Source organism: Oerskovia sp. Root22 (genome assembly GCF_001429135.1).
GTDB lineage: Bacteria > Actinomycetota > Actinomycetes > Actinomycetales > Cellulomonadaceae > Oerskovia > Oerskovia enterophila.
In genome coordinates, this window is record NZ_LMIL01000009.1 from 56531 (window position 1) to 169789 (window position 113259).

General features: G+C 72.1%; 110 protein-coding genes, 1 tRNA gene, 1 other RNA gene and 1 riboswitch (1 of these 113 running past the window's edge). Of the genes, 74 read left to right on the forward strand and 38 right to left on the reverse strand.

Features of this window, described 5'->3' with window-relative positions; all coding sequences use genetic code 11:
• Positions 1-445: the 5' portion of an NUDIX domain-containing protein gene (locus ASE15_RS10720; RefSeq protein WP_235534359.1), read on the reverse strand. Its footprint begins 98 nt before the window's first position; the window shows 445 of its 543 coding nt (coding positions 1-445); the start codon lies at positions 443-445; its stop codon lies beyond the left edge, outside the window.
• Between the two features lie 180 nt (positions 446-625).
• Positions 626-1927, reverse strand: a complete 1302-nt coding sequence (locus ASE15_RS10725; protein ID WP_235534361.1) for a benzoate/H(+) symporter BenE family transporter — start codon at positions 1925-1927, stop codon at positions 626-628.
• 160 nt (positions 1928-2087) lie between these two features.
• Between ASE15_RS10725 and ASE15_RS10730 the strand changes: the two genes are divergently transcribed.
• Positions 2088-3524: an MFS transporter gene (locus ASE15_RS10730; RefSeq protein WP_369800587.1), complete on the forward strand. Its 1437-nt coding sequence runs from the start codon at positions 2088-2090 to the stop codon at positions 3522-3524.
• Between the two features lie 91 nt (positions 3525-3615).
• On the opposite strand, the gene ASE15_RS10735 is transcribed toward ASE15_RS10730, so the two are convergent.
• The 7 genes from ASE15_RS10735 to ASE15_RS10765 form a co-directional block, all read right to left on the reverse strand.
• On the reverse strand, positions 3616-5448 hold the full coding sequence (locus ASE15_RS10735) for a biotin carboxylase N-terminal domain-containing protein (RefSeq protein ID WP_369800588.1): 1833 nt from the start codon (positions 5446-5448) through the stop codon (positions 3616-3618).
• Positions 5449-5689: 241 nt separating this feature from the next.
• Positions 5690-6397, reverse strand: coding sequence for a nucleoside triphosphate pyrophosphatase (locus ASE15_RS10740; protein WP_056650388.1), 708 nt, complete (start codon positions 6395-6397; stop codon positions 5690-5692).
• Positions 6394-8148, reverse strand: a complete 1755-nt coding sequence (locus tag ASE15_RS10745; protein ID WP_157277204.1) for a DUF885 domain-containing protein — start codon at positions 8146-8148, stop codon at positions 6394-6396. The genes ASE15_RS10740 and ASE15_RS10745 overlap by 4 nt, the downstream gene beginning before the upstream one ends.
• Positions 8149-8158: 10 nt before the next feature.
• The gene (locus tag ASE15_RS10750; protein WP_056763314.1) at positions 8159-8833 is read right to left on the reverse strand and encodes a hypothetical protein; all 675 of its coding nucleotides are present in this window, start codon (positions 8831-8833) and stop codon (positions 8159-8161) included.
• Positions 8830-9096 carry an acyl-CoA carboxylase epsilon subunit gene (locus tag ASE15_RS10755; protein ID WP_056650394.1) on the reverse strand — a complete coding sequence of 89 codons (267 nt, stop codon included), beginning with the start codon at positions 9094-9096 and terminating at the stop codon, positions 8830-8832. The genes ASE15_RS10750 and ASE15_RS10755 overlap by 4 nt, the downstream gene beginning before the upstream one ends.
• Positions 9093-9758: a hypothetical protein gene (locus ASE15_RS10760; RefSeq protein WP_235534363.1), complete on the reverse strand. Its 666-nt coding sequence runs from the start codon at positions 9756-9758 to the stop codon at positions 9093-9095. The genes ASE15_RS10755 and ASE15_RS10760 overlap by 4 nt, the downstream gene beginning before the upstream one ends.
• A complete protein-coding gene (locus tag ASE15_RS10765) occupies positions 9755-11374 on the reverse strand; it encodes an acyl-CoA carboxylase subunit beta (RefSeq protein WP_056763316.1) in 1620 nt (539 codons plus the stop codon). Before ASE15_RS10765 ends, ASE15_RS10760 begins: the two co-directional genes overlap by 4 nt.
• Positions 11375-11554: 180 nt before the next feature.
• Here ASE15_RS10765 and ASE15_RS10770 point away from each other — a divergent pair, with 180 nt between their 5' ends.
• Both ASE15_RS10770 and ASE15_RS10775 read left to right on the forward strand, forming a co-directional pair.
• Positions 11555-12523 carry a biotin--[acetyl-CoA-carboxylase] ligase gene (locus ASE15_RS10770; RefSeq protein ID WP_082618384.1) on the forward strand — a complete coding sequence of 323 codons (969 nt, stop codon included), beginning with the start codon at positions 11555-11557 and terminating at the stop codon, positions 12521-12523.
• 41 nt (positions 12524-12564) lie between these two features.
• The gene (locus tag ASE15_RS10775) at positions 12565-13668 is read left to right on the forward strand and encodes an adenylate/guanylate cyclase domain-containing protein (protein WP_056763318.1); all 1104 of its coding nucleotides are present in this window, start codon (positions 12565-12567) and stop codon (positions 13666-13668) included.
• An 84-nt stretch (positions 13669-13752) separates the two neighbouring features.
• Here the strand turns inward: ASE15_RS10775 and ASE15_RS10780 are convergent, their stop codons facing one another.
• Positions 13753-14496: an SOS response-associated peptidase gene (locus ASE15_RS10780; protein ID WP_056763320.1), complete on the reverse strand. Its 744-nt coding sequence runs from the start codon at positions 14494-14496 to the stop codon at positions 13753-13755.
• Between the two features lie 128 nt (positions 14497-14624).
• Between ASE15_RS10780 and ASE15_RS10785 the strand changes: the two genes are divergently transcribed.
• The 4 genes from ASE15_RS10785 to ASE15_RS10800 all read left to right on the forward strand — a co-directional run bounded on the left by ASE15_RS10785 (position 14625) and on the right by ASE15_RS10800 (position 18629).
• Positions 14625-15002, forward strand: coding sequence for a PadR family transcriptional regulator (locus tag ASE15_RS10785; protein ID WP_056763322.1), 378 nt, complete (start codon positions 14625-14627; stop codon positions 15000-15002).
• Complete coding sequence (locus tag ASE15_RS10790) at positions 15002-15829, forward strand: hypothetical protein (RefSeq protein ID WP_056763324.1); 828 nt, start codon at positions 15002-15004, stop codon at positions 15827-15829. Before ASE15_RS10785 ends, ASE15_RS10790 begins: the two co-directional genes overlap by 1 nt.
• Positions 15830-15953: 124 nt before the next feature.
• Complete coding sequence (locus ASE15_RS10795) at positions 15954-17246, forward strand: multidrug effflux MFS transporter (RefSeq protein WP_082618385.1); 1293 nt, start codon at positions 15954-15956, stop codon at positions 17244-17246.
• A 102-nt stretch (positions 17247-17348) separates the two neighbouring features.
• Positions 17349-18629 (forward strand): LCP family protein, encoded by a 1281-nt coding sequence (locus ASE15_RS10800; protein WP_056650410.1) that lies wholly within the window; start codon positions 17349-17351, stop codon positions 18627-18629.
• A 61-nt stretch (positions 18630-18690) separates the two neighbouring features.
• On the opposite strand, the gene ASE15_RS10805 is transcribed toward ASE15_RS10800, so the two are convergent.
• Positions 18691-19986, reverse strand: a complete 1296-nt coding sequence (locus tag ASE15_RS10805; RefSeq protein WP_056763765.1) for a pyridoxal phosphate-dependent aminotransferase — start codon at positions 19984-19986, stop codon at positions 18691-18693.
• A gap of 316 nt (positions 19987-20302) precedes the next feature.
• Between ASE15_RS10805 and ASE15_RS10810 the strand changes: the two genes are divergently transcribed.
• From ASE15_RS10810 to ssrA, 17 genes are all read left to right on the forward strand, one after another.
• Entirely contained in the window at positions 20303-21547 is a 1245-nt protein-coding gene (locus ASE15_RS10810) for a CpaF family protein (protein ID WP_056763326.1), read from the forward strand.
• Position 21548: 1 nt separating this feature from the next.
• Entirely contained in the window at positions 21549-22409 is an 861-nt protein-coding gene (locus ASE15_RS10815) for a type II secretion system F family protein (protein WP_056650416.1), read from the forward strand.
• Entirely contained in the window at positions 22406-23356 is a 951-nt protein-coding gene (locus ASE15_RS10820) for a type II secretion system F family protein (protein ID WP_235534365.1), read from the forward strand. The genes ASE15_RS10815 and ASE15_RS10820 overlap by 4 nt, the downstream gene beginning before the upstream one ends.
• Before the next feature lie 180 nt (positions 23357-23536).
• On the forward strand, positions 23537-23722 hold the full coding sequence (locus ASE15_RS10825) for a hypothetical protein (protein WP_056763767.1): 186 nt from the start codon (positions 23537-23539) through the stop codon (positions 23720-23722).
• A gap of 1 nt (position 23723) precedes the next feature.
• A complete protein-coding gene (locus ASE15_RS10830; protein ID WP_056763328.1) occupies positions 23724-24128 on the forward strand; it encodes a TadE/TadG family type IV pilus assembly protein in 405 nt (134 codons plus the stop codon).
• Positions 24125-24691: a pilus assembly protein gene (locus tag ASE15_RS10835; RefSeq protein ID WP_235534367.1), complete on the forward strand. Its 567-nt coding sequence runs from the start codon at positions 24125-24127 to the stop codon at positions 24689-24691. Before ASE15_RS10830 ends, ASE15_RS10835 begins: the two co-directional genes overlap by 4 nt.
• A gap of 65 nt (positions 24692-24756) precedes the next feature.
• Positions 24757-25182, forward strand: a complete 426-nt coding sequence (locus ASE15_RS10840) for a pilus assembly protein TadG-related protein (protein WP_157277205.1) — start codon at positions 24757-24759, stop codon at positions 25180-25182.
• Positions 25183-25354: 172 nt separating this feature from the next.
• Positions 25355-26005: a hypothetical protein gene (locus ASE15_RS10845; RefSeq protein ID WP_139107718.1), complete on the forward strand. Its 651-nt coding sequence runs from the start codon at positions 25355-25357 to the stop codon at positions 26003-26005.
• Between the two features lie 110 nt (positions 26006-26115).
• Positions 26116-27357 carry a WxL protein peptidoglycan domain-containing protein gene (locus tag ASE15_RS10850; protein WP_082608871.1) on the forward strand — a complete coding sequence of 414 codons (1242 nt, stop codon included), beginning with the start codon at positions 26116-26118 and terminating at the stop codon, positions 27355-27357.
• Between the two features lie 75 nt (positions 27358-27432).
• Entirely contained in the window at positions 27433-28557 is a 1125-nt protein-coding gene (gene prfB / locus ASE15_RS10855; protein ID WP_056650431.1) for a peptide chain release factor 2, read from the forward strand.
• A 226-nt stretch (positions 28558-28783) separates the two neighbouring features.
• Positions 28784-29638 carry a cell division ATP-binding protein FtsE gene (gene ftsE, locus ASE15_RS10860; protein ID WP_082608872.1) on the forward strand — a complete coding sequence of 285 codons (855 nt, stop codon included), beginning with the start codon at positions 28784-28786 and terminating at the stop codon, positions 29636-29638.
• Positions 29639-29642: 4 nt separating this feature from the next.
• Positions 29643-30554, forward strand: a complete 912-nt coding sequence (ftsX, locus tag ASE15_RS10865; protein WP_056650434.1) for a permease-like cell division protein FtsX — start codon at positions 29643-29645, stop codon at positions 30552-30554.
• 1 nt (position 30555) lies between these two features.
• Positions 30556-31929, forward strand: a complete 1374-nt coding sequence (locus tag ASE15_RS10870; RefSeq protein ID WP_056650437.1) for a peptidoglycan DD-metalloendopeptidase family protein — start codon at positions 30556-30558, stop codon at positions 31927-31929.
• Between the two features lie 122 nt (positions 31930-32051).
• Positions 32052-32522 carry an SsrA-binding protein SmpB gene (gene smpB / locus ASE15_RS10875; RefSeq protein ID WP_056650441.1) on the forward strand — a complete coding sequence of 157 codons (471 nt, stop codon included), beginning with the start codon at positions 32052-32054 and terminating at the stop codon, positions 32520-32522.
• A gap of 5 nt (positions 32523-32527) precedes the next feature.
• Positions 32528-34447: a DUF2207 domain-containing protein gene (locus ASE15_RS10880; RefSeq protein ID WP_056650443.1), complete on the forward strand. Its 1920-nt coding sequence runs from the start codon at positions 32528-32530 to the stop codon at positions 34445-34447.
• A gap of 142 nt (positions 34448-34589) precedes the next feature.
• Positions 34590-35003 (forward strand): hypothetical protein, encoded by a 414-nt coding sequence (locus ASE15_RS10885; protein ID WP_056650455.1) that lies wholly within the window; start codon positions 34590-34592, stop codon positions 35001-35003.
• A 126-nt stretch (positions 35004-35129) separates the two neighbouring features.
• Positions 35130-35498, forward strand: a transfer-messenger RNA (tmRNA) gene (gene ssrA / locus ASE15_RS20370).
• 89 nt (positions 35499-35587) lie between these two features.
• On the opposite strand, the gene ASE15_RS10890 is transcribed toward ssrA, so the two are convergent.
• The 3 genes from ASE15_RS10890 to ASE15_RS10900 form a co-directional block, all read right to left on the reverse strand.
• Positions 35588-35965, reverse strand: coding sequence for a hypothetical protein (locus ASE15_RS10890; RefSeq protein ID WP_157257580.1), 378 nt, complete (start codon positions 35963-35965; stop codon positions 35588-35590).
• Positions 35958-36929: a DUF4349 domain-containing protein gene (locus tag ASE15_RS10895; protein ID WP_056650459.1), complete on the reverse strand. Its 972-nt coding sequence runs from the start codon at positions 36927-36929 to the stop codon at positions 35958-35960. Before ASE15_RS10895 ends, ASE15_RS10890 begins: the two co-directional genes overlap by 8 nt.
• 212 nt (positions 36930-37141) lie before the next feature.
• Positions 37142-38188: an LLM class flavin-dependent oxidoreductase gene (locus ASE15_RS10900; RefSeq protein ID WP_056650462.1), complete on the reverse strand. Its 1047-nt coding sequence runs from the start codon at positions 38186-38188 to the stop codon at positions 37142-37144.
• A 76-nt stretch (positions 38189-38264) separates the two neighbouring features.
• Here ASE15_RS10900 and ASE15_RS10905 point away from each other — a divergent pair, with 76 nt between their 5' ends.
• The 9 genes from ASE15_RS10905 to ASE15_RS10945 all read left to right on the forward strand — a co-directional run bounded on the left by ASE15_RS10905 (position 38265) and on the right by ASE15_RS10945 (position 48081).
• Positions 38265-39206 carry a PfkB family carbohydrate kinase gene (locus tag ASE15_RS10905; protein ID WP_235534368.1) on the forward strand — a complete coding sequence of 314 codons (942 nt, stop codon included), beginning with the start codon at positions 38265-38267 and terminating at the stop codon, positions 39204-39206.
• Positions 39207-39383: 177 nt separating this feature from the next.
• The gene (locus tag ASE15_RS10910) at positions 39384-40544 is read left to right on the forward strand and encodes an ROK family transcriptional regulator (RefSeq protein WP_056650467.1); all 1161 of its coding nucleotides are present in this window, start codon (positions 39384-39386) and stop codon (positions 40542-40544) included.
• 130 nt (positions 40545-40674) lie between these two features.
• Positions 40675-41967 (forward strand): extracellular solute-binding protein, encoded by a 1293-nt coding sequence (locus ASE15_RS10915; protein ID WP_082608873.1) that lies wholly within the window; start codon positions 40675-40677, stop codon positions 41965-41967.
• A 158-nt stretch (positions 41968-42125) separates the two neighbouring features.
• On the forward strand, positions 42126-43079 hold the full coding sequence (locus ASE15_RS10920; RefSeq protein WP_056650470.1) for a carbohydrate ABC transporter permease: 954 nt from the start codon (positions 42126-42128) through the stop codon (positions 43077-43079).
• Positions 43076-44005: a carbohydrate ABC transporter permease gene (locus ASE15_RS10925; protein WP_056650473.1), complete on the forward strand. Its 930-nt coding sequence runs from the start codon at positions 43076-43078 to the stop codon at positions 44003-44005. The genes ASE15_RS10920 and ASE15_RS10925 overlap by 4 nt, the downstream gene beginning before the upstream one ends.
• Positions 44006-44015: 10 nt before the next feature.
• Complete coding sequence (locus ASE15_RS10930) at positions 44016-44987, forward strand: ROK family protein (protein ID WP_056650476.1); 972 nt, start codon at positions 44016-44018, stop codon at positions 44985-44987.
• The gene (gene nagB, locus ASE15_RS10935) at positions 44987-45769 is read left to right on the forward strand and encodes a glucosamine-6-phosphate deaminase (RefSeq protein ID WP_056650479.1); all 783 of its coding nucleotides are present in this window, start codon (positions 44987-44989) and stop codon (positions 45767-45769) included. Before ASE15_RS10930 ends, nagB begins: the two co-directional genes overlap by 1 nt.
• Positions 45770-45883: 114 nt before the next feature.
• Positions 45884-46234 carry a DUF3039 domain-containing protein gene (locus ASE15_RS10940; protein ID WP_056650482.1) on the forward strand — a complete coding sequence of 117 codons (351 nt, stop codon included), beginning with the start codon at positions 45884-45886 and terminating at the stop codon, positions 46232-46234.
• A gap of 62 nt (positions 46235-46296) precedes the next feature.
• The gene (locus tag ASE15_RS10945; RefSeq protein WP_056651390.1) at positions 46297-48081 is read left to right on the forward strand and encodes a DEAD/DEAH box helicase; all 1785 of its coding nucleotides are present in this window, start codon (positions 46297-46299) and stop codon (positions 48079-48081) included.
• Between the two features lie 72 nt (positions 48082-48153).
• Here the strand turns inward: ASE15_RS10945 and ASE15_RS10950 are convergent, their stop codons facing one another.
• Positions 48154-49545: a nicotinate phosphoribosyltransferase gene (locus tag ASE15_RS10950; RefSeq protein WP_056650485.1), complete on the reverse strand. Its 1392-nt coding sequence runs from the start codon at positions 49543-49545 to the stop codon at positions 48154-48156.
• Positions 49546-49745: 200 nt separating this feature from the next.
• On the opposite strand from ASE15_RS10950, the gene clpS reads away from it, so the two are divergent.
• The 7 genes from clpS (at position 49746) to rdgB (ending at position 54264) form a co-directional block, all read left to right on the forward strand.
• Positions 49746-50009: an ATP-dependent Clp protease adapter ClpS gene (gene clpS, locus ASE15_RS10955; RefSeq protein ID WP_056651395.1), complete on the forward strand. Its 264-nt coding sequence runs from the start codon at positions 49746-49748 to the stop codon at positions 50007-50009.
• Positions 50009-50668, forward strand: coding sequence for a DUF2017 family protein (locus ASE15_RS10960; protein ID WP_056763335.1), 660 nt, complete (start codon positions 50009-50011; stop codon positions 50666-50668). Before clpS ends, ASE15_RS10960 begins: the two co-directional genes overlap by 1 nt.
• 135 nt (positions 50669-50803) lie before the next feature.
• Positions 50804-50959, forward strand: coding sequence for a hypothetical protein (locus ASE15_RS21195; RefSeq protein WP_168210118.1), 156 nt, complete (start codon positions 50804-50806; stop codon positions 50957-50959).
• A 168-nt stretch (positions 50960-51127) separates the two neighbouring features.
• Positions 51128-51931 carry a glutamate racemase gene (gene murI, locus ASE15_RS10965; RefSeq protein ID WP_056650490.1) on the forward strand — a complete coding sequence of 268 codons (804 nt, stop codon included), beginning with the start codon at positions 51128-51130 and terminating at the stop codon, positions 51929-51931.
• Complete coding sequence (locus ASE15_RS10970; RefSeq protein ID WP_056650492.1) at positions 51931-52806, forward strand: MBL fold metallo-hydrolase; 876 nt, start codon at positions 51931-51933, stop codon at positions 52804-52806. Before murI ends, ASE15_RS10970 begins: the two co-directional genes overlap by 1 nt.
• Before the next feature lie 19 nt (positions 52807-52825).
• On the forward strand, positions 52826-53584 hold the full coding sequence (rph, locus tag ASE15_RS10975; protein ID WP_056650494.1) for a ribonuclease PH: 759 nt from the start codon (positions 52826-52828) through the stop codon (positions 53582-53584).
• A gap of 14 nt (positions 53585-53598) precedes the next feature.
• A complete protein-coding gene (gene rdgB, locus ASE15_RS10980; protein ID WP_056651398.1) occupies positions 53599-54264 on the forward strand; it encodes an RdgB/HAM1 family non-canonical purine NTP pyrophosphatase in 666 nt (221 codons plus the stop codon).
• Positions 54265-54596: 332 nt separating this feature from the next.
• Here rdgB and ASE15_RS10985 read toward each other — a convergent pair whose 3' ends face one another.
• Entirely contained in the window at positions 54597-55013 is a 417-nt protein-coding gene (locus ASE15_RS10985; RefSeq protein ID WP_082608876.1) for a DUF3054 domain-containing protein, read from the reverse strand.
• Positions 55014-55158: 145 nt separating this feature from the next.
• Here ASE15_RS10985 and ASE15_RS10990 point away from each other — a divergent pair, with 145 nt between their 5' ends.
• A complete protein-coding gene (locus tag ASE15_RS10990) occupies positions 55159-56859 on the forward strand; it encodes an ABC-F family ATP-binding cassette domain-containing protein (protein WP_056650498.1) in 1701 nt (566 codons plus the stop codon).
• A gap of 10 nt (positions 56860-56869) precedes the next feature.
• On the opposite strand, the gene ppk2 is transcribed toward ASE15_RS10990, so the two are convergent.
• The 5 genes from ppk2 to ASE15_RS11015 all read right to left on the reverse strand — a co-directional run bounded on the left by ppk2 (position 56870) and on the right by ASE15_RS11015 (position 62241).
• Positions 56870-57724 carry a polyphosphate kinase 2 gene (gene ppk2, locus ASE15_RS10995; RefSeq protein ID WP_056650501.1) on the reverse strand — a complete coding sequence of 285 codons (855 nt, stop codon included), beginning with the start codon at positions 57722-57724 and terminating at the stop codon, positions 56870-56872.
• Between the two features lie 111 nt (positions 57725-57835).
• On the reverse strand, positions 57836-58516 hold the full coding sequence (locus ASE15_RS11000; protein ID WP_235534371.1) for a Pr6Pr family membrane protein: 681 nt from the start codon (positions 58514-58516) through the stop codon (positions 57836-57838).
• Positions 58513-59082: an NUDIX hydrolase family protein gene (locus ASE15_RS11005; RefSeq protein ID WP_056650504.1), complete on the reverse strand. Its 570-nt coding sequence runs from the start codon at positions 59080-59082 to the stop codon at positions 58513-58515. The genes ASE15_RS11000 and ASE15_RS11005 overlap by 4 nt, the downstream gene beginning before the upstream one ends.
• Positions 59083-59201: 119 nt before the next feature.
• The gene (locus ASE15_RS11010; protein WP_056650507.1) at positions 59202-60836 is read right to left on the reverse strand and encodes an aspartate aminotransferase family protein; all 1635 of its coding nucleotides are present in this window, start codon (positions 60834-60836) and stop codon (positions 59202-59204) included.
• Positions 60823-62241, reverse strand: coding sequence for an MFS transporter (locus ASE15_RS11015; protein ID WP_235534373.1), 1419 nt, complete (start codon positions 62239-62241; stop codon positions 60823-60825). The genes ASE15_RS11010 and ASE15_RS11015 overlap by 14 nt, the downstream gene beginning before the upstream one ends.
• Positions 62242-62398: 157 nt before the next feature.
• On the opposite strand from ASE15_RS11015, the gene trxA reads away from it, so the two are divergent.
• On the forward strand, positions 62399-62788 hold the full coding sequence (trxA, locus tag ASE15_RS11020) for a thioredoxin (RefSeq protein WP_056650509.1): 390 nt from the start codon (positions 62399-62401) through the stop codon (positions 62786-62788).
• 80 nt (positions 62789-62868) lie between these two features.
• On the opposite strand, the gene ASE15_RS11025 is transcribed toward trxA, so the two are convergent.
• Positions 62869-63564, reverse strand: coding sequence for an NAD(P)H-dependent oxidoreductase (locus tag ASE15_RS11025; RefSeq protein WP_056650512.1), 696 nt, complete (start codon positions 63562-63564; stop codon positions 62869-62871).
• Positions 63565-63673: 109 nt separating this feature from the next.
• On the opposite strand from ASE15_RS11025, the gene ASE15_RS11030 reads away from it, so the two are divergent.
• The 21 genes from ASE15_RS11030 (at position 63674) to ASE15_RS11130 (ending at position 84548) form a co-directional block, all read left to right on the forward strand.
• Positions 63674-64246 (forward strand): TetR/AcrR family transcriptional regulator C-terminal domain-containing protein, encoded by a 573-nt coding sequence (locus tag ASE15_RS11030; protein ID WP_056650515.1) that lies wholly within the window; start codon positions 63674-63676, stop codon positions 64244-64246.
• A 173-nt stretch (positions 64247-64419) separates the two neighbouring features.
• Positions 64420-64626, forward strand: a complete 207-nt coding sequence (locus ASE15_RS11035; RefSeq protein ID WP_056651409.1) for a dodecin family protein — start codon at positions 64420-64422, stop codon at positions 64624-64626.
• 241 nt (positions 64627-64867) lie between these two features.
• The gene (gene rplU / locus ASE15_RS11040) at positions 64868-65176 is read left to right on the forward strand and encodes a 50S ribosomal protein L21 (protein ID WP_191789147.1); all 309 of its coding nucleotides are present in this window, start codon (positions 64868-64870) and stop codon (positions 65174-65176) included.
• 75 nt (positions 65177-65251) lie between these two features.
• A complete protein-coding gene (gene rpmA, locus ASE15_RS11045; protein WP_030151568.1) occupies positions 65252-65509 on the forward strand; it encodes a 50S ribosomal protein L27 in 258 nt (85 codons plus the stop codon).
• A 91-nt stretch (positions 65510-65600) separates the two neighbouring features.
• A complete protein-coding gene (gene obgE / locus ASE15_RS11050) occupies positions 65601-67130 on the forward strand; it encodes a GTPase ObgE (protein ID WP_056650519.1) in 1530 nt (509 codons plus the stop codon).
• A 359-nt stretch (positions 67131-67489) separates the two neighbouring features.
• Complete coding sequence (gene proB / locus ASE15_RS11055; RefSeq protein ID WP_068625112.1) at positions 67490-68632, forward strand: glutamate 5-kinase; 1143 nt, start codon at positions 67490-67492, stop codon at positions 68630-68632.
• 164 nt (positions 68633-68796) lie between these two features.
• Positions 68797-68907, forward strand: a riboswitch (SAM riboswitch).
• An 88-nt stretch (positions 68908-68995) separates the two neighbouring features.
• On the forward strand, positions 68996-70102 hold the full coding sequence (locus tag ASE15_RS11060; RefSeq protein WP_056763337.1) for an LLM class flavin-dependent oxidoreductase: 1107 nt from the start codon (positions 68996-68998) through the stop codon (positions 70100-70102).
• Positions 70103-70120: 18 nt separating this feature from the next.
• Positions 70121-71173: an ABC transporter permease gene (locus ASE15_RS11065; protein ID WP_082608879.1), complete on the forward strand. Its 1053-nt coding sequence runs from the start codon at positions 70121-70123 to the stop codon at positions 71171-71173.
• Positions 71170-72129: an ABC transporter permease gene (locus ASE15_RS11070; protein WP_056650528.1), complete on the forward strand. Its 960-nt coding sequence runs from the start codon at positions 71170-71172 to the stop codon at positions 72127-72129. The genes ASE15_RS11065 and ASE15_RS11070 overlap by 4 nt, the downstream gene beginning before the upstream one ends.
• On the forward strand, positions 72126-73847 hold the full coding sequence (locus ASE15_RS11075) for an ABC transporter ATP-binding protein (RefSeq protein WP_056650532.1): 1722 nt from the start codon (positions 72126-72128) through the stop codon (positions 73845-73847). The genes ASE15_RS11070 and ASE15_RS11075 overlap by 4 nt, the downstream gene beginning before the upstream one ends.
• A gap of 54 nt (positions 73848-73901) precedes the next feature.
• Positions 73902-75548: an ABC transporter substrate-binding protein gene (locus ASE15_RS11080; protein ID WP_056650535.1), complete on the forward strand. Its 1647-nt coding sequence runs from the start codon at positions 73902-73904 to the stop codon at positions 75546-75548.
• Positions 75549-75669: 121 nt separating this feature from the next.
• Positions 75670-77136, forward strand: a complete 1467-nt coding sequence (locus tag ASE15_RS11085; RefSeq protein WP_056650538.1) for an MFS transporter — start codon at positions 75670-75672, stop codon at positions 77134-77136.
• A gap of 86 nt (positions 77137-77222) precedes the next feature.
• Positions 77223-78224, forward strand: coding sequence for an aldo/keto reductase (locus ASE15_RS11090; RefSeq protein WP_056650541.1), 1002 nt, complete (start codon positions 77223-77225; stop codon positions 78222-78224).
• Positions 78225-78282: 58 nt separating this feature from the next.
• Positions 78283-79632: a glutamate-5-semialdehyde dehydrogenase gene (locus ASE15_RS11095; protein ID WP_056763339.1), complete on the forward strand. Its 1350-nt coding sequence runs from the start codon at positions 78283-78285 to the stop codon at positions 79630-79632.
• Between the two features lie 113 nt (positions 79633-79745).
• Positions 79746-79901 (forward strand): hypothetical protein, encoded by a 156-nt coding sequence (locus ASE15_RS21200; RefSeq protein ID WP_169834194.1) that lies wholly within the window; start codon positions 79746-79748, stop codon positions 79899-79901.
• Between the two features lie 26 nt (positions 79902-79927).
• Positions 79928-80533, forward strand: a complete 606-nt coding sequence (gene nadD, locus ASE15_RS11100; protein WP_056650547.1) for a nicotinate-nucleotide adenylyltransferase — start codon at positions 79928-79930, stop codon at positions 80531-80533.
• Positions 80526-81569 (forward strand): hypothetical protein, encoded by a 1044-nt coding sequence (locus ASE15_RS11110; protein WP_157257584.1) that lies wholly within the window; start codon positions 80526-80528, stop codon positions 81567-81569. Before nadD ends, ASE15_RS11110 begins: the two co-directional genes overlap by 8 nt.
• 28 nt (positions 81570-81597) lie before the next feature.
• Positions 81598-82044, forward strand: a complete 447-nt coding sequence (gene rsfS, locus ASE15_RS11115; protein ID WP_056650555.1) for a ribosome silencing factor — start codon at positions 81598-81600, stop codon at positions 82042-82044.
• The gene (locus tag ASE15_RS11120) at positions 82041-82721 is read left to right on the forward strand and encodes a histidine phosphatase family protein (RefSeq protein ID WP_056650561.1); all 681 of its coding nucleotides are present in this window, start codon (positions 82041-82043) and stop codon (positions 82719-82721) included. The genes rsfS and ASE15_RS11120 overlap by 4 nt, the downstream gene beginning before the upstream one ends.
• A 59-nt stretch (positions 82722-82780) precedes the next feature.
• Positions 82781-82853 (forward strand) — tRNA-Ala (locus ASE15_RS11125).
• A gap of 309 nt (positions 82854-83162) precedes the next feature.
• Entirely contained in the window at positions 83163-84548 is a 1386-nt protein-coding gene (locus ASE15_RS11130; RefSeq protein WP_056650565.1) for an FAD-dependent oxidoreductase, read from the forward strand.
• Positions 84549-84552: 4 nt separating this feature from the next.
• On the opposite strand, the gene ASE15_RS11135 is transcribed toward ASE15_RS11130, so the two are convergent.
• Both ASE15_RS11135 and ASE15_RS11140 read right to left on the reverse strand, forming a co-directional pair.
• Positions 84553-85944, reverse strand: coding sequence for a hypothetical protein (locus ASE15_RS11135; RefSeq protein WP_056650588.1), 1392 nt, complete (start codon positions 85942-85944; stop codon positions 84553-84555).
• 171 nt (positions 85945-86115) lie between these two features.
• Complete coding sequence (locus ASE15_RS11140; protein ID WP_056650593.1) at positions 86116-86349, reverse strand: hypothetical protein; 234 nt, start codon at positions 86347-86349, stop codon at positions 86116-86118.
• A gap of 200 nt (positions 86350-86549) precedes the next feature.
• Between ASE15_RS11140 and ASE15_RS11145 the strand changes: the two genes are divergently transcribed.
• The 3 genes from ASE15_RS11145 (at position 86550) to ASE15_RS11155 (ending at position 90366) form a co-directional block, all read left to right on the forward strand.
• A complete protein-coding gene (locus ASE15_RS11145; RefSeq protein WP_056650594.1) occupies positions 86550-88112 on the forward strand; it encodes a Re/Si-specific NAD(P)(+) transhydrogenase subunit alpha in 1563 nt (520 codons plus the stop codon).
• A 3-nt stretch (positions 88113-88115) separates the two neighbouring features.
• A complete protein-coding gene (gene pntB, locus ASE15_RS11150; RefSeq protein ID WP_056650597.1) occupies positions 88116-89498 on the forward strand; it encodes a Re/Si-specific NAD(P)(+) transhydrogenase subunit beta in 1383 nt (460 codons plus the stop codon).
• Positions 89499-89751: 253 nt separating this feature from the next.
• Positions 89752-90366, forward strand: a complete 615-nt coding sequence (locus ASE15_RS11155) for a GyrI-like domain-containing protein (RefSeq protein WP_056650600.1) — start codon at positions 89752-89754, stop codon at positions 90364-90366.
• A 28-nt stretch (positions 90367-90394) separates the two neighbouring features.
• On the opposite strand, the gene ASE15_RS11160 is transcribed toward ASE15_RS11155, so the two are convergent.
• The gene (locus ASE15_RS11160; RefSeq protein ID WP_082608880.1) at positions 90395-91492 is read right to left on the reverse strand and encodes a fatty acid desaturase; all 1098 of its coding nucleotides are present in this window, start codon (positions 91490-91492) and stop codon (positions 90395-90397) included.
• Positions 91493-91795: 303 nt separating this feature from the next.
• Between ASE15_RS11160 and ASE15_RS11165 the strand changes: the two genes are divergently transcribed.
• Positions 91796-92611 carry a siderophore-interacting protein gene (locus ASE15_RS11165; RefSeq protein WP_235534374.1) on the forward strand — a complete coding sequence of 272 codons (816 nt, stop codon included), beginning with the start codon at positions 91796-91798 and terminating at the stop codon, positions 92609-92611.
• A gap of 123 nt (positions 92612-92734) precedes the next feature.
• Here the strand turns inward: ASE15_RS11165 and ASE15_RS11170 are convergent, their stop codons facing one another.
• From ASE15_RS11170 to ASE15_RS11180, 3 genes are all read right to left on the reverse strand, one after another.
• The gene (locus ASE15_RS11170) at positions 92735-93628 is read right to left on the reverse strand and encodes an NAD(P)-dependent oxidoreductase (protein WP_056763341.1); all 894 of its coding nucleotides are present in this window, start codon (positions 93626-93628) and stop codon (positions 92735-92737) included.
• The gene (locus tag ASE15_RS11175) at positions 93628-94458 is read right to left on the reverse strand and encodes an aldo/keto reductase (RefSeq protein ID WP_056763343.1); all 831 of its coding nucleotides are present in this window, start codon (positions 94456-94458) and stop codon (positions 93628-93630) included. Before ASE15_RS11175 ends, ASE15_RS11170 begins: the two co-directional genes overlap by 1 nt.
• A 126-nt stretch (positions 94459-94584) precedes the next feature.
• The gene (locus ASE15_RS11180) at positions 94585-95538 is read right to left on the reverse strand and encodes a helix-turn-helix domain-containing protein (RefSeq protein WP_056763345.1); all 954 of its coding nucleotides are present in this window, start codon (positions 95536-95538) and stop codon (positions 94585-94587) included.
• 89 nt (positions 95539-95627) lie between these two features.
• Here ASE15_RS11180 and ASE15_RS11185 point away from each other — a divergent pair, with 89 nt between their 5' ends.
• Both ASE15_RS11185 and ASE15_RS11190 read left to right on the forward strand, forming a co-directional pair.
• Positions 95628-95828 (forward strand): hypothetical protein, encoded by a 201-nt coding sequence (locus ASE15_RS11185; protein WP_056763348.1) that lies wholly within the window; start codon positions 95628-95630, stop codon positions 95826-95828.
• A 70-nt stretch (positions 95829-95898) separates the two neighbouring features.
• On the forward strand, positions 95899-97134 hold the full coding sequence (locus tag ASE15_RS11190; protein WP_056763350.1) for an acyl-CoA thioesterase/bile acid-CoA:amino acid N-acyltransferase family protein: 1236 nt from the start codon (positions 95899-95901) through the stop codon (positions 97132-97134).
• Between the two features lie 104 nt (positions 97135-97238).
• Here the strand turns inward: ASE15_RS11190 and mqo are convergent, their stop codons facing one another.
• The gene (gene mqo, locus ASE15_RS11195) at positions 97239-98753 is read right to left on the reverse strand and encodes a malate dehydrogenase (quinone) (protein ID WP_255354314.1); all 1515 of its coding nucleotides are present in this window, start codon (positions 98751-98753) and stop codon (positions 97239-97241) included.
• A 241-nt stretch (positions 98754-98994) separates the two neighbouring features.
• Between mqo and nirB the strand changes: the two genes are divergently transcribed.
• Positions 98995-101568, forward strand: coding sequence for a nitrite reductase large subunit NirB (gene nirB, locus ASE15_RS11200; RefSeq protein ID WP_056763352.1), 2574 nt, complete (start codon positions 98995-98997; stop codon positions 101566-101568).
• A complete protein-coding gene (gene nirD, locus ASE15_RS11205; RefSeq protein ID WP_056650626.1) occupies positions 101565-101903 on the forward strand; it encodes a nitrite reductase small subunit NirD in 339 nt (112 codons plus the stop codon). The genes nirB and nirD overlap by 4 nt, the downstream gene beginning before the upstream one ends.
• A 7-nt stretch (positions 101904-101910) precedes the next feature.
• Here nirD and ASE15_RS11210 read toward each other — a convergent pair whose 3' ends face one another.
• Genes ASE15_RS11210 through ASE15_RS11220 form a run of 3 tightly spaced genes read right to left on the reverse strand, consistent with a single transcriptional unit; the run spans position 101911 to position 104116 of the window.
• On the reverse strand, positions 101911-102777 hold the full coding sequence (locus ASE15_RS11210; protein ID WP_056650629.1) for a maleylpyruvate isomerase family mycothiol-dependent enzyme: 867 nt from the start codon (positions 102775-102777) through the stop codon (positions 101911-101913).
• The gene (locus ASE15_RS11215; RefSeq protein WP_056650631.1) at positions 102774-103532 is read right to left on the reverse strand and encodes a pyridoxal 5'-phosphate synthase; all 759 of its coding nucleotides are present in this window, start codon (positions 103530-103532) and stop codon (positions 102774-102776) included. Before ASE15_RS11215 ends, ASE15_RS11210 begins: the two co-directional genes overlap by 4 nt.
• A complete protein-coding gene (locus ASE15_RS11220; RefSeq protein ID WP_056763353.1) occupies positions 103529-104116 on the reverse strand; it encodes a TetR/AcrR family transcriptional regulator in 588 nt (195 codons plus the stop codon). The genes ASE15_RS11215 and ASE15_RS11220 overlap by 4 nt, the downstream gene beginning before the upstream one ends.
• Before the next feature lie 247 nt (positions 104117-104363).
• On the opposite strand from ASE15_RS11220, the gene bioB reads away from it, so the two are divergent.
• The 3 genes from bioB (at position 104364) to ASE15_RS11235 (ending at position 107554) form a co-directional block, all read left to right on the forward strand.
• On the forward strand, positions 104364-105473 hold the full coding sequence (bioB, locus tag ASE15_RS11225) for a biotin synthase BioB (protein WP_056763770.1): 1110 nt from the start codon (positions 104364-104366) through the stop codon (positions 105471-105473).
• Between the two features lie 90 nt (positions 105474-105563).
• Positions 105564-106166 (forward strand): pyridoxamine 5'-phosphate oxidase family protein, encoded by a 603-nt coding sequence (locus ASE15_RS11230; RefSeq protein WP_056763355.1) that lies wholly within the window; start codon positions 105564-105566, stop codon positions 106164-106166.
• Positions 106163-107554, forward strand: a complete 1392-nt coding sequence (locus tag ASE15_RS11235) for an MFS transporter (RefSeq protein WP_056763358.1) — start codon at positions 106163-106165, stop codon at positions 107552-107554. The genes ASE15_RS11230 and ASE15_RS11235 overlap by 4 nt, the downstream gene beginning before the upstream one ends.
• A gap of 13 nt (positions 107555-107567) precedes the next feature.
• On the opposite strand, the gene ASE15_RS11240 is transcribed toward ASE15_RS11235, so the two are convergent.
• The 6 genes from ASE15_RS11240 to ASE15_RS11265 all read right to left on the reverse strand — a co-directional run bounded on the left by ASE15_RS11240 (position 107568) and on the right by ASE15_RS11265 (position 113163).
• Positions 107568-108695, reverse strand: a complete 1128-nt coding sequence (locus ASE15_RS11240; protein WP_056763361.1) for an aminopeptidase P family protein — start codon at positions 108693-108695, stop codon at positions 107568-107570.
• A 114-nt stretch (positions 108696-108809) separates the two neighbouring features.
• Positions 108810-109640, reverse strand: a complete 831-nt coding sequence (locus ASE15_RS11245) for a hypothetical protein (protein ID WP_056763364.1) — start codon at positions 109638-109640, stop codon at positions 108810-108812.
• Positions 109641-109672: 32 nt separating this feature from the next.
• A complete protein-coding gene (locus ASE15_RS11250) occupies positions 109673-110245 on the reverse strand; it encodes a hypothetical protein (RefSeq protein ID WP_157277206.1) in 573 nt (190 codons plus the stop codon).
• 87 nt (positions 110246-110332) lie between these two features.
• The gene (locus ASE15_RS11255) at positions 110333-111256 is read right to left on the reverse strand and encodes an NADP-dependent oxidoreductase (RefSeq protein ID WP_056650652.1); all 924 of its coding nucleotides are present in this window, start codon (positions 111254-111256) and stop codon (positions 110333-110335) included.
• Positions 111257-111322: 66 nt separating this feature from the next.
• A complete protein-coding gene (locus tag ASE15_RS11260; protein ID WP_056650656.1) occupies positions 111323-111730 on the reverse strand; it encodes a VOC family protein in 408 nt (135 codons plus the stop codon).
• 194 nt (positions 111731-111924) lie between these two features.
• The gene (locus tag ASE15_RS11265) at positions 111925-113163 is read right to left on the reverse strand and encodes an amidohydrolase (RefSeq protein ID WP_056650664.1); all 1239 of its coding nucleotides are present in this window, start codon (positions 113161-113163) and stop codon (positions 111925-111927) included.
• Between the last annotated feature and the right edge of the window lie 96 nt (positions 113164-113259).

Sequence of the window (113259 nt, forward strand, 5' to 3'; positions counted from 1 at the left end):
CGATCTCGAGGCTCTCGGCGTCGGTCGCTCGCGCCTCGAGGTGCGCACCCGGCACGACCTCCGCGAGCACCGTCGTGTATCGCCACGGCCCGTGGTCCAGGACCCGGTCGCCGACGATCGTCACGAGTGCGGGGTCCACGCCGGCCTCCTCGTGCGCCTCGCGCAGCGCGCCCTGCTCGGGCGTCTCGTCGGGGTGGATCGCACCACCGGGCACGCCCCACGTGCCGCCCTGGTCGCTCCAGGTCGCCCGGTGCTGCAGCAGGACGTGGCCCACGCGCCCGTCCTCGCCCCGGCGCGCGACGAGCAGGCCCGCGGCTCCCGCGAGCCCCCAGTGCCGCCTGCCGCACGTGCACTCGACCCAGCCGTCCCCGGGCTGGAGGTGTCGTGGGGCGCGGGGAGCGTCGGTCGTGGGGCTCGGAGGCGAGGGCTCGGTCGGGATCGTCACGGTCCCACCCTGCCATCCGGCGGGCCCGCCGGGACAGCGCCCGGCCGCGGTGACCACGTCGTGGACAGCCAGCCCCGCAGGGGGACCTGCGAAGAGAACGGAGGCTCCGCCGTCGGGCAGGAGGAAGGACCGGTCCGACGGCGCCACGCGGCCCGGGCGCGCACCGCGCCCGCGCGGCCCTCACGCCGCGCGGCGACGCCTGCCGACCGTGAGGACCCCGTAGGTGACGAGCCCGACGACGACTCCCCAGAACGCCGACCCGACGTGGGCGACCACGATCCCCGAGGTCGTGACGACGAGCGTCAGCACGGCCGCCTCGAGTGCCGCAGGAGAAGGGCTCGCGCCGGGCGTCGAGGCCGCGGGGGCGAAGGTCCCCGCGAGGGCACCCGTGAGCGCGCCGACGAGCGCGACGCCCGCGACGGTCGTGACCAGGGCCGTCGGCACGGCGTGGAACAGGCCCACCAGGCTCCCCGCGAACGTCCCCACGACCAGGTACCCCACGCCGCACGCGACCCCCGCGACGTAGCGGCGCGTGCGGTCCTCGTGGGCCTCCGGGCCCGTGCAGATGCCCGCGGTGATCGCGGCCAGGTTGATGCCGTGCGCGCCGAACGGTGCGAGGAAGGCCCAGGCCGCCGCGGTCCCGCCCACCAGCAGCCGGCTGTTCGGGCGGTATCCGCTCGCGCGCAGCATCTCCAGGCCTGGGCCGTTCTGGGCGCTCAGCGTCACGAGCAGGAGAGGGACGGAGATCCCGACGACCGCGCCCAGGTCGAGCGTCGGGGTGGTCCACTCGGGGACGGCCAGGGCGAGCGCGGTCGTCGGGCGCGAGACGTCGCCCGCGACGAGCGCCGCCACGACCCCGGCGAGCAGCGCCGCCAGGACGGCGTAGCGCGGCGCGAGGCGACGCACCACGACGAACGCGACCGCGACGCTCGCCCCGATCGCGGGCGAGCCGACCGCGCTCACGACCGCCCCCAGGACGAACGGGAGCAGGACCCCCGCGAGCAGCGCCGAGAGGATCTGGGGCGGGACGGCCGCCAGGAGCCGTCCGAACACCCCGCTCGCGCCGAGCGCGAGCGCTGCCACGGCTGCGACGAGGTAGGCGCCCACGACGTCGGAGAACGCGAAGTCGCCCAGCGTGCCGAGCAGCAGGGCGGCGCCGGGCGTCGACCACGCCGTGATGACGGGCTGACGCGTCAGCAGGCTCAGGACCACGCCCGTCAGTCCGCTGCCGATCGAGACGGCCCACAGCCAGGAGGTCGTCTGGGCCGTCGTGAGCCCGCCGTCGTGCGCGGCCTGCAGGATGATGAGCGACGGTCCGGCGAACGAGACCATGACCGCGACCAGGCCCGCGACCACGGCCGAGACCGACGATGCGCGCACCAGACCGGGGGACGGCACCGGTCCCGTGAGCAGGTCGACGGTCCGGGCAGGGGCGGCGCGGGGGCTCCCGACGGGGAGCGGTGCGGGCGGTTCGGACGTCACGGGCCCACCCTGCCACCACGTCGGTGCCGCGAGCGGGAACCGGGCGGGGAGACGGCCGTGCGCCCTCCCGGGGTGCCCCGGCCCGGGCGACTCGTCTGGGGACGGGACGACAGGCCCGAATTCGGTGGACGCACGGTCCTGCGCCCCGCACCATGGACGGGTGAGTCATCCCGAGCCGAACATCGTGTCCGACCCGACCGCAGAGGATGCCTCGACAGGCGCCGACGCCAGTCCCTCCCACCCTTCTGAGCCCGCCGATCCTGCGACTGCTCCCTACGGTCCCGCGGGCCAGCCCGAGCCCGCAGACCAGGCTGACCCCGCCAGCCCGTCCGGGGCGCCCCCGACCGACGACGAGGCCGACAAGCCGCGCTGGCGTCGCGACGCCACGATCTTCCTGGGCGGGCAGACCGTCTCGCTGTTCGGGTCGATGCTCGTGCAGTACGCGATCATGTGGCACCTGACGCTCGAGACCAAGTCCGGGTCGGTCCTGGCGCTCGCGACCGTCTTCGGGTTCCTGCCCCAGGCGGTCGTGTCGATCTTCGGCGGGGTCTGGGCGGACCGGCTCAACCGCAAGTTCCTGATCATCGCGGCCGACGCCTCGATCGCGGTCACGACCCTCGCGCTCGCGCTGCTCATGCTCTCGGGCAGCGACGACCTGTGGTTCATCTACGCCGCGCTCGCGATCCGCTCGGTAGGTGCCGGGATCCAGATGCCCGCGGTGTCCTCGCTCCTCCCGCAGCTCGTCCCGGTGAGCAAGCTCATGCGGGTCAACGGCATCAACGGGTCGATCCAGTCGGCCATGACGCTGCTCGCCCCCGCGGTCGCGGCGGGCGTCTACGCGAGCGCCTCGATCGTCGCGATCTTCTTCGTCGACGTCGTCACGGCCGTGATCGGGATCGGCCTCCTGGCGCTGATCCCGGTGACCAAGGTGCTGCGCGCCGACCTGGCGGCGGGCGAGAAGGTCGGGTACTTCGACGACCTCGTGGGCGGCCTGCGCTACCTGCGTGGCCACACCTTCGTGCGCTGGGTCCTGGGCCTCTACGCGATCGTGTTCCTGCTGATCGTGGCCCCGTCCTACCTCACGCCGCTCATGGTCGTGCGGACGTTCGGCGAGGAGGTCTGGAAGCTCACGGCCAACGAGCTCGCGTTCTCGTTCGGCGCGATCGTCGGCGGCGTGCTGCTCGCCACCTGGGGCGGGCTCAAGAACCGGGTCGCGATGATCGTCGGCGCGACGTTCGTGTTCGGGGTGCTCTCGGTCGGCCTGGGCCTGTCGACGAACATGTGGGTCTTCTTCACGTTCATGTTCCTCCTCGGCGTCGCCGTGCCCGCTTTCGCCACGACCTCGATGACGGTCCTGCAGGAGACGGTCGAACCCGACCGGCAGGGGCGTGTCTTCGGGTTCGTCGGCATCGTGATGGCGCTCGCGATGCCGCTCGGCATGCTGATCTTCGGCCCGCTCGCGGACCGGTACTCGGTCGAGTCGCTCCTGATCGTGTCGGGCGCGCTCATGTTCGTCGTGATCGCGGTCGCGACCCTGGTTCCCTCGGGGCGCCGGGCCATGCGTGCGGCGGACGCGCACACCTCGACCACGGTCTGACCGTCAGACGCCGGAGACGCCGACGGGGTCCGGCCGGCACGCTCCACCGAGCGTGCCGGCCGGACCCCGTCGGCGTCTCGCTGGAAGAACCTCAGGCAGACGCCTCGGTCACGTCCGTGATCTCGCAGATCGAGGTGCCCGAGCTGACGCTCGCGCCGACACCCGCCGTCAGGCCCGTGACGCGCCCCGCACGGTGCGCGACCAGAGGCTGCTCCATCTTCATGGCCTCGAGGACCACGATGAGGTCGCCCTCGGCGACGACGGCACCCTCGGCCACGGCGACCTTGACGATCGTGCCCTGCATGGGCGAGGCCAGCGTGGTGCCGTTGCTCGAGCCCGCCTTGGCGGTCGAACGACGGGCGGGGCGGCGAGCCGCGTTGGCCGAGCGGGCGCGGCCCGCCGCCATGCCGAGGCCCGCGGGGAGCACGACCTCGAGGCGCTTGCCGCCGACCTCGACGACCACGCGCTCGGTCGCGGGGGCCTCGTCCTCCTCGGTGGGCGACTGGGCGGGCGTGGCCGGCGCGAGCTTGGTCAGCTCGTCGGCGAACGTGGTCTCGATCCAGCGCGTGTGCACGCGGAACGCCGAGCCGTCGGTCGGGACGAAGTCCTCGGAGTCGAGCACCGCGCGGTGGAACGGGACGACCGTCGGGATGCCCTCGACGACCATCTCGCGCAGCGCGCGCCGCGCCCGCTGGACGGCCTCGAGGCGCGTCGCACCGGTCACGATGACCTTGGCGATCATCGAGTCGAACGCGCCGGAGATGACGTCGCCCTCGCTGACGCCGCTGTCGACGCGTACGCCCGGGCCGCTGGGGAAGTGCAGTCGCGTGATGCGGCCGGGGGCCGGCAGGAAGTTCGCGGCCGGGTCCTCGCCGTTGATGCGGAACTCGAGCGAGTGCCCCCGGGTGGTGACCTGGGTGTAGCCGAGCGGCTCGCCCGCCGCGATGCGCAGCTGCTCGCGCACCAGGTCGATGCCCGTGACCTCCTCGGAGACCGGGTGCTCGACCTGCAGGCGCGTGTTGACCTCGAGGAACGAGATGGTGCCGTCGGCACCCACGAGGAACTCGCAGGTCCCGGCGCCGACGTACCCGGCCTCGCGCAGGATCGCCTCGGACGCCTTGTAGAGCTCGGCCTGCTGCTCGTCGGTCAGGAACGGTGCGGGGGCCTCCTCGACGAGCTTCTGGTGGCGGCGCTGGAGCGAGCAGTCGCGCGTCGAGACGACCACGACCGTGCCGTGCTCGTCGGCCAGGCACTGGGTCTCGACGTGGCGCGGGGTGTCCAGGTAGCGCTCGACGAAGCACTCGCCGCGACCGAACGCGGCCGTGGCCTCGCGGACCGCGGAGTCGAACAGCTCGTCGATCTCGTCGACCGTGCGGGCGACCTTGAGCCCGCGCCCGCCGCCGCCGAAGGCCGCCTTGATCGCGATGGGCAGGCCGTGCTCGGCGGCGAACGCGTGGACCTCGGTCGCGTCGGCGACGGGGTCCGGGGTGCCCGGGACCAGGGGAGCGCCGGCGCGGTGCGCGATGTGCCGGGCGCTCACCTTGTCGCCGAGCGCGTCGATCGCGGCGGGGGGCGGGCCGATCCAGACGAGGCCCGCGTCGATCACGGCCTGGGCGAACCCGGCGTTCTCGGCGAGGAAGCCGTAGCCCGGGTGCACAGCGTCGGCGCCCGCGCGGCGTGCGACGTCGAGCAGCTTGGCGACGTCGAGGTAGGTGTCGGCGGCGCGTGCGCCGTCGAGCGCGTACGCCTCGTCGGCGAGGCGGACGTGCAGGGCCTCGCGGTCGGAGTCCGCGTAGACGGCGACCGACGCGATCGAGGCGTCGGCGCAGGCGCGGGCGATACGGACCGCGATCTCCCCGCGGTTGGCGATGAGAACCTTCGACAGTCGTCTGGGCAGGCTGGTCGCGGGGTTCGTTGAGTTCACGGGCACGGCTCACGGTAACGCGTCGGGCGCCCTCGGTTCACGCTCCGACCACCGGTACCGGACAAGATTGGAGATCAGGCCAAGGCGCACCGGGGTCGTTTGTAGGAACCCTCCATGGTCGGCGGGACGAACCGCCCCGGGGTCGGCCTGGGTTGTGCGGCCTCGACAAGCGACGGCCCGCCCGCTCCGCCGCGCCGCGCCCGAGGGCGTGGCGCGGGGGAGCGGGCGGGCCGTCAGGGGCTCACGCCCAGAGGTCGGTCCAGGCCACGTCGATCTCGCCGAGCAGCTCGCGCACGAGCGGCAGGCTGATGCCGACCACGCCGTGGTGGTCGCCCTCGATGCTCTCGACGAACGCCCCGCCCAGCCCGTCGACCGTGAACGCGCCGGCGACCGCGAGGGGCTCGCCCGTCGCGACGTAGGCGGCGATCTCGGCGTCGGTCACGTCGGCGAAGTGGATCGTGGTCGAGCTGGTCGCGCCCAGCGTCGCCCCGCTGCCGCCGTCCTGCGGGTCGCGCAGGTCGACGAGCCAGTGCCCGGTGTGCAGCACGCCGGACCGGCCGCGCATCGCGCGCCACCGGGCGGTCGCCTCGTCGGCGTCCTTCGGCTTGCCGTACACCTCGCCCGCGAGCTCGAGCATCGAGTCGCAGCCGACCACGATCGGTGCGCTCTCCTCGGGCCCGACGGCGTCGCTCGCCTCGTCCCGCTCGCGCACCTCGCGCGTGATCACCTGGGCGACCTCCTCGGCCTTCGCCTGGGCGAGGACGAGCACCGCGTCGGCGGGGTCGAGCGCACCGAACCGTGCGGTCGCGGCGTCGAGGACCGCGTCCTCGTCGAGCCCCGAGACCCGGACCTCGGGCGTGACGCCCGCCGAGCGCAGGGTCGCGAGCCTGGCCGGGGACTGCGAGGCCAGGAGCAGGCGGGGTGCAGGGGGGCTGGTGGGCTCGTTCACCGCAGGGCCCCACGCAGCACGTCGAGGCCGACCGAGCCGAGGTTCAGCGCGCGCTCGTGGAACGCCTTGACGTCGAACTCCTCGCCGCGGGCCTCCGCCGCCGCACGGGCCGCGTCGCGCGTCTGCTCCCACAGGCGCTGGCCGACCTTGTAGGACGGGGCCTGCCCCGGCCACCCGAGGTAGCGGTTGAGCTCGAAGCGCACGAACGACTCGTCCATGTTGACGTTGGCCTTGAGGAACTCCCAGGCCTTGTCCGCGTCCCAGCGCGGGTCCTCGGAGTCGCCGCGCCACTCCTCGGGGGCGTCGAGCCCCAGGTGCACGCCGATGTCGAGCACGACGCGCGCGGCGCGCATGCGCTGGCCGTCGAGCATCCCGAGCCGGTCGCCCGGGTCGTCGAGGTAGCCCAGGTCGGCCATGAGACGCTCGGCGTACAGGGCCCAGCCCTCGCCGTGGCCCGAGACCCAGCACGCGAGGCGGCGCCAGGAGTTGAGCGTGTCGCGCGCCGCGACGGCCTGGCCGCACTGCAGGTGGTGGCCCGGGACGCCCTCGTGGTAGACGGTCGTCTTCTCGCGCCACGTGTTGAACTCGGTGACGCCCGGGGGCGCGGACCACCACATGCGCCCGGGGCGCGAGAAGTCGTCGCTCGGGGGCGTGTAGTAGATCCCGCCGGTCTGGGTCGGGGCGATCATGCACTCGAGGTCCAGGACCGGGGTGGGGATGTCGAAGTGCACGCCGTCGAGCGCCTGGATCGCGGCGTCGGACGTCTCCTGCATCCACGCGCGCAGCGCGTCGGTGCCGTCGAGCTTGCGGCTCGGGTCCGCGTCGAGGATCGCGACGGCCTCCTCGACCGTGGCGCCGGGCCCGGCGATCTGGGCGGCGACGGCCTCCTGCTCGGCGATGACGCGCGCGAGCTCCTCGAGACCCCACCGGTAGGTCTCCTCGAGGTCGACCTCGGCGCCGAGGAAGTTGCGCGACGCGAGGGCATAGCGCTCGCGCCCCACACCGTCGGCCGTGGGGGCCTGGGGCGCGAGCTCGTCCTCGAGGAAGGCGGCGAGCCTGCCGTAGGCGGCCACGGCGTCGGCGGCGCCGATCTCGAGCTCCTTGCGCACCAGGGAGCACGCGGCGGACTCGTCGAGGACCGCTGCGGCCTCGTCGCCACGGACGAACGTGACGAAGAACGACGTCTCGGGGTCCGCGAGCTCGCGGGCCTGCTTGACGCCCTCGCGGACCTGGCGGATCGCCGCGACGTTGCCGCGCGCGGCGCCGGCCCTGAGCGAGGCGATGTACCCGTCCATGGCGCCCGGGAGGGCGGCGAGCCGGGCCGCGACGTTCTCCCAGGCCACGACCGTGCCCGTGGGCATCATGTCGAAGATGTCGCGCAGCTCCTGCAGCGGGGACGCGATGTTGTTGAGCAGCGAGAGGTCCTCGCCGGCCTCGTGGAGCTCGAGCGAGAGACCGATGCGCTCGCGCATCGCGGCGAGCGTGACGCGGTCGACGTCGTCGACGGGCTCGGCGTCCGCGAGCTCGGCCAGTACGGCCCGGTCCGCGGCCGCGAGGGCCTCGTACCCGGCGGGCGACAGGTCGGTCATGCGGTGGTCGTAGCCCGTGAGGCCCATGGCCGTGGCGGCGAGCGGGTTCAGGTCGGCGACCGTCAGCACGTACGCGTCGGCGATCGCGTCGATCGCCGAGGGCGTGCGGGGGGTCCGGGCGGTGGGGGTGCCGGGCTCGGCCGGCGAGGTGGGTGAGGTCACCCGGTAGAGGTTACTGCGTGGTACCCGTGTCGTCCGGATCGTCGACGCCGGTCCGCTCCGGGTGCATCGCCGCGAGCAGGTCGTCGGCCCAGGCGCGCTGGTAGCGCACGAGGACGACGCGTGGGCGTCCTTCCGTGCCCCGGGGGTACCAGACCGCGACGGGGTCGCCCGAGCGGGGGCCGTCCGTCCCGGCGGGGACGGGCACCGTGAACGGTGCCCGGACGGGGACGTGGTCGACCGAGAAGGTGAGCCGACCGCTCACGTGCGCGGCGCCGTCGGGCAGCTCGCGTGCGGATCCGGAGGGAACCCCGGTCGTGACGTCGACGAGCACCGAGCCCGTGGTGCGCTCGGCCGCCGTCAGCAGGGCGTCGCGTGCGCGGGTCTCGCGCTGCGCGTCGCGGTCGTCGAGGTAGCGCGCGAGCGCGAGGACCGCCACGAGCAGGAGCAGGACGGTCAGGACGCCCAGCACGGCGGCCGGCAGGGGCCAGCCCTGCGACGGGGCGAGCTGCTGGTAGGCGACGAGCGCGACCGTCGGGACGGTCGGGACGATCCACGCCCACCGGCGCCAGCCGGTGCGGGCCGGGAGCGGGGGCAGGGCGGGCCCGCTGCCGTCGGCCGTGAGTGGGCGTTCGACGGCCCCGGGGCCGTCCGCGAGCTCGACCAGGACGGTCGTGGACTGGCTCATGACTGCAGGCTCCACCGCCAGGAGTCGGCGTTGTGCCGACCCGAGCGGCCGCCGAAGCTCTTGGCCGTCGCGCCCGCCCCGGTCCCGCGCAGACCGCGCGCACGGTTGGTCCACTCGGACAGTGGCGCCTCGTCGTCGGGCACGTGCGCGGCCGCCGCGGCTGCGGCGAGGCCGGCGACGAGCGCCGCGACCTCGAGGTCGTCGGGAGCGCCGCGCACCACGCGCAGCGAGCGTCCCGACGACGCCTCGGGGGTCCCGCTCACAGGTTGCCGTCCGTCGGGTCGTCCGCCGCGTCCCCGTACCCCTCGAAGTCGGCGGCCTCGCCGCGCGACGCGGCCCACTCGGGGATGTCGAAGCCGGCCTCGGCGAGGGCCGCGACGACCTGCTCGCCCGCGTTGTCGAGGAAGTCGATGACCGAGTCGAGCGAGGAGTCGGGCGTCGAGCCCGGCCCCACGACGAAGCCCAGGTAGAAGGGCTCGGCGACCTCCGGGGCCGGGGGCGCGTCCGCGTCGGCGCCCGCGCCGAGCTCCTCGTCCGAGGCCCACACGAGCGACGTGAGGTCCGGGTGCATGCCGAGCGAACCGTGCAGCGCGTCGTAGACCTGGGCGTTGAGCGTGCTGATGCGCGCCTCGAGGGCCAGGACGCGCGGGTCCTCGTCGGCCTCGGACGCGCCGAACTCGGAGCGCACGCCGACCGCGGTGCCGATGTAGTCGTGCAGCGCCGCCGCCAGGGCGTCGACCGCGGCGTGCAGCGGTGCCTCGTCGACCGGGCCGAGCGGCTCGGCGCCGTGCGACACGCTGTCATGACCGTTGTCCGGGTGGTCGTGGCCCTCGTGGCCCTCGTGGCTGTCGCTCGTGTGCTCGTCGGGCATGTCGTCCTCGCGGTTCGTCTCGTGGTTCGCGTCGTCGTGCGGTGCTGAGGTCACAGCGGGATGTTCCCGTGCTTCTTGGGGGGCAGGCTCGCACGCTTGGTGCGCAGCGCGCGCAGCGCGCGCACGACCTGCACGCGGGTCTCCGACGGACGGATCACCGCGTCGACGTAGCCGCGCTCGGCCGCGTCCCAGGGGTTCACGATGGCCTCCTCGTACTCCCCGACCAGGCGGGCCCGCTCGGCGTCGACGTCCAGCCCCGCGTCCGCCGCGGCCTTGAGGGTGCCGCGCTGGAGGATGTTGACCGCGCCGCCCGCGCCCATGACGGCGATCTGGGCCGTGGGCCACGCGAGATTGACGTCCGCGCCGAGCTGCTTGGAGCTCATGACGATGTACGCGCCACCGTACGCCTTGCGCGTGATGAGCGTGACGAGCGGGACCGTGGCCTCGGCGTACGCGTAGATGAGCTTGGCGCCGCGACGGATGATTCCCTGGTGCTCCTGGTCGACGCCCGGCAGGAAGCCCGGGACGTCCACGAGGGTCAGGACGGGGATGTTGAACGCGTCGCACGTGCGCACGAACCGCGCGGCCTTCTCGGCCGCGTCGATGTCGAGCGTCCCGGCCATCGCGAGGGGCTGGTTGGCCACGACGCCGACCGACTGGCCCTCGACGTGCCCGAACCCGATCAGCACGTTCTTCGCGAACAGCGGCTGGACCTCGAGGAAGTCGCCGCCGTCCAGGACGTGCTCGATCACGGTGCGCATGTCGTACGGCTGCGAGTCCGAGTCGGGCACCAGGGTGTCGAGCTCGAGGTCCTCGTCCGTGACCTCGAGCTCGGTGTCCTCGGGCGGGAAGCCGGGGGCGTCCGAGAGGTTGTTCTGCGGCAGGTAGCCGATGAGGTGGCGCACGTAGTCGATCGCGTCGTCCTCGTCGGTGCCCATGTAGTGCGCGACGCCCGAGCGCTCGTTGTGGGTGCGCGCCCCGCCGAGCTCCTCGAAGCCCACGTCCTCGCCCGTGACCGCACGGATCACGTCGGGGCCCGTGATGAACATGTTCGACGTCTGGTCGGCCATGACGATGAAGTCGGTCAGGGCCGGGGAGTACACGGCCCCGCCCGCGCTCGGGCCGAGGATGAGCGAGATCTGCGGGATGACGCCCGAGGCCGCGACGTTGCGGCGGAAGATCTCCGCGAACTGCGTCAGGGCCGCGACGCCCTCCTGGATGCGTGCGCCGCCGCCGTCGGAGATCCCGATGAGCGGTACGCCCGTGCGTAGCGCCAGGTCCTGGACCTTGGTGATCTTCTGGCCGTGCACCTCGCCGAGGCTCCCGCCGAAGACCGTGAAGTCCTGGGAGTAGATGCACACCTGACGGCCGTCGACCGTCCCGTGCCCCACGACCACGCCGTCGCCCGCGAGCCGCTTCTTCTCGAGCCCGAAGTTGGTCGAGCGGTGCTTGGCGAACGCGTCGAGCTCGACGAAGCTGCCCTCGTCGAGCAGGGCCTCGATGCGCTCGCGGGCCGTCTTCTTGTTCCGGGCGTGCTGCTTGGCGCGAGCCGTCTCCTCGGGCGCGACGGACGCCTCGGCGCGCCGACGGTCGAGGTCGGCGAGCTTCGCTGCGGTGCCGATGAGCTGACCGGTGGGGGCCGGGGTGGTGCCGGCGACAGGTTCGTTCACGCAGACGAGCCTAGTTGGTGGGTGGGACCAAGCGGGTGCGGGGGATCGCACCGGCGTCCGCGTCGGCGTTGGAGGGTTCCCACAAACCGTTGCGAGGCGGTGCCCGTCGTCGTGCGGGATGCCGGTTCGTCGTGCGGGTGGTGCTGCCGTCCCCCGGGCGCGTCCGTGCATGATGGGGGCATGACGACTGCCGACCGCCCCGCGCTGCGCCCCGACTTCCTGCGGGACCTGCTCGTGGTCCCGCACGGCCCGCTCGAGCGCCTCGAGGTCGTCGAGGAGTCCGTCTCGACCAACACCGAGCTGGCCGCGGCCGTGGCTGCGGACCCGCGGGCCTGGCCTGCGCCCGCGCTGCTCGTGGCCGAGCACCAGGTCGGTGGGCGGGGACGTGCGGGGCGCACCTGGGAGACGCCCGCGCGGACCGCGCTGACGGGCTCGCTCCTGGTCCGGCCCGACGTGCCGCGCGAGAGCCTGAGCTGGCTGCCGCTGCTCGCGGGCCTCGCGACGGTCCGGTGCCTGCGCGCGACCGCGGGCGTCGAGGCCGTGGTCAAGTGGCCCAACGACGTGCTCGTCCCGGGGCCGGGCGCCGCTGCCGGTGGCGAGGAGGCGGAGGAGATCGAGGGGTGGGGGACGTACCGCAAGGTCGCGGGCATCCTGTGCGAGCTCCTGCCCGACGGCGGAGCGATCGTGGGCGTCGGGCTCAACGTCCTGCAGGGCGAGGGCGAGCTCCCGGTCGCCTCGGCCACGTCGCTCGCCCTGGCGGGGGCGGCCACGACCGACCGCGAGGTCCTGCTCACCGCGCTCGAGGAGTCGTTCGCGCTGACGCTCGGTCGGTGGCAGGACGCGGGCGGGGACGCCGAGGCCGCGGGCCTCGTCGCGGAGTGCGTCGAGGTCAGCGGGACGCTGGGTGCGCACGTGCGCATCGACCTCACGGGCGGGGGACAGGTCACGGGCGAGGCCTACGGGTTCGGCCCCGACGGTTCGTTGCTCGTCCGGGGCGACGACGGGACGGCCCGTTCGCTGCACAGCGGCGACGTGCACCACCTGCGCGTGGGCTCGGGATCCGCGGCCGGCTCGGGGACCTCCTCGGTGACCGGCGGGACGGCCTCCTCGGGGCCTGTCGGCGGCCCCGTCGGTGCTCCCGCCGGGTGAGCGGGCCGAGGCGCACGGCCGCGCTGAACTAGGATCTGTCTGTGACGCACGACATCCCTGAGGCAGCCGAAGAGACCACCGAGACGACGAAGGCAGCCGAGGAGAGTCGAGCGGACGGTCCTGGTGTCCCCGAGCGGGCGACGGTCGAGGCAGACGTCGACGCGGCCCTCCTGGGTGGGCCCCGTGCCCTCACGGTCGAGGGGCTCGCGGAGCGGGCCGGGCTCACGGAGAAGCAGGTGCGCTCGTACTGGCAGGCGCTCGGGCTCCCGATCACCGAGGAGCAGGAGCAGATGTTCACCGAGGACGACGCGGTCGCCCTCGAGCAGATCTACTCGGTCGCCGAGCGCGAGCAGTTCGACGACCGGTCGCTGACGACCCTCATCCGGTCGATGGGCCACACGACCGAACGGCTCGTGCTCTGGCAGGTCGAGGCGCTCGTCGAGCACATGACCAAGCGGTTCGACCTCGACGACACGAGCGCCCGGCTGCTCGTGCTCGACCGCCTCCCGGACCTCGCGCCCGTGCTGGAGACCCAGCTGAGCCACGCCTGGCGACGACAGCTCGCGGCCGTCGCCGCGCGCTTCACGGTCGAGTTCTCCGACGCGCGCGCGGGCGACGTCACGGACTCCCAGGCGCTGCCGCTCCCGCGGGCCGTCGGGTTCGCCGACATCGTGTCGTTCACCAAGCGGACGGCGGGTCTGGGGTCGAGCGAGCTCGCCGAGTTCGTCCAGCTCTTCGAGACCCGGGCGCGCGACGTCATCACCGCCGCGGGCGGTCGGGTCGTCAAGACCATCGGCGACGCGGTCCTGTACGTCGCCGACGACGTCGCGACGGGTGCCAAGGTCGCGCTCGGTCTCGCCGAGGAGGCCGAGCGGGCCGGCGAGGGGGTCGAGGTCCCGCCCGTCCGGGTCAGCCTCGTCTGGGGCAGGGTGCTCTCGCGCTTCGGTGACGTGTTCGGCCCGTCGGTCAACCTCGCGTCGCGGCTCACCGAGATCGCCGAGCCGGCGACCGTGCTGATCGACCGCGAGACGGCCGCGCTCCTGTCGCGGGACTCGCGGTTCGCGCTGACGGCCCAGCCCGAGCGCGAGGTCCATGGCCTCGGGGTGATCGAGCCCGTGCGTCTCCAGTGGGCGTACAAGGGCTGACCGCCCTTCGGTCAGGGCGGTGCGGACCGGTGACCGGTCCGCGCCGTAGTGCACGCCAGTCGTCGCCGGAACGGCGACCGCGTCTCAGACCGCGAGGACCAGCTCGGGCCCGTTGTTGGCGACGCTGTTGACCAGCGGTGCGACCTCCTGCGCCGTCATGCGTACCTCGGGGGCGACGAGCAGACCGGCCGCCTCGTCCTTGCCGACCGCAGGATCGAGCCACGCGTCCCACAGGTCAGGGGCGAGCGTCAGCGGCATGCGGTCGTGGATCGACGCGAGCGCCGGCGCGGCGGCGGTCGTCACGACGGTCGTCGACACGAGCCAGCGGTCCGGGTCGTCGTCGGCCTTGGTGCGGTCGCGCCAGAACTCGTAGAGCCCCGCGAACGCGGCGACCGCGGACCCCTCGGGGTGGATGAAGAAGGGCTGCTTGGAGACCTTGGGCTTGCGGGCGGTCGATCCCGGAGCCGGGGGAGTCTCGATGCGGCGCCACTCGTAGTACCCGTCGGCGGGCACCAGGCAGCGGCGGGCCGCGAACGGCTTGGCGAACGCGGGCTTGTCCAGCAGCGACTCCGCGCGGGCGTTGATCATCCGGGCTCCGACGCCCGGGTCCTTGGCCCAGCTCGGCACGAGTCCCCACCGGGCCACCCGCAGGGAGCGGCGGACCTCGCCCGTGTCCCTGGCCGCGCGCTCGACCACGATCCGCACGGGGTCGGTCGGGGCGACGTTCCAGGAGGGCGGCAGGAGGCGCGCGTCGTCGGCGAGGTCGGCGATCGCGAACTCGTCGGCCAGGTCCTGGGCGTCCCGGAAGGAGGCATAGCGTCCGCACATGTCTCCCAGGATGCCTCGCGCCACCCACGCTGCGCCCGGCCGCCGCGTCGGAGGCGGGGTGCGCGGCGCCGTCGGGCATGGTGCCCAACTAGATTGACAGCCTGACTAGTTCGCGACACTATCTAGTCATGTCCGAGAACACCTGGCCCAGCGAGTGGCTGCGCGGCGTCCTCGACGTCTGCGTGCTGCGCATCCTCGCCGGCGGCCCCACCTACGGGTACGCGATCGCGGCGCGCCTCGCCGACGCCGGGCTCGGCGCGATCAAGGGCGGCACGCTCTACCCGCTGCTGGGGCGCCTCGAGGCCGGCGGGCTCGTGACCGTCGAGTGGCGGGCGGGCGACGGCGGACCCGGTCGCAAGTACTACGACCTGACCCCGGCGGGCCGCGCCGAGCTCGCACAGCGCGCCGCGCTGTGGGACGCGTTCGTGCAGACCACCCATGGCCTTGTCGTCGGACCGGACCGCACCGAGCCCGCCGACCGACCATCACAGACCGAGGAGACCTGATGTCCCGCACCCCTCAGACATCCCCCCTGCGCGAGAGGCGCAGAGCCGCGCGCTACGAGATCGAGCGAAGCCTGGCCCCTCACGTCGAGGAGGAGTGGGCCGAGGGCTTCGTGATCGAGCTGCGCCTGCTCGACGTGCCCGGGGACGTGCTCGGGGCAGCTCTCGCAGAGGTCGAGTCCCACTGCGCCGAGAGCGGCGAGAAGGCGTCCGAGGTGTTCGGGGACCCGGTGGCCTACGCGCGCAGCCTCGACCTGCCCGTGCAGCCCGCAGGGCGGTGGGACATGGTGACGGTCCTGGGGCCCGTGGGGAGTCAGGTCCTCGGGATGCTGGTGCTCGGGTGGGGAGGTGGCGCCGCCGTCGACGCGTGGCGCACGGGTGCGGCGGGCGCGACCGTCGGCCTCACGGTCGGGATGCTGCTCATGGTCGTGGCGCTCGGCGTCGTGCTCCTGCTCTTCGCGCGACACAGCTCGACGGTGCTGCGGCACATCCTCGACCGGCCGGTGGTCTCCTGGCTCGTCCTCACGCTGCTGACGGGATCGCTCGGGGTCTGTGCCGTCCTGCTGGACAGCGAGGTCCTCGTCCTCCCGGCGGTGCCGGTCGCGACCGCGGGGGCGCTGGTCCTCGTCGCGGGCACGGTCTGGAGCGTCGTCCAGGTCCGCCGGGGTGCCCTCGACGACCCCGTCGTCTCGCCGCTGCCGGTCGCGGGAGAGGGGGCTGGGGAAGCGGCCGACCGAGGTGCACGGGTCGTCTCGTCCCTGATCACCTGGACCGTCCCGCTCCTCGCGCTCGCCCCCCTCGGTGCGGCCTGGCTCTTCGCGGGACCCTAGGCGTCCACTACCCGCTGGGGCGTCCGGCCGGGACGCCGCGCTCGCCCCGAGCCACGGAGCCGCGAGGGCTACCGCCTCGTGGCGGTGGCTCGGGGCAATCATCGAATCGTTATGATTGGCTCCCATGAGCACCCCACCGGCAGGACCTGCCTCCGCCCCGACGGCGCCGCCCCTCGACGCCGTCCGCAGCACCGTCGGCACCCCGGCCCGCAGGTCCGGCCGCTCCACGGTCAAGTGGGTCCTCCTCCTCGGCGCCCTCGCGACGCTCCCGGCCTTCACGGTCGACATGTACCTGCCGCTCCTGCCCGACGTCGCCACCGACCTGGACGCGAGCCCCGCGCTCGCGCAGCTCACCCTGGCCGGGATGCTCGTCGGCGGCGCCGTGGGACAGCTGGTGATCGGACCGCTCTCCGACCGGTACGGACGCCGTGCGCCCGTGATCATCGGACTCGCGCTGCACGTCGTCACCTCGATCCTGTGTGCGGTCGTGCCCGGGATCGGGTGGCTCATCACGCTGCGCGTGCTCCAGGGCTTCTTCAACGCCTCGGCCCAGGTCGTCTCGATCGCCGTGATCCGCGACCGGTTCACCGGGTCGGACGCGGCCCGCATCCTGTCGCGCCTCATGCTCGTGATCGGGCTCGCGCCCCTCCTCGCGCCCACGTTCGGCTCGCTGATCGCCTCGCACGGGACGTGGCGCTGGGTCTTCTGGGTCCTCGCGGTGCTCGGCGTGATCCTGGCCCTGATCGTGCTGCGCTTCATGCCCGAGACGCTCGAGACCGAGCGGCGCCAGACCGGCGGGATCGGCAGCGTCTTCCGTGGGTACGGGACCCTGCTGCGCGACCGCCACTTCCTGGCCCTGGCCGTGCTGCCCGGGCTCGGCATGGCCGTCCTCATGAGCTACGTCGTCGGCTCCCCGTTCGTGCTGCAGGAAGGCTACGGCCTGACGCACGGGCAGTTCGCGGCGCTCTTCGCGGTGAACGGGATCGGGCTCGTGATCTCCGCCCAGGTCAACGCCTCGCTGGTGCGCCGGGTCGCGCCCATCCGGATCCTGCGCACGGCCCTCGTCCTGCAGTCGGTGTTCGCCGTAGGTCTGCTCGTCGTGGCGCTCACCGGGGCGGGCGGGCTGATCGGTCTCCTCGCGGCGCTCTGGCTCACGCTCGCGCTCCAGGGGCTCATCCCGGCCAACGCGTCGGCGCTCGCGCTCACGCGCCACGGCGAGAGGGCCGGCACCGCAGCGGCGGTCATCGGGGCGTTCCAGGCCGGTGTCGCAGGCCTCGTGAGCCCCCTCGTGGGCGTCCTCGGGGGCGACGAGGTGGCCATGAGCGCGGTCATGCTCGGCGCCGTGCTGGCGTCCCTGCTGGTGCTCGGTCTGGCCACCCCGGCCTTCCGCAAGGGCGGCTGGCACCTGCCGACCTGACGGGTCGTGGGACTGCCGCGCGCCCCCACGCCGACGGGACACTTCACACTTCCTTTGCACGACACGAAGGCCGCACCCTTCTGGTGCCTCTAGGCTCTTCCCATGCCCAGCCCGAAGACCGCCTCGAAGAGCGGCCCTCATCACGCGCGCTCCCTGCGCTCGCACAAGGCCCTTCGCATCGTCGGAATGGTCGCCACGGGGAGCCTGGTCTTCGCCGGGACGGCCGCGGCCGCGATGTACGTCGACTTCCAGAACGCGGTGGACGTGAGCGACGTCTCGGACCTCGTCGAGGGCGCGTCACCGGAGCCTCCTCGGGACCCGGACGACCCGTTCGCGGGCAAGGCGCTCAACATCCTCGTGATGGGCACGGACTACCGCGACGCGGAGAACGCTGCGATCGCGGGCGAGGAAGAGGGTATGCGGTCGGACACCACGTTCGTGGTGCACGTCTCGGGTGACCGCACGCGCATGGAGGTCGTCTCCATCCCGCGCGACTCGCTGGTCGACATCCCGTCGTGCAACCTGTCGGACGGCTCGACGTCGAAGCCGCGCAAGGACACGATGTTCAACGAGGCGTTCCAGATCGGGGCCGGGCAGGACGACGACATGGTGGGCGCTGCCGCCTGCACCATCACGACCGTGCAGTCGCTCACCGGGCTGACGATCACCGACCACGTCGTGCTGAAGATGAACGGCGTCGTGGGCGTCGTCAACGCGATCGGCGGGGTCACCATGTGCTTCCCCGAACCCATGAAGGAGAACCCGCGGTACGGGACGCTCGACCTGCCGGCAGGTCAGACCACCTTGAACGGCGACCAGGCGATCAGCTACCTGAGGGCGCGCCACGGGACGGGCATGGGCCTCGAGATGGGGAGCGACCTCTCCCGGATCCCGCGCCAGCAGGCGTTCATCGACTCGATGCTCCGCGAGGTCCTGTCCAAGAACCTCATCACCAACGCGCCCGAGCTCTACGGCATGATCAAGGCTGTCCTGTCCTCCGTGAGCGCGAGCCCCAGCCTCGCGGGCCTCGACTCGCTCGCCGGCCTGGCGTTCTCGCTCAAGGACATCGACACGAACGAGATCGTCTTCAGCGAGCTGCCCGTCATCGATGCGCCCACCGACAAGAACCGTGTCGTGTGGACCAAGGACGCCCAGGCGATCTGGGACCGCATGGCCGCCGACGAACCGCCGCCCGGGCACGAGACCCCCGCCCCCACCGACGTGGCGCCGGACACCGGCGCGGTCCAGGGCACGGACCCCGCGGCCGGCACGGACCCGGAAGCGGGGACCGATCCGGGAACGGACCCCGGTGCCGGCGCGGGAGAGGTCGCTCCTCCGGTCGCCCCCCCGGTGGTCGAGGAGCGGCTGCCCGGCGTCTGCTGACGCCTCGCCCCCGGCGAGCCGGGTGCTCGGCGAGCAGAGGCGGGAACCGTCCGGCCCGCGCCTACCGGCCTTCGCGCAGTGCGCCGAGGCGCCCGACCGCGTCACGGAGCACGTCCTCGCGCTTGACGAACGTGAAGCGGACCCGCGAGGCCAGGGCGCGGGCAGTCGTCGGGCCGTGCGCCTGGTCACCCGGCGCTCCGGGCGCGCGGCAGAACGCGCTCACGGGCACGCCCACGACGCCTGCGAGGCCCGGGAGACGGCGGCACAGCTCGATGCCGTCGTCGAAACCCAACGGGGCGCCGTCCGCGACCACGAAGTACGTCCCGCGAGGGACGACGACCTCGAACCCGGCCGCCACGAGACCCTCGCACAGCAGGTCCCGCCGGTCGCGCAAGGACGCCGCGAGCGCGCGCGGGGCCTCGTCGTCGGCGAGCGCCTGGGCGATCGCGGGCTGGAACGGTGACCCCGACGTGTACGTCAGGAACTGCTTGACCGTCCGCACGGCCTCGACGAGGTGTGCCGGCCCGTGCAGCCAGCCGATCTTCCAGCCCGTGAACGAGAAGGTCTTGCCCGCCGAGGAGATGGTGATCGTGCGCTCGGCCATGCCCGGCAGGGTCGCGACGGGCACGTGCACGGCGTCGTCGTACACGAGGTGCTCGTAGACCTCGTCGGTCACGACGATCGCGTCCACGGAGCGGGCCGCGTCCGCGACCACCTGCAGCTCGGCGCGCGTGAGGACCGTCCCGGTCGGGTTGTGCGGCGTGTTGACGAGGACCAGCCGGGTCCGCGGCCCGACGGCGGCACGCACCTGGGCGGGGTCGAGGCGGAAGCCGTCCGGGGTCGGGTGGAGCGGCACGGTCACGTGCGTGGCTCCCGCGAGCGCGATGACGGCCGCGTGGGAGTCGTAGAAGGGCTCCAGGGTCACGACCTCGTCGCTCGGGCCCGCGAGGGCCAGGACGGTGGCCGCGAGCGCCTCGGTGGCCCCCGTGGTGATCAGGACCTCGGTGTCCGGGTCCAGGTCCAGGCCGTAGTGGCGTCGCTGGTGGTCCGCGACGGCCCGGCGCAGCTCGGGGACTCCCGTGCCCGGCGGGTACTGGTTGTACCCGTCCTCGATCGCGCGGATCGCGGCCTGCTTGATGGCGTGCGGGCCGTCGACGTCCGGGAAGCCCTGGCCCAGGTTGATCGCGCCCGTGCGCGCCGCGAGGTTCGTCATCTCGGCGAAGATCGTGGACGCGACGCTGCCGTCAGCGCGCAGGAGCCCGGTGGCTGCCGCGGCCGCGCGCCAGCGGCCCGGGACGTGGGGCGAGGACTGGGTGCGCTGCGGGGGCCTCGGGTCTGCGGGGTGGGGCGTCGACATGACCACGACCCTAAGCCTGGCGGCGTCGGTGTGTGCCGAGGGCGCCGCCGGGCGGGGTGGTCGCCACCAGGTCGAACATGGCTGGACGCCCGAACGGGCGCGACCGGGTCCCGGAACGAACGTGACGGTGACCACATTCCGGACAGTCCGCGGCGACCCGGGGCGCGGAAATCCGCCGATCCTGACCCGTCGTCCACAGGGCGCGTGCGCGCCCGGGGCGATGTGCCCTAGTGTCGGCGCTCAGCCGCTCCGCGACGCCGGGGCCGCTGGCTGCGCGGGGGGCGTGCAGGGGGACGCAAGGGGGCGTGACGACGACGTGAGCACCAGCGGTGTGACGATCCTCGAGACCGAGGTGCGCGAGCTGATCCGTCGGCGGGGAGTGGACCCGGTGCGCGACAAGGACGGGATCGACCGCCTCGTCGCGGACGCCCTGGCCGACTACGACTCCCGGACCGCTCTCGGGGTCGTCCCACCGCTCGCCGACGCGCAGGGCGCGATGCGTGCGGTCCTCGACGCGGTCGCGGGGCTCGGTCCGCTCCAGAAGTACCTCGACGACCCGGAGGTCGAGGAGATATGGATCAACTCGCCCGCCAAGGTGTTCGTCGCCCGGGGCGGGAGCGCCGAGCTCACCTCGACCATCCTGACCTCGACGCAGGTCCGCGACCTCGTCGAGCAGATGCTCAAGTCCTCCGGTCGGCGCCTCGACCTCTCGAGCCCGTTCGTCGACGCCGCGCTGCCCGGCGGTGAGAGGCTCCACGTGGTGATCCCGGACGTGACCCGCGAGCACTTCGCGGTGAACGTCCGCAAGCACGTCGTGCGGGCCTCGCACCTGGACCACCTGGTGCGGCTGGGTTCCCTGACCCCGCACGCGGCGGCGTTCCTGCACGCCTCGGTCCGGGCCGGTCTCAACGTCCTCGTCGCCGGGGCGACCCAGGCGGGCAAGACGACCATGCTCAACGCTCTCGCCGGATCGATCCCGTCGCAGGACCGGGTCGTCACGTGCGAGGAGGTGTTCGAGCTGAGGTTCGCGGTGCGAGACATCGTCTCGATGCAGTGCCGCCAGCCCAGCCTCGAGGGGACCGGCGAGATCCCGCTGCGGCGGCTCGTCAAGGAGGCGCTGCGCATGCGCCCGGACCGTATCGTGATCGGGGAGGTGCGCGAGGCCGAGAGCTTCGACCTGCTGATCGCTCTGAACGCGGGTGTTCCCGGGATGTGCACGATCCACGCGAACTCGGCCAGGGAAGCGATCTCCAAGATGTGCACCCTGCCGCTCCTGGCCGGGGAGAACGTGTCGGACCGCTTCGTCGTCCCGACGGTCGCGAGCGCCGTGGACGTGGTCGTGCACCTCGGCGTGACGGCGGACGGACGGCGCGAGGTCCGCGAGATCGTCGGGGTGACGGGACGCGTCGAGCAGGGGGTCGTCGAGGTCTCTGACCTGTTCCACCGGTCCGGCGGCCGACTGGTCCGCGGTGACGGGTTCCCGCCGGCCGAGGACCGCTTCGCGCGGGTGGGTGTCGACCTGGCGGCTCTGATGTCGCCTCGACCCGGGGGGCAGGGCTGACATGGGGGTCGTTGTCGGTCTGCTGTTGGGCGCGGGGCTCGTCTGCCTGTGGTCGTCCTGGTGGGAGCCGCGCCCTCGTGCGCCGCGGGAGGCGGACGGCTGGTCCGTCCGTACCCAGGACGCCCTGGTGCAGGCGGGGCTTCCGGGTGTCTCGCCTCGAGCGCTCGTCGCCGGGAGCGTGGGAGCAGGGCTCTTCGTGCTAGTCGTCGGGCTCGCCCTGACGCGCGCTCTGCCGATCGCCGCGTGCTTCGCGCTGTTCGCCGCTCTCGCGCCGGTCGCCGTGGTGCGTTCGCGGGCCCGACGTCGAAGGACGAGCCTGCGGGACGTGTGGCCAGAGGCCGTGGACCACCTGGCGTCGGGAGTTCGTGCGGGCCTCTCGCTCCCGGAGGCCGTGGGGCAGCTCGGCGAGCGCGGTCCTGTCGAGCTGCGGGAGCCGTTCGCACAGTTCGCCCAGGACTTTCGGGCTTCCGGCCGGTTCGGTGACTGCCTGGACGCGCTCAAGACACGGCTCGCAGACCCGGTCGCGGACCGGATCGTCGAGGCGCTGCGCATGACCAGGGAGGTCGGTGGGACCGACCTCGGGAGGCTCTTGCGCACGCTCGCCCTGTTCTTGCGGGAGGACGCGAGGACGCGTGGTGAGCTCGAGGCACGGCAGTCGTGGACGGTCAGCGGCGCGCGGCTCGCGGTGGCCGGTCCTTGGGTCGTCCTCGCGCTGCTGGCGACCCGGCCCGAGACCGCGCAGGCCTACAACTCGATGCAGGGGGTCGCGGTCCTCGGGGGAGGAGCCGTGTGCTCGCTCGTGGCCTACCAGCTGATGCGAAGGATCGGTCGCCTGCCCGAGGAAGCGCGGGTGCTGCGGTGAGCGGGGCGGACGGTTCCGGGCTCTTGTGGTCCGGGGCGACGGTCGGCGCCCTGTTCGGGTGGGGAGTCCTGGTGATCTCCTCCCGGCTCCGGGCGCGGCGGGTCCGGCTCGACGAGCGGGTCGGTCCGTACCTGAGGCTCCACGGCGCGACCTCGGGACTGCTGGCGGAGACGTCGTCGGCGAGCAGGCTCCACACGGTCGACCGTGTCCTCGGGCTGAGGATCGCGGCGGCGGGCCGGCTGCTGGAACGGTTCGGCTCCTCACGCTCCGAGGTGCGCCGTCGTCTCGACCGGGCCGGCTCGCAGGAGAGCGTGGACCAGTTCCGAGCCCGTCAGGTCGTCTGGGGGGCCGTGGGCCTCGCCGGGGGCCTGGTCGTTGCGCTCCTCCTCGCGGCCACGCGGGGGTCCTCGGTCGTCGTGCTCCTCCTGCTGGTGCTCCTCTGCGGGGTCGGCGGGCTGCTGTCCTGCGATCAGATGCTCTCGCGTCGGATCGCTCGGCGCGAGGAGCGGATGCTCAGCGAGTTCCCGACGATCGCCGAGCTGCTCGCCCTGTCGGTCGGAGCCGGAGAAGGGCCGGTCGCGGCGATGGAGAGGGTCGCCACCAGCGCGCACGGCGAGCTCTCCGTCGAGCTCGCAGCCACGCTGTCAGCCGTCCGGTCCGGGGTTCCCCTGGCCCGCGCGCTCGAGGACCTCGCCGACCGGACGACGCTCGCGAGCCTGACCCGGTTCGCCGAGGGGGTGGCGGTGGCCGTCGAGCGAGGAACGCCTCTCGCGGAGGTGCTCCGAGCCCAGGCCCAGGACGTGCGCGAGGCGGGAAGGCGAGCACTCATGGAGTCCGGCGGACGCAAGGAGGTCCTCATGATGATCCCGGTGGTGTTCCTCATCCTTCCGGTGACGGTCGTCTTCGCGGTCTATCCGTCGATCGTGACACTGCAGATCGGGCTCTGAGCGTGGGGCCGGAAGTGCTGGCATGCCGGCGGGGCACCACCTCGGGCGCCGCGGCGGGTGGTCGTGCGTCGCACCGGCCCGCGGCCTTCGAAAGACCGCCGACATGAACACTCGTCCTGGACGACCGTCCAGGTCAGGATCCGAGAAGCGAACGATCAGGGAGCAGCGGTGGAGCAGCAGGTGAAGGACTGGACGAGCAGGCTGGTGCGACGGGTCTCGGGCCGAGGGACAGAACGGGGTGACGTCCCGGGGTGGGTCCTCGTGACGCTCATGACGGCAGGGCTCGTCATCGCCCTGTGGGCCGTGGCCGGTCCCGCGCTGACCAGCACCTTCAGCGACGCGATCAGCAGCGTGAGCGGGCCCTGAGATGGGCCGGGACGCCGACCTGGGGGGAACGCGAGGAGCGGAGGACGGATCTGCCGTCGTCGACTTCGTGCTGGTGTCGGTCCTCGTGGTCGCGCTCCTCCTCGGCGTCGTGCAGGTGGTGCTCGCACTCCACGTGCGCGCCGTCGTGATCGACAGTGCTGCTGAGGGAGCGCGCCTCGCGGGGCGGGCGGACCGCACCCCCGCGGACGGTGTCGAACGCACGCGGCAACTGATCGATGCCGCGCTCTCCGAGCGGTTCGCCCAGGACGTGACCGCACGTGAGGTCGAGCTGGAGGGCCTGCCGGTCGTGGAGGTGACCGTGACGGCCCCGTTCCCGGTGGTCGGCCTGCTCGGCCCGGCCGGCACGCTGACGGTGAGCGGTCACGCGCTGGTGGAGGAGCCGTGAGATCCCGGGCCCGCTCGGCCCGCGAGGGGTACCCGCGCGGGGTCTCGAAGGTCGTCGAGCGACGGACCCGCCCACGGTCGATCCCCGACGACCGGGTGAATTCTGGTCATCAGGCCGCCGCCCGAGCGCGCGGCGACGAAGGGAACGCGCAGGTCGAGTTCCTCGGTGTGGCACTTGTCCTGATTCTCCCGGTCCTGTACCTGGCACTGACTCTCGGCCGGATCCAGGCGGCGACCTTTGCGGTCGAGGGCGCGGCGAAGGAGTCCGCTCGGGCGTTCGTGACAGCGGACTCGGTGGCCGAGGGGCAGGTACGGGCGGCGGTGGCCACCTCGCTGGCGCTCTCCGACCAGGGTTTCGATGACGTTCTGCCCTCGGAGATCCTCGAGCTCTCCTGTTCCAGTGACCCCTGCCTCGCTCCGGGGAGCGAGGTCGTGGCGGTCGTGCGATACGACGTCGGGCTGCCCTTCGTCCCCTCGGGGATCCGGTCCTGGGTCCCGCTGTCGATCCCGGTCCAGGCCGTGCACACCTCGCCGGTCGACAGCTACGCGGGGGCTCGGTCGTGAGGCGTTCCTGTGGTGCCCCCGGACGAGGGCGTGCGCAGGAGCGAGACGGCGAGAGCGGCCAGATCATGCTTCTCACCAGCATGTTCGTCGCGTTCGCGCTCGTCCTGGTGGCCGTGGTCGTCTCCGCGTCGGAGGTCCACCTGGACCGCAAGCGGCTGTTCGACCTGGCCGACGCCTCTGCTCTCGATGCCGCCGACGCGATGCCCGCCGAGGCCGTCTACCAGGGAGGTCTGGCGGACCCGGTCGAGGGGGCGGTCCTGGTCCTGAGAGACGCGGACGTCGAGTCGTCCGTCCGGTCGTTTCTCGTCGCTCACCCGGCCACGCTGGCAGGGCTCGACGACGTCACGATCGTCGAGGCCTCCACGCCGGACGGGCGTACGGCGACAGTCCGGCTGGCGGCACGGTCGCGCCCCGTTCTTGTCAGCTGGGTGACGCAGCTCTGGTCTGATGGCATCATCGTGCGTGCAGAGTCCAGTGCGCGAGCTTGGTGATCCACCCTCCCTTCCCGAAAAAAGTGTCGGGCGAGTGAACATGATTGAGTTAGCGCTAACACGATCGTTAACTTTCTTAACGAAAGGTGCGACTTTTGACTGGGGGCTGCCAAAACCGCCGGTTCGCCGCTATGGTGATCCGGTCCGACACCCTCCAACGACGGAGACTTACATGAATGCACGTGCAAGGAAGCAGTGGATCGCTGGCGGAGCGCTCAGCGCGATGCTGCTCGGGACCATCGCGATGGCGTCGTCGGCCGCGGCCGACGTGAACCAGGACGAGGACGTTCAGATCCAGGTCTCGGTCACCCCGGTCGGAGCGCTCACGCTCACGGTCGCCAACCCGTCCGTCACGCTGAACGAGTCCACCAGCGACGACATCTGGGCAGCGGGCAACCGTGAGTTCACGGGCACCCTCGACGGCGTCAGCGTCTCCGACGACCGCAACGACGTGGGTGCCGACGCAGCCTGGAACGTCAGCGGCCAGGTGAGCAACTTCGTGGCAGCCGGCCTGCCGGAGATCGACTCCGCCAACCTCGGCTGGGTCCCCGAGCTGACCAACCCGATCCCCGGCGACTTCAACGTCACCCCGGGCCAGCCGATCGCCGGTGAGCTCCAGGAGGTGCCGGACACCGAGGGTCCCGGTGGCGACTGGCTCACGGGCGGTGTCCAGGTCGGCGACCTCCTGGTCTCGTCCGGTTCGTCCGCCGAGGCCAACGGCCAGACGTTCGGCGTCAAGGCCGGGCTCAACCTGACCGTGCCGAAGAGCACCCCCTCCGGTGCGTACGCGTCGACGCTGACGCTGACGCTCATGGAGAGCTGACCGCTTCACGCGATCAGTGTCACGGACGGTGACGACACAGGGCCGGCGGATCTCCGTCGGCCCTGTACCGTCTCCGGAGCAGGTAGACCGTTCGAGGATGATCGGAAGTCGTGGTGAGCAAGGAAGTGCACAAGGTGTCCGGCGCGGGATCTCGGCCCGTGGTCTCTCGTCGTGCGGGCCGTCTCCGCAGGAGCGTCCTGGGGCTGAGCGCTCTGCTGCTGGCACTGGCCGGCGGCCTCGGGGCGGCGCAGGCTGACGAGAAGAATCCCGGGGAGATCCGCTTCTCGGTCACGACGGCGACGCCCGAGGGGCCGGACGAGCGTCGGATCTTCGACTTCGTCGCCGAGCCGGGGGAGCAGATCCAGGATCAGGTGGCCGTCTCGAACCACGGGGCCGGACCGGTCACGTTCACGATGGTCACCAACGACGGCATCTTCACACCCATGGGCAAGTTCGACATCCGTACCTCGGACCAGGAACCCCAGGACTCGGGCGGGTGGTTCGAGGTCCAGCCGACCGTGGACGTGCCCGCAGGGGAGACCGTGATCGTGCCGTTCACCGTCACGGTCCCCGAGGGCGCGACCCCGGGAGACCACCCGGCCGGCATCGTCGCGACCGTGACGTCCGCGTCCACCGCAGCGGGTCCCGGCGTCGGCGTCGAGAGTCGCGTCGGCGTGCGCGTCAACCTGCGCGTGCCCGGGGAGGTCACGCCCTCGCTCGCGCTCACGGACGTCAAGGCGACGTACGAGCCGTCGTGGAACCCGTTCGCCCCTGGTTCGGTGCGGGTCGCGTACGGCGTGACCAACGACGGGAACCTCCGCGTCGGGGCCGAGCAGCAGGCGCACGTGTCCGGCCCGTTCGGCATCGGCGACACCACGGTCGACCGGGGGACCGAGGGCGTCGAGGAGCTGATCCCGGGGACCTCCCGCTCGACCGCGTTCGCCGTGGCGGGGATCTGGCCCGTCGGACCCGTGACGACCGAGATCACCGTGACTCCTGTGCCCGTCAGCACGGGAGGGGCCGTGGACATCCCGGTCGAGGCTCCGTTCGAGCCCGTCACGGTCACCGTGACGACCTGGGCGATCCCGTGGGTCCAGATCCTCCTCCTCGCCGCGGTGGCCGTCCTGGTGATCGGTCTGCGCGACAACCGCAAGCGCAAGAAGCAGCGCCTCGAGGCGCTGCTCGCCAAGGCGCGCGCCGAAGGCCGCGCGGCGGCCGGGACAGGCGACGTCGACCAGGAGCAGGGCGGTGCGACCGCACCCGCACCGACGGCGCCCGCGACGTCCTCGGCCGGGAGCACGGACCGCGGCGACACCGCCGCCGGAGCCGACGCTCCGTCGTCGGGCGCGTGACGTGCTCGGTGCTCGGTGCCCGCCACGGCGGGCACCGAGCCACGTGAGCCCCCGCGTCGCGTAACCTAGACGATCGTGGCCACCATCGACTTCCCGCACGAGATCCGCGCCCTCCGTACGACGCTCGGCACCATCAGCGCCGTGAGCAACCCGGACGCGCTGCGCGTCCAGATCGCGGAGCTCTCGGACAAGGCGTCGGCTCCCGACCTCTGGGACGACCCTGACGCCGCCCAGAAGGTCACGACGGCCCTCTCGCAGACGCAGTCCGAGCTGGACCGCATCACGAACATGGGCGACCGGATCGACGACCTCGAGACGCTCGTCGAGATGGCGAGTGACGCCGACGTCGGCGATGCCGACAGCGCTGCGACGCTCGCGGAGGCGGCCTCCGAGCTCGAGCAGATCCGCAAGGACCTGGGCGCGCTCGAGGTCAAGACCCTCCTCTCGGGCGAGTACGACGCCCGCGAGGCCGTCGTGACGATCCGTGCGGGGGCAGGCGGCGTGGACGCGGCCGACTTCGCCGAGATGCTCATGCGCATGTACCTGCGCTGGGCCGAGCGCCACGGCTACCCGACCCAGGTCCTCGACACGTCCTACGCGGAGGAGGCGGGGCTCAAGTCCGCGACCTTCGAGGTCAAGGCCCCCTACGCGTTCGGCAACCTGTCGGTCGAGGCCGGCACGCACCGCCTGGTGCGCATCTCCCCGTTCGACAACCAGGGGCGTCGTCAGACGTCGTTCGCCGCGGTCGAGGTCATCCCGCTCATCGAGCAGACGGACTCGGTCGAGATCCCCGAGTCGGAGATCAAGGTGGACGTCTTCCGCTCGTCGGGCCCGGGCGGCCAGTCCGTCAACACGACCGACTCGGCCGTGCGCATGACCCACATCCCCACCGGGATCGTCGTGTCGATGCAGAACGAGAAGTCGCAGATCCAGAACCGTGCCGCTGCGCTGCGCGTCCTCCAGTCGCGCCTGCTGCTCCAGCGCCAGGCCGAGGAGAGCGCGGCCAAGAAGGCCATGGCAGGCGACATCAAGGCGAGCTGGGGCGACCAGATGCGCTCCTACGTGCTGCACCCGTACCAGATGGTCAAGGACCTGCGCACCGAGTACGAGGTCGGCAACACCTCGGGCGTGTTCGACGGGGACATCGACGGCTTCATCGAGGCCGGCATCCGCTGGCGACGGGGCGCCGAGCAGGCCTGACGCCACGCGCCGGGGGTCGGGCCGGGCCAGAGCGCCCTGCCCCGGCCCCGGCGGGCCCAGCACCTGATCCCGAGCCGGCCTCACCGCGGGGCCGCCACCATCGCGAACCGTGCCCGATCCGGGCGAGCCCGGCGTGTCAGCGGTGTCAGCCCTGCGGGGCGTGCCTACTCTCGTGGGCGACCAGCGAACGAATTCGCTTCCCCCACCGAGAGACTGGTCAACAGCTGTGATCCGATTTGAGAACGTCTCGAAGGTCTACGCCCGCGGCGCCAGGCCTGCCCTGGACGACATGTCCGCAGAGATCGAGCGCGGTGAGTTCGTCTTCCTGGTCGGCGCGTCCGGCTCCGGGAAGTCGACGTGCCTGCGCCTGGTGCTGCGTGAGGAGCGGCCCACGCGGGGCAAGGTGTTCGTCGCGGGCCGTGACCTCTCGACCCTGTCGAGCTGGAAGGTCCCGTCGCTGCGTCGACAGATCGGCGTCGTCTTCCAGGACTTCCGCCTGCTCCAGAACAAGACCGTCTTCGAGAACGTCGCGTTCGCGCTGCAGGTGACCGGCAAGCCGCGCCACACGATCGCCGTGACCGTCCCCGAGGTCCTCGAGATGGTCGGACTGCAGGGCAAGGAGAAGCGGCGCCCGCACGAGCTCTCGGGTGGTGAGCAGCAGCGCGTCGCGATCGCGCGGGCCTTCGTCAACCGGCCCTCCATCCTGCTCGCCGACGAGCCGACCGGGAACCTGGACCCGAACACCTCGCTGGGGATCATGAACCTGCTCTCGCGCATCAACGGCACGGGGACCACCGTGGTCATGGCGACGCACGACTCGGGGTTCGTCAACCAGATGCGTCAGCGAGTGATCGAGCTCGCCTCGGGGGTCGTGGTCCGGGACCAGAAGGACGGCGTCTACGGCGCCGGCGTGCCGCTGTCCGACGACGACGCCCTGCGCGAGCCGTCGGGTCACCTCGCGGGGCGGGCGGGATCGCACCTCGGCCCGCGCACGACGACGCTCGTCGCCCCGGGCGAGGACGTCACCGAGCGGCCCGGCGAACCTGAACCAGCCCAGTCCTCCAGCCGCGGGGAGTGGTAGCCCGGTGCGCGCTCAGTTCATCCTCGCCGAGATCGGGTCCGGTCTGCGTCGCAACCTGGCGATGACGATCTCGGTCGTCCTCGTGACCTTCGTGTCCCTGACCTTCGTGGGCGCCTCGGCGCTGCTCCAGATCCAGATCGACAAGCTCAAGGACGACTGGTACGACCGGGTCGAGGTCTCCGTCTTCCTGTGCCCGATCGACTCGCCCAACCCGACGTGTGCCGGGGGCGAGGCGTCGCCCGAGCAGATCGAGGCGCTCGAGGGAGTGTTCGCGGGCGAGCTCGGCGACGAGGTCGAGACGGTGTTCTTCGAGACCAAGGAGGAGGCGTTCGCCGCCTTCCAGGAGCGGTTCCCCGACGGGTTCAACGGCACCCAGCTCACGGTGGACGACATGCAGGCCTCGTTCCGGCTCAAGCTCACCAACCCTGAGAACTACGAGGTCGTCAACGACGTCGTCACGGGGCGGCCGGGGGTCGAGGACGTCGAGGACCAGCGACGCATCTTCGACTCGCTCTTCCTCGCTCTCAACCGCGCCTCGCTCATGTCGGGCGGGTTGGCGGTCGTGATGATGCTCGCCGCGGTGCTCCTCATCACGACGACGATCCGGTTGTCGGCCATGAGCCGGCAGCGCGAGACCGAGATCATGAAGCTTGTCGGGGCCTCCAAGCTCTTCATCCAGCTGCCGTTCATCCTGGAGGGGGCGATCGCCGCGGTCACGGGTGCGCTCCTCGCCGTCGGCGGCCTCTGGCTGGGGGTCAAGTACCTGGTCACCGACTGGTTGCAGAGCTCCGTCAGCTGGATCGCATACATCTCCGAGACGGACGTGCTGCGCATCGCGCCGCTCCTGATCCTGATCGCATTCGTCCTGGCGGCCATCTCCTCGGTCGTCACGCTCAGCCGCTACACGAGGGTGTGACATGTCCCAGCTGACCCGACGTCTCGCTGCTGCGGGAACCGCCCTGATCCTTCTCCTCGGGACGGCGGTCGTCGCGACCGCCGACGACCTGGACGACCAGCGTGCAGCGGCCGAGCGTCGCCAGTCCCAGGCGCAGCAGGACCGTGAGGGCCTCGAGTCGCAGCTCGAGGGCACCGACGCCGAGCTCGCGCAGGCGATCCTCGACCTCCAGACGATCGAGGCGCGTCTCCCCGTGGCGCAGGCAGAGCTCGACCAGGCCGAGGCCGAGCTCGAGCGCACACAGCGAGAGGCTGCGCAGCTCGCGGTCAGGCTCCAGGATGCGCAGGTCGAGGAAGCGGCCATCAACGAGGAGATCCAGGAGTCCGCGGGCAAGGTGAGCACCGCGAAGTCGAGCATCGCCGAGATGGCCCGGCAGGCGTACCGAGGGCAGGGCGAGGTGAGCGGGCTCGGGATCGTCACGGGCGCGCAGAGCACCGACGACTTCATCGAGCAGTACGCGATGTCCTCGACCGCGGCGCGTACGCAGGCCCGTACCCTGACGGACCTGCAGGAGGCCGAGTCGATCGCGCGCAACCGCGAGGCCCGCCTGACCGCGATCCGCGAGACCATCGCCGACCTCAAGGTGCAGGCCGACCAGAACGTCGTCGCGGCCGACGCTGCCCGCAAGGCCGCAGCCGACCGGAAGGCCGAGATCGAGGGCCTGATCGTCGAGCAGCAGGCCAAGCAGGCCACGATCGAGTCGCGCAAGGAGGCCGCACTCGCGCAGATCGCGGCCAACGAGAAGGCGCAGGCCGATCTCACGACGGAGCTCAAGGGGATCATCGCCGCGCAGACCGAGCGCGACCGCAAGGCCGCCGAGGAGGCGGCCAAGCAGCCCCCGCCCGCGACCGGTGGCGGTGGAGGAGGTGGCGGCGGCAACTCCGGCGGAGGAGGCGGCGGCGGCGGTGGCGGCGGTGGCGGAGGCGCACCGACCGGCAAGTTCCTCGCCTATCCGACCGCGGTCCCGCACATCACGTCCAAGTACGGGATGCGGCACCACCCCTTCCTTCCGGGGGTCTACCGCCTGCACGCCGGGACGGACCTGCGCGCCTACTGCGGTACCCCGATCTACGCGGCCGCAGGGGGAACGGTCCTGTTCGCCCGCACCTACGGGGGGCTCGGCAACCAGGTCATGATCAACCACGGCACGGTCGGTGGTGCAAACCTCATGACGAGCTACAACCACCTGTCCCGTTTCGCGGTCTCGCCCGGACAGAGCGTCGCGCAAGGGACCCTCATCGGGTACTCCGGCACGACGGGGACGAGCCAGGTCTGCCACCTGCACTTCGAGGTGTACGTCAACGGCAGCACGGTGGACCCGCAGACCATGCTCTGAGGTTGAGGTAATCACCTACTGGTCGCGGGCCGAACTCGCGTAACCTGGGACGTCGCGCCGCACGGCGCGGGTGGGTCCGTCCTGGGCGCACCACGAGCACGAGCAGATCGGACGACGTACCCATGGCGAAGGAGACTGGCCGCAAGATCATCGCCAGCAACCGCAAGGCCCGCCATGACTACCTCATCCTGGACGTGCTCGAGGCGGGACTGGTGCTGAGCGGCACCGAGGTCAAGGCGCTGCGGCAGGGCCGGGCGTCGCTTCTCGACGGCTACGTCGCGGTCGACGGCGGTGAGGCGTGGCTCGAGAACGTCCACATCCAGGAGTACTCCCAGGGCACGTGGAACAACCACGCCCCGCGGCGCAAGCGCAAGCTCCTGCTGCACAAGGACGAGATCCTGCGTCTCGAGGCCAAGCTGCGCGAGAAGGGGTACACGATCGTCCCCCTCGCCCTCTACTTCCTCGACGGCAGGGCCAAGGTAGAGATCGCCCTCGCGCAGGGCAAGCGGGAGTACGACAAGCGTCAGGCGCTGCGAGAGCAGCAGGACAACCGTGAGGCACAGCGCGCCATGCGCCACCGGCAGAACCGGTGACCCGGATGCGTGCGGCGCGTGCCGCCGTCGGGCCGGGGATGCGGGCGCGCGCCGCCGCACGCGCACGGCTCCTGGGCCTCGCGGCCGTCGCGACCGCGCTGAGCAGCCTGGTCCTCGCCCCCGTCGCCGCCGCAGACGTCTCGGACCGCGCAGTGACGCGGTACGACGTCGCGGCCCAGGTCGAGCGGGACGGCACCATGGGTGTGTCGATCGACATGGACTACGACTTCCGGGGGGACGAGGGGCACGGGCCCACGCTCGTGATCCCCACGCTGTTCGAGATCGACGGCGACCCGGACCACCTGCGCCGTTACGAGGTCTCGGACGTCCGCGCGTCGAGCGACTCGGGGGCAGCGGCCGACGTCGAGGTCGAGGACCAGGGTGGGGGAGACCTCCTGGTGCGGGTCGGGTCCGCCGACCGGACGTTCGACGGGCTCGAGCAGTACACGATCACCTACACGCTGCGCGGTCTCGTGAACCCCGGCGTCGGCGCGGAGGGCCAGGACGAGATCTACTGGAACGTCCTGCCGGACACGTCCGAGATCGACATCGAGAACGCGAGCGTGACCCTCGACGGCCCCGGGGACGTGTCGCGCACGAGCTGCTTCGCCGGGCCCGGAGGATCGACCGACCCGTGCACCGCGAGCTCCGCGACCGGGACCGTCGCGAGCTTCACCCAGGCCGACGTGCCGGCCGGGACCTTCTTCACGGTCCTTGCCGAGTACCCGGCGGGAACCTTCGAGGGTGCCGAGCCGGTCGTGGTCGACCGTGCCCAGGCCACGGGCGAGCGTCCGTTCGAGGTGACCCCGGTGTCGGGCGGGCTCACCGCGCTGCTCCTCGGCGGTGGCGCGTGGTTCATGGTGCACCGCGTCCGGCAGCGCGGACGGGACGAGCAGTACCTGGGGCTGGTCCCGGGCACGGTTCCCGTGGCGGGCGACGACGCTCGCGTGGGCCCCCGCGACCGTCGGCTTCCCGTCGCCGTCCAGTTCACGCCACCGGCCGCGAGCAGGCCCGGTGAGATCGGGACGCTCGTCGACGAACGTGCCGACCCCCACGACGTGACCGCGACGATCGTCGATCTCGCGGTTCGCGGGCACCTGCAGATCGTCGAGGTCGAGGCCCCGAGCAAGCGGGGCAAGGGCGGCGACTGGCGTCTGGACCGGCTCGCCGGCCCGGACGAGGAGCTGCTCGGCTTCGAGCGCACGCTCCTGGACAAGATCTTCGCGGGGCGCGAGAGCGTGACGCTCTCCGACCTCCGCACGACGTTCGCGGCCTCGATGGCCCTCGTGCAGTCCGAGCTCTACGCCGAGGTCACGCGTCGGGGCTGGTTCCGCGCCAACCCGAGGTCCGTGCGCAACCACTGGCTCCTCGCGGGCATGGTGCTGCTCGTGGGAGGAGTGGTCCTCGCGTTGGTGCTCGGGGCGGTCTTCGGCTCGACGTGGGCCCTCGTCGCGGCCCCCGTGGCGGTGCTCGGAGTGCTGGCGCTCGTCCTGTGCGAGAAGGCGCCCGCCCGCACGGCCGAGGGGACCGCGGTGCTCACGCAGACGCTCGGCTTCCGGCGCTACCTCGAGACCGCGGAGGCCGGGCAGCTCCGCTTCGAGGAGGGTGAGGACGTGTTCTCGCGGTACCTGCCGTACGCGATCGTGTTCGGTGTCGCGGACCGGTGGGCCGGGATCTTCGCGCGGCTCGCGGCGCAGGGGCAGTCGGTGGCCGAGCCCACCTGGTACGTCGGCCCCGGCTACGGGCCGGGGATGTTCTGGGTCGGGTACTCGTCGTTCGGGTCGTCGCTGACCGCCTTCTCGGACGCGGCCACGACGTCGATCTCGGCCGCGACGCCCAGCTCCTCGGGGGACTCCGGCTTCTCGAGCGGTGGCGGGTTCTCGGGTGGCGGCGGCGGCGGGGGCGGAGGCGTGGGCGGCTGGTGACGGCCGCGTCCCAGGGCGGGTCACGAGGGCGGTCGACACGCGGGTGAGGACGTGTCGGGGGACACGCCGCGTGGGGATGCATCCTCCTGCCCGACGACGTAGCGTCGCAGGGTAGTCGACGTCACCCTGCCGAGGAGGCCCCATGGTCAAGCTCCGTCAGTACATCCCGCGCGTCGCCGCGGGTGCGTTCATCCTCAACTCCGGGCTCAACAAGAGGAACGCCGACGAGGCGACCGCACAGGGGATCCACGGCATGGCCGCGGGGACGTTCCCGTTCCTCGAGGACCAGGACCCCGTGCAGTTCACCCGGACGCTGTCCACGACCGAGATCTCCCTGGGTACCGCGCTGCTCGTGCCCTTCGTCCCGACGGGAGTGGTCGCGCTCGGCCTCGGGGCCTTCTCCGCAGGCCTCGTCGCGATGTACCTCAAGACGCCGGGGATGACGGAGTCGGACGGGATCCGCCCCACGCCGCAGGGGATCGGGCTCGCGAAGGACGTGTTCCTGCTGGGCATCGCGGGTGGTCTGCTGGTCGACGCGCTGAGCCGCAAGAAGTAGCCACGGAAATAGGTTCGCCCGCGGTGGTGTTGATCCCGTAGGCTGGTACCACTGACTCGGTGACGCACCGGACGGACGCCTCGGCGGACGGACGGGTGGAATCGGTCGGTGATTGACAACTGCATAGGGGGTGATCGGTTTCGACGGTGGTCGTGCTTCGAGGAGAAGCGGGCCGAGGATGCAGACTTATCTCGTAAACGACGTCTGCAAACCAATAGGTGCCGATTCCAAGCGCACCGACTTCGCACTCGCCGCCTGAGCGAGTCTTCGAAGTCCGTCAGCCCGGGGTTGCTCTCGCCCCGGTTCCTGGCGTCAGCTAGAGAGCCACTGCTTACGACGCTCGTCATTGGCGGCGTAGGGACTCTTAGATGACTGAGCCCGTCAGCACCTTGTCTGTGTGAGTGCTGGGGCCGAGAAAATCAACAGCAGACTGCGCCCGGAGAAGACCTGGATTTGCGTCACCGGACCGGGGTTCGATTCCCCGCACCTCCACCACGTCGCCCTCGGGCGGCGCATCACCCCAGTTGTCACTGCGAAGGGGCCGCCCGTCGGGCGGCCCCTTCGTCGTGTCCGTGGTGCGTGCGCTACCAGCTGTTGGCCGCCCAGGCGGCGTCAGCGTCCGAGCCGTCGAGCCACTCGATGCGCAGCGTCTGCTCGTCGAGCTCGAGGAGTCCGGCCTCCCAGGCGTCGGTCTCGTGCCCGCGCAGGAGGTCCACGCAGCGGTCCTGGTCGTCGCTGAAGGTGTCCGGGCGTGCCGGGTCGTCGAAGTGGACCCTCCACTGGAGGCGTTCCTCGGGATTGACGTACGTCGGGAACGAGTGGGGACCCACGGTCTCCCAGTGCGTGCAGACCCGGGTGACGAGGTGCCCGACCGGGCCGTCGGCGTCGCGCAGGCGTCCGATCCGGCGCCGGTACGTCTCGAGCCGGGCGGTTCCCTGCCCGGGCTTCGACGCCTCATCCACGGCGGTCACCGGCCTCGACGAGCGGCTTGGTCTCGTGGGGAGGGGCGCCCGGCCCCACGTCAGGGCCGGAGAGGGGCGCGCGTCCGGTGTCGGTGGGGCTCCCCCCTGCCCGACGGCGTCGCGTGCGTCGGACGACGACTCTCACCACGAGCGCGACGAGGGCCGCGACGGCGATCCAGGGGAGCAGGACCCCGAGGACGACCACGAGCCCGTCGATCGTCTTCAGGAGGGCGCTCCAGCCGCGGTCCAGACCTCCCAGGAACCCGGCGGGCCGGATCGTCGCGGCAGGGGCCTCGGCGACGACCTGGATGTGGAGGGTCGACATGTCCACCCGGTCGGTGAGCGAGGCGCGCTGCGACTGGAGGCTCTCGAGCTCGGCCTGGCGCGCGGTGAGCTCCTTCTCCGCGGCCAGGAGGTCGGCCGTGGTCGCCGCCTGCCCCATGAGGGCCTCGAGTCGCGCGACGGACGTCCCGAGGGCCTGGACCCGCGCGTCGAGGTCGATGGCCGTCGCCGTGACGTCCTCGGCATCGAGGGAGACGTCCTGTACCTCGCCCACGCCGTCCAGCGCGTCGACGGTGGCGGTGACCTGGGCTGCGGGAACGCGGACCGTGATCTGTCCGGAGGCGTCGGAGCCGGCCTGCGCCGAGTGCTCGGACCGGCTCTCGACCCGGCCGCCTGACGACTCGACGAGCTCGGCGATCGCCTGCACGGCCGCGCGTGGCTCGTCGGTGACCACGGTCAGGCTGCCGGTGGTGATGACCTCACGGAGATCACCTTCGACGGCGCCGTCGAGCTGGATACCGGCTGCCTCGGCGGGCGCCTCCGGTGCGACGTCAGCCGCGCTGTCGGCGCCCGCGGAAGCGGAGCGGGACTCGTCGCCTCCCGATCCGGTGCAGCCGGCGAGCAGCAGGACGGCCAGGAGAGCGGTCCCGAGGACGCCCGACGTGCGAGAGGAGGTGCGCATGCGACGACCCTAGGCGTGGGTTCGCCCGGAGGGTGGGGGTTCGGGCAGATCGTGACCGTGTTGTGAACTGGTCGTCACCGCACCGTCACCGGGCCTCGCGTGTCGGGCCGTGCCGGGTCCGGGAGGTCGGCTGACCCCCCGGACCTGCGGGAACGCTCCCATCCGAGAGGATCCGGTATCGGACGGCGGCTGCGCGGAGCGGTCCGGTCGACCTAGCCGAGCGCGGCCCGCACGCGGGGGGCGACCTCGGTCCCGAGGAGCTCGATCGCCCGCAGCGACTCCTTCTGCGGAACTCCGGAGAGGTCCATCTGGAAGATCTGACGGTCGTGCCCGAGGGCACCGTGCAGCTCGATGATGCGGTCGGCGATCTCCTCGGGCGAACCGATGAAGTAGGCACCTCCGCGTGCTGCGGTGGCGTCGTAGGAGATCCGGTTGGGCATCGGGAAGCCGCGCTCGGCCGAGATCTTCTTCATGTTCTGCAGGTAGTACGGGTAGAAGAAGTCCCTGGCCTGCTTGCCGTCGTCGGCGACGAAGCCCATGGTCGACACCGAGACCTCGAGCGAGGCCGCGTCGTGGCCCGACTGCGCGGCGGCCCGCCGGTAGAGGTCGACGAGCGGTGCGAACTGGGCGGGCTTGCCGCCGATGATCGCGTAGTTGATCGGGAGGCCGAGCACGCCCGCGCGCACGGAGGACTGCGGGTTGCCACCCGTGGCGATCGCGATGTCGAGGTGCTCGCCGCGACCAGGCTTGTCGAACGGCCGGGGGAGGATCACGGCCTCGTCGAGCGCAGGCCGGAAGCGGCCCGACCACGTGACGGGGTTGCCCTCGTCGATCAGGCGCAGGAGGACGATCTTCTCGTCGTAGAGGGCGTCGTAGTCGTCGAGGTCTGCGCCGTAGAGGGGATAGGACTCGATGAACGAGCCACGCCCGGCGAGGAGCTCGACGCGGCCGCCCGAGAACTGGTCCATGGTCGCGAACTGCTGGTAGACGCGCACGGGGTCCTCGGTCGAGAGGACGGTCACGGCGCTCCCCACCGTGATCTGCTCGGTCTGTGCCAGGGCCGCGGAGATCATGGTCGCGGGGGACGAGATCGCGTAGTCCGAGCGGTGGTGCTCGCCGATGCCGGCATAGTCGAGGCCGACCTCGTCGGCGACGCGGATCCGCTCGAGGACGTCGCGCAAGCGCTGGGAGACCGGCATCTGCTCGCCGGTGGTCGGGTCGGGGGCGTTGTCGCCGAAGGTGTAGAAGCCAAGTCGCATGTGTATGCAAACGCATGGAGCGGCGCCTTATTCCCCGGGGCGTCCTGCTCCCGGAGTGATGGGGAAGGATGGGGGCGTGCTCATCTGCTGCGGTCTCGTGACCCTCGACCTGACCCAGGTGGTCCGCGCGCTCCCGGGGCCGAACGCGAAGGTCGTGGCGCTCTCGCAGAACGCGACCTTCGGAGGTCCGGCAGCCAACGCGGCAGCGACGGCCGCGGTGCTCGGCGTCCCCGTCCGGCTGGTGACCGCTGTGGGTTCGGGTGTGCTCGCGGACGTCGTGAGGGCAGAGGTCGCTGCCGCGGGGGTCGAGCTGGTAGAACCCGTCGACCGTGCGGAGGGTGCCGTCCCGCCGGGCGGAGCGAGCGGCCCGGCCGTGTCCACGGTGCTCGTGACCGCGGGGACCGGAGAGCGGGCCGTGGTGAGCACGAACGCGGCGAACCGGCCGGTCGCGCTGCCGGACGGGTCGCTGCTCGACCGTGTGTTCGGACCCCGGCCGAAGGGCCGCGACGAGGGGAGGGTCTCGTCCCTGGAGCGGGACGTCCTGCTCCTCGACGGGCACCACCCGGCGCTCGCCTCGGCAGTGGCGCTTCGAGCGCGAGCCGCTGGGTATGCCGTCGTCCTCGACGGCGGGTCGTGGAAGGACGGGACGGCCGATCTCCTTCCGCTGTGCGACGCGGTCGTGCTCTCGGAGGACTTCCGTGTCCCGGACGTGCCCGTCGGCCGCGTGCTCGACGCGGTCGCAGAGCTCGGCCCGTCGTTCGTCGCGCGCTCGCGCGGGGCGGCGCCGCTCGAGCTGCTCGACAAGGGCGCCAGGTCGACCGTCCCTGTCCCGGTGGTCCACGAGGTCGTCGACACCCTGGGGGCGGGTGACGTGCTGCACGGTGCGTTCGCCGCCGGAGTCGCCCGCGGGGGGCCGTGGGAGCGCGCGCTCGAGGAAGCGGCCGTGGTCGCCTCGCGTTCCGTGACCTTTCCGGGCGCCAGGGGATGGATCCACCAGAGCGGCGCGTCAGACCGCTGACCAGCGACGACGCACCGCATGCCCGAGGCGCGCGACCTGGCGGCGGGTGCCCGCGGGGTGGCGTAGAGCCTCAGGCTCGTGCCGCATATCGCGGGAGTGTGAACGAAGTACAACGGTTTGGACACGACGCGCTGAACGGGTTGACACGCGCTTAGTAAAGGAGGTCTACTAACAAACATGACAACGGCAGTCACGAGAAGTGCAGCAGCACGGAGGGGTCTGAGCACAGGCCTCCGACCCACCTCCAAGGTGCTCCCCGAGCACGCTCGTGCGCACAACCGGTCGTTGGTCCTCCAGCACCTGTTCCACGAGGGGCCCACCTCGCGTGCGGACCTGGCTCGCGCCACCTCGCTGACGAGGGTGACCATCTCCGACCTGGTCTCGGTGCTCATCGCCGAGGGGCTGGTCGAGGAGCTCGGCATCCGCCCGGGACAGCGCGTGGGCAAGCCCGCGATCCTCATCGGGATGCGGACGAGCGCGTACCAGATCGTCTCGGTCGACCTGACGGACGACGCGCTCATGCGCGGCGCGGTCATGTCGCTCACGGGCGACTTCGTGGTCCGCCAGAGCCTCGCGATCGAGGGCCGTGCCGGCACCGAGCTGGTGGACCTCCTCACACGCTTCTGTCGCGGGCTCATCGCCGTCGCGACGCGCCCTGTCCTCGGCGTGGGCATCGGTTCGCCTGGAGTGGTCGACACCGCCGGGCGCGTCATCGAGGCTCCGAACCGTCGCTGGTACGACGTGCCGCTCGCCGAGCAGCTCGCCGAGAGTCTCGCTCTTCCCGTCCACGTCGCGAACGACGCGAACATCGCCGCGCTCGGCGAGTTCACCTTCGGCGGCGCGGACGGCACCGGGCTCATGGTCCTCACGGTCGGTGAGGGTGTCGGGGCCGGCATCATGCTCGACGGGTCCAGGGTTCGCGGCGCGGTCGACGCGGCCGGCGAGCTGGGGCACGTCACCGTCGTCGACGACGGACTGCCCTGTGCCTGCGGGCGCACGGGCTGCCTCGAGACCATCCTCTCCGTGCCGGCGCTCCGCCGTGCCGTCGAGGGGCTCGACAAAGAAGCTTCCGATGCCGTCCTGGCGTCGGTCGGCAGGCTCCTGGGCATCGCCCTCGCTCCTGTTGTCTCAGCGCTCAACCTCGGCGAGATCCTCATCAGCGGTCCCGCGGACCTGCTCGACGGTCCTCTCCGTGATGCGGCGATCGACACCATCAACGCTCGGACCATGCCGGCGATCAACGCCGGTCTCGAGCTCCGGATGGCTTCGCTCGACGAGGACGTCGTCCTCGCCGGGGCAGCCGTCCTCATCCTGTCCGGCCAGCTGGGCGTCTCGTGAGCTCGTCTCACAGCCGTCGGGCTGACCCGGTCCTGCAGTAATCCCAGTAGCAGTACCGCAGTACCTCCCGTATCACCTCAGGTGGTGTCATCGACGCCGCCACTTCGAATTACCGAGAGGAAGTACCCCAGTGAAGAGGAACCGCCTCGTTGCCACCACGGTGGCTTCGACGATCACCCTGGCGCTCGCGCTGACCGCTTGTGGCTCCGGCGACTCCGGCTCCGGCGACGGCGCTTCGGGCGACGCCGCGAAGACGGGCGACATCCGCGTCTGGCTCGTCGGCACCGACACGCCCGCGGACGCTCGCGAGTACCTCAAGACGACCTTCGAGAAGGAGAACCCCGGTTCTACCCTCACCATCGAGGAGCAGTCCTGGACGGGTCTGGTCGACAAGCTCACGACCTCGCTCGCCAGCTCCGACAGCCCCGACGTCGTCGAGGTCGGCAACACCCAGGCCGCCGCCTTCACCTCGGCCGGCTTCTTCACCGACCTGACGGACAAGTACGAGGCGCTCGGCGGCGACGACCTGCTCCCCGGCTTCGTCGAGGCCGGCACGTACGACGAGAAGTTCTACGCAGCCCCGTACTACTCCGGTGCACGTGCAGTCTTCTACTCGCAGCAGATCGTCGGCGACGGCTTCGTCGCCCCCGAGACGCTCGACGACTACGTGGCGCAGGGCAAGGCCCTCACGACCGACACGCGCTCGGGCATCTACTGGCCTGGCCAGGACTGGTACAACGGTCTCCCGTACATCTGGGAGAACGGTGGCTTCATCGCCGAGAAGAAGGGCGACAAGTGGGAGGCCGGCTTCTCCTCCGAGGGTGGCATCAAGGGCCTCGAGCAGATCCAGGACGTCATGCTGACGGCCTCGAAGGCTCCGAAGGACGGTCAGGAGACCGACCAGCAGATCCCCTTCTGCGAGGGCAACATCGGCTTCCTCTCCGCGCCCACGTGGGTCCAGTGGTCCATCAAGGCTGAGGAGACGGCCGAGGCGCCGGGTTGCGCCACGACCTATGGCTCCGACCTGCACGCCTTCGCCCTGCCGGGCAAGGAGGCCGGCACGGCCGCTCAGGTCATGGCCGGTGGCTCGAACATCGCCATCGCGACCAAGTCCCAGAACCAGGAGCTCGCGCTGAGCGCGCTCGAGATCATGCTGAGCGACGGCTACCAGGAGATCATGGCCACCAACGGTCTGATCCCGGCCAAGGTCTCGCAGGCCAAGTTCCTGCCGGACGACGAGATCACGCAGGCGGGCGCCGCTGCCGCAGCTGCTGCCAAGCTGACCCCGGCTTCCCCGAAGTGGGCCGACGTCGAGGCCAAGCGCTACCTCCAGGACGCATTCGTGCAGCTCGCTCAGGGTGGCGACGTCCAGGCGATCGCCACGAAGCTCGACGAGCAGATCGAGTCGACGCTCAACAGCTGATCCCGGATGGCCCTCCCGTGCGGGAGGGCCATCGACCAGATGCCGCAGGGGTGGGAGTTCCGCGGAGCTCCCACCCCTCGGCATGACTGGACCCCCTCGCACCACCTGCCTCCGCACGGTCCTGCTCGAACCGTGCAAGCCCTCGACGGAGTGAGAAAATGAGCTCATCCACCCTCGAGTCGTCCCCAGCGGTCGAGCTGAAGGACACTCTCAAGCCCCCGAAGAAGCGGTCATCCAAGCTGCCCTGGCTCTTGCTGGCCCCTAGCCTCCTGGTCCTGGCCATCATGGTCGGTTACCCGTTGGTCAACCTCTTCATCATGTCGTTCCAGAAGTACGAGCGAGCCCAGCTCATGGGAGTCCCTGCCGAATGGGTGGGCTTCCAGAACTACACCGACACGCTCACCGATCCGGTCTTCTGGACCGTCCTCGCCCGCAGCTTCGCCTTCATGGTGGTCTGCGTGTTCCTGACGATGGCCATCGGCATCCTGCTCGCGCTGCTGATGATGCGCCTCAACAAGTTCTTCCGTCTGCTCGTCTCGATCGGCCTGCTGCTGGCTTGGGCCATGCCCGCCCTCGCGGCCGTGATCGTGTGGGGCTGGATCTTCGACACCCAGTACGGGGTGGTCAACAACGTGCTGACGAAGATCACCGGAGACAACTGGATGGGCCACTCGTGGCTCATCAACCCCTTGATGTTCTACATCGTGGCTGCCCTGATCATCGTCTGGCAGAGCGTGCCCTTCGTGGCGTTCACCATGTACGCCGGTCTGACCCAGGTTCCCGGTGAGGTCCTCGAGGCCGCCTCGCTCGACGGGGCGACCCCGGCCCAGCGCTTCCGCCTGATCATGGTGCCCTACGTGCGGAGCATCATCGTCGTCCTCATCATCCTGTCGATCATCTGGGACCTGCGCGTCTTCACCCAGATCTTCGTTCTCCAGGGCATCGGCGGTATCGCCGAGAAGACCAACACCATCGGCGTGTACATCTACCAGATGGGCATGGCCCAGGGGCACTACGGAACCGCAAGCGCGATCGCGGTGATCCTGGTGTTCATCATGATGGGGATCTCGTACTACTACGTGCGTCAGACCGTCAAGGAGGAAGAGCTGTGAGCACCCTCAACCCGACCGTCGCAGGGACCGCCACGACGGCACCTCGATCCTCGGGGAGCGGCCCGCGCAAGACCCGTGAGGGACAGCGCAAGAAGGTCTCGAACGTCGTCTACAGCGTGATCGCCGTGATCGTCTTCGCGGCCTCGGCCTTCCCGGTCTACTGGATGATCAACTCGTCCTTCCTGCCGACGAACATGATCCGCAGCACGGACCTGACGTTCTTCCCCGGGTCCTCGTTCACGATCGACAACTACAAGAACGCGATCTTCGACCAGGAGCGCGCACCGTTCCTGCCCGCCCTGGGCAACTCGGTCATGGTCACGTTCTTCGTCCTGATCGTGTCCATGGTCCTGGCCTTCCTGGCCTCGCTCGCCGTGACCCGGTTCAACTTCAAGGGCCGCAAGGCCTTCATCATCGCGATCCTCGCGGTCCAGATGATCCCGGGCGAGGCCATGATGATCTCGATCTTCCGGATCATCGACGGGTGGCAGCTGCTCAACTCGATCATCGGCCTGGGCATCGTCTACCTGTCGGGTGTTCTTCCCTTCACCATCTGGACGCTGCGCGGGTTCGTCGCCGGGGTGCCGGCCGAGCTCGAGGAGGCGGCCATGATCGACGGCTGCTCGCGCGCCAAGGCCTTCTGGCGGATCACGTTCCCCTTGCTGGCGCCGGGCCTCGTGGCGACGGGAGTCTTCGCGTTCATCCAGGCCTGGAACGAGTTCGTGATGGCGTTGATCATCATGACGCGACCGGAGTCCATGACCCTGCCGCTGTGGCTGCGCACGTTCCAGCAGGCCACGCAGGCCACCAACTGGGGTGGCCTGATGGCCGGCTCGGTGCTGATCGCTATCCCGGTCGTCATCTTCTTCCTCATCGTCCAGGGGCGGATGACCGGCGGTCTCGTCTCAGGTGCGGTGAAGGGCTGACGTGAGTGAGGTGAGCACGGCTACCTCGTCGCTCGGCGAGGCAGCCGCACTACCGGGCGGCCATTCGGTCGGGCTGGACGTCGGTGGGACCAAGGTCCTCGGCGTCCTGCTCGGACCGGACGGAGCGATCGAGGGGTCGGTCAAGCTGCCGACCGTCCGCGGCCCGCAGGGCGTGGTCTCGAGCGCAGCCCAGGCCGTCAGGTCCCTGACGGACGCGGCGGGCCTCGCGCCCGCCGCGCTCGCGGGCCTCGGCCTGGGCGTGCCCGGGCTGGTCGACCCGGAGAGCGGATCGGTGATGCACGCGGTGAACCTCGGGATCGAGGGAGAGCCGTTCGGGCTCGCCCACGAGCTCTCGGCCCTCTTCGGCGGGATCCCGGTGGACGTGGACAACGACCTGAACGTGGCGGCGCTCGGCGCCTCGCACGCCATGGGCCCGGACGGTCAGGACCTGGCGTTCCTCGCGCTCGGGACGGGGCTCGCGGCAGGCATCGTCCTGGGTGGCGAGCTCCGACGAGGCGTGAGCGGGGCTGCTGGTGAGATCGGACACATCCCCATCAATCCCGAGGGTCCGCTGTGCGCGTGCGGCCAACGAGGCTGTGTCGAGACCTATGCTTCGGGGACCGCGCTCAGCGCGCGGTGGCCCTCGAGGTTCGGTCGCCCGGCCCCCGCGGAGCTCTTCGAGGCGGCAGCGGCCGGAGACTCGGAAGCGCTGAGGATCAGGGACGAGTTCGCCGCCGCGGTGGCGAGTGCGGTCCGCATCCTCGAGCTGACGGTCGACGTGCAGCACGTCGTCCTCGGGGGAGGGGTCACCGGTCTCGGCCAGCCTCTCCTCGACGTGGTGCGCAGCGCGCTCGTCGCGCAGTCGAGCACGTCGCCGTTCTTGTCCTCCCTGGAGCTCGAGAAGCGTGTCTCTCTGGCTCCGAGTGATGTGCCCGTTGCCGCGGTGGGAGCAGCCATCGCCGGCCGTAGGAAGGTGTCCTGATGGAAGTTGTCATTGCCCCCGCCGATCAGCTCGCGGTGCTCGCCGCAGACGCGATCGACAAGCTGGTCCGCGCGACCCCGACCGCAGTCGTGGGCCTGGCGACCGGCTCGAGCCCGTTGAAGGTGTACGACGAGCTGGTCCGGCGCCACACCGAGGAAGGGCTCTCGTTCGCGCAGGCCAAGGCCTTCATGCTCGACGAGTACGTCGGGATCGCGGAGGACCACCCGGAGCGCTACCGCAACGTGATCGAGAAGGAGATCGCCTCGCGCGTCGACTTCGCTCCCGGTGCGGTGCAGGGGCCTGACGGCAACGCCGAGGACCTGGTCGCCGCGTGCGCCGACTACGAGCGCAAGATCGTCGACGCAGGGGGCGTGGACCTGCAGATCCTCGGGATCGGCACCGACGGGCACATCGCGTTCAACGAGCCGGGCTCGTCGCTCGCCTCGCGCACGCGTATCAAGACGCTGACGGCCCAGACGCGTGAGGACAACGCGCGCTTCTTCGGCGACGACCTCGCACAGGTGCCGCAGCACTGCCTCACGCAGGGGTTGGCGACCATCATGTCGGCCAAGCACCTCGTGCTCCTCGCCTCGGGCAAGGGCAAGGCTGAGGCGGTCCACCAGCTCGTCGAGGGCCCGGTGTCCGCGATGTGGCCCGCGACGATCATGCAGATGCACCCGCACGCGACCGTCCTCGTGGACGACGCCGCGGCCTCGCGCCTGCAGCTCGGCGACTACTACCGCCAGACGTTCCTCTCGAAGCCGGAGTGGCAGGGCCTCTGACCCCAGCTCTCCCAGGCCACCCCTCCGGGGAGGCCGCAGGACAACCCGCCGACCCTGGTCACGCCCCTGACCCGGGTCGGCGGGTCTCTTCTTCCCCGACGTAGACTCGAGACCATGATCGAACCCCTGACCACCCCCACCAGCGGACCCGCCGCAGGCAGCCCGGCCGGACCGGAGCCGCTCGTTCCGGACAGCGACCCGAACGGCGGGACGTCGACGAGCGTCCTCGAGCGCACGGAGACCACGGCCGAGGTCGAGCCGGGGGATCACGAGCGTTTTGCGCACTACGTGCGCAAGGAGAAGATCATGCAGTCGGCGCTGTCCGGCAAGCCCGTGATCGCCCTGTGCGGCAAGGTCTGGGTCCCGGGCCGCGACCCCAAGAAGTTCCCGGTCTGCCCCACGTGCAAGGAGATCTACGACGGCCTTCGCGCCCCGCAGGACGGCGAGGGTGATTCCGGCAAGTGAGTGGACAGCCTCTCTCGAACTCGTCCGCTCGCCCGTCCTCGAACCTTCCCCCCTCGGCCCCGCTGGGGGCCTCGTCGGCTGCTGCCTCGCACCTGTCGCCCGCGTTCCCCCGCCGTGCCCCGTGGGGCACCGCCTCCAAGCTGCGCGCATGGCAGGCAGAGGCGCTCGAGACCTATCGTGCACGCGCCCCGCGTGACTTCCTCGCGGTCGCTACCCCTGGCGCCGGCAAGACGACGTTCGCGCTGCGCGTCGCGACCGAGCTCCTCGAGCAGGGTGTCGTCCGGCGCGTGACGGTCGTCGCGCCCACCGAGCACCTCAAGCACCAGTGGGCCGACGCGGCCGCGCGCGTCGGGATCCGGATCGACCCGAACTTCCGCAACAGCCAGGGCCGCCATGGCGCGGGCTACGACGGGGTCGCTCTGACGTACGCCCAGGTGGCGGCCAAGCCGGCGCTCCACACGGCGCGCACCGAGGCCGAGCGGACCCTGGTCATCCTGGACGAGGTCCACCACGGCGGCGACGCGCTGTCCTGGGGAGAGGCGGTCCGGGACGCTTTCGAACCCGCGACCAGGCGCCTGGCGCTGACCGGTACGCCGTTCCGCTCGGACACCGCGGCCATCCCGTTCGTGACGTACGAACGAGGGGCCGACGGGATCCGGCGCTCCTCGGCGGACTACACCTACGGCTACGGCGACGCGCTGCGCGACCACGTCGTGCGCCCGGTGATCTTCCTGTCCTACTCGGGGCAGATGCGGTGGCGGACCAAGTCCGGTGACGAGGTCAGCGCGCGCCTGGGCGAGGCGCTGACCAAGGACATGACGGGCCAGGCGTGGCGGACCGCGCTGGACCCGGAGGGTGAGTGGATCCCGTCGGTCCTGGCCGCCGCGGACAAGCGTCTGACCGAGGTCCGTCGGGCGATCCCCGACGCGGGCGGCCTGGTCATCGCGACCGACCAGACCGACGCGCGTGCCTACGCAGGGCACCTGGCTCGGATCACGGGGAAGTCGCCCACGGTCGTGCTGTCCGACGACGAGGGCGCGAGCGGGCGGATCGACGAGTTCTCCGACGGCGACGCCCGGTGGATGGTGGCGGTCCGCATGGTCTCCGAGGGAGTCGATGTCCCCCGCCTCGCCGTGGGCGTGTACGCGACGTCGACCGCGACGCCGTTGTTCTTCGCCCAGGCGGTGGGGCGGTTCGTGCGTGCCCGACGCCGCGGTGAGACCGCGTCGGTCTTCCTTCCGAGCGTGCCGCACCTGCTGGCGCTCGCGAACGGCCTCGAGCTCGAGCGCGACCATGCGCTCGACCGCCCGCTCACGGCCGAGGAGCAGGGGGACATGTACAACCCCGAGGACGCGCTCATGGCAGCCGCGAACCGGGAGGACAAGGCGTCCGACGACCTCGCGGACGGCATGCAGGGCTCGTTCCAGGCGCTCGAGGCGCAGGCCTCGTTCGACCGCGTGCTGTTCGACGGGGGAGAGTTCGGGACCGAGGCCGACGTCGGGTCGGACGAGGAGCAGGACTTCCTGGGGCTGCCCGGTCTGCTGGACGCGGACCAGGTGACGAGCCTGCTGCGTCAGCGCCAGGCCGACCAGATGACCGCCCGGACCAAGAAGGCCAAGAGCTCGGAGGCCGAGCGCAGCGAGCTCGAGCACCGGCGGGCCGCCGAGCTGCGCAAGGAGCTGTCCCAGCTCGTCGGCGCGTGGGCGCGCCGGAGCGGGCAGCCGCACGGCACGGTCCACACCGAGCTGCGCCGCCGGTGCGGTGGGCCGGAGGTCCCGCTCGCGACGGTCGCTCAGCTCGACGCGCGCGTGGCCGTGCTCCGCGGCTGGTTCGTGGGCAAGAAGTAGCGGTCGTCGTCGCGGCGCGCTCCGCGACCGCAGAGGGCCCGCACGCTCGGTGAGCGTGCGGGCCCTCTCGCGTCAGTCGAGGCGGCGCACCACGGTCGGCAGCGCAGGGTCGCCCGCGGACAGGCGCCGGGCGCCGCGAGGAAGCTCCGCGCGTGCCTCGGCGTGGCGCCTCGCCGCGTTGTGCACGCCGTACGCGCCGATCCAGCGGGAGTCGACCGCGCCGTCGACGACGAGCGGGACGTGCAGGGGACGCAGGTCCTCGTCGGCGTCGGCCTCCCAGGCCGCGACGACGTCGTCGGGCCCGGTGACGAGGACCTCGGCGACGGCCCGCCCGTCGTCGCCGAACTGGCGGGCCGCGGACTTGCGACCACCCGTGCTTGTCTTGGCGGTCGATGCCTTCGCGACGGGCTGCAGGATCCCGTCGGCGTCGGCGCGGGACACGAGCTTGTAGACCATGCCGCACGTCGGGGCGCCCGAGCCCGTCACGAGCGAGGTGCCCACGCCGTAGGCGTCGACGGGCGCCGCCGCGAGCGCGGCGATCGCGTACTCGTCGAGGTCGGAGGTCACGGTGATCCGGGTGTTCTGGGCGCCCAGCCCGTCGAGCTGCTTGCGGACCTCGACGGCCTGGATGCCGAGGTCCCCGGAGTCGAGGCGGACGGCCCCGAGCCCGGTCCCTGCCGCGGCGATCGCGTTCTTGACGCCTTGGCGCACGTCGTAGGTGTCGACGAGGAGCGTGGTCCCCGCCCCCAGGGAGGCGACCTGGGCCGCGAAGGCCGAGGGCTCGTCGTCGTGCAGGAGCGTGAACGCGTGCGCGGCGGTGCCGATCGTCTCGATCCCGTACCGGCGCCCGGCCTCGAGGTTGGACGTCCCCGCGAAGCCGGCGACGGCCGCGGCGCGCGCCGCCGCGACGGCTGCGTGCTCGTTCGCCCGCCGCGAGCCCATCTCGAGGCAGGGGCGCTCGACGGCGGCGCTCGTCATGCGCGAGGCGGCCGAGGCGACCGCGGAGTCGTAGTTGAGGATCGAGAGCACGAGCGTCTCGAGCAGGACGGCCTCGGCGAACGTGCCCTCGACGACCATGACGGGGGACTGGGGGAAGAACACGTCGCCCTCGGCGTACCCGGTGATCGAGCCCGTGAACCGGTAGCCCGCGAGGTAGTCGAGCGTGCGGTCGTCGACCACGCCCGCCTCTCGGAGCCAGTCGAGCTCGAGGTCGGTGAACCGGAACGTCGCGAGCGACTCGAGGACGCGACCGGTCCCGGCGAGCACGCCGTAGCGGCGTCCAGCGGGCAGGCGTCGCGTGAAGACCTCGAAGAGGCAGTGCCTCTCGGCGGTGCCGTCGGCGAGCGCGGCCTGGAGCATCGTGAGCTCGTAGCGGTCCGTCAGCAGCGAGGTCTGGGCGGAGGGGGCGAACGGGGCACGGTGAGCGGCCGGGGCGCCGGTGCCCGGGCGGTCTGCGGGACTCATGTGCCCAACCTAGGGCAGAAGCGGCTCGGGGGGCGTGCGTGCCCGCACGAGCGGGCGCACGCACGAGCCGGCCGGGGCGCCCTGCACCCGCGTTCAGGGCTCCCACCTGCGCATGGACGGCGCGCGGCGGGTGGTGGGGCACCGCATAGAGTGGGGTCGTGACTGGAACGGCGACAGCGGGGCCTCGCCTCGACGAGGAGATCGACACGCGGGAGGGGCTCTCCCTCGCCGACACCTGGGTGACCCTCGTGTGGAACGACCCGGTGAATCTCATGAGCTACGTCAGCTACGTCTTCGAGAGCTACTTCGGGTACAGCCAGCAGAAGGCCAAGACGCTCATGCTCCAGGTGCACCACGAGGGCCGGGCGGTGGTCTCGTCCGGTGGGCGGGAGAAGGTCGAGGTGGACGTGCAGGCGATGCACGAGTTCGGGCTGTGGGCCACGATGCAGCGGAGCGGGGAGTAGTGCGCCCGTTCCGTCGGGCGCGCCGCGGCTACGTCGCGGAGCTGAGCGCCGCCGAGCGGCTCGTCCTCGCGCACGTCGTGGGTGACGTCGTCGAGCTGTTGCAGGAGCAGGTGGGCCCCGGGAGCGAGGAGGTCGCGCCGCCCTCGGAGGCCGCGACCATCGAGGGCGTCGCTCCGCTCTCCGCGCCTCCCGAGGAGGTGCGCGCGCCCACGGACCCTGCGGTCCGCCGTCTGCTCCCTGACGCCGCTCCCGAGGACGCGGGGGTCTCGGCCGAGTTCCGCCGGTTCACCCAGGGCGACCTGGCGGCCGAGAAGTCGCAGCGGCTGCTGCTGCTCGCGGACCTCCTGCTCGCGGGGGACCCGCAGGACGCGGAGGCGCTCACGCCGCTCGTCGTCCGGCCCGACGACGCACGTCGCGTCGCGGGGGCCCTCACCGACGTCCGGGTCGTCCTGGCGGAGCGCCTCGAGCTGCGCACCGACGACCAGGTGGAGGACCTGCACGACGAGGTGCTCGCACGCGAGGCCGCTGACGTCGAGGAGGACGAGGGCGCTCCCGACGCCGCCAGGCGGTTCCTCGCGAGCGTGTTCCTCATGTCGGGCTGGCTCCAGGAGTCGCTCGTGGACCTGATGCTCGCCGAGGTCCGCCGCTCGCCCCGCTGAGTCGCGCAAACGACCTAGCATGCTTGTAGGTCACTCGCCACATTTCTGTCAAGATGCGCAGAGGGTGAAGTGGTGTCAGGATTGTCCTTGTTGAACCGGGACGTCCGCGTCCCGGCCGAGAGAAAGAGGGACAACATGCCTACGTGGCTCATCATCCTGCTCGTCGGAGTCGTGCTGCTCGTGTTCGGTGTGGCCGTCGAAGCAGCGAAGTTCCTGATCTGGCTCGGCATCATCGTGCTCGTCGTCAGCCTCGTCGTGGGGCTGATCGGACGGGGCAAGGCGAAGGTCTAGGCAGCCCGGGTCGCCGTCCTGACAGGCAGACCCGGGGCCAGGGCCGGAGGGCGCCGCACGTACGTGCGGCGCCCTTCGTCGTGCCCGGCGCCCCTTGTGTCGGTCGACACAGGGGTGCCGGGGCGCCGGAGACGTCCAACCGGGGTGGGCGGCACTAGGCTCGACCCCGTGAACGACGCACCCATCGGCATCTTCGACTCGGGAGTCGGGGGACTCACCGTCGCCCGCTCGATCCTCGACCAGCTGCCGAACGAGTCGCTGCTGTACATCGGGGACACGGCGAACAGCCCGTACGGGCCCAAGCCGCTCGCCGCGGTGCGAGCCATGGCGCTCTCGATCATGGACCAGCTGGTCGACGAGGGCGTCAAGATGCTCGTCATCGCGTGCAACACGGCGTCGTCCGCGGTGCTGCGCGACGCGCGCGAGCGGTACACGGCGCGCTACGGGATGCCCGTGATCGAGGTCATCCTGCCCGCGGCGCGCCGCGCGGTGGCGGCGACCCGCACGGGGAACATCGGCGTGATCGGGACGCGGGGGACCATCGAGTCGCGCGCCTACGACGACGCGTTCGCCGTGGCCCCGGGGCTGCGGCTCACGTCGCAGGCCTGCCCGGAGTTCGTCCGCCTCGTCGAGGCCGGGGTGACCTCGGGCCCCGAGGTCCTGGAGATCGCGCACGAGTACCTCGCACCGGTGCGCGCCGCCGGGGTCGACACCCTGGTGCTCGGCTGCACGCACTACCCGCTGCTCGCGGGCGCCATCTCGTACGTCATGGGCGACGAGGTCACGCTCGTCTCGAGCGCCGAGGAGACCGCGAAGGACGTCTACCGCACGCTCGTGGCGCACGGCCTCGAGCGCTCGCGCGAGGCAGGTGCGCCGCGGCACCGCTTCCGCGCGACCGGGAGCGCCGAGCCCTTCGACCAGCTCGCGCGTCGGTTCCTCGGGCCCGAGGTCTCGCTCGTGGAGGCCGTCTGATGCGGCTGGTCGTCGTCGGCTGCTCCGGCTCGTTCGCCGGCCCCGACTCTCCTGCGTCCTCCTACCTGGTCCAGGTGCCCGCCGCGGACTCGCCGGACGGGCGGGAGTGGAACCTCCTGCTGGACATGGGCAACGGCGCGCTCGGTGCGCTCCAGGGGATCCTCGACCCGCGCCGGCTCGACGCGATCGGCCTGTCCCACCTGCACCCCGACCACTTCGTGGACGTCTGCGGGCTGTACGTGTACCTCAAGTACCACCCGGACCGGCTCACGGCGGCGGCCGCCTCGGGCACGGGAGCGGACGTGGCCCCCGTCGCCCCTGGTGGGTCCGCCGACCAGGCCACGGCGGGCACGCTGCCCGTGTGGGGCCCCTCGAACACGGCCGAGCGGATCGGGGCGACCTACGGCCTGGAGGCGGGGGAGTCCCTCGAGTCCCAGTTCGACTTCCGGGCGTGGGTCCCGGGGCAGGTCGTCAGTGTCGGCCCGCTCGAGATCGAGCCGTTCCGCGTGTTCCACCCGGTCGAGGCCTACGGCGTGCGCGTGACCGGGCCCTCGAGCCTGGCCCCGGGGGAGCGGGTCACGCTCGCGTACACGGGCGACACCGACGTCTGCGACGGCGTGGTCGAGCTGGCCCGTGGCGCCGACCTGCTCCTGGCAGAGGCCGCGTTCCACGAGGGGCGCGACGACGCGGTCGACCGCGGCATCCACCTCACGGGACGGCGGGCGGGCGAGGTCGCCACCGCGGCGGGCGTCAAGCGCCTGGTCCTCACCCACCTGCCCGCGTGGAACGACAAGCGGGCCGCGCGCGACGAGGCCACCGCGGTCTACGCGGGTCCGGTCGACCTCGCCGCGACGGGCCGGGTCTTCACGCTCTGAGCCCGGATAGGCTGGCTCCATGACTTCAGCCTCCACCTCCCAGACCGTCCGCGCGGACGGCCGCGCGCCCGACGAGCTCCGTCCCGTCACGATCACCCGGAACTGGCTCGACGCCGCCGAGGGCAGCGTGCTCGTCGAGTTCGGCCGCACGCGCGTGCTGTGCGCGGCCTCGTTCACCGAGGGCGTGCCGCGCTGGCGCAAGGGCTCGGGTCAGGGCTGGGTCACGGCCGAGTACTCGATGCTGCCGCGCGCGACCAGCACCCGCAGCGACCGCGAGTCCGTCAAGGGCCGCATCGGCGGGCGCACGCACGAGATCTCGCGCCTCATCGGCCGTTCGCTGCGTGCCGTGATCGACGTCTCGGCGCTCGGCGAGAACACGATCGTGCTCGACTGCGACGTCCTGCAGGCCGACGGCGGCACGCGCACCGCGGCCATCACGGGCGCGTACGTCGCGCTCGCGGACGCCGTGACCTGGGGCAAGAAGCACGGCGCGATCAAGGGCGGCAAGAAGGTCCTCACGGACTCGGTGTCGGCCGTGAGCGTCGGCATCATCGACGGCACGCCCATGCTGGACCTGCCCTACGTCGAGGACGTGCGCGCGGACACCGACATGAACGTGGTGGTCACGGGCTCGGGCGACTTCGTCGAGGTGCAGGGCACGGCCGAGCACGCGCCGTTCAACCGCACCGAGCTCGACGTCCTGCTGGACCTCGCCCTCCACGGCACGTCCGAGCTCGCGATCATCCAGCAGCTCGCGCTCGACGAGGCGTCGCGGTGAGCGCTGCGTCCGGCGTGAGCGTCCCGGCCGGCGCACGGCTCGTGCTCGCGACCCACAACGTGGGCAAGCTCGCCGAGCTGCGGGCCATCCTCGCGGCCCAGCCGGGCCTGGACCTGCCGCCCGAGGCCGTGGTCTCGGCGCGCGAGGTCGGAGCGCCGGAACCCGTCGAGGACGGCGTGACGTTCGCGGAGAACGCGCTCATCAAGGCTCGAGCGCTGGCTGCGGCGACCGGCCTGCCCGCCGTGGCGGACGACTCGGGGCTCGCGGTCGACGTCCTGGGCGGGGCGCCGGGGATCTTCTCGGCACGCTGGTCCGGTCGTCACGGCGACGACCAGGCGAACCTCGACCTGCTGCTCGCACAGCTCGGTGACGTTCCCGCCGGGCACCGGGCTGCGGGCTTCGTGTGTGCTGCCGCGCTCGTGACGCCGGGTGGGGGAGAGTGGGTGCGCACCGGTGAGATGCGTGGCACGCTCCTGACCGCCCCGCGTGGCGAGGGCGGGTTCGGCTACGACCCGATCCTGCTCCCCGACGGCGAGACCCGCTCGGCCGCCGAGCTGTCGGCCGCGGAGAAGAACGCGATCAGCCACCGCGGCAAGGCGTTCCGCGCTCTCGCGCCGCAGGTCGTCGCGGTGCTCACGGGGACGGCCGTCGACGAGGTCCAGGTCCAGCCGCTCGCCTGAGCTGCGCGTGGCGACGGCCTGCCTGGTCGCCGGGGTGCCCCGGTCGCCGGGGTGCTCCGGTCGCCGGGGTGCCCGGTCGCCGGGCCACCGGTCGGATCGGCGACGAGCGTCCGAGCGAGCGCGACCTCCGGGTCGCGCTCGCTCGGACGTCGAGCCGCACGTCGAGAACGACGTTCCGTGCGCTCGACCACGATGTTGCGGCCGCCAGACCGGGCAGAACGATCTCCACCTCGTTCTCGGCACCAGGGGGTGCAGGGCATCGAGCGGTGCTCGGTCACGAGACGGGCTACCTTCGCCCGCGCAGGGGGCCCCAAGTCGCGAGACGTACCGCCCTACCGGCGCCCGCGCAGCGTGACCACCAGGAGCGCGACGAGCCGCCAGCCCACGAGCGTCGCGAGCAGGAACGCTGCCGACACCACGAGGAACGCGGTCGCCAGCCCTTCGCCCGTGGCCCAGCGCAGCGCCATCCCTACGACCCACGTCGTGACCCACAGCACGAGGCCCGTCGGCCAGGCCGCGATCGGCCGGCGCCACGCGCGCAGCAGGACCCAGCCCGCGGCGAGGCCCACGAGGAACGGCCAGGCGATCGACAGGACCGCGGTCAGCGGGCTGTCCGCGGAGTGCGTCGCCCGGCCTCCCGCCGCGAACGCGAGGACCGCGACGACGTCGAGCACGACGGCCAGGGCGACGACGCCCGTCCGGACGGTCGGGCGGGTCGGGTTCGGGGCGGTGGCAGGCGTCGAGGTCATGGCCACGACGCTACCGGAGCACCACCCTCTCCTGGCTCCCCGCGGCGCCCTGCCCGCTGTTGCGCGGGCCACGTCCACGGCCGGGACGAAGGCCAGGCTGGAGGCAAGTGCGCGCTCGCCCGTCGGCTCCCTCTAGGGTTGACCCGTGCACCTGGCTGTCGACGACCTCTCCTTCTCCTACCCCGGACGCCCCGTCCTCTCGGGCGTCTCCCTGCGCGTCGCCCCCGGCACGCGCCTCGGCGTGGTCGGTGAGAACGGCAGCGGGAAGTCGACGCTCCTGGGCGTCCTGGCCGGGACGCTGCCGCCCGGCGGAGGTGACGTGCGCCGCCAGGGCTCGCTCGCCGTCGTCGAGCAGGAGCTCGTCCCGCTGCCCGGTCAGACCGTGGGCGACCTGGTCCGCGACAGCCTCGCGACCGTGCGCGCCGTGGGAGCGGAGCTCGACGCCGTGACGCGCGACTTCGACCACGAGCACGGCAGCCTCGCCGAGCTCTCGGACGTCCTGGCCCGCGCCGAGCACCTGGCCGTGTGGGACGCCGACCGTCGCGTCGAGGTCGCGCTGTCCCGGCTGGGCGCGTGCCGCGACCCGCACCGCGAGCTCCTGACGCTCTCGGTCGGCGAGCGCTACCGCGTGCGCCTCGCGTGCCGCCTGGCCGAGCGCAGCGACCTGCTCCTGCTCGACGAGCCGACCAACCACCTCGACACGAGCGGCATCGACTTCCTCACGGGCGAGATCGTGGCGTGGGGCGGCGGGATCGTCATGGTCACGCACGACCGCCAGCTGCTCGACGACGTCGCGACCGAGATCCTCGACCTCGATCCCGCGATGGACGGCAAGCCCGTCCTGTACGGGCAGCCGGGCTACCTCGCCTACCGCTTCGCCAAGAACCAGGCCCTGCACCGGTGGCGTCAGCGCTACCGGGCCGAGCGCAAGCGTGCCGAGAAGCTCGCCGAGCGCCTCGACGCGTCGTACGAGGGGCTCTCCGACGAGTGGCGACCCGCCAAGGGGAGCCAGAAGCACCGTCGTGCGACGCACGCGCGCATCCACGTCAAGGCCGCGGACCGGCTCGTGCAGAAGCTCGAGGCCGAGGCCGTCGAGGTGCCCGTGCCCCCGCTCGAGCTGCGCTTCCCCGACCTGCTGGCCATGTCGCCCGGGTGGGCCCCCGACCTGTCGCTGCTCGAGGTGCGCAGCCCGCGCGTGGACGCGGGGCCGCGCGAGCGTCAGAGCGAGCCCGGCGGCCGTCCCGACGGCGACGACGTCCCGGCTACCGCTGCAGCACCCGCCGGTGCCCGGCTCGATCTGCCCGGGACGCGCATCGCGATCCCGCCGTCGGGACGGCTGCTGATCACCGGGCCGAACGGGTCGGGCAAGTCGACCCTGCTCGCGGCGCTCGCGGGAACGGTCCGGCTCGACCGCGGCACGCGGTCCGTCGCTGAGGGGGTGCGGGTCGGGATCGTCGCGCAGGAGGGCCCCGTGCTCCCGCCGGGCGCCGAGGAGCGCACGGGCTTCGAGGAGTACGCGCAGGAGGCGCTCGACCTGCTCTCGGCCGGGACGCTCGACCCGGACCACCTGGTGCCCGTCGCGTTCCTCGGGCTGCTGACCGAGGAAGACCTGGACCGCCCGCTGCGCGAGCTGTCCGCGGGGCAGCGTCGGCGCTTCGACCTGGCCCGCGCGCTGCTCGCGGTGCCGCACGTCCTGCTGCTCGACGAGCCGACCAACCACCTCTCGATCGACCTGGTCGACGAGCTCACCCAGGCGCTGCGCGTCACGCCTGCGGCCGTGGTCGTCGCGACGCACGACCGCAGGATGCGCGAGGACTTCGCGGACTGGCCCACGCTCGAGCTCTAGAGCGCGCCGCTCAGAACCCGTTCTCGGGGTCGCCCAGGAGCTGGGCCACGTGGTCCGGGACGTAGTTCGCCAGCTCGCGCGGCGGGCGCACGTAGCTGCTCGACGCCTGGGGGCGGTCGGGCAGCACGACCTTGTCGTGCGGCACGTCGACGTACGGGATGGTCGAGAGCAGGTGGGCGATCATGTTGAGCCGGGCGTTCTTCTTGGAGTCCGACTCGACGACGAACCACGGGCTCTCGGGGACGTCGGTGTGCACCATCATCTCGTCCTTGGCGCGCGAGTAGTCCTCCCAGCGGTGGATCGACTCGAGGTCCATGGGGCTCAGCTTCCACTGACGCACCGGGTCGGACAGACGTGAGCGGAAACGCTTGAGCTGCTCGGCGTCCGAGACCGAGAACCAGTACTTGCGCAGCAGGATCCCGTCGTCGATGAGCATCTCCTCGAAGACCGGGGTCTGGCGCATGAAGCGCTGGTACTCCTGGGGGGTGCAGAAGCCCATGACCTTCTCGACGCCTGCCCTGTTGTACCAGGAGCGGTCGAACAGCACGATCTCGCCCGCCGCCGGCAGGTGGGCGATGTAGCGCTGGTAGTACCACTCGGAGCGCTCGCGCTCGGTGGGCGTGGGCAGTGCCGCGATGCGGGCGACGCGGGGGCTGAGGTACTGCGTGATGCGCTTGATCGTGCCGCCCTTGCCCGCGGCGTCACGACCCTCGAAGATCACCACGACCCGAGCGCCCGTGGCCTGCGTCCACTGCTGGAGCTTGACGAGCTCTGCCTGGAGCCGGAACAGCTCGGCCTCGTAGACCTCACGGGACAGGGACGGGGCCTTGTCCTTCTTCGACTTCTTCTTCGACGTCTTCGACATGGCGACACGCTACCGCCGCCAGGGGGCCGCTCCGGCAGGCGCGCGAGACGAGCGGTCCGGGCCGAGCGGGTGAAGATCAGGACGTCTCGCGAGCCCGACGGGACGCGGCCGTCAGCCCCGCGCGGGGGCCGGCTCCATGCGCCGGTCGATCCAGCCCAGGAGGGCCGCGAGCCCTAGGAACACCACGGCCACGATGCCCGTGTTGACCAGCGCCTGCGGGTACCCGATCTGGGTCACGTCCATGAACGGGTAGGGGTACCAGCGGGAGAACGCTCCCTGGACGAAGATGTAGACGATCCACGCGAGCGGAGCCACGACGGACCACCACACGGTCGCGGCGTCGATGCGCGGGCGCGGGCCCACGACGAGCCAACCCACGACCGCGAGCAACGGTCCCGCCTGGTGCATGAGGAGGTTCGTGAAGAAGCCGGCGACGCTCAGCTCGTTGAGCCCCGCGAGCACGGTGTTGTAGACGATCCCCGTCACGGCGATGCACAGCAGCGCGTCGAGCCGCGCGACGCGGAACACCCGCCCGTCGCGCAGCGGGTCCACGAGGAGCAGCGCGCACGTGACCCCGACGAGGATGTTCGACAGGATGGTGAAGTAGCTGAAGAAGTGGACGACGAGGTCCACGGTGGTGTCGCCCAGGAGCGGCCCGCGCCCGAGCGTGCCGAAGAGCTCCCAGACGACGCCGACGAGCGCCATGGCTGCGACGACGCCGTGCCACCAGCGGGCAGCCGTCAGGCCTCGCCATCCGGTGCTCGACGGCGAGGCGACGCGCGCCGTGCTCACGTGAGCCGGCCGACGTACGCCATCGCCTGGCGCAGGAGCGTGCCCTGCCCGCCGTGCATCTCGAGCTGCACCTGGTCGCTGCACGCCTGCTCGGGCGTGAGCCACGCCAGCTCGAGCGCCTGCTGCTGGGGCTGGCAGTCTCCCGAGACCGGGACGACGTACGCGAGCGAGACCGCGTGCTGACGAGGGTCGTGGTAGCCCGTGATGCCGGGTGTCGGGAGGTACTCGGCGACCGTGAACGGCTGCGGGGAGGCCGGGACGTGGGGGAGGGCCACCGGGCCCAGGTCCTTCTCGATGTGCCGCAGCAGCGCGTCGCGGATCCGCTCGTGGTACATCACGCGCCCCGACACCAGGGCCCGTGTCATCTGGCCCTCGGGCGTCACGCGCAGGAGCAGGCCCACCGCGACGACGTCGCCCGAGTCGTCGACCCGGACCGGGATGGCGTCGACGTAGACGAGGGGAAGGTGCGACCGTGCGGCCGCGAGGTCCTCGGCGCTCAGCCACCCGGCCGGCTGGGGGAGCTCACGGGAGAAGTCGTCGGGCGGGAAGTCCGCGGTGTCCGTCACCCGACTGTTCTACCACCCGCGCCCGTCCGTGCGCTGGACCGCGGGCGACGGGACCCCGACGGGAGGGGCGCCGCGGCGTCTCGTCGAGCGAGCACCGCGACGCCCTCTACCCGGGGGCCTCAGTCCTCGACCGACCCGGGAACGGGCTCGGCAAGCCGGGCGATGAGCTCGACGAGCAGGCGCTCGCTCACCGCGGGCGGCAGCGCCTCGACGAGCGCCAGGAGCGGGGCCATGGGCCCCGTGCCAGGCTCGGGCGTGTCGCCTCCGCGTGTGTCGGCGCCCCCCAGCACCGTGCGCTGCACGAGCTCCCAGGCCGTGGCCGAGTCGAGCGACCCGAGCGCGGCGACCGCGTCGGTGGGCTCGACGCCCGGGGCGAGGGTCGCGAGCAGCCCGGCCAGGACCTGCTGGGGGTCGGGCCGCGGCACACCGCGCACGGCTTCCGCGGCGTCGAGGAGCGCGGCTCCCAGCTCGCCGACGACGCCCGCCGTCACCGGTGTCACCGTGAAGTGCGTCGTGTGCGGCAGCCGCGAGCCGTCGGGCTGCGTGAAGCCCGGCTGGGGCTGGAGCACGAACCCGCTCGCGCGCACCGCGTCCGACCACACGTGCGGGTCGATCCGGCGGCCGGCAGGGACGGACTCGTCGGTCGCGACCGCCACGAGCGGTCCCACCGGGAGCCCGACGACCCGCAGGCCCTCGATCGACCCGAGCACCTCGTGCAAGGCGGACGTGGCCTCCGCGCAGCGGGCCGTCACGGCCTGGTAGCCGGGCACGCCGAGCGCCTGCGTCACGGCCCAGGCCGCAGCGAGCGGCCCCGCCGACTTGGAGCCCATGATGGTCGAGTTCACCACGGGGTAGCCGGGCCAGCGCGTCGTCGCGAACAGCTGGTGGCGCTGGCGGTCGCGGTCGCGTGTCAGGAGGACCGAGGTGCCCTTGGGGGCGTACCCGTACTTGTGGATGTCGGCCGAGACCGACGTGACCCCCGGGACGCGGAAGTCGAAGACCGGGACCTGGGCTGCGGCGTCGGGCCAGAAGGGCAGGACCCAGCCGCCCACGCACGCGTCCACGTGGACCGGCACGCCCAGGGCGCTCGCGGCCGCCGCGACCTCCTCGACAGGGTCCACGACCCCGTGCGGGTAGGAGGGCGCCGAGACCACGACGAGCGCGACGTCGCGTCCGTCGCCCACGGCCTCGGCCAGGGCGGCCGGGTCGGCGCGGCACGACGCGGGGTCGACGGGGACCAGCACGAGCTCGAGCCCCAGGTAGGCCGCGGCCTTGTGGAACGCGGCGTGCACGGTCGTGGGTGCGACGACGCGCAGCGCGAAGCCGAGCGTCGCGAGGGTGCGCGGCGACCCGTCGGCCTGTGCCGGCTGGGCGGCGAGGAACGCGTCGCGCGCGGTCTTGACCGCCAGCAGGCAGCTCTCGGTCCCGCCGGACGTCACGGTCCCGACGACGCCGCTCGCGTCCTGCGCGCCCGTCCCGTGCAGCATGTCGCGCGCGAAGGACACGAGCTCGCGCTCCATGACCGCGACCGACGAGAAGGTCGTGGGGTCCAGGGCGTTGAGCGGCTGGACCGCGCGGATCGCGTCGCCGGCGAGAGCGTCGAGCTCGGCCAGGTCCGGGTCGTAGACGTACGAGAGCACGCGGCCCCCGTGCGTGGGGGCGTCGGCCGCTCGCAGTGCTGCGAGGCGGTCGAGGATGCCCTCGGTCCTCAGGACGGTCGGGGCGGGCAGGGGGGTGTCGTCAAGGGCGCTCATGCGCGGCGGACTCCTCGGTGGGCACGTCGATGTCGCCCCTGCGCAGTCGATAGCGTACGAGGGCGACGAGGCTCAGCGCGACAAGAACCGCCGGGACCAGCGAGAACGAGAGCGCGATGCCGTCGATCGCGGCGCTGGACTGCTCGGGCGTGACTCCCGCGCTCGAGGACTGGTAGCCCGTGACCCACTGCACGAGGCTCAGCAGGCCGGCGCCGAACGCCATGCCCGTCGTCTCGCCCGCGGTCCACACGCCGCTGAACGCCCCGCCCCGGTCGGCGACACCGGGTGTGTTGCGCGCGTCGTGCGCGATCACGTCGGGGAGCATCGCGAGCGGCAGGGCCTGCATGCCCGCGTAGCCGACGCCCGCGAGGGCCGTGGGCAGGTAGACCCAGGCCCCCGGGGCCCATGCGAGGGGCACCATGCACAGCGTCGCGAGCGCGAACAGCGCGCTCGCGAGGATGAAGCTGCGCTCCTTGCCGACGCGGCGCGCGAGCCGGTTCCAGAGCGGCATGACGAGCAACGCGGGGGCGATGAGCGCCGCGAACAGCAGGCTCACCGCGAGGTCCGACTCCAGGACGTACGTCGCGACGTAGTTCGCGGCCGCGAGCATGAGGCCCGTCGCGAGCGCCTGGAGGAAGAACGCGGTCAGCAGCACGCGGAACGGCTGGCTCCGGCGCAGGGTCGAGACCGCCTCGGCGACCGCGATCCGGAAGGCTCCCAGCGCCGAGACCGCCGCTGCCGGGGCCGCGGCCTGCACGCCCGGGGGGAGCGGCGCCGTCGGGCCTGCTGCGCGTGCGCCGCGCGGGGCCACGCGCGACGCGACGAACATGCCTGCCCCGATGACCAGGCCCGCGACCACGCCGAGCGTCAGGTACCCGGACAGCGAGCTCGTCTCGCCGCGCAGCACCGGGCCCCCGGCCCCGAAGAGCAGGATCGCGAACGCGAGCGTCGCCACGCGCCAGCTGATGAGGCGCGTGCGCTCGTCGTACGTCGGGGCGATCTCCGCGGGCAGCGCGATGTACGGGACCTGGAACATCGAGAACGCGGTGGCCGCGAGCAGGAACGCGACCAGCACCCAGATCGAGGCGGCCACGGTCGAGGCCCCCGCAGGCACGGCGAACGTCAGCGCGAAGAACACCGGGATCGCGACCGCGCCGATCGTCATGAAGCGCCGCCTGGACCCGGTGCGGACCAGATCGCGGTCGCTGCCGTACCCGATGAACGGGTCGATCACGACGTCCCAGACCTTGGCGCCCGTGACGACCAGGCCCGCGACCGCGGCCGGGACGGCGAGCGCGTCGGTCAGGTAGTACAGGAGCATGAGGCCGGGCAGCGTGCCGAACCCACCCGTGCCGACCGAACCGATGGCGTATCCCGCGATCGTGCGCGGCCTGAGGCGTTCCACGCGCCACAGCCTAGACGTGACCTCGCTCACGGCCGTGCAGGCCGGGCGGACGGGGGTCGACCGAGCCGACGGCACGCGCGGATTCCCACCCGCCGCGCCGGGAATACCCGGCCGCGGCAGGTTGCTGCACCTGGTGAACCCCTCAGGAAGGACCTTCATGGCAACCCAGGAACTCACCGGCGCCACGTTCGAGCAGACCATCAAGGACAACGACATCGTCCTGGTGGACTTCTGGGCGTCGTGGTGCGGCCCGTGCCGCCAGTTCGCCCCGGTGTTCGAGGCCTCCTCGGAGACCCACCCGGACGTCGTGCACGGCAAGATCGACACCGAGGCCGAGCAGGGCCTCGCGGCCGCGGCGAACATCACCTCGATCCCGACGCTCATGGCGTTCCGCGAGGGCGTGCTCGTCTTCTCGCAGCCCGGCGCGCTCCCCGCACCCGCTCTCGAGCAGGTCGTCGAGGCGGTCAAGGGCCTCGACATGGACGACGTCCGCGCCCAGATCGCCCAGGCGCAGGCCGCCGGGTCGAACGGTCAGGCGGACGCCTGACGCTCTGGCGCACGCAGCACGCAGCTCGACGAAGGACCCCGGCTCCGGCCGGGGTCCTTCGTCGTCCCGGGGTCAGGCGCTCAGGCCGCGGGCCCGACGGGCGTCGGGCTCGGCAGGGCGTGCCGCGCGGCCTCCTGCGCGTCCAGGTCGCGGCGGCGCCGGACTGCGCGGTCGCGGACGGCTCCCGACGGCTCGGGGAGCTCCGCGGCGAGGCGCTCGAGGCGCCGGAGCCAGCGCTCGCGCCGCGCCGGCGAGACCTGGGCGACGCGCGCGTGGTTGACCCACCGGACCCGCCGCACGCCGAGCTGGCCGAAGACCCCGCGGGCGACGACCCTCTGGACCGGCGCGCCGAACCACGTGCGGTAGAGCGGGCCGGGGGTCGTCATGGTCGTCACGAGCGTGACCCCCGACAGCCCGAGCAGGCCCTGGAGAGCCCCGACCCTGTTCTCGGTGTAGGCGAACCCGGGCACGAGGACCTTGTCGAAGAAGCCCTTGAGGCGCGCGGGCATGACCTCCCACCAGACCGGGTGGACGAGGACGAGGTGGTCGGCCGCGGCCAGCCGCTCCTGGTACTCCGCGGCCCGTGGGTCCACGGTCCGTCCCTCGCGCCATGCGCCCAGGTCCGCGCGCCGGACCACGGGATCGAAGTCGTCGAGGTCGAGGTCGATCACGTCGACCTCGTGCCCGGCCGTCGTGGCGCCGCGGATCGCGGCTGCGGCGAGCGCCCGGCTGTAGCTGCCCTCGTAGGGGTGGTCGATCACGAGCAGGACGCGCATCAGAGTCTCCTTAACGTCGTTCAATCTAACAGCGTTAGAGTTGCTGAACATCGTTAAGGTGTCAAGGTGTGGTGGTCCGGAGGTGCCGGGCGCGCGAGGAGGTGGAGCGGTGGCCGAGCGGCTCGACCGGCAACGGGTGGTGCGGGCGGCGCTCGCGCTGCTCGACGAGGTCGGCCTCGACGGGCTGACGCTGCGCCGGCTCGCCCAGGACCTCGACGTCAAGGCGCCCGCGCTCTACTGGCACTTCGCGGGCAAGCGCGACCTGCTCGACGAGATGGCGGCCACCATGCTGCGCGACCTCGTCGAGGGCGCGGCCTGGGACGAGGCGGTGGCTGCGGGGGCGCCCTGGCAGGAGTGCGTGCGCGAGTCCGCGACCGCCCTGCGCGAGATGCTGCTCTCGCACCGCGACGGGGCGCGGGTCTTCAGCGGGACCTTCGTCACCGACGAGTCGCTGCGCGGCGCGGTCGAGGTGCCCATGGGCATCCTCACGGCGGCGGGGTTCGGGCCCGACGGCGCCGCGCGCGCCTGGGGGACGCTGCTCGCCTTCGTCCTGGGCTTCGTCGTGGAGGAGCAGGCCGTCGACCTGCGCGAGCTCGACCGCTCGCAGGCGGCGGCGTTCGAGGAGCGGTTCGTGTTCGGGGTCGACGTGATCGTGGCGGGGCTCGCGACGCGGCTCGGGTGAGGGCCGGTGCCGAGGCGCTCGTCGGCGGCCCCGTCTCGCCCGGCCTCGGGCGGCTGGGCTCGCACGCCGGCGGGCGATCCGGCCGCTGCGCTGGCGACCCGCGGGGGCGCGGAGGATCGTGGAGGGGAGCGCGGGCGCGACGAGGCGTCCGCCCGACGATGACGGAGGACGTCATGAGCGGCTCGGTAGCGCGCATCACCCAGATCAGTGCACGGTCCGACGTGAGCTTCGACGACGCGGTCAAGACCGGGATCGAGCGGGCGAGCGAGACCCTGCGCAACCTCACGGGCGCGTGGGTCAAGGAGCAGAAGGTCGAGGTCAGGGACGGGAAGATCGTGGCCTGGCAGGTGGCGCTCGAGGTCACGTTCGTCCTCGACTGAACCCGGTCCTCGAACGGGGGGCCGATCGCCGCGCCCGGGCGTGCCGACTTGACCGGCGGGCCCGGGTGCGGTTATTTGACCCTGCGCCCGTGATTCCGTAATCTTGAACGTCGGTGCGCTCGGTGCGCACTGGTCCCGTGTGCCCATGGACAGGTCGCACTCGCACGCACAGGTGTGTTGAGTCCTGCCAAGACGGCCAGACATGGCGAGCACGCCAAGACTAGAAGAGATGAGCAACAACGTGGTGTACGCGATCGTCAAGGCCGGTGGCCGCCAGGAGAAGGTGTCCGTCGGCGATATCGTCGTCGTCGACCGTCTGTCGGCTGGTGCCGGACAGTCCGTCGAGCTTCCTGCGATCCTGCTGGTGGACGGGGAGAAGGTGACCCACGACGCTGCGGCGCTCGCGAAGGTCAAGGTCACTGCTGAGGTCGTCCGGGACGAAAAGGGCCCGAAGATCACGATCCTCAAGTACAAGAACAAGACCGGCTACCGCAAGCGCCAGGGTCACCGTCAGCAGCTGACCCGCCTCAAGGTCACCGGCATCAAGTGACTTCCCTCGGTGGCTCGTGAGAGCCGCCGCAGGTGATCCCACCCCCTCTTCTTCCAGCACGAAAGCAGGTTCGACATGGCACACAAGAAGGGCGCGAGCTCCTCGCGCAACGGTCGTGACTCCAACGCCCAGCGCCTCGGCGTGAAGCGCTTCGGTGGCCAGGTCGTCAGCGCCGGCGAGATCATCGTCCGCCAGCGCGGCACCCACTTCCACCCGGGCAACAACGTCGGTCGCGGTGGCGACGACACGCTGTTCGCCCTGACCGCCGGCGCCGTCCAGTTCGGCACGCGCCGTGGTCGCAAGGTCGTCGACATCGTCTCTGCCGAGGCCTGATCCACGACGCTGCACATGCTTGACAGGAGGGGCGCACCGACGCGGTGCGCCCCTCCTGGTGTTCTTCCCCCCGCTCGAGAGGACCCTTTCCATGGCCACGTTCGTCGACCGCGTCGTTCTGCACGCCTCCGGCGGTGACGGCGGAAACGGCTGCGCCTCCATCCGTCGGGAGAAGTTCAAGCCGCTCGCCGGCCCCGACGGCGGCAAGGGTGGGGACGGTGGGAGCGTGCGGATCGTCGTCGACACGCAGACCACGACGCTCCTCGAGTTCCACCACTCGCCGCACCGGCACGCCGCGTCCGGGACCCAGGGCAAGGGCGACTACCGGGAAGGTGCCAACGGTGAGGACCTGATCCTGCGCGTGCCCGACGGCACCGTGGTCAAGGACCGTCAGGGGAACGTGCTGGCCGACCTCATCGGCGAGGGCGCCGAGTACGTCGCCGCTGCGGGCGGTCGCGGCGGCCTGGGCAACCACGGCCTCGCCTCCCCGCGCCGCAAGGCCCCGGGCTTCGCTCTCCTGGGCGAGCCCGGCGAGGAGGTCGACTTCGTCCTCGAGCTCAAGTCGATCGCGGACGTCGCGCTCGTCGGCTTCCCCAGCGCGGGCAAGTCCTCGCTCGTCGCCGCGATCTCGGCCGCACGACCCAAGATCGCCGACTACCCGTTCACGACCCTCGTCCCGAACCTCGGCGTGGTCCAGGCCGGCGACGTGCGCTTCACGGTCGCCGACGTCCCGGGCCTCATCCCCGGTGCGAGCGAGGGCAAGGGGCTCGGGCTCGAGTTCCTGCGCCACATCGAGCGCACGGCCGTGATCGTGCACGTGCTCGACTGCGCGACGCTCGAGCCGGGCCGCGACCCCATCTCCGACCTCGAGGCCCTCGAGGCCGAGCTGGCCGCCTACTCGGGCGACCTCGACGGTTCGGGCGTCGTGGGCGGGCTCCCGCTCAACGAGCGCCCGCGCCTCGTCGTGCTCAACAAGATCGACGTGCCCGAGGCGCGCGAGCTCGCCGACCTGGTCCGCCCCGACCTCGAGGCCCGCGGCCTGCAGGTCTTCGAGATCTCGGCAGCGAGCCACGAGGGCCTGCGCCAGCTGACCTACGCGCTCGCCGGGCTCGTCGACACGGCGCGCCGCGAGACCCCCGCGCCCGCTCCGGTGCGCACGATCTTGCGCCCCAAGGCCGTCGACGACGCCGGGTTCACGGTCACCCGCAAGAACGCGGGCGACGGCACGTTCTACTTCGAGGTCCGCGGTGCCAAGCCCGAGCGCTGGGTCCGTCAGACCGACTTCGCGAACGAGGAGGCCGTCGGCTACCTCGCGGACCGTCTCGCCCGCCTGGGTGTCGAGGAGAAGCTCTTCAAGGCCGGGGCGGTCGCCGGCGACGAGGTGCGGATCGGGTCCGAGAAGAACGCCGTGGTCTTCGACTGGGAGCCCACGCTCATCACGGGCTCCGAGCACCTCGGCGGACCCCGTGGCACCGACCTGCGCTTCGACGACCACTCGCGCCCCACGCGCAACGACAAGCGTCGCGAGTACAACGAGCGCATGGACGCCAAGGCCGAGGCCCGCGCAGAGCTCTGGACCGAGCGCGAGTCCGGTCACTGGACGGACCCCGAGAAGGACTGACCTCCGGACACGGTGCCGCAGGGCAGCGACGGGCCGAGCGGTCGGGTGCCCCGACGCCCGACTCCCGCGCCGATGCTGTCGCCCACGACGTCCGCCCGCAGGGCGGGTACGGCCCCTCGGGTCGTGCCCGCCCTGTGGCGTACCGGTCGAGCGACGACCACCGCCCGGGTGGGACGGGAGCGGGAGGTGGGCGACGTCGTCGGGCGGGCTCACGCCGGAGAAGCTGTCAGAAATGCACCGGGCCATGCGCCGGTGCAGTTCTGACACCACGGCGCGGCAGGGTCCATGTCGTCTCACCCCGGGGTGTCACACGGTGACATGACTCCGCGCCCGGGCGCCTGGCGCGCGATGATGTCCCGGTGAATGCGCTCTCCGCACGCTCCCAGGTCGCCACGGCCCACCGGGTCGTCGTCAAGATCGGCTCCTCCTCGCTCACCGGACCGGACGGGCACCTCAGCGTCCCGGCCCTGCACGCGCTCGTCGACGTCATCGCCGCGCGGCACGCCGCGGGCGGGCAGGTCGTGCTCGTGACCTCGGGGGCGATCGCGGCGGGGATCGGTCCGCTCGGCCTCAGCGCCCGACCACGCGACCTCGCCACGGCCCAGGCCGCGGCCTCGGTGGGCCAGGGCCTCCTGGTCGCCCGGTACGCCCAGGCGTTCGCCGAGTACGGCATCCGCGTGGGGCAGGTCCTCCTCACGGCCGAGGACACCATCCGCCGCGGGCACTACCGCAACGCGCAGCGCTCGCTCGAGCGGCTCCTCGACCTGGGCGTCGTGCCCGTCGTCAACGAGAACGACGCGGTCGCGACCGACGAGATCCGCTTCGGCGACAACGACCGCCTCGCGGCGCTCGTCTCGCACCTGGTCCGCGCCGACGTCATGGTGCTGCTGACCGACGTCGACGGGCTCTACGACGGCCCGCCCTCGCGCCCCGGCACCCAACGCATCCGCGAGGTCCGCTCGCCGCTCGACCTCGAGGGCATCGAGGTCACGGGGCGCGGCAGCTCGGTCGGGACGGGCGGCATGCTCACCAAGCTCGAGTCCGTGCGCATCGCGACCGGCTCGGGCATCCCGGTCGTGCTGACCAAGGCCGCGAACGCCGAGGGCGCGCTCGCCGGGCGCGAGGTCGGGACCTGGTTCGCCGTGACGGGCAAGCGCACCACGCGCCGACGCCTGTGGCTCGCGCACGCCGCGCGCACGCGGGGGCGCCTCGAGCTCGACGAGGGGGCCGTGACCGCGGTCCTGGGCGGGCGGGCCTCGCTGCTGCCCGCGGGCGTGGTCGGGGTCACGGGCGACTTCGACGCGGGCGACCCCGTCGAGCTCGTCGCGCCCGACGGGCGCGTGATCGCGCGCGGCCTCGTGGCCTTCGACTCGACCGACATCCCCGACCTCCTCGGCCGCTCGACGCACGAGCTGCGCGACAAGCTCGGCGAGGGCTACGACCGCGAGGTCGTGCACCGCGACGACCTGGTGCTCGTGGGGCGCAGGCGCAAGGCGTCCTGAGGGCGGCTCGCGGCTGCAGCGCGGAGGCGGCGCTCGGTCCCACGACGGGGCCCGGAGACCTGGAACGGTCTCCGGGCCCCGTCTCTCGTTTGCGTTGTCTCATGGAGTGGGACGCCGCTCTCACTCCTTGACTGCACGGCGCCGGGAGGCTTTCCTGTGCGGCAGGTGAAGAGCGCCAGCGCCAAGACCCGGCTCGCTGGCCAGCAACCCTTCGATGTGACGGGGTGCTCCGGGCAGGACCTGACCGCGCCGACAGGTCGCGGTAAGCACACGACGTGACGAACGACCCCCGTCCACGGGTTCCTGTGGCGTGCCCGGGGACGGGCGGGACCCGCACGTCGTCCGACCGAAGGACGCACCATCGTGAGCCAGAGCACCCCGGCGATCTCCTCGCTGGCCTTCCTCACCCCCGGGAACTTCCCGGACGACGACCCCGCCAGCGGTCTCGAGGCGACGCTGCGGCTGTTCGAGCGCGCCGAGGCCTGGGGGTTCGACGGAGCGTGGGTCCGCCAGCGGCACCTCGAGCACGGGATCTCGTCGGCGACCGTCTTCCTCGCTGCGGCGTCCCAACGCACGAGCACGATCGAGCTGGGGACAGGCGTCATCCCGATCGGGTACGAGAGCCCGTTCCGCCTCGGGGAGGACCTCTCGACCGCCGACGTCCTCGCGCAGGGGCGCCTCCAGGTGGGCCTGAGCGCGGGCCGTCCGCCGCACGCCGACCTGATCGGTGACCTGGTCTTCGACGGGGACTGGGAGTCCCACGACTTCTCGCACGCACGCATCGAGCGGCTCGCGGCCAACCTGTCGGGCGGTTTCATCGGCGACGAGGACACCGTGGTGCACTCGCCCGGGAACGTCCAGCGGCCCCGGCTGCAGCCGCACAGCCCGGGGCTCGTCGACCGCCTCTGGTACGGCGCCGGCTCGCGCCGCTCGACCGAGTGGGCCGCGCGCAACGGGCTCAACCTCCTGACCGGCAACATCGTGGCAGGCGAGGAGTCGGACGACTTCGTCACCGCCCAGCTCGCGAACCTCGTCGCCTACCGCGCGGGGCGCGGCGACGCGCGGACCACGCGGGTCGCGCTCGGGCGGGTCATCGTGCCGACCGACTGCGCCGACGCCTCGTCGCGCCGACGCTACCGAGCCTTCGAGGAGTCGCGCCGAGCCCGGACCCTCGCCCCGCAGGGCGAGCGCCGGACGCTCTTCGCGCCCGATCTCGTGGGGCCCAGCGAGGAGATCCTCGAGCGGCTCGTGGCGGACGCCGTCGTGGGCGAGGTCAGCGAGCTGCGCCTCGAGCTGCCCTACGAGCTCAGCGACGAGGAGTACGAGCAGATCCTGCACGACGTCGCGACTCTCGTCGCCCCGGCCCTCGGCTGGACGCCGGCCACGGACCGTGCGGGAACGGCCGGCTCGACGGTGCCGGGATCGCCGCCCGTCGAGCGGACCGCCGCCGCCGTCGCCGTCGGCGCCTGACGGAGGGGGAGAACCACCATGGGACGCTATCTCGCGACGCGACTGGCCCAGGCGGTCGGCGTGCTCTGGGCCGCCTACACGGTGTCCTTCATCGTGCTCTACGCCCTGCCCGGCGACCCGGCCCAGCTCATGGCCGGGGCCGACGCCAACGACATCACCCCCGAGCAGCTCGACGCGCTCCGTGCCGAGCACGGTCTGGACCGCCCGCTCGTGGTCCAGTACTTCTCCCAGCTCGCCGGGCTGTTCCGCGGGGACCTCGGTCAGTCGATCAGCACGGGGCGCCCCGCTGCGGACCTCATCGTCGAGGCGATCCCACCGACCGTGCAGATCGCCGCGGCCGGTCTGCTGCTCGCGGTGGTGCTCGGCGGAGGGCTGGCCGTCGCGGCCACCTACACACGGTTCCGCGGTCTCGGGCAGCTGCTCCTCGGGCTGCCGCCCCTCGGGGTCGCGATCCCCGCCTTCTGGTTCGGCCTCCTGCTCATCCAGTGGTTCTCCTTCACCCTGCCGATCTTCCCCGCGATGGGGAACAAGGGGTTCGCCTCGATCGTCCTGCCCGCGATCACGCTCGCCGTGCCCACCGGGGCGACGATCGCCCAGCTGTTGTCCAAGAGCCTGGCCACCACGCTGCGGGAGCCGTACATCGACGCGGTGTGGGCCAAGGGAGCCGGTCGCCCGAGGGTCTTCTTCTCGCACGCCCTGCGCAACGCCGCGCTGCCCGCACTGACGATGACCGGCCTGATCGTCGGCCAGCTGCTCTCCGGCACGGTCGTCACCGAGACGGTGTTCTCCCGACCGGGACTCGGCCGCGTGACCGCGTCCGCGGTGCAGACCCAGGACATCCCGGTCGTGCAGGGCATCGTGATCTTCGCCGCCGTCGTGTTCGTCGTGTCCAACCTGCTCGTCGACCTGGCCTACCCGTTGCTCGATCCCCGCGTGGTGACGGGACGTCGCCGAGGCGCGACCACGCCTGGGGCGACGCCCGGGGGAGGGGCCGCCGCCCCCGAGGACCAGACCGTACCCACCAGATCGTCGACCCCCGAGGTCGCCGTCCTTCACGGAGGTGCAGCATGACCGACACCGCCCTCGCCCCGCACGAGCAGAGCGTCCTGCCGGAGGCCGATGCCGTCGACGGCACCACGCCCGGTCTTCGGCGGCCCTCGTCCGCGGACCTGCCGCCCGGCCGCGTCCGTGGCCTCTCGAGCCTCGTGGCGGGCCTGGGCTTCGTGGTCCGGCGGCCCGGTCTGCTCGCGGCCGTGGTCTGGATCGTCGTCGTCCTGGTGGCCGCCTTCGCCCCGACGCTGCTCGCGCACTCCGACCCGCTGACCGGGGTGCCGGCCGACAAGCTCCAGCCGCCGTCGGCCGAGCACTGGTTCGGGACCGACCAGCTCGGCCGCGACCTCTACTCCCGGGTGGTTCACGGCACAGCGCTCACGCTCCAGGCCTCGCTCATCGCGGTCGGCCTCGGGCTCGTCGTCGGCTCGACGCTGGGCCTGCTCGCGGGGTTCTTCGGCTCCTGGGTCGACGACGCCGTCATGCGGGTCGCCGACGTCCTGCTCGCGATCCCGAGCCTGCTGCTCTCGCTCGCGCTCGTCACGGTCCTCGGGTTCGGCACCGTGAACGTCGCGATCGCGGTGGGGCTCGCGAGCGTCGCGAGCGTCGCCCGCATCATGCGGTCCGAGGTCGTGCGCGTCCGCAGCTCGGTGTACGTCGAGGCCGCGCAGGCGTCGGGGAACCGCTGGCACCGCGTGCTGCTGCGGCACGTCCTGCCGAACTCGGCCGGGCCCGTCGTGGTCCTCGCGACCCTCGAGCTCGGCACCGCGATCCTGGCGGTCTCGTCCCTCAGCTTCCTGGGCTACGGGGCGCCGCCGCCTGCCCCCGAGTGGGGTCAGCTCGTCTCGACCGGACGTGACTTCCTGCGCAACGCGTGGTGGCTCACGACCCTCCCCGGGCTCGCGATCGTGCTGACGGTCCTCTCGGCCAACCGCATCTCGCGAGCCCTCGACACCGAAGGACGGCGGAACCGATGAGCACGGACCGGAGCGCACCGCTGCTGCGCATCGACAGCCTGGCGGTCGAGTACCGCACGCGCCGCGGGACGGTCGCGGCCGTCCAGGACGTCTCGTTCGACGTGCTCCCCGGCGAGACCGTGGCGGTCGTCGGCGAGTCCGGGTCGGGGAAGTCCACGACCGCGCACGCGATCGTCCAGCTCCTCGCATCGTCCGCGGCGGTCACGCACGGCCGGATCGTCTTCCAGGGAACCGACCTGGCGACCGCCTCGCCCGCGGCGCTGAGGTCGTTCCGCGGCCGGCAGATCGGGCTCGTCCCGCAGGACCCCACGGTCTCGCTCGACCCGGTCAAGCGCATCGGCCACCAGGTGGCAGAGGTCCTGCTCGTCCACGGTCTGGCCGACCGCAGGTCTGCCAGGGCGCAGGCCGTCGAGGCGCTCGGGGCCGCGGGCCTCGAGGACCCCGAGGTCCGCGCGCAGCAGTACCCGCACGAGCTCTCGGGCGGCATGCGCCAGCGCGTCCTCATCGCGATCGCGATCATCGCGGAACCCGCGCTGCTGATCGCCGACGAACCCACGAGCGCGCTCGACGTGACGGTCCAGCGACAGATCCTCGACCACCTCGCGGCACTGACCCGACGGACCGCGACGAGCGTCCTCCTGGTGACCCACGACCTCGGCGTGGCAGCGGACCGGGCAGACCGGATCGTCGTCATGTCGGAGGGGCGGGTCGTCGAGGTCGGCACCCCGCGCGAGGTGCTCGAGCACCCTGAGCACCCCTACACGCGAGCACTCCTCGCCTCGGCTCCGAGCCTCAACGCGCACGGCGAGCTGCGTCGGACAGCGACACCCTTGACCCGAGCCGTGAGCGAACGGACGTTCGCCGGGCGCGCGGGGGACCCGTTCGTCGCACGGGCGGCCGACGACGGACCGGCGGACCCGACCGGGCAGGACGTCCTGGTGGCCCGACACCTGGTCAAGGACTTCCCCCTCCCGCGCGCCGCCGGGGGCGGCACCCATCGTGCCGTCGACGACGTGAGCTTCCGGATCCCGCGCGGCCACACGTTCGCCCTCGTGGGGGAGTCCGGCTCCGGGAAGTCGACGACCGCGCGGCTCGCGCTGCGGCTGACCGACGTCACGAGCGGGACCGTGACGTTCGACGGGGCCGATGTGACCGAGGTGCGTGGGGCACGCCTGCGCGACCTCCGGCGCCGGGTGCAGCTCGTGCACCAGAACCCGTTCGCCTCGCTCAACCCCCGGCTGTCGGTGGGCGAGGTCGTGACCGACCCGCTCGCCGCGTACGGCCTGGGTTCGAGGCACGAGCGGCGCTCGCGCGCGCTCGAGCTGCTCGACGTCGTCGCCCTGCCGGCCTCGGCGCTCGACCGCAAGCCGTCCGAGCTCTCGGGCGGGCAGCGCCAGCGGGTCGCGATTGCACGGGCCCTCGCGATCAACCCCGAGCTTCTCGTGCTCGACGAGCCCGTCTCGGCCCTCGACGTCCAGGTGCAGTCCCAGATCCTCGGGCTGCTCTCCGGTCTCCAGGAGTCGCTCGGGCTCAGCTACCTGTTCATCTCGCACGACCTCGCGGTGGTCCGGGAGATCGCCCACACCGTCGCGGTCATGCACCGGGGCAAGGTCGTCGAGACCGGGCAGGTCGACGAGGTCTTCCGCTCACCCCGGCACGAGTACACCCGCAACCTGCTCGACGCGATCCCGGGCGCCCGCGCGCTCCACCAGGACTGACCCGCGCTTTCCGCACCACCACCACCGGACCTCGGTCCACGACGAAGGAGAATCATGAACGCACGTATCCGACGGGGAGGAACCGCCCTCGCGACGTCCGTCGCCGCCACCCTTGCCCTGACCGCGTGCGGTGGGGGAGCAGGAGCAGGGACCGGTTCGGTCGCGGACGACGTCTCGGCCTCGACCTCTAGCCCGGTCGACGGAGGTGAGCTCACCTTCGCGATCGGGAACGACCCGATCTCGCTCAATCCCTCCGGCACGGGGTCGGGCAACGACACCCTCTACGTCACCCGGCAGATCGTGGACTCGTTGCTCTACCAGAACCCGGACACGAACGAGCTCGAACCGTGGCTCGCGACGAGCTGGAGCGCCAACGCGGACGCCACGACCTTCACGTTCGAGCTGCGTGACGACGTCACGTTCTCCGACGGCACGCCCCTGACGGCGGCCGAGGTCAAGGGGACCTTCGACGACATCGTGGCGGCAGGGGCGAAGAGCGGCGCGCTCAGCTCTTTCGTGGGCTACGAAGGGACGAACGTGATCGACGACGACACCGTCGAGGTCGACTTCGCGACGCCCAACGCGGCCTTCCCCAGCTCGACGGCGTCGCCCGCCCTGGGGATCGTCGCCGCGTCGACGGTCGCGATCCCGTTCGACGACCGGGCGACGGGAGAAGGGGTCGTCGGCACCGGTCCGTTCGTCCTCGAGTCGTACACCAAGGACGTCGAGACGGTCCTGGCGCAGCGCGCCGAGTACGCCTGGGCACCTTCCGCGCTGGGCAACGACGGTGCACCGCACCTCGAGAAGGTCACGTTCCAGGTGGTCCCCGAGGCGGGTGTGCGCACCGGCAGCCTGACCTCCGACCAGGTCGACGTCGCCGGAGGGATCCAGCCGACGGACATCGAGACGCTCGAGATCAGCGACTTCCCGGTCATCAGCCGCGCCAACCCGGGCAACGTGTTCGGCGTCTACTTCAACAACTCGCGCCCCATCGTGTCGGACGTCGAGGTGCGCGAGGCGATCTCCTTCGCGATCGATGCCGAGGAGATCAGGGACACGTCGCTCAACGGGAGCTTCGCGGTCGCGACGAGCGTCCTCGCGAGCACCACACCCGGCTGGGCCGACCAGAGCTCGTACTTCGCGTTCGACCGCGCCAAGGCCGAGAAGCTCCTGGACCAGGCCGGGTGGACGGTCGGCTCCGACGGCGTCCGCGAGAAGGACGGGCAGAAGCTGTCCCTCAAGGTCGCGTGGATCACGAACTTCGGCCCGAACCAGACCTCGCTCGAGCTCCTCCAGCAGCAGCTCAAGGCGGTCGGCATCGAGATCACCCTCGAAGGCGGGACCGTGCCGGAGTTCCTCGAGCGCCAGCAGGGCGGGGACTACGACTTCGCCTGGCACAACCAGTCCCGTGCCGACGGGGACATCCTGCGGACGGCCTTCTCGACCGGCGCGACGAACTACCCGCGCATCACCGACCCTGAGCTCGAGGCTCTGCTCCAGGCCCAGCTGGCCGCTGGCGACCCGGCCGAGCGCGCGGAGATCCTGGCGCAGGCCCAGGAGCGCCTCGCGAGCCAGTACTACCAGATCCCGGTGCACGAGCTCACGAGCGTGATCGGCACCCAGCCGACCGTGCACGGGCTCACGTTCGGTGCCGACTCCCGGCTCGACTCGCTCGTCAGCACCTGGAAGGACGCCGACTAGCATCCCGGGTCCCGGTGGGACCGCTCCGTCAGGGGCGGTCCCACCGGGCGCGTCCCGACCGTCGTCCGAACCACGGTCCCGCGGTCGGCGGGCCGACGACCACCACGGAGCAGAGCACACCATGTCGAGACGTCTCGTTCCCGTCGTCCCCACCCGCACCCCGCTCCAGACCCGCGTCCTGGTCGTGTGCCTCGTCACGGGATTCGCGACGCTCCTCGACTCCGCGGTGCTCACGGTCGCCGCGCCTGCTCTGCGCGACGGGCTCGGGGCGAGCACGGTCCAGCTCCAGTGGATCCTCGCGGGGTACTCGTTGACGTTCGGGCTCGCGCTCGTCCCGGCGGGCAGACTGGGCGACCGTTACGGACGCCCGTGGTTCCTCGTGGCCGGTCTCGTGCTGTTCGCCCTGACGAGCCTCGTCGGGGCGAGCGCGCGGGACGCCGACGTGCTCGTCGTCGCGCGACTGGTCCAGGGAGTGGGGGCAGGCACAGCCAACCCGCAGGTCATCGGGCTGCTCCAGGACCACTTCGACGGCCCCGCGCGAGCGCGCAGCCTGGGTTCCTACGCCTCGACGGGCGCGTTCGCCGCCGTGATCGCCCCGCTCGTCGGTGGGGTCGTGCTCGCCGCGGCAGGTCCAGCGGGCTGGCGGATCTCCCTGGTCCTGACCCTCCCGTTCGCGCTCGCGGCCGCGGTGCTGTGCGCACGCTTCGTGCCGCGCGCCGGCCGTCCGCTCAGGTCGGCGCCCGGGATCGACCCGGTGGGCCTCGCGCTCCTCTCGGTGACGGCGCTCGGGCTCCTCGTGCCGTTCGTCCTGCCCGGTTCGCTCGCGGGACGGGCGTCGTGGGGTGCGGCCGCCGTGGTGGGCGCGACGACACTCGTGTGGTGGGAGCGCCGGTACTCCCGCTCGGGGCGGACTCCGGTCCTGTCGCCCGAGCTGCTCCGGGCGCCGGGCTTCGCGCTCGGCTGTCTCGTGGCGACGTTCACGTTCGGCTCGGCGCTCGGGTTCTCGGCGGTCCTCATGATCTATCTCCAGGAGGGGGCTGGGCTCACCCCGCTCCAGGCCGGGCTCGCCACGACCCCTGGCGCCCTGGCGTCGGTCGTCGCGGCCCACCTCTCGTGGCGGCTCGTGCGACGCTTCGGCCGTGCGGGGGTCACCGCCGCGGTCGGGGCCAAGATCCCGGTCGCCGTCGCGCTCCTCCTGGCGGTGCTGCTCCTGCCGGACCGGTTCGTGGTGGCGAGCCTCGTCGTCGGGCAGGTGCTCACCGGGGTGACGGGCGGCCTGAGCATCTCGACCAACCAGGCCCTCACGCTCGACCAGGCGCCGACCGGGCAGCACGGCGTCGCGGCCGGGATGCTCCAGGTCTCCCAGCGGCTCTCCGCGACCGTGTGCATCGCCGCGATGACCGGCGCGTTCGTCGGCGCCGCCGCGAGCCCGGCAGGGCACGATGCGGCGCTCGCGGGCGCGGTCGTCGTGACCGCGCTCCTCGCCGTGGCGGCCACGGTGTGCTCGGTGCTCGACGACGTGCTGGCGCGCCGCCGTCGGGCCCGAGCCGGGAGCCCCGCAGCCGAGGCCGCGCTGCAGCCTGCGTGAGCCTCTCGGTCGACACCAGTTCTCGAACGGTGGGAAGAACGGGCGCAGGCCTTGTCCTCCGGCCCTCGGGGTGATCGCATGCGCGCATGAGTCTTCCCACCCGCACCCTCGGCGGCGCCGCGCCCGCCGGTCCGCTCACGGTCTCCGCGATCGGCTTCGGCGGCATGTCCGTCACGGACGCCTACGGGCCGGCCGACGAGCGCGAGGCCACCGACACCCTGCGTGCAGCCCTGGACGCCGGTGTCACGTTGTTCGACACGGCCGACGTGTACGGGCACGGTCGCAACGAGGAGCTGCTCGGGCGAGTCCTCGGGCCGGACCGGGACCGCGTCGTCATCGCGTCCAAGCTGGGCCTGCCTCCGGCCGGGGGCCACCCGGACGGGCGCCCCGTCGACGGACGTCCTGCCTACGTTCGCCGCGCGATCGACGCGAGCCTGGGCCGTCTCGGCACGGACCGGCTCGACCTCTACTACCTGCACCGCGTCGATCCCCAGGTCCCTGTCGAGGACACGGTCGGGGCGCTCGCGGAGCTGGTCGCGGCGGGCAAGGTGCTCCACGTCGGCCTCTCGGAGGCCTCGGTCGAGACGGTCCGGCGCGCGCACGCCGTGCACCCGGTGACGGCGGTCCAGAGCGAGTACTCGCTCTGGACGCGCGACCCCGAGGACGAGGTGCTGCCTGCCCTGACCGAGCTCGGGATCGGGTTCGTGCCGTTCTCACCGCTGGGGCGCGGCATCCTCACGGGGACGGTCGACCTGACCGAGGGCTTCGCCGCCGACGACGTCCGTCGCTCCCACGCGCGCTACCGCGGCGAGGACTTCGCGCACAACCGGGCGCTCGTCGCCCGGCTCGAGGAGGTCGCCGCAGGCCGTGGGGTCACGACGGCGCAGCTCGCCCTCGCGTGGATCCTCGCCCAGGGGGAGCACGTCGTCCCGATCCCGGGCACCAAGCGCACCGCCTACCTCGAGCAGAACGTGGATGCGGCGCTCGTGGACCTGAGCGCGGACGAGGTCGAGTCCATCGGTGCGCTGTGGCCGCGCAGCGAGGTCCGTGGCCAGCGGCACCCCCAGATGGAGCTGCTCGGGGGATGACCGCCTCAGTCCCCGGACGCCGCAGACAGGCTCGGCTCGTGCGACGTAGGCTCGTCGCATGACCGCGCTGATCCCCGACTCGGACCTCGACCAGACCGCGACCACCGCCACAGGTGCCCCGCAGGCGTCTGGCACCCCGGCCCCCACGGTCGCGGAGGCCGTCGAGGCGACGGCGCGCCGCGCCAAGACGGCCTCGCGCACGCTCGCGACCGCCACGCGCGCGACCAAGGACGCCGCGCTGCTCGCGCTGGCCGACGCCCTGGTCGAGGCGACCGAGGAGATCGTCACGGCCAATGCGCAGGACCTCAAGCGTGGCCGCGAGAACGGCACGTCCGCCGGTCTTCTCGACCGCCTCGCGCTGACCCCCGAGCGGATCGCCGCGATCGCCGACGCGCTGCGCGACCTCGCGTCGTTGCCGGACCCGGTCGGCGAGGTCGTGCGGGGCTCGACCCTGCCCAACGGCCTGCGCCTGCGACAGGTCCGCGTGCCCATGGGCGTCGTCGGGATGATCTACGAGGCACGCCCCAACGTGACCGTGGACGCGGCGGGCCTCGCGCTCAAGAGTGGCAACGCCGTGATCCTGCGCGGCGGCTCGGCCGCGGCGGCCTCGAACGAGGTCATCGTCGACGTGCTCGGGCGTGCGCTCGAGGCCCAGGGGCTGCCCGCGGACCTCGTCCAGTCCATCGACCGGCACGGGCGTCCGGGCGCCGTCGCGCTCATGCACGCGCGCGGTCTGGTCGACGTGCTGGTGCCGCGTGGCGGAGCAGACCTCATCCAGACGGTCGTGCGCGAGTCGACCGTCCCCGTGATCGAGACGGGCGTCGGCAACTGCCACGTCTACGTGGACGCCTCGGCGGACCAGGCGAGCGCGCTCGCGATCCTGCTCAACTCCAAGACGCAGCGCGTCGGGGTCTGCAACGCCGCCGAGACGCTGCTGGTCCACGCCGACGCAGCCCCCGAGTTCCTGCCCTCGGCGCTCGCCGGGCTCGACGGGGCCGGGGTGGTGCTGCACGGCGACGCGCGCACCGCGGAGCTCGCTCCCGCGGGTGTCGAGGTGCTCGCTGCGACCGACGACGACTGGGCGCGCGAGTACCTCGCGCCGGAGATCGCGGTGCGTGTCGTCCCGGACCTCGACGCCGCGCTCGAGCACATCCGCACCTGGACGTCGGGGCACACCGAGGCCATCGTCACGCGCGACCTGGCCTCGTCCGAGCGCTTCGTCGCCGAGCTCGACTCGGCCGCGATCATGGTCAACGCCTCGACCCGTTTCACCGACGGGGCCCAGTTCGGGCTCGGCGCGGAGATCGGGATCTCGACCCAGAAGCTGCACGCGCGCGGGCCCATGGGCCTGGCCGAGCTCACGACGACCAAGTGGGTCGTCCACGGCGACGGCCACGTGCGTCCCTGATCACAGGCTGCCCTGCGTCCAGCACGACCGTGAGAGACTGGACGACGATCGGCGCCCGGCGCCGGTCATCCACTGATCCACGCTCCACGTACCAGAACTAGTAGGAGGACATCGTGCTCGCTGCTGCCGCACAGGTTGCCCAGGAGAACGCCGAGGCCGTCACCCACCTTCCGATCCCGCCGATCGGGTTCGGCATCGTCGGGTTCGGCGTGCTCATCGGTCTCCTCCTCGTGACCTACGCCTTCCGTAGCGTCGGTACCCGCCACTGACCCGGTCGCTGGTGGACCCGTCGGACATGACCTCGAGCAGGCCCCGGCTCGGGGTGATGGGTGGCACGTTCGACCCCATCCACCACGGCCACCTCGTCGCGGCGAGCGAGGCAGCAGCCCGTTTCGGTCTCGACGAGGTCGTCTTCGTCCCCACGGGCAAGCCCAGCTTCAAGCAGCACCAGAAGGTCACGGCTCCCGAGCACCGCTACCTGATGACGGTCATCGCGACGGCCTCGAACCCACGGTTCACGGTCAGCCGGGTGGACGTCGACCGACCGGGGCTCACCTACACGGTCGACACGCTGCGCGACCTGCGCGCGCAACGCCCGGACGCGGACCTCTTCTTCATCTCGGGAGCGGACGCGATCGAGCAGATGCTGACCTGGAAGGATGCCGACGACCTGTGGAAGATGGCACACTTCGTGGCGGTCTCCCGTCCGGGTCATCAGCTCAGCGTCGAGGGACTGCCGCCGGGGGTCGTCTCCACGCTGGAGATCCCCGCGCTCGCCATCTCGTCGACGGACTGTCGGCAGCGGGCGGAGGCCGGCCAGCCGGTCTGGTATCTGGTACCGGACGGTGTCGTCCAGTACATCGCGAAGCACGGTCTGTATAGAGGTCAGCACCATGAGTGATCAGCACGGGGGCAGCATGCAGCCCGTCCGTCCCTTGACGCGCCGAGAGATCCGCGAGCGCGAGGCCGCCGCAGCCGAGCAGGCCGCCGCCTCCGCCCCGCCCGCCTCGGGCGGGTTCCCGCCGCCGGCAGCCGCTCCCGCTCCCGCTCCGGAGGCCCCGGCCGCGCCGGCAGGACCGCCGCCCTCGCGCCGCTCGATGCGTGAGCCGGTCGGCCCGGCGGGGAGCGACGGGTTTCCGAGCCCCGCCCCGGTCGTGCGTCCGCCCTCCATGACGGGCGGCATGCGAGGAGTCGACCAGACGGGCCGTCTCACGCCGATCCAGGAGACCGTCGAGCACGTCGCGATCCGACCGAACCAGGCACCGCCGGCAGGGATGACCCCCCCTGTCCGTCAGAGCATGCGGGCGCCGTCGACCGCGCCGTCCCCGTTCGAGTCCCCGGCCTCGCGGCCCACCCCGGCTCCACAGTCAGCCCCGCCCGCGGCGCAGGCAGCCCCCGTCCCGTCGCCGTTCCCGCCGTCCCAGACGGCCACCCCTGCCCGAGAGTCCGTGTCCTCGCGGATCCAGCCCTCGGAGACGCCGCGAGCTGCGGCGACGCCCGCGCCTGCGCAGCCGACGCTGCCCTGGCAGCAGGCGACCGCACCTGCGGCACCCCCGCCGGTCCCGCCGCAGGCGCCAGCGAGCGAGGCGCCCCCGGTACTGCCGTGGGAGACCGGTCCCGCGGCCGGTTCGCCGTTCGGTGCACCGGGCGCCGCGGTGCGCGACGAGCCGGTCGATTCCCTCTTCCCCGTCGCTGGTGGTGCTCGCCCGGCGACGCCCGCACGGCGCGCCACGGACGACGAGCTCGACGAGGACGAACGTCCCCCGGGCCACGCCTACACCTGGCTCCACTACCTGATCCTGATCGCCGTCGCGTTCGTGCTCGGCCTGCTGATCTGGCAGATGCTCCTCAAGGGCAGCTCTGCAGAGGCCGCAGCCGCCACCCCCGGCGAGATCGTGGCCAGTGCCACCCACCCACACGTCGGCCTGTCCTCCTGACAGGCCTCGGAACACACAACGGAGAGTCGTGACTGCAACGGAACGCGCTGTCGAGCTTGCGGTGATTGCGGCTCGCGCCGCATCGGACCGTAAGGCCGAAGAGATCATCGCCCTGGACGTCAGTGAGCAGCTCGTGCTCACGGACGTCTTCCTGATCGCCTCGGGAACGAGCGAGCGGCAGGTGTCCGCGATCGTGGACGCGGTCGAGGAAGAGCTGCACAAGGTCGGCGTCAAGCCGATCCGTCGCGAGGGCAAGGCGGAGGCCCGCTGGGTCCTGCTGGACTTCGGCGACATCGTCGTGCACGTCCAGCACGCCGAGGACCGGGTCTACTACGCGCTCGAGCGCCTGTGGAAGGACTGCCCGGTCATTGAGCTGCCCGAAGACGCGCGTGGCGGAGACGGGTCGTCGAGCACCGACGATGCCGACGCCTCGGACGACGGCGCCATCTACCTCGCGGAGGACACGCAGGCGTGAGCGCGCGCACCGTCGTCTTCCTGCGCCACGGGCGCACCGAGTACAACGCGGCCATGCGCCTCCAGGGGCAGGTCGACATCCCGCTGGACGCCGTCGGGCACTGGCAGGCCGAGCAGGGGGCGCGATCGCTCGCGGCCGCGCACTCCCCGACGCTCGTCGTCGCGTCGGACCTGACGCGTGCGGCCGAGACGGCCGGGTACTACGGGAAGGCGACGGGCATGCCCGTCTCTCTCGACGAGCGTCTGCGCGAGCGCGGGTTCGGCGAGTGGGAGGGCATGACGGGCGAGGAGCTCTCCGAGCGCTGGCCCGACGAGTACGCGGCGTGGCGCCGTGGCGAGGAGCCCGCTCGTGCGGGCGCCGAGTCGCGGGCCGACGTCGCGGCGCGCATGGTCGAGGCCGTCACCGAGCACGCCGACGCACTGGACGAGAAGGACACGCTCGTCGTCGTCTCGCACGGTGCGGCGATCACGTTGGCCATCACGGCCATGCTCGGTCTGGACCCGACGAGCTGGCGGGGGATCTCGGGCCTGAACAACGTCCACTGGTCCCAGCTCCAGCGCTCGGGAGCGAACGCGTACCCCTCGTGGAGGCTCGTCGCGCACAACGTCGGAGCCGACTTCTCGCTCGACGAGTGGAGCTCTGGACCCGATTGGATTTTCCAGCCGACTTCGGCATAAACTAGCGATGCTTCCGAGGGGGAAAACCTCAAGGAAGTGCGGGACCAGCAATGGTTCTCGGGGCTGTGGCGCAGCTGGTAGCGCACCTGCATGGCATGCAGGGGGTCAGGGGTTCGAGTCCCCTCAGCTCCACCCGACACGAAGGCCGTCTCCCTCACGGGAGGCGGCCTTCGTCGTTTCCCAGGCCTGTTCTGCGGGACGGACCGCCCATTGTGTCGCGCATCACAGGGGTTTGGTCGGCCGTCTTTCGGGGAGGTCGTGGGGGTCGATCCTCTGTCCGGGCGCTGACGCCGGCGGGTCGCACCGAGGTCGCGGGGTGACCCCGATCACTGTCTGCGGCTGTGCCGCGGGGTCGTCCCTGGTTGACTGGTCGCGACGGGGTCCACGACGCGGCGCGTCGCAGCCCCCGTCCCGTGCCTGCACCGTCGAAGGAGACAGACCATGGACGCCTTGCACGTCGACCTTCTGGTCATCGGGTTCGGGAAGGGTGGCAAGACGATCGCCGCGGCGATGGGACGCGGGGGCCGGCGGGTCGTGATGGTCGAGCAGTCCGATCAGATGTACGGCGGGACGTGCATCAACATCGGGTGCGTACCGACCAAGGCGCTGGTCCACGACGCCGAGTCGCGTCGGTCGGGGGACGCTCCGAAGCACTGGTACGCGCGAGCGGTCACCCGCAAGGCCGACCTCACGGCGCTGCTGCGCGCCAAGAACTTCGACATGCTCGACGTGATCGACACCGTGACCGTCGTGACGGGGCGGGCGACGTTCGTGGGGTCGCGCGAGGTCGAGGTCCGGGCGGGAGGCGACGTCCTGCGGATCCGCGCGGAGACGGTGGTGATCGACACGGGCTCGGAGCCCGTGATCTCCGAGATCCCGGGGGTGCTCGACAACCCACGCGTGACGACGAGCACGACGCTCATCGCGACCGAGGACCTCCCGGCGCGGCTCGTCGTCATCGGCGGAGGCTACGTGGGGATCGAGCTGGCGGGCATGTATGCGCAGTTCGGGTCGCAGGTCACGGTCCTCGAGTCGGCGGAGCGGGTCTTCGTCCGGGAGGACGAGGACGTCGCGGACGCCGCGCGCGGGATCCTCGAGCGGCAGGGGGTCACGTTCCTGACCGGGGTGCGCGCGACCTCGATCCGGGACGCCGACGACGGCGCGACGGTCACGTACGAGGTCGCAGGGCCGGGGGAGGCCGGCACTGGCGCGGTGACGGGCGACCTGGTCCTGCTGGCCGCGGGGCGGCGTCCCGTCACGGCCGGGCTGGGGCTCGATGCGGCTGGGGTGCGCACGACGGACCGTGGAGCGATCGAGGTCGACGAGCGCCTGCGGACGAGCGTCCCCGGGGTGTACGCCGTCGGGGACGTCAACGGCGGTCCGCAGTTCACGTACATCTCGCTCGACGACTCGCGGATCGTGCTCGACCAGCTCGTGGGCTCGGGGGAGCGGTCCACCGCGGACCGGGTCGCGGTGCCCTACACGGTCTTCCTCTCACCCCCACTCGCGCGCGTGGGTCTCACGGAGCGGGAGGCGCGGGAGGCAGGGCACGATGTGTTGGTCGCGAGCAAGGCGGTCGCCTCGCTTGCCGCGATGCCGAGGGCGCGGATCGTCGAGCAGACCGACGGGCTCATGAAGTTCGTCGTGGACGCAAGGAGCGGCCTGGTCCTCGGCGCTGCACTTCTCTGCGTGGACTCGCAGGAGCTGATCAACACGGTCGCGCTCGCGATGCGGCACGGTGTGAAGGCCACAGAGCTTCGCGACGCGATCTACACCCACCCGTCCTCGACCGAGGGGTTCAACGAGGTGCTGGCGTCGCTCGCCTGACGGCTCACGTCTCCGTGCGCTGCAGTGCCTGGCGGTACGACTCGTAGGCGATCGGATCCTTGGCCGGATCGGGAAGATTGGCCTCGTTCCCCGTCGCGGCACGCGCGGCTCCGCCGTGGAAACGGCCGACGACGAGCGCTGCGTCGTCCGACGTGAGGGAGAACTCGCGCGCGACGGTGGCCTCCGTCTCCAGGTCGGTGGTCCCGTCCTCTACGAGCGCCTGGACGCGTGCGACGAGTCCTGCCACGTCCCGGCCGGTCGGCAACGGCACGGTCATGTCGCCAGTCCACTCTGGGGCCGCTGTGGACGTGGTCTCGCTGAACGTCTTCGAGGGGGCCACGCGGGACAGCCAGGCCGTAGCCTCGGCGGTCGGCAGCGGGGCGACCTCGACCCGTGCGCGAAGAAGCGGGTAGGCGCGACCGGAATCCCAGCCTCGCTGGTAGGGCGGTGGGTCGAGCACGACGACGCGTACGCCGTCGACCAACGGGATGTCGTCGGGCCTTCCCTCGTTCCAGATCCAATCGCCCGCGGCGTCGACGAGGTTGAACTGGCCGACGATCCCGCCCTCGGGCGCGTATTCACCGGACCCGTCGGCCGCGGCGACCATGGCGGAGGTCGGCACGTCGGGCAACCGTCCGGTGTCGCGTCGCCGGAACAGGCCCTGTCGTGGCGCGGGGAGCAGCGGGAGGACCTGCGCGGCGAGCAGCGTGTGGAGCTGGAAGTTGTCGGCGACGCCGGTGATCGTGGCGCGGAAGCCGACTCCCGTTTCCCTGTGCAGCACGATCACGGTGTCGTCGTCCAGGATCCTCAGCAGACCGAGCATCCATGGTGCGAGGTCCGGCAGGAGATCGTGCGCCGCGATCGCTGCCGCCGTCAGACGTTCCTTCTGCGGAAGCGAGCGGCGCACGTCGGCGCGTTGCAGCAGGACGAGCACCGGCTGGACCCATGACGTGGCGTTCATCCACCCCCCGGCCACGCGGCCAGGATCGCTGATGTGGTGGGCGGCGGCGGAGACGAAGGCCTCGTACTCGCGATCCCCGCAGTCATCACGATCGGGGACGGGACCGACGAGCTCCTCGTGGAGCGACACGAAGAGGTGGGTGCTGTCCAGCGCCGTGCACGCGCGCTCGACCAGGGTATCGAGGACCGGGGTCGCGTCGCCGTCCATGCCGACGAGGGAGCCGATGTACTGCGCGAGGGTGCCGCCCAGCGAACCACGAGCCTCGGTGAGCACGGGTGCGAGGAGGACTACTGCCGCGTCGAGGTCCTCCCGCGTCGCGTTGACGAACGAGTCGGCAAGTCGTTGCCCGGCGGCGAAGAACGCCTCGTGCTCGCCGGCGCGGGCTGCGTCGGCCAGGTTCTCGACGATCGTCGTCCAGCTGTTGGGAGTCTCCACGGCGCGAGCGTACTGGCTGGCGAACTCCCTGCGTGACCACCGATCACGACGAGCGAGTCATGTGTCGCCGGCCGATCAGGCGTGGGACCGTCTCGAGTCGATATCTGAGGAGGCGCTCAGGATCGTCGACCGATGCCCCGCCTGGGCGGGCACCGCCTGTGTCTCAAGGGGTCACCGCTCGTTCCCTCGACGGTAGTTCCCGGTCGCCCGCGCCAGCAGGTGCTGCGCCCGGTCCTCGTCGGCAGTCTCAAGAGCCGCGATCAGGCGCGCGGCCCGGGCACCGGAGATCGTGGCGACGAGCCGACCGCCTCGGTAGGCCAGGACGGTCCCGGAGGCTGTGACGCGGTGGTCGAACGGATCCTCGACGAGTCGTCCACGGGCATCGGCGGGTCCGGAAGCGCTCATGCCGTGACCCTAGCCAGCGGTGAGCGGGCCTCGCCAGGTGATTGACGCCGTCGGGCAGGGGCAAGGGCTGCAGGCGAGCGGCCACCTGTCTCGCGTCCCGGACCGCGATCCGCATGGACGACAACCGTCCACGATGCGTGCCTTGCGGCGGATCCTTTGCCGTACCGATACCGTGCAGCCATCCGAGCAAGGAGGTCAGCATGCGCATCGGCGTGCCCAGAGAGACCCGTCCCGGCGAGCGGCTCGTCGCCGCGACGCCCCGGACCGTGGCCCAGCTCGTGGGCCTGGGGTACGACGTCGTGGTCGAGCGCGGCGCCGGTGAGCGCGCGAGCTACCCCGACGAGGCGTACGTGGAGGCGGGCGCGAGCCTGGGCGACGCGGCGCAGGCGTGGGGAGCCGATGTCGTCACGGCCGTCAACAGCCCGTCGGCCGCGCAGGTCGCGTCGCTGCCGGAGGATGCGACCCTGATCGCGATGCTGGCCCCCGGCTCGAACGAGGCGCTCGTCCAGCAGCTCGCGGACCACGGCGTCACGGCCCTGGCTCTCGACGCCGTGCCCCGCATCTCGCGCGCCCAGTCGCTCGACGTGCTCAGCGCGATGTCGAACGTCGCGGGCTACCGCGCCGTGGTCGAGTCGGCCGAGGAGTACGGCGGCATGTTCGCCGGCCAGGTCACCGCGGCCGGCAAGACGGCCCCAGCGTCCGTGTTCGTGATCGGTGCGGGCGTCGCGGGTCTCGCGGCGATCGGCACGGCCGCTAGCCTCGGCGCGCAGGTGCGGGCGTTCGACGTGCGTCCCGAGGTCGGTGAGCAGATCGAGTCGATGGGCGCCGAGTTCGTCCAGGCTGAGGGCGCGCGCCAGGAGGTCAGCACCGACGGCTACGCGAGCGCGCTGACCGCCGAGCAGGAGCGCCGCACCGCGGAGATGTACGCGGCGGAGAGCGCGCGCGCCGACATCGTCATCACCACGGCGCTCGTGCGGGGCCGCGCGCCGCGCACCCTCAGCGCCGAGATGGTCGCCGCGATGCGGCCCGGCAGCGTGATCGTGGACCTCGCAGCCTCGGGCGGCGGGAACTGCGAGCTCACGGTGCCGGGGGAGCGCGTCGTCACGGACAACGGCGTCGTGATCCTGGGCTACACGGACCTCACGAGCCGCATGCCCAAGCACACGTCGCAGCTCGTCGGCACGAACATCGTCAACCTGCTCAAGCTCCTGACCCCGGGCAGCGACGGACAGGTCGTGCTCGACCTGGACGACGAGGTGCTGCGCGGCATGACGGTCGCGCGCGCGGGCGAGGTCCTGTGGCCGCCGCCCCCGGTCGCCGTCTCGGCCGCGGCCCCCGCGGCCCCGGCAGCGCCCGTGGTCGACGAGGCCCAGGCCGCTCTCGACGCGGCGACCGCGTTGGACGACGCCCGACGGCGCGGCACCCGCCGGGCGGTCGGGTACGCCCTGGCCGCGGTGCTGGCCGCGCTGGCCATCACGTTCTCGCCCCCGGCGTTCGTGGGGCACTTCACGGTGTTCGCCCTCGCGGTGGTCGTGGGCTACTACGTCATCTCCAACGTGAGCCACTCGCTGCACACCCCTCTCATGGCCCAGACGAACGCGATCTCCGGGATCATCCTGGTCGGCGCGCTCCTGCAGATCGGCGACTCGAGCTGGGTGGTCACCACGATCGCCTTCGTCGCGGCCGCCCTGGCCTCCGTCAACATCTTCGGTGGGTTCCTCGTGGCCTACCGCATGATCGGCATGTTCCGGAAGGAGGCCTGACCCGTGCTGACCTCCCTGGTCCAGGCTGCTTACGTCATCGCGGCCGTCCTGTTCATCCTCAGCCTCGCGGGCCTGTCCAAGCAGGAGACGGCCCGTCGCGGCAGCCTGCTCGGCATGACGGGCATGGGGCTCGCCCTCGTGGCCACGGTCGCGCTCGCGCTGCAGGACAGCGAGCGTCCCGTGATGGTGACGCTGCTGCTCATCTGCATGGTGTTCGTGATCGGCGCGGTCGTCGGGACGTGGCGTGCGCGCAGCGTCGAGATGACGCAGATGCCGGAGATGATCGCGCTCCTGCACAGCTTCGTGGGCCTCTCCGCGGTCCTCGTCGGCTTCAACTCGTACCTGACCGAGCAGGGCGACGTGGTGCACCTGGTCGAGGTCTTCCTCGGGGTGCTCATCGGCGCCGTGACGTTCACGGGCTCGATCGTGGCCTACCTCAAGCTGTCGGCACGCATCCGCTCCAACCCGCTCATGCTGCCGGGGCGCAACTGGTGGAACCTCGGGGCGCTCGTCGCCTCGGGCGGCCTCATGGCCTGGTTCATCGCGGGCCACGGGCTGCTGCCGCTGATCCTCATGACGGTCGTCGCGCTCGCGCTCGGCTGGCACCTGGTCGCCTCGATCGGTGGCGGCGACATGCCTGTCGTCGTCTCGATGCTCAACTCGTACTCCGGGTGGGCCGCGGCGGCAGCGGGCTTCATGCTCAGCAACGACCTGCTCATCATCACGGGAGCCCTGGTCGGCTCCTCGGGTGCGATCCTCAGCTACATCATGTGCAAGGCCATGAACCGGTCGTTCATCAGCGTGATCCTGGGCGGGTTCGGGGCCGAGGGCGGCACGGTCGTGGCGTCCGACCAGGACTACGGTGAGCACCACGAGATCCAGGCGGCCGAGGTCGCGGACCTGCTCAAGCACGCCCGCTCGGTCGTGGTCACGCCCGGCTACGGCATGGCCGTCGCCAAGGCGCAGTACCCTGTTGCGGACCTGGTGCGGCGGCTGCGCGAGCGAGGGGTCGACGTCCGGTTCGGCGTGCACCCCGTCGCGGGGCGTCTGCCGGGGCACATGAACGTGCTGCTCGCCGAGGCCAAGGTGCCCTACGACATCGTCCTCGAGATGGACGAGATCAACGGTGACCTGCCGGACACCGACGTGGTGCTGGTCATCGGCGCCAACGACACGGTCAACCCGGCGGCGCTCGACGACCCGGGCTCGCCCATCGCGGGCATGCCCGTGCTCGAGGTCTGGAACGCGAAGCAGGTGATCGTGTTCAAGCGGTCGATGGCCACGGGGTACGCGGGGGTCCAGAACCCGCTGTTCTTCAAGGACAACACCGCGATGCTCTTCGGAGACGCCAAGGACCAGGTGGAGAACATCATCCAGGCGCTCTGAGGCCCGGCGCGGGTGGAGCGACCCGCGCGAGGAGAGGGAAGCGAGGAGGTGGGTCGGTCGTCAGGCAGGGCGGCGGGCCCGCCTCCTCGTCGTCCGCCCGCCCGACGGCGGAGAGAGGCTCTCGCCGTCGGGTGGCCCGGACCGAGGGCCGGGTGGAGCATGGTGCCGACCCGGGGCGTGCACACCGTCGGCCCGGGTTCCCGATGCCGACCCACGCACCGACGAGCCGCTACGACGTCCGCTGGAGGACCCCATGGACAAGGTCGACCTGCGCAAGGAGTACCGCGAGCTCTACGCGCCGCCCCGTGAGTTCGTCCGGGTCGTCGTGCCGCCACTGACCTACCTGCAGATCGACGGCGAGGGCGACCCCAACTCGGCTCCGGCCTACGCCGAGGCGGTCGAGGCGCTGTTCTCGCTCGCGTACGCCGTGAAGTTCGCGAGCAAGAAGGACCTGGGCAGGGACTACGTCGTCGGGCCGCTCGAAGGCCTGTGGACCGCCGAGGACCCCGCGGCGTTCGTGCGCCGCGACAAGGACGCGTGGAGCTGGACCCTCATGGTCCTGCAGCCCGGCTGGCTCGACGACGCGTTCGTCGCGGACGTGGCCGAGACGACGCGTCGTAAGAAGGGGTTGCCGGCGCTCGATCGCGTGCGGTTCGCCGCGTACGACGAGGGCGACTGCGTGCAGGTCCTGCACGTGGGGTCGTACGACGGCGAGGCGCCCACGCTCGCGCGGCTGCACGACGAGTACCTGCCCGAGCACGGGCTGACGTTCAACGGGCCGCACCACGAGGTCTATCTCAGCGACGTGCGCCGGACGGCGCCCGAGAAGCTGCGGACGGTGCTGCGTCAGCCCGTCCGTCCCCTCTGACCGGTGCGGGGCCGACCCGCGTGAGCGCTCAGACCTTGCGGAGCTGGTTGAACAGGGGGCAGTCGAACGGGTCGCGTGCCGCGAGGCCCACCTGGTTGAGGTAGCGGACCACGATCGCGTAGGACGCGAGCAGGTTGGTCTCGGTGTACGGCATGCCGAGGCGGGCGCAGTGCTCACGGACCATGAGGCGGGCCTTGGCGAGGTGCGGTCGGGGCATGCTCGGGAACAGGTGGTGCTCGATCTGGTAGTTGAGCCCGCCCATGAGGACGTTCATGACGCGGCCGCCCGTGATGTTGCGCGAGGTCAGGACCTGCTTGGACAGGAAGTCGAGCTTGCTGTCCGCGGGGATGATCGCCATGCCCTTGTGGTTGGGGGCGAACGACGCACCCATGTACACACCGAACACCGCGAGCTGTACACCGAGGAACGCGAACGCCATGCCGAGCGGCAGGAACCAGAAGACGACGCCCACGTAGAGCGTGAGGCGCAGCGCGATCGTCACGAGCTCCATGGTCCGTGCGCGGCTCTTGGCCGAGGAGAGCAGCGACCGGATCGAGATCATGTGGAGGTTGATGCCCTCGAGCGTGAGCAGCGGGAAGAACAGCCAGCCCTGGTGGCGCGTGATGAGGGCGAGGAAGCCCTTCTGCTCGGCCGCGCTCTCCTCGAGGAACGAGATGGTGTCCGTCTCGATGTCCGGGTCCTTGCCCACGCGGTTCGGGTTCGCGTGGTGGCGGGTGTGCTTGTTCATCCACCACGAGTAGCTGATGCCGACCACGCCGTTGGCGAGGAACCGCCCCACACGGTCGTTCGCGGGGCCCGAGGTGAGGATCGTGCGGTGCGCGGCCTCGTGCGAGAGGAACGCGAACTGCGTGAGGATCAGTCCCAGGGCGCCCGCGATCAGGAGCTGGAACCACGAGTCGCCCAGGAGGACGAAGCCGGCCACGGCCCCGCCGAGCGCGACCGTGAGGATCGCCGCGACCCAGCCGTAGTACCCGTGCGTCCGCTCGAGGAGCCCGGCCTCACGGACGCGCTTGGACAGGTCCGTGTAGGTGCTGGTGATGCTGGTCCCGTCGCCCGTGCGGGGCTTGGTGGGGCGGAATCCGGGGAGAACGGCTGCGTCTGTCATACGTCCCTCTCAGGGCTGGAGTCGACTTCCCAGCCGCGGGGTGAGCGAGATGCCCGTTGTACAGATGGCCCGAGTCTACGTGTGGCGTCGGCATCGGCGTGGAGAAAGGACGAAGGTCCGGTGCGGACCCGGCCGAGTCGGTACGGGAACGGCGACGTCGCGCAGCCTGGTCGTCACGCCCGCTCGGGCGTGTCGCGGCCGGGAAGCGAGGGCTGCGCCGGCCTGTGCCGCGCTCATGGACGACGGTGACGACCGGTCGGTAGTGAGGTTAGCCTAGCCTTCTTTCCGAGCAGAAGGAGTGTCGTGGCCGGGTTCCAGATGGTCAAGCCGTCCGTCGTGCAGGTCATCGCCGCGGAGGTGGTCGCCTCGCAGCGGGTGAGCCCGTCGATCGTGCGGGTCACGGTCGGCGGCGAGGGGGTCGAGCACTTCTCGCCCATGGGGCTCGACCAGTGGTTCCGCCTCTTCCTGCCCCGGGACGAGCAGGAGTCGCTACGACTGCCGACCGCCACCTCGGGGCTCTGGTACGTGCAGTACCTCGCGACGCCCAAGTCTCGACGACCGTGGGTCCGCAACTACACGGTCCGGGACGCGCGCCCGGCGGATCGTGAGATCGACATCGACTTCGTGGCGCACGACGACGGCGGGCCGGCGTCGGCGTTCGCGCTCGGAGCGAGCGCCGGTCATCCCGTGGGCATCCTCGACCAGGGGGTCGGCTACAACCCGCGCGTCCCGCACGACTGGACGCTCCTGGTCGCGGACGAGACGGGCCTGCCCGCGGTCGCGGGCATCTGCGCCTCGCTGCCCGACGACGCGCGCGGGGTCGCGATCGTCGAGCTCCCGCACGCGGCCGACGCCCAGGAGTTCCGCGTCCCGGCCGGGGTGGAGCTCCGGTGGGTCGCGCGCGACGAGCACGGGGCCGACCCGCACGTGGTCCCCGGGCGCCTCGCGCTGGACGTGCTGAAGCGGGCGGACCTGCCGTCCGGCGACGTCTACGCCTACGTGGTCGGTGAGTCGAGCCTCGTCACGGGGGCGCGCCGTCACCTCGTGAACGACCGTGGGGTCCCCAAGGCGCACGTCGACTTCATCGGGTACTGGCGTCACGGACGCGCCGCGGCCTGACCTGCGACGTCTTGGCGCGGCGCGGCGCGGCGCCGCGCCGCGCAGTCGATGCAGACGGCCCGGCCGGCTGACATCTCGTCGAGGTCCCGGCCTGCGTGCCCGGAGGTGCCGCCGGCGTGCAGGTCAGTCGCGAGCCGGCGACGGCGCGCGGGCCGTGCCGAACGCCGTGTACACGGCCGCGATGTCGTCGCCGCCGTGCCCGCGCGCGGCCGCGCTGCCGTAGAGGTCGGTCAGCGCGTCGAGCAGCGCGGGGTCCAGGTGTGCCTGGGCCGCGGCCTCCGAGATGAGGCCGATGTCCTTGCGGAGCCCGTCGAGCGCGAACTGCGGGGCGAACTCGCCCGCGATCATCTCGGCTCCCTTGAGGTGGGCGTAGGGGGAGTCGGACGCGCCGCCCGCGATGGCGTCCAGGAACAGGTGCGGGTCGATCCCCTCGGCGCGGGCCAGGGCGATCGACTGTGCCGTGCCGGCCGTGATCGTCGCGAGCCAGGCGTTGCACGCGAGCTTGAGGGCGGCGCCCTGCCCCACCTCGGTGCCCGCGATCACGACCTTGGTCGAGATCGCGTCGAGCACGGGGGCGACGCCGGCCAGGACGTCGGGGTCGCCCGCTGCGAGCACCGTGAGCTTCCCTTCCTCGGCGGGCTGCCTGGTGCCGAGCAGGTTGGCCTCGACCAGGGTCACGCCGAGCTGTCGCGCGCGCTCGACGACGATGGCCGTCCCGTCGCGCCCGATCGTCGACGCCTGGACCCATACCGCGCCGGTGCCGACCGAGGGGCCCGCGGCGTCGAGGACGTCGAGGACCGCAGCCGTGTCGAACAGGATGCTGAGCACGACGTCGGCACCGTGGGCCGCCTGCGCCGCGGTCGGTGCCACGCGTGCTCCGGCGTCGGCGAGCGGCGCGGCGCGCGACCCGGTGCGGTTCCACACCGTGACGTCGAAACCCTCGCGCAGCAGCGAGTGCGCCACGCCCGTGCCCATGGTCCCGGTGCCCAGGACCGTGACGGTCGGCAGGTCGCTCATCAGAACTCCTCGTGCTCGTCGGAGTCGCGCGCGGCGTCCTCGCCGCGGTCGAGGCCCGCGATCCGGGCCATGTCGTCCTCGGTGAGGGCGAAGTCGAAGATCTCGGCGTTGGAACGCTGGCGCTCGGGGCTCGCGGACTTGGGGATCGTGACGATGCCCTGCTGGACGTGCCAGCGCAGCACGACCTGGCCGGGCGAGCGTCCGTGGGCGGCGGCGATCTCCTGGATCACGGGTTCGGTCAGCACGCCTTCCTCCTGCCCGAGCGGGCTCCAGCCCTCGACCGTGATGCCGCGGCCGGTGAGGTACCGGCGCAGGTTGGTGCGTGCGAGCGCGGGCGAGAGCTGGATCTGGTTCACGGCCGGGACGTGGCTCGTCTCCGCGATCAGCCGGTCGAGGTGGTGCTCGCGGAAGTTCGAGACGCCGATGCTGCGGACCAGGCCCTCTGCGGCGAGGTCGATCATCGCGCGGTAGGACTCGACGTACCGGTCGAGGCGGGGGAGGGGCCAGTGGATCAGGTAGAGGTCGACGTAGTCGAGACCCAGCCGGTCGAGGCTCGCGTGCAGCGCGTCGCGGGTCGCGTCGTACCCCTGGTCCGCGCCGCGGAGCTTGGTCGTGACGAACAGCTCGGCGCGGTCCACGCCTGACGCGGCGAGGCCCTGCCCCACCCCGACCTCGTTCTCGTAGCGGGACGCGGTGTCCACGAGCCGGTAGCCGAGGCCCATCGCGCTCTCGACCGCCCGCGCCGAGGCGTGGTCGTCGAGCGGCCAGGTGCCCAGGCCCAGCAGCGGCATGGGGTGGCCGGAGGACAGCAGGGTGGTGGGGATGGTCATGGAGCGCGCCTCACGTCGTACGGGACCGGACCCTCTCGACCCTAGGCGCGTGCCGTCGTCGTGCAACGTGGAGAACCGCGCCCGACGGCGCCGCGCGCCCGGCCGGTCACCTCACCCCGGTGCGACTCAGGACGCGTGGCGGAACGTCTGGCGGTAGTCGGTCGGCGGGACGCCGACCGCGCGCCGGAAGTGGTGGCGCAGCAGCGCGGCCGACCCGAACCCGCTCAGGCGCGCGATCTCCTCGAGGTCGAGGCCCGACTCCTCGAGCAGCGTCCGCGCGTGGTGCACGCGCTGGGTCGCGAGCCACTGCATGGGGGTCGTGCCGGTCTCGGCGACGAACGTCCGCGCGAACGTGCGCGTCGACAGGTGGGCGCGGCGCGCGAGGTCCTCGACGGTCTGGGGCTCGTCGAGGTGCTCGTCCATCCAGGCGAGCACCTCGCGGATGCTCTGCTCCTCGCACTGCGGCACGGGGCGGTCGATGTACTGGCGCTGGCCGCCGTCGCGCTGGGGAGGGACGACCATGCGGCGCGCGATCGCGTTGGCCGCCGCACTGCCGAACTCCTTGCGCACGATGTGCAGGCACGCGTCGATCCCCGCGGCCGTGCCCGCGCTCGTGATGATGTCGCCGTCGTCCACGAACAGGACGTCCGGGTCCACCTCGACCTGCGGGAACCGGGCCGTGAGCTCGTCGGCGTGGCGCCAGTGCGTCGTGATGCGGCGTCCGTCGACGAGCCCCGCCTCGGCGAGGAGGAACGAGCCCGAGCAGACGCTCAGCAGGACCGCGCCGCGGGCGTGGGCCGCGCGCAGGGCGTCGATGATCTCCTGCGGGTACTCGTCGCGGATGAGGAGCGCGGGGATCGCGATGAGGTCCGCGTCCTCGAGCGCGTCGAGGCCGTGGTCGGGGATCAGCGAGGCGCCCATGCTCGTGCGGACAGGGACTCCCGCGACCGGGCCGCAGACGCGGAAGTCGACCAGGGGTACCCCGTCGTCCGTGCGGTCGAGGCCGAAGACCTCGCACACGACGCCGAACTCGAACGGGGCCAGTCCGTCGGCCACGACGGCCGCCACGGTGCGCAACATCCTTCGACGCTACGCCGCTGGCAGGATCTTGTCGATACCTGTCCCTCCTGCCACTCGTGCACGCCGCGCGGCCGGACCAGGGTGGAGGCATGGACATCCTGGAGCTCGTGATGAGACTGGTCGTGATCGCGGCGCTCGTGGCGCCGCTCGTGGTGATGGCGCTGCGGCGCCCGCCGGCAGGAGGCCGGTTCCCCGCCGGGACGAACGACGGATGGACCCTGCCGCCGGCCGGGCGGGGGGACCCGCGTCGGCAGGTCGACCTGGTCGGTGCGCGGGGTCTTCGGGGGTGAGACCCGGGTCGTGGCGGTCGCCCGGCGTGGCAGGTTGTGGCGAATTGGTGAGGTGCGGGAACATTTGCCCATGGCCTCCCGACGACGTGACCATGTCCCTGCCGTTGCCCTCCTGCTGACCGCTTCGCTGCTGGCTCTCGCTGCGTGCTCGGCGCCTCCGGAACCGGACCCGGCGATCGAGGTCGTCGCTCAGGACGGCGCGTTCGACCCGCTCGCGATCACGCTGACCGGGCTCGGTGCGGGACGCGAGGTGCGCCTGGTCGCGACGACGGAGCTCGACGGGGCGGCGATGTCGTCGCGAGCGACGTTCGTGGCCGACGAGGACGGTCGGGTCGACCTCACGACGACCGCCCCGACCGCGGGGTCGTGGACGACGGTCGACGCGATGGGGCCGTTCTGGTCCATGACGGGCAGCAGCCTCGCTATCGAGGCAGGGCGCGCGGACCACTCGGTGACCCTGTCGTTGAGCGCCGACGGCGAGCCCCTCGCCGAGACGGTCGTCGAGCGGACGGGTTACGGGGCGGACGTCGAGGTCCGCGACGTGACCGACGACGCCATGGTGGCCGCATACGCTGTGCCGGCCGGGCTCTCGGCTGACGAAGCGTCGCCGGCCGTGCTCGTGTTCAGCGGGTCGGAGGGCGGGCTCGGGAACGCCCGAGCCGACGCCACCTGGCTCGCAGGGCTCGGGTACCCGGCGCTGGCGATCAGCTACTTCAAGAGCCCTGGGCAGCCGACCGAGCTCGCGGAGGTGCCGGTCGAGACCTTCCTCACCGGGCTCGCCTGGTTGCGTGAGCAGCCAGGGGTCGACACCGACCGGGTCTTCACGTTCGGCGTCTCGCGAGGTGGGGAGATGGCCCTGTGGTTGGCGGCCAACCACCCCGACGAGATCCATGGCGCGTTCGCACCGACCGGTGCGGGCAGCCTGTACTGCGGCTACCCGAACTGGAGGGTGTCGGCCTGGACGCTCGACGGGACGGGACTGCCGTGCGCGCCGAGCAGCGTGGTCGGCACACCGCCCGAGACCCAGGTGCCGGTCGAGGCGATCGAGGGCCCGGTCGTGCTGGCCTGCGGGACGGCCGACCCGCAGTGGGACGCATGCGGCCGCCTGCGGGACGTGAGGCCGCGCTTCGACGACCAGGAGCTGGTCACGACGGTCGAGCAGAAGGAAGCCGGGCACTTCCTCGCGGTCGCGCCCTACCTGCCGCTCGGCCTCGACGAGACCGGGGCGACTCCGGCCGCCACGCACCAGGCCCGCGTCGACTTCTGGGACGCGGTCGACGAGGTGCTCGCGGAGGCGAAGCAGTAGTCCTGACCTGGGCGTGAGCGTCCAGATCCGACGTCGCCCGGCACAGCACGACGCCCCGGTCTCCGTGCGGAGACCGGGGCGTCGGTGCGTTCAGCGGTGCGGGGTCAGCGGGCGCCGACCGCCTCCTCCGAGGGGCCGGCGGCAGCGGAGAGCGAGTCGAGCTCGGTCGCCTCCCACTGGGCCTGGCCGAGGCTCGGGATCATGGTCGCGAGCTCGGGACGCCAGGCGGCGAACTGCTGCGGGAAGCAGCGCTCGAGCAGGTCGATCATCGCGGGGACCGCGGTCGAGGCGCCCGGCGAGGCGCCCAGGAGGCCGGCGATCGAGCCGTCTGCGGCCGCGATGACCTCGGTGCCGAACTCGAGCACGCCGCCCTTCTTCGGGTCCTTCTTGATGACCTGGACGCGCTGGCCCGCGGTGATCTTCTCCCAGTCCTTGGGGTGCGCGGTGGGCATGAAGCCCTGGAGCGCCGTGAACTTGGACTCGGGGCTCGCGAGGAGCTGGCCCACCAGGTACTGGGTGAGGTCGATGTTCTTGAGGCCCGCACCGAGCATCGACCCGATGTTGTGGGTCCGCAGCGAGGTGAACAGGTCCAGCAGCGAGCCCTTCTTGAGGTACTTGGGGCTGAACCCGGCGTACGGGCCGAACATCAGGTACGTCTTGCCGTCGACCACGCGGGTGTCGAGGTGCGGGACGGACATGGGCGGCGAGCCGACGTCGGCCTTGCCGTAGACCTTGGCCTGGTGCTGCGCGACGAGCTCCGGGTCGTCCGTCCGCAGGAACTCACCGCTGATGGGGAAGCCGCCGTAGCCCTTGGCCTCCTTGATGCCCGCCTTCTGCAGGAGCGGCAGCGCGCCACCGCCCGCACCGACGAACACGAAGCGCGCGTTGACGGTGCGCGGGGCGGCCTTGGCGTTCCAGGACACGTCCTTGACGGTGACGTCCCAGGTGCCGTCCTTGCGCTTCTTGAGCCGGTTGACCTCGTGCTGGAGGTTCAGCTCGACGCCGTTGGCCGTGAGGTAGGCGAAGAGCTGGGAGGTCAGGGCGCCGAAGTCGACGTCGGTGCCGCTCGTCGCGCGGGTCGCCGCGACGGCCTCGTCGCTGTCCCGGTCGAGGACCAGGAGAGGTGCCCACTGTGCGATGACCGCGGGGTCGTCGGTGAACTCCATCTCGCTGAACAGCGGGTGGGCGCTCAGCGCGGTGAAGCGGCGCTTGAGGTAGTCCACGTTGGCCGCGCCGCGCACGAACGTCATGTGCGGGGTGTGGCTGATGAAGCTCGCGGGCTCGGGCAGGTGGCCGCCGGTGAGCAGGTGGTGCCAGAACTCGCGCGACACCTCGAACTGCTCGTTGATCGCGACCGCCTTGGAGATCTCGACGGTGCCGTCGGCCTTCTCGGGGGTGTAGTTCAGCTCGCAGAGCGCGGCGTGGCCGGTGCCAGCGTTGTTCCACGGGTTGGAGGACTCCTGGGCTACCGCGTCGAGGCGCTCGAAGACCTTGATGGTCCACGAGGGCTCGAGGAGCTTCAGGAGGGCGCCGAGGGTCGCACTCATGATGCCGCCGCCGATGAGGGCTACGTCGATGGTGTTCTGACCCGTTGTCTTCTTAGTCGCCACGCGCTCGATTTTACGCTTGTGAAGGAGTGCACATGGTGTGCGGTCCGTCACGGTCGTGGGTCACACTTTCTCGGGACCAAGGTCCCTCGACAGCCCCTCGAAGGTCCTCACGACGCGCTGATCAGCAGTTTTGACCAGGATCCCTCGTATCTATGGACGAGGATGGTGCGCGAGACCGATCCCGCCCCGGTCGGCCTCGACTCGTCACGTCGCTCCACGTCACACCCCAACGTCCTGTGAGGCCCCCCAGATGAGCACTCCCACCCCCGGTCGCGTCGTGGTGGTCGGCGCCGGCATGGTCGCCCACCGATTCGTGAGCCAGATGATCGCACGCTCGCCCGAGGGGGAGTGGCGGGTGTCCGTCGTCGGCGACGAGGACCGTGCCCCCTACGACCGCGTCCACCTGTCCGAGTTCTTCGGCGGCCGCTCGGCCGACGACCTCACGATGGACCCTGCCGTCTGGGAGGACCCGCGCACCGAGCTGATCACGGGCGACGCGGTCGCGGCCGTGGACCGCGAGGCGCAGACCGTCACCACGCGGTCGGGCCGGGTCCTCGCGTACGACCACCTGGTCCTGGCGACCGGCTCGTGGGCGTGGACGCCGCGGACCGAGGGCACGGACCTGCCGGGGGTCTTCAGCTACCGGACCATGGCCGACGTCCAGGCGCTGCGCGAGTACGTCGAGCTGCGCACCGAGCGGCTGGGGCGCACGCTGCACGGCGTCGTGGTCGGGGGAGGCGTGCTGGGGCTCGAGGCCGCAGCCGCGCTCCAGGGGCTCGGCACGTCCGCGACGGTCGTGGAGTTCGCCGACCGGCTCATGAGCGTCCAGCTCGACGACGCGGGCGGCGAGGCGCTGCGCGTGCTCGTGACGGACCGCGGTATCGACGTGCGGACGTCGACGGGCGCGACGGGGCTCACGGCCGCGGGCGACGGTGCCGTGGGGACCATGGACCTCTCCGACGGGTCGCGCATCCCGGCCGACGTCGTGATCTTCTCGACGGGCATCCGCCCGCGTGACCGCGTGGCGCGCGAGGCGGGCCTGGCGATCGGCGAGCGCGGCGGCGTCGTCGTGGGTGCGGCGTGCCACACCTCGGACCCGACCGTGTGGGCCGCGGGCGAGTGCGCGTCGTTCGAGGACCAGTGCGTGGGCCTGGTCGCGCCCGGCAACGCCATGGCCGACGTCGTGGTGGACCGACTGCTGGGCGGCAGCGCGACGTACTCCCCGGCCCCCGAGGGGACCAAGCTCAAGGGCGTGGACATCGAGGCCGCGAGCTTCGGCGACGTGTTCGGTCTGACGCCCGGAGCGCTCGAGGTCACGTTCGCGGACCCCGTCGCCCGCACGTATCGCAAGCTCGTCGTCTCGGACGACGCGCGCACGCTGCTCGGCGGGGTCTTCGTGGGGGACGCGGCGCTGTACGCGTCATTGCGCCCCATGCTGGGGCGCTCGCTGGGCGCGGACCCGTCGGCGTTCCTCGCCCCGGAGGGCGGGGCGCCAGCGCTCGGGGGCGACCTGCCCGACGACGTCGTGGTCTGCTCGTGCGCGAACGTCACGGCCGGGACGGTCCGGGGGGCCGTGACCGAGCACGGCTGCACGAGCGTGGGCGAGGTCAAGACCTGCACCAAGGCCGGGACGGTGTGCGGGTCGTGCGTTCCTGTGCTCACCAAGATCGTCAACACCGCGCTCGAGGCGAGCGGCGTGATGGTGTCGAAGGCCATGTGCGAGCACTTCTCGATGTCGCGCGCCGAGCTGTTCGCCCTCGTGCGCCAGGACGGGCTGCGAACCTTCACCCAGATCGTCGCGGCGCACGGCACGGGTCGCGGCTGCGTGGTCTGCAAGCCCGTCGTGGCCTCGATCCTCGCGTCGCTGTGGGGCGGGTACATCCTCGACGGGGAGCAGGCCGCGCTCCAGGACACCAACGACCGGGCGCTCGCCAACCTGCAGAAGGACGGCACCTACTCGGTGGTACCGCGTGTCCCGGCTGGGGAGATCACGCCCGAGAACCTCATCGTGATCGGGCAGGTCGCGAAGGACTTCGGGCTCTACACGCGCGTCACGGGAGCCCAGCGCATCGGGCTGTTCGGGGCGCGGATCGACCAGCTCCCCGAGATCTGGCGCCGCCTGGTCGACGCCGGCATGGAGTCGGGCCAGGCCTACGGCAAGTCGCTGCGAGCAGTGAAGTCGTGCGTCGGTTCCTCGTGGTGCCGGTTCGGGGTCCAGGACTCGGTGGGCATGGCCGTCCGCCTCGAGCTGCGGTACCGCGGGCTGCGCTCGCCGCACAAGTTCAAGGTCGGCGTCTCGGGGTGTGCACGCGAGTGCGCCGAGGCCCGCGGCAAGGACGTGGGGGTGATCGCGACCGAGAAGGGCTGGAACGTGTACGTGGGCGGCAACGGCGGCTTCACCCCGCGGCATGCCGAGCTCCTCGCGGAGGACCTCGACGACGAACGGCTCGTGGCCGTGATCGACCGGTTCCTCGCGTACTACGTGCGGACCGCGGACCGGTTGCAGCGCACGGCTCCCTGGGTCGCGGACTTCCCGGGCGGGATCGTCGAGCTGCGCAAGGTCCTGGTCGAGGACTCGCTCGGCATCGCTGCCGACCTCGAGGCCGAGATCGCGCAGCACGTCGAGTCGTACGTCGACGAGTGGGCCCAGACCCTCGACGACCCGGACCGCCTGTCGCGGTTCGTGTCGTTCGTCAACGCCCCCGACCAGCACGACCCCGACCTCGCCTACGTGGGCGTGCGCGGGCAGGTGCGCCCGGCCCGCCCGGGCGAGCCCTCGGACAACAACCCGGTGATCGCCCGCACGGTGGAGGTTCGCAAGTGAGCGCGACGGCATGGACCACGGTCTGCCCCTTCGAGCGGCTCGTCCCCGAGCGCGGTGTCGCTGCGCTCGTCGAGGGGACCCAGGTCGCGGTCTACCGCCTGGCCGACGACCGCGTGCTCGCGGTCCAGCAGCGTGACCCGTACTCGGGGGCGAACGTGCTCTCGCGCGGGATCGTGGGCTCGGTGGGCGAGACACCGACCATCACGTCCCCCATGTACAAGCAGGTGTGGGACCTGACGACGGGCGAGTGCCTCGACCCGAGCGGCAAGGAGCCCGAGTCGCTGCGGACCTTCGAGGTCGCGGTCGAGGACGGGACGGTCCTGGTCCGGGCGTGAGTCGCACCTAGCGCCGGACGGGGACGCCCGACGGCCACGGACCGAGCGCCGGAAGGTCGACGGTCTCGCCGTGCCGGTGCGCCGTCGGGTCGGTGGCCGTCGCGCGTCCCGCGAGCCACGCGGCGACGTCCGCCGCGCTGCCGGCCACGGTCGTGAGGCCGTCGTCGGTGCTCGTGTTCTCGACGGCGGGCCATACCCCTTCTGGCCCGACGACGGAGCGCGCCCCGTCCTCGTGGCGCACCGTGACCACCGGGCCGGGTAGGCGCGGGCTCAGGAAGTCGAGCAGGTGGTCCGTGAACGCGAGCTCCCACGTCTGCGACGGCGTGAGGCGCAGGGCGGCGCTGACCTCGCCGAGGTCGGTCGCGTGGATACGGGCCTCGCGCCACCAGCAGTCGAGGACGTCGGCGACGGTCCCCTCGCGGTAGGTCACCGGGGCGTCCCACCCCGTGCTGTCCGTGAGGGACCACGCGGCCTCGAGCCTCGCGCCTGCCGCGGTGAGCGCGTCGACGTGCTCGTCCCGGGTGCGGTGCGCGCCCGCCTCGATGCCCGCCGCGCGCCCCTCTGCCCCGCCCTCGTAGACCTCGGCGGTCTCGCCCTGAGCGGCGAGCTCGGCCTGCCGGGCGAGCGCCTCGCCGACCATCGCCACGTGCGACAGCACGTGCCCGACCGTCCACCCGTCGAGGGAGCTCGGGGACCCGAGCGAGTCGTCGTCGAGGTCGTGGGCGGCCTCGATGAGCGCGCGCAGCGCGGCTGCCGCGTCACGCCGGACGGCCGGGAGGTCCTCGCGGCCCGTTGCCGGTGGGGCGTCGAGCGGGCCCGTGCGAGCCGTGTCGACGGCGTGCGGTGCGGTCGTGTCCTGCGTGGTCCCTGTCATGGCCAGAGCAGCCCCTTCTCCCAGTGGTGTCCGGCCGCGCGGTAGCGCAGCCGGGTCTGTCCGCGGTCGTCCGACGCCTGCCAGAACTCGACCGACGTGGGCGCCAGCGCGTACGCGGTCCAGGCGGGTGCGAGGACCGTGGGGTCCTCCTGCACCGCCGCGAGCGTGCCCGCGAAGGCGTCCCAGTACTCCTGCCGCGACGTGAGGTCCTCGCTCTGGTGGCCCACGAGGGCTGCGGCACGCGAACCGTCCGAGCGGGCGAGGAAGTCCGCCGCGCTCGTCGAGGCGTCGGCCGGGAGCGCGGGCCCGACGATCCTGACCTGACGCCCGAGCGCGGGCCACAGGAACGTGAGGGCGGCGTTCGGGTTCTCCGCGAGGTCGTGGCCCTTGGGGCTCGACGAGCTGGTCGCGAACCACCATCCCGACGTGTCGACGTCCTTGAGGATCACGGTGCGCGCCGTCACCCGGCCTGAGGCCCCCGCGGTGGACAACGTCATGGCGTGGGGGAGCGGCACCCCGGCGTCGATCGCCTGCCCGATCCACTCCAGGAACAGCGTCGTGGGGTCCGGCGGCGCCGTGGCCGGGTCGAGCGTCGGCAGCCCGGGGCCGAACGTCGGCAGGGCGCGCAGTCGCTCGCGGAAGGTCGCAGGCGCGGGTTCGGTGCTGCCGCCCGCGCCCCCGGGGCCCTCGGTCCGACCGGCCGTCCGGGCCTGGCCGGGTCCCGCTCCTGCGAGGTCCTGCGACCGGTCGCTCATCGGGTCACCGCGGTGCCGGTCTCGAGCGCCGGTTCGAGCATCGTCACGAATCCCTCGACCGCTGCGGTCAGGGCCGCCGGGTCGTCGAGGGCGCGCGCGAGCACGTACCCGCCCTGGACGATCGCGACCGCCGCGTACGCGCGGTCGTGAGCGACGTCGTCGGGCAGGCCGGTCTCCTCGAAGACCTCCTGGACCCGCGCGACCAGACCCGCGAAGTAGGCGTGGACGGGCGAGCGCAGCTCCTCGTCCGCCATGACCGACCGGTCGCTCGTCAGACGCCCCACCTTGCACCCGGCGAGCGCCGGTCGCGGCCGTTCGAGATAGGCCACGAGCCGTTCCACGGGCGGGCGGTCGGTGTCGGTGAGGTCGCCCTCGACCGAGGCCAGCGCCTCCTGCGTCGTCGCGCTGATCGCGGCGAGCGAGAGGTCGTGCTTGGTGGGGAAGTGGTGGTAGAGGCTGCCCTGCCCCACGCCGCTCACCTCCAGGACCTGGCGCGGGCTCGTGCCCTCGACCCCCTGGGCCCAGTAGAGGTCGCGTGCTGCGCGGACCAGGCGTTCGCGGCGGGGAAGGTCGGGATCGCTCATGCCGACACCATACCTACCTCTAGGTATGGTGTCGAGAGCTGTGTCGGCGCCAACCCATGGGCCGGGTTCTTGGAGGAAGCCCACCACCCGCTGCGGTCCCGCCCAACGTGCGGTCGGTCGCCTTGTGGAGGTCGGCCGGGGAGAAGGAGAGCCCAGGCGAGAAGGATCGTGGGTCGTGAACCCGCTCCCCGCTCTCCACACCGACCGCCTCGCGCCGGACCACGACGATCCTCACGATGCCCGCGCACTGTTCGACGTGCTCGTCGCGCAGGGCCTGCGCGACGAGTCACCGACCCGCGCCCAGGCGCTCGCGGTCCTGCGGACGACCGACGACGACCTGCTCGACCTCGTGGCCGCCGCCGGTCGGGTCCGTCGTCACCGGTTCGGCCGACGCGTGCGCCTCAACTACCTGGTCAACCTGAAGTCGGGGCTGTGCCCCGAGGACTGCACGTACTGCTCGCAGCGCCTCGGCTCGACGGCCCAGGTCCTGAAGTACTCGTGGCTGCGCACCGACGACGCGGTCGCGGCGGCCCGGGCCGGGATCGCGGGCGGAGCGCGTCGCGTCTGCCTCGTCGCGAGCGGACGCGGGCCGAGCGAACGCGACGTGACACGCGTGACCGCGATGGTCGACGGCATCAAGAGCGAGCACCCCGACGTCGAGGTCTGCGCGTGCCTCGGGCTGCTGCGCGACGGGCAGGCCGAGCGGTTGGCCGCGGCAGGCGCCGACGCCTACAACCACAACCTCAACACGTCCGAGGCGACGTACGCCGACATCTGCACGACGCACGAGTACGCGGACCGCGTCGAGACCGTCGAGCGGGCGCGGGGAGCGGGGCTCTCGCCCTGCTCGGGGCTCATCGCGGGCATGGGCGAGAGCGACGAGGACCTGGTCGACGTGGCCCTCGCGCTGCGCGCCCTCGGCGCGGACTCCGTCCCGGTCAACTTCCTCGTGCCGTTCGAGGGCACCCCGCTCGCGGGAACCTGGGACCTCACGCCCCAGCGGTGCCTGCGCATCCTCGCGATGCTGCGGTTCGTGTGCCCCGCTGCCGAGCTCCGGCTCGCGGCCGGCCGCGAGGTGCACCTGCGCTCGCTCCAGCCGCTCGCGCTGGAGATCGTGAGCTCGATCTTCCTGGGTGACTACCTCACGAGCGAGGGGCAGTCGGCGCAGGCGGATCTCGACCTGCTCGCCGACGGAGGGTTCGTGGTGGAGGGAGCCGACGGTGATCGACGAGCCACGGCAGTCCCGGACGAGCACGACACGGCGATCGTGGTGAGCGGCGCCGGTGCCCCGTCGAGCGAGACCGGCGTGACGGTCCGTCGCCGTGGCCCCGGGACGTCCGTCGCCCCCAACGCGTGAGGTCCCGCGCCGCCGATGAGTTCGGGGCCCCGCGCCGGTCGAAGGAGGACGGTGTGGCGACGGAGCCACCCGAGAGACGGAGGACCTCCCATGGCCGGAGAACCTGCCCAGCCCGCGCCCGCGGAGTCGCCCGACGACGGTCCCGTCGGAGAGCTGATGACCGACTTCTCGTCCTCGGGCGCCGCCCCCACCTCCTGGGCGGACGCCCTGACCGTGCTCCAGACCGCCGAGATCTTCTGGCTGTCCACGGTCCGCCCCGACGGGCGCCCCCACGTCACGCCGCTCATCACCGTCTGGGCCGACGGTGCGCTCCACTTCTGCACGGGCCGTACCGAGCGCAAGGCGCGCAACCTCGAGGAGAACCCCTGGTGCGTGCTGACCACCGGCACCAACCTCATGAACGAGGGGCTCGACGTCGTGCTCGCCGGAGCCGCTCGACGCCTCACGGAGGACCATGTGCTCCAACTTCTGGCCGACCGCTGGGCGTGCAAGTACGACTGGCGTTTCGAGGTGCGTGACGGGGCGTTCTGGGACAGCGAGGCGCCCTCGGAGGGCACGCCCTCCGACGAGCGTGCTGCCGGGGAGGCCTTCGTCTTCCAGGTGCGCCCCGTCACGGTCCACGCGTACGGGCGCGGCGAGGACTACACCGCGACCCGGTGGAGGTTCGACGGCGGGGCTAGCGTGGAGGCGTGACGCCCGCTCAACGCCGCGTGCTGCTCGTCGCGATCCTCGCCTCGTTCGTGTCCTTCCTCGACGGGACGGTGGTCAACGTCGCGCTGCCCGCGATCGCGGACGAGCTGGCCGGGGGAGCGCTCGGAGGGCTCGCCCTCCAGCAGTGGGTCGTCGACGCGTACCTCATCACGCTCGGTTCGCTCATCCTCGTGGCCGGCTCCCTGTCCGACGTCCACGGGCGCCGCCGCGTCATGTGGTGGGGGCTCGTCGGGTTCGCGGTCACCTCGGTGCTGTGCGCGCTCGCGCCGACCGGAGTCGTCCTCGTGATCGCGCGCGGGCTCCAGGGCGTCGCGGGCGCACTGCTCGTGCCGAGCTCGCTCGCGATGATCATCTCGGCGTTCAGCGGCGCGGCGCAGGCCAAGGCGATCGGGACCTGGACGGCCTGGACGGGCACCGCGATGATCGCGGGCCCGCTGCTCGGAGGTGTGCTCGTCGACACGCTCTCGTGGCGCTGGGTGTTCGGCATCAACCTGCTGCCCGTGGCCGTGACCCTGTGGATCCTGCGCGGACTGGAGGAGGGAGACACCGCGACCGGGCGGCGGATCGACGTGCGCGGCGCGGTGCTCGCGGCCGTCGGGCTCGCCGGGCCCGTCTTCGCGCTCATCGAGCACGGGCGGTTCGGGTGGGCCAGCCCCGTCGTGTGGGTGCCGCTCGTCGTCGGGATCGTGGCGCTCGTGGCGTTCCTCGGCTGGGAGCGACGCGCCCCCGACCCCATGCTCCCGCTGTCCTTGTTCTCGGTGCGCAACTTCGCGGCGGGCAACGTCGCGACGGCCGCGATCTACGGGGCGCTCGCGTTCGGCGGGTTCGCCGTGACCCTGTTCGTCCAGCAGGTCGCCGGGTACAGCGCGACCCTCGCGGGCCTGGCCCTGCTGCCCGTGACGCTCCTCATGCTGTTCCTGTCCTCGCGCTTCGGGGCGCTCGCGGGCCGGTACGGGCCGCGCCTGTTCATGACCGTGGGCCCGCTGATCGCGGGCTGCGGTTACCTGCTCATGCTCACGACGACCGCCGAGGCGCGCTACTTCACGCAGCTCCTCCCCGGGATCCTGCTGTTCGGCCTGGGACTCGCGATCACGGTGGCGCCCCTGACGGCCGCGATCCTCGGCTCCATCCCTGCGGCGGACGCGGGCATCGGCTCAGCCGTCAACAACGCGGTGTCGCGCATCGCGGGTCTCGTGGTCATCGCGTGCGCGGGGATCGTGATCGGTCCCGTGCTCGACGTCGCCGGGTTCCACCGGGCACTGATCGTCACGGCCGCGCTGCTCGTCGCGGGCGGTCTCGTGAGCTGGGTAGGCATCCGCAACGAGCAGGTCGTGGCCGCGGGCGGCGTCGCCGACGCTCCGGCCACCTGAGACGCAGTCCGGCCTACTCGACCACGTGCAGCTCGTGCGGCGCGTTGTTGAGGCGGCGGGCGCCGTCGGGCACGTCGTCGCCGAACGCGACCACGATGTCCTCGATGCGCACCCCGAAGTTCCCCGGGAGGTAGATCCCCGGCTCGACCGAGAAGCACATGCCGGAGACGATCGGCTGCTCCTCGCCCTCGATCATGTACGGCGGCTCGTGCGTCGTCAGGCCGATCCCGTGGCCCGTGCGGTGGATGAACTGCTCGCCGTACCCGGCCTCGGTGATGACGGCGCGCGCTGCGCGGTCGACGTCCTGGCACGTCGCCCCCGGGCGGACGGCCTCGACGCCGGCCTGCTGCGCGGCCCGGACGATCTCGAAGACCTCGCGCTGCTGGTCCGTGACGTCGCCCCCGACGTGCACCATGCGCGTCATGTCCGAGCCGTAGCCGTCCTTGAGGCCGCCGAAGTCGAGCACGACCATGTCGCCCTCCTGGATGACCCGGTCGCCCGCCTCGTGGTGCGGGTTGGCGCCGTTGGGTCCCGAGCCGACGACCGTGAAGTCGACCTGCGAGTGCCCGTGGTCGCGCAGGAAGCCCGCGAGGTCCGCGGCGACGTCGAGCTCTCGGCGTCCGCTGAACCGGATCTCGACGATGTCCGCGAACGTCGCGTCGTTGGCCGCGCCCGCCGCCGCGAGGCGCTCGATCTCGTCGGGCCCCTTGACCGCGCGCAGCATGGGCAGGGCCTGCGTCATCGCGGAGTACGACGAGTCCGGCAGCGTGCGCTGGAGACCCAGCAGGTGCATGGCCCAGGCCGAGTCGGAGATCGCGTAGCGCCCCGCGGCGTCGAGCAGGCCGGCCGTGACCGCGTACTCGTCGACGCCGTCGGTCCACGGGGTGACGTGCAGGGCTGCGGCGCCGGCCGCGCGGTCGAGGTCCGGCCGTTCCAGGACGGGCACCACGATCGACGCCTCGCCCTCGGCCGGCACCACGAGCAGCGTGATGCGCTCGGTCATGGCCGTGGGGGTGTAGCCCGTGAAGTACGTCATGTCCGGGCCGGGGGTGACGAGCACCCCGGCGAGGCCGGCGTCGCGGGCCTGGGCAGCGGCGCGGTCGATGCGCGCGGCGAAGTCCTGTGCGGTGAACTCCCTCATGGGGTCAGCCTGCCACCGGCGGCGCGGACGCGCCGGACGAGCGGGTCGCGCCGACGCACAAGGGGCCCGACGGCGGAGCGCGGCCCGGTCCCCGTCGCCCACCGTGGACGGGGTTCAGGCCTTGCGGTGCTCCGCGACCCCGCGCAGCGCCTCGCGACGCGTCCGGAGCTCCTCGCGGCCCTCGCGCGTGATCTGCGCCCAGTTCCGGTTCTTGGTGATCCGGGCGTGGACCAGGCCGGCCTCGGTGAGGTCGTGCAGGCGTGCCGCGAGGTTGCGCTCCTCGACGCCCGTGAGGCGGGCGAGCGCGGGCTGGTCGGCCTCGTCGGCGTCCCCGAGCACCGCGAGCACGCGCAGGTTGTCGGTCGCGGGGTCGCCGATGCTCAGCGCGTCGCCGCCGCTCGCGAGGGTCTGCCGCTCACCGCGGAGCGCGAGGCCCGCGACCACGAGGAGGGCCAGGCCGAGGGCGAGACCTCCGACCGCTGTGGGGGCGGACGGGTCGAACAGGGCGTCACCGGTGGTGGTGAGCACGAACGACACCGCCATCGTCGCGATGCCTGCGAGCCACAGGAAGCGGTCCGAGGCCCGCAGCCCCAGGACGGCGAGCCCCATCCCCAGGATCGACGGCACGCCGATCCAGAAGCTGATCGAGGGGAGTAGGAAGGCGATCACGGCACTCAGGACGATCGCGATCCCGTACCCGTCGCTCCCGACCCCTACCCCGGTAGGAAGTCGCAGGACGAACGCCGCCAGGAAGGTCAGCAGGAACGCCGCGACCGGCACGAGCACCATGAGCCACAGCCAGTCGCCCGCGAGCAGGCTCAGCCCCGTGATCACCAGGGTCGCGACCCCTGCTGCGGCGAGCGGGAGCGAGCGGGCGTGCCGTGCGGCGCGGGTCCGCAGGCGTGCGGAGTCGGCTGCGACGAGGGCGGGGACGGTGGCGGGCATGGGCTTCACGGTGCAGCACGGCCGCGCTACGGTCAAACCGTGCGGCCCCCGCGTCGGCCGGTGCGGTCCTGCCGCCTGGACGGACGGCGACCGTTCCGACGCCCCGGGGCGTCGATCCTTGGCGCTCCTGGGACAGGGACGGGGAAGAGGTCCGGGAGCGGTGACGGCAGCCGGGACGCGAGCTTGTCGTCGATCCTGGCCCCGCGAACGGCCTCGGACCACGACGGTTCGGCACGGCACCGGTCGGCGATCTGCTGGTGCAGGTCGGCGCGGTGGTTCAGGACGTCCTCGATCGCACCCGTGCTGACCCGGTCGAGGAAGGCGCCGTCGTCGTCGGTCTCGACACCCAGTGCGATCAGGGCGTCGAGCAGCGGCAGGGGATCGAGGTCGTGGAGGACCCGTTGGCTGACCTCCTCCGAGTCCTCGATGCGGCGGTCTGCCTCGAGCCGTCCAGCGCGTCCGCCTCCGTCGAGGAGGGACCACTCGCGATAGCGGAGCGCGATCCGGTGCGCGGAATGCGCGTCGAGGGGCGCTCTGGGGTGATCGACGTCGTCGGGACCGTCCGCAGTTTCGTCGTCGGGCGCGCCGGTCTCGTGGTGCTTCACCTGGACACCTTCGCGGTTGAGTGCGGAGTTCTTGTGCGACACGCCCGGCGAGTCGCACAAGAACTCCGCACTCAGCGGCCGGGCGGCTCAGACCGTGATGACGACCTTGCCGCGCACGTGCCCGGTCCGGCTCGCCTCGTGGGCCTTCGCGGCGTCGGCCAGGTCGTAGACCTCGGCGACGTCGACCGTGAGCTGTCCGGCGTCCGCGAGGCGGGCCAGCTCGGTGAGCCCCTCGACGTCGGGGCGGACCCAGACGTAGTGTCCGCCGAGCTCGTCGCGGGCCGCGGCGTCGACGACCGAGGCGACCGTGCCGCCCTCGCGCAGGACGTCGGGCGTGGTGGCCAGGGCCTCGCCGCCGATGTAGTCGAGGACGACGTCCACGCCGTCGGGCGCGAGGGAACGTACGCGCTCGGCGAGGCCGTCGCCGTACGTCACGGGCTCGGCGCCCAGCGACCGCAGGTACTCGTGGTTGCGCTCGGACGCGGTGCCGATCACGCGCGCCCCGCGCGCGACCGCGATCTGGACGGCCATCGACCCGACGCCGCCCGCGGCCGCGTGCACGAGCACCGTCTGGCCGCTCGTCACCCCGGCGCGGTCGATCGTCTGCAGGGCCGTGAGCCCGGCGAGCGGCGCGCCCGCGGCCTGCTCCCACGTCCAGGACGCGGGCTTGCGGGCCAGCGTGCGGACCGGGGCCGCGACGAGCTCGGCCGTGGTGCCTCCGGAGACCACGTCCTTGCGGACGTAGCCGAAGACCTCGTCGCCGACCGAGAGCTCGGGCGTGTCCAGGCCGACGCGCTCGACGACGCCCGCGACGTCCCAGCCCGGCACCACGGGGAACGTGGTGTCCATGATCGCGTCGAGGTAGCCCTCGCGGACCTTCCAGTCCACGGGGTTCACGCTCGTGGCCTTGACCCGGACCAGAACGGTGTCCGGTCCGACCTTGGGCGTGGGGAGCTCGCTGAGCTCGAGGACGTCGGCTCCGCCGAAGCGGGAGTAGGTGATCGCTCGCATGCAGGCGGCAACGGGCGACGGTGCCGAGGCATTCCCCGACGCCGCCGCCCGTCGCGTCCCGGCAGGTCAGCCCTGAATCGTGCTGGGGTCCATGTACATGACCTCCCACAGGTGGCCGTCGAGGTCCGAGAAGCTGCGCGAGTACATGAAGCCCTCGTCCTGCGGCGGGTTGGTCTGCGCCCCGCCCGCGGCGAGCGCGCGGTCGGCGAGGTCGTCGACACCCGTGCGGGACTCGGCGCTGATCGCGTTGATCGCCTCGGTCGCGCCCTGCGCGTCGACGATCGCCTTGGGCGTGAACCGGCGGAAGAACTCGTGGGTCAGGAGCATCACGTAGATCGTGTCGCTGATGACCACGCACGACGCGTTCTCGTCGGTGAACTGCTCGTTGATCGAGAAGCCGAGCTGCGTGTAGAACGCCTTGGACTTCTCGAGGTCTGCCACGGGCAGGTTGACGAAGATCTGGGTTCCGGCCATGACGTTCTCCTTCGGACGTGCCGCCGGGTGCTGCTCCGGTCGGCGAGGACAGGGTGTCGTCGGTGTAGACCGGGCACCCCCCGAGAACTCATCGGTGCTCCTCGGAACCCCTGGCGCCGAGGTAGAGGGGATACGTCGAGGTAGAGGGTCGCAGCCCTCCACCTCGACGCGAGCCCTCTATCTCGGCGGACGCGTCAGACCAGGACCTCGCCGTCGCGGGCCACGACCTGGCCGGCCGCGACGACGAGCGCACGGGCCGGCGCGCGGACCACGGCGTCCTGGGTGTTCTCGGCGTCGACCAGCACGACGTCGGCCCGCGACCCGACGACCAGGTCGTGGACGTCGTGGCCCACGAAGAAGCCCGCGTCGCTCGTCGCGAGCCGGGCCGCGCGGACCAGGTCCTCGTCGTAGCGGAAGCGTGCGAGCTGGGCCAGGCGCGTGGTGAGCGCGAGCAGGTCGCCCGTCCCGTAGGGGGCCCACAGGTCGCGGATGCCGTCGGTGCCCAGGCCCACGCGCACGCCGTGCTCGCGCAGCAGGTCGAGCGGGAGCGGGGTGGCGCCGATCGGGGCGACGGTCGTCATGCTGATGCCCGCGTCGCCCATGGCCTCGACGAGGTCGGCCATGCGGGTCGCGGGCAGCTGCCCGACCGCGAAGCCGTGCGCCACGTTGACCTTGCCCTGGAGCCCGGCGCGGATCGTGCGGTCGATCATGAGCTCGATCTGGAACGCGCCCAGCTCGCCGCCGTCGTGCAGGTGGACGTCGACCCCCACGCCGCGCCGCTCGGCGATCTCGAACAGCCCGTCGAGCTGGGTCACGGGGTCGCGGTCGATCGAGGCGGGGTCGAGACCGCCGATGTGCTCGGCCCCCGCGGCAGCCGCGGCGTCGAGCAGCTCGAGCACGCCGGGCCGGCGCAGGACGCCGTCCTGGGGGAACGCGACGATCTCGGCGTCGACCGCGCCGCCCAGCACGAACAGCGACTCACGGACCACGTCGATGCCGCGCAGCCCGAGGCCCAGGTCGACGTCGACGTGGGTGCGGATCGCCGTCGTGCCGTGGCGCAGGAACTCGCGCAGGACCGCGACCGTGACGTCGACGCCGGGGATGCCGAGCTCGTCGCGGTGCTCGCGCTCGTGCGCGATGCGCCCCTGCGTGGTGGCCTCGCCGCCGTAGCTGACCCAGGGCTTGCCCCACCAGCTCTTGTCGACGTGCGCGTGCGCGTTGACGAACCCGGGCAGGGCGAGGAGGCCGCGCCCGTCGACCTCACCCGGGACGGCGGTCGTGCTGCCCGACGGCGCCTCGGCGGCCGGGACGTGGGGCGTCACCTGGGTGATGCGCCCGTCCGCGACGTGGAGGTCGACGGCGTCGCCGCCCCAGGGGCGGACGTTGCGCAGCACGGACACGGCGACCTGCGGCGTGGTGGAGAACGGGGGCATGAGAGGTCCTTCCTCGGGCGGTGCTCGGCGATCGCAGGCCGGCCCACCCCCCGGAGCAGCCTGCGCTCAAACGGTATACCATTTTTGGAGAGGCTG

Excerpts from the sequence above, each read along its gene's own strand:
- ASE15_RS10750 (WP_056763314.1), bottom strand. The coding sequence starts at position 8,833 with ATGAGCCAGTCCACGACCGTCCTGGTCGAGCTCGCGGACGGCCCCGGG.
- ASE15_RS10770 (WP_082618384.1), top strand. The coding sequence starts at position 11,555 with ATGACGACTGCCGACCGCCCCGCGCTGCGCCCCGACTTCCTGCGGGAC.
- ASE15_RS10780 (WP_056763320.1), bottom strand. The coding sequence starts at position 14,496 with ATGTGCGGACGCTATGCCTCCTTCCGGGACGCCCAGGACCTGGCCGAC.
- ASE15_RS10785 (WP_056763322.1), top strand. The coding sequence starts at position 14,625 with ATGTCCGAGAACACCTGGCCCAGCGAGTGGCTGCGCGGCGTCCTCGAC.
- ASE15_RS10790 (WP_056763324.1), top strand. The coding sequence starts at position 15,002 with ATGTCCCGCACCCCTCAGACATCCCCCCTGCGCGAGAGGCGCAGAGCC.
- ASE15_RS10795 (WP_082618385.1), top strand. The coding sequence starts at position 15,954 with ATGAGCACCCCACCGGCAGGACCTGCCTCCGCCCCGACGGCGCCGCCC.
- ASE15_RS10800 (WP_056650410.1), top strand. The coding sequence starts at position 17,349 with ATGCCCAGCCCGAAGACCGCCTCGAAGAGCGGCCCTCATCACGCGCGC.
- ASE15_RS10805 (WP_056763765.1), bottom strand. The coding sequence starts at position 19,986 with ATGTCGACGCCCCACCCCGCAGACCCGAGGCCCCCGCAGCGCACCCAG.
- ASE15_RS10815 (WP_056650416.1), top strand. The coding sequence starts at position 21,549 with ATGGGGGTCGTTGTCGGTCTGCTGTTGGGCGCGGGGCTCGTCTGCCTG.
- ASE15_RS10830 (WP_056763328.1), top strand. The coding sequence starts at position 23,724 with ATGGGCCGGGACGCCGACCTGGGGGGAACGCGAGGAGCGGAGGACGGA.
- ASE15_RS10840 (WP_157277205.1), top strand. The coding sequence starts at position 24,757 with ATGCTTCTCACCAGCATGTTCGTCGCGTTCGCGCTCGTCCTGGTGGCC.
- ASE15_RS10845 (WP_139107718.1), top strand. The coding sequence starts at position 25,355 with ATGAATGCACGTGCAAGGAAGCAGTGGATCGCTGGCGGAGCGCTCAGC.
- ASE15_RS10870 (WP_056650437.1), top strand. The coding sequence starts at position 30,556 with ATGTCCCAGCTGACCCGACGTCTCGCTGCTGCGGGAACCGCCCTGATC.
- smpB (WP_056650441.1), top strand. The coding sequence starts at position 32,052 with ATGGCGAAGGAGACTGGCCGCAAGATCATCGCCAGCAACCGCAAGGCC.
- ASE15_RS10880 (WP_056650443.1), top strand. The coding sequence starts at position 32,528 with ATGCGTGCGGCGCGTGCCGCCGTCGGGCCGGGGATGCGGGCGCGCGCC.
- ASE15_RS10885 (WP_056650455.1), top strand. The coding sequence starts at position 34,590 with ATGGTCAAGCTCCGTCAGTACATCCCGCGCGTCGCCGCGGGTGCGTTC.
- ASE15_RS10895 (WP_056650459.1), bottom strand. The coding sequence starts at position 36,929 with ATGCGCACCTCCTCTCGCACGTCGGGCGTCCTCGGGACCGCTCTCCTG.
- ASE15_RS10900 (WP_056650462.1), bottom strand. The coding sequence starts at position 38,188 with ATGCGACTTGGCTTCTACACCTTCGGCGACAACGCCCCCGACCCGACC.
- ASE15_RS10910 (WP_056650467.1), top strand. The coding sequence starts at position 39,384 with ATGACAACGGCAGTCACGAGAAGTGCAGCAGCACGGAGGGGTCTGAGC.
- ASE15_RS10920 (WP_056650470.1), top strand. The coding sequence starts at position 42,126 with ATGAGCTCATCCACCCTCGAGTCGTCCCCAGCGGTCGAGCTGAAGGAC.
- nagB (WP_056650479.1), top strand. The coding sequence starts at position 44,987 with ATGGAAGTTGTCATTGCCCCCGCCGATCAGCTCGCGGTGCTCGCCGCA.
- ASE15_RS10940 (WP_056650482.1), top strand. The coding sequence starts at position 45,884 with ATGATCGAACCCCTGACCACCCCCACCAGCGGACCCGCCGCAGGCAGC.
- ASE15_RS10950 (WP_056650485.1), bottom strand. The coding sequence starts at position 49,545 with ATGAGTCCCGCAGACCGCCCGGGCACCGGCGCCCCGGCCGCTCACCGT.
- ASE15_RS21195 (WP_168210118.1), top strand. The coding sequence starts at position 50,804 with ATGCCTACGTGGCTCATCATCCTGCTCGTCGGAGTCGTGCTGCTCGTG.
- ASE15_RS10970 (WP_056650492.1), top strand. The coding sequence starts at position 51,931 with ATGCGGCTGGTCGTCGTCGGCTGCTCCGGCTCGTTCGCCGGCCCCGAC.
- rph (WP_056650494.1), top strand. The coding sequence starts at position 52,826 with ATGACTTCAGCCTCCACCTCCCAGACCGTCCGCGCGGACGGCCGCGCG.
- ASE15_RS10985 (WP_082608876.1), bottom strand. The coding sequence starts at position 55,013 with ATGACCTCGACGCCTGCCACCGCCCCGAACCCGACCCGCCCGACCGTC.
- ppk2 (WP_056650501.1), bottom strand. The coding sequence starts at position 57,724 with ATGTCGAAGACGTCGAAGAAGAAGTCGAAGAAGGACAAGGCCCCGTCC.
- ASE15_RS11010 (WP_056650507.1), bottom strand. The coding sequence starts at position 60,836 with ATGAGCGCCCTTGACGACACCCCCCTGCCCGCCCCGACCGTCCTGAGG.
- trxA (WP_056650509.1), top strand. The coding sequence starts at position 62,399 with ATGGCAACCCAGGAACTCACCGGCGCCACGTTCGAGCAGACCATCAAG.
- ASE15_RS11025 (WP_056650512.1), bottom strand. The coding sequence starts at position 63,564 with ATGCGCGTCCTGCTCGTGATCGACCACCCCTACGAGGGCAGCTACAGC.
- ASE15_RS11035 (WP_056651409.1), top strand. The coding sequence starts at position 64,420 with ATGAGCGGCTCGGTAGCGCGCATCACCCAGATCAGTGCACGGTCCGAC.
- rpmA (WP_030151568.1), top strand. The coding sequence starts at position 65,252 with ATGGCACACAAGAAGGGCGCGAGCTCCTCGCGCAACGGTCGTGACTCC.
- obgE (WP_056650519.1), top strand. The coding sequence starts at position 65,601 with ATGGCCACGTTCGTCGACCGCGTCGTTCTGCACGCCTCCGGCGGTGAC.
- ASE15_RS11065 (WP_082608879.1), top strand. The coding sequence starts at position 70,121 with ATGGGACGCTATCTCGCGACGCGACTGGCCCAGGCGGTCGGCGTGCTC.
- ASE15_RS11070 (WP_056650528.1), top strand. The coding sequence starts at position 71,170 with ATGACCGACACCGCCCTCGCCCCGCACGAGCAGAGCGTCCTGCCGGAG.
- ASE15_RS11075 (WP_056650532.1), top strand. The coding sequence starts at position 72,126 with ATGAGCACGGACCGGAGCGCACCGCTGCTGCGCATCGACAGCCTGGCG.
- ASE15_RS11080 (WP_056650535.1), top strand. The coding sequence starts at position 73,902 with ATGAACGCACGTATCCGACGGGGAGGAACCGCCCTCGCGACGTCCGTC.
- ASE15_RS11085 (WP_056650538.1), top strand. The coding sequence starts at position 75,670 with ATGTCGAGACGTCTCGTTCCCGTCGTCCCCACCCGCACCCCGCTCCAG.
- ASE15_RS11090 (WP_056650541.1), top strand. The coding sequence starts at position 77,223 with ATGAGTCTTCCCACCCGCACCCTCGGCGGCGCCGCGCCCGCCGGTCCG.
- ASE15_RS11095 (WP_056763339.1), top strand. The coding sequence starts at position 78,283 with ATGACCGCGCTGATCCCCGACTCGGACCTCGACCAGACCGCGACCACC.
- nadD (WP_056650547.1), top strand. The coding sequence starts at position 79,928 with ATGACCTCGAGCAGGCCCCGGCTCGGGGTGATGGGTGGCACGTTCGAC.
- ASE15_RS11110 (WP_157257584.1), top strand. The coding sequence starts at position 80,526 with ATGAGTGATCAGCACGGGGGCAGCATGCAGCCCGTCCGTCCCTTGACG.
- ASE15_RS11130 (WP_056650565.1), top strand. The coding sequence starts at position 83,163 with ATGGACGCCTTGCACGTCGACCTTCTGGTCATCGGGTTCGGGAAGGGT.
- ASE15_RS11140 (WP_056650593.1), bottom strand. The coding sequence starts at position 86,349 with ATGAGCGCTTCCGGACCCGCCGATGCCCGTGGACGACTCGTCGAGGAT.
- ASE15_RS11145 (WP_056650594.1), top strand. The coding sequence starts at position 86,550 with ATGCGCATCGGCGTGCCCAGAGAGACCCGTCCCGGCGAGCGGCTCGTC.
- ASE15_RS11155 (WP_056650600.1), top strand. The coding sequence starts at position 89,752 with ATGGACAAGGTCGACCTGCGCAAGGAGTACCGCGAGCTCTACGCGCCG.
- ASE15_RS11160 (WP_082608880.1), bottom strand. The coding sequence starts at position 91,492 with ATGACAGACGCAGCCGTTCTCCCCGGATTCCGCCCCACCAAGCCCCGC.
- ASE15_RS11170 (WP_056763341.1), bottom strand. The coding sequence starts at position 93,628 with ATGAGCGACCTGCCGACCGTCACGGTCCTGGGCACCGGGACCATGGGC.
- ASE15_RS11175 (WP_056763343.1), bottom strand. The coding sequence starts at position 94,458 with ATGACCATCCCCACCACCCTGCTGTCCTCCGGCCACCCCATGCCGCTG.
- ASE15_RS11180 (WP_056763345.1), bottom strand. The coding sequence starts at position 95,538 with ATGTTGCGCACCGTGGCGGCCGTCGTGGCCGACGGACTGGCCCCGTTC.
- ASE15_RS11185 (WP_056763348.1), top strand. The coding sequence starts at position 95,628 with ATGGACATCCTGGAGCTCGTGATGAGACTGGTCGTGATCGCGGCGCTC.
- ASE15_RS11190 (WP_056763350.1), top strand. The coding sequence starts at position 95,899 with ATGGCCTCCCGACGACGTGACCATGTCCCTGCCGTTGCCCTCCTGCTG.
- nirB (WP_056763352.1), top strand. The coding sequence starts at position 98,995 with ATGAGCACTCCCACCCCCGGTCGCGTCGTGGTGGTCGGCGCCGGCATG.
- ASE15_RS11210 (WP_056650629.1), bottom strand. The coding sequence starts at position 102,777 with ATGACAGGGACCACGCAGGACACGACCGCACCGCACGCCGTCGACACG.
- ASE15_RS11215 (WP_056650631.1), bottom strand. The coding sequence starts at position 103,532 with ATGAGCGACCGGTCGCAGGACCTCGCAGGAGCGGGACCCGGCCAGGCC.
- ASE15_RS11220 (WP_056763353.1), bottom strand. The coding sequence starts at position 104,116 with ATGAGCGATCCCGACCTTCCCCGCCGCGAACGCCTGGTCCGCGCAGCA.
- ASE15_RS11230 (WP_056763355.1), top strand. The coding sequence starts at position 105,564 with ATGGCCGGAGAACCTGCCCAGCCCGCGCCCGCGGAGTCGCCCGACGAC.
- ASE15_RS11240 (WP_056763361.1), bottom strand. The coding sequence starts at position 108,695 with ATGAGGGAGTTCACCGCACAGGACTTCGCCGCGCGCATCGACCGCGCC.
- ASE15_RS11245 (WP_056763364.1), bottom strand. The coding sequence starts at position 109,640 with ATGCCCGCCACCGTCCCCGCCCTCGTCGCAGCCGACTCCGCACGCCTG.
- ASE15_RS11255 (WP_056650652.1), bottom strand. The coding sequence starts at position 111,256 with ATGCGAGCGATCACCTACTCCCGCTTCGGCGGAGCCGACGTCCTCGAG.
- ASE15_RS11260 (WP_056650656.1), bottom strand. The coding sequence starts at position 111,730 with ATGGCCGGAACCCAGATCTTCGTCAACCTGCCCGTGGCAGACCTCGAG.
- ASE15_RS11265 (WP_056650664.1), bottom strand. The coding sequence starts at position 113,163 with ATGCCCCCGTTCTCCACCACGCCGCAGGTCGCCGTGTCCGTGCTGCGC.